The sequence below is a fragment of the Dyadobacter frigoris genome (genome assembly GCF_005280585.1).
GTDB classification, from domain to species: domain Bacteria; phylum Bacteroidota; class Bacteroidia; order Cytophagales; family Spirosomataceae; genus Dyadobacter; species Dyadobacter frigoris.
This window is the reverse complement of record NZ_SZVO01000001.1, coordinates 519,045-634,387: the sequence shown is the minus strand read 5'-3', so window position 1 is coordinate 634,387 and position 115,343 is coordinate 519,045. Positions and strand designations below refer to the sequence as shown.

At 37.3% G+C, this 115,343-nt stretch carries 114 protein-coding genes and 1 tRNA gene (2 of these 115 cut by a window edge); 79 read left to right on the top strand and 36 right to left on the bottom strand.

Annotated features, from left to right (window positions below):
- The 5 genes from FDK13_RS02885 to FDK13_RS02865 form a co-directional block, all read left to right on the top strand.
- Window positions 1-846 carry the 3' portion of a carbon-nitrogen hydrolase family protein gene (locus FDK13_RS02885; RefSeq protein WP_137338462.1) on the top strand. Its footprint begins 48 nt before the window's first position, so the window shows 846 of its 894 coding nt (coding positions 49-894); its start codon lies beyond the left edge, outside the window; its stop codon occupies window positions 844-846.
- Between the two features lie 30 nt (window positions 847-876).
- Complete coding sequence (locus tag FDK13_RS02880; protein ID WP_137338461.1) at window positions 877-1,668, top strand: adenosylcobinamide-GDP ribazoletransferase; 792 nt, start codon at window positions 877-879, stop codon at window positions 1,666-1,668.
- Window positions 1,653-2,195: an alpha-ribazole phosphatase gene (cobC, locus tag FDK13_RS02875; RefSeq protein ID WP_137338460.1), complete on the top strand. Its 543-nt coding sequence runs from the start codon at window positions 1,653-1,655 to the stop codon at window positions 2,193-2,195. Before FDK13_RS02880 ends, cobC begins: the two co-directional genes overlap by 16 nt.
- A gap of 81 nt (window positions 2,196-2,276) precedes the next feature.
- A complete protein-coding gene (locus tag FDK13_RS02870; RefSeq protein WP_137338459.1) occupies window positions 2,277-2,630 on the top strand; it encodes a hypothetical protein in 354 nt (117 codons plus the stop codon).
- A gap of 99 nt (window positions 2,631-2,729) precedes the next feature.
- Window positions 2,730-2,957: a hypothetical protein gene (locus FDK13_RS02865; RefSeq protein WP_137338458.1), complete on the top strand. Its 228-nt coding sequence runs from the start codon at window positions 2,730-2,732 to the stop codon at window positions 2,955-2,957.
- A gap of 110 nt (window positions 2,958-3,067) precedes the next feature.
- On the opposite strand, the gene FDK13_RS02860 is transcribed toward FDK13_RS02865, so the two are convergent.
- Complete coding sequence (locus FDK13_RS02860) at window positions 3,068-4,027, bottom strand: hypothetical protein (RefSeq protein ID WP_137338457.1); 960 nt, start codon at window positions 4,025-4,027, stop codon at window positions 3,068-3,070.
- Between the two features lie 461 nt (window positions 4,028-4,488).
- On the opposite strand from FDK13_RS02860, the gene FDK13_RS02855 reads away from it, so the two are divergent.
- The 6 genes from FDK13_RS02855 to FDK13_RS02830 all read left to right on the top strand — a co-directional run bounded on the left by FDK13_RS02855 (window position 4,489) and on the right by FDK13_RS02830 (window position 9,263).
- Window positions 4,489-5,727 (top strand): site-specific integrase, encoded by a 1,239-nt coding sequence (locus FDK13_RS02855; RefSeq protein WP_137338456.1) that lies wholly within the window; start codon window positions 4,489-4,491, stop codon window positions 5,725-5,727.
- Window positions 5,714-6,691: a hypothetical protein gene (locus FDK13_RS02850; RefSeq protein WP_137338455.1), complete on the top strand. Its 978-nt coding sequence runs from the start codon at window positions 5,714-5,716 to the stop codon at window positions 6,689-6,691. Before FDK13_RS02855 ends, FDK13_RS02850 begins: the two co-directional genes overlap by 14 nt.
- A 196-nt stretch (window positions 6,692-6,887) precedes the next feature.
- Window positions 6,888-7,256 carry a helix-turn-helix domain-containing protein gene (locus FDK13_RS02845; protein WP_137338454.1) on the top strand — a complete coding sequence of 123 codons (369 nt, stop codon included), beginning with the start codon at window positions 6,888-6,890 and terminating at the stop codon, window positions 7,254-7,256.
- Window positions 7,249-7,629 carry a hypothetical protein gene (locus FDK13_RS02840; protein WP_137338453.1) on the top strand — a complete coding sequence of 127 codons (381 nt, stop codon included), beginning with the start codon at window positions 7,249-7,251 and terminating at the stop codon, window positions 7,627-7,629. The genes FDK13_RS02845 and FDK13_RS02840 overlap by 8 nt, the downstream gene beginning before the upstream one ends.
- The gene (locus FDK13_RS02835; RefSeq protein WP_137338452.1) at window positions 7,626-7,892 is read left to right on the top strand and encodes a phage antirepressor KilAC domain-containing protein; all 267 of its coding nucleotides are present in this window, start codon (window positions 7,626-7,628) and stop codon (window positions 7,890-7,892) included. Before FDK13_RS02840 ends, FDK13_RS02835 begins: the two co-directional genes overlap by 4 nt.
- A gap of 222 nt (window positions 7,893-8,114) precedes the next feature.
- Entirely contained in the window at window positions 8,115-9,263 is a 1,149-nt protein-coding gene (locus FDK13_RS02830; RefSeq protein ID WP_137338451.1) for a P-loop NTPase family protein, read from the top strand.
- Window positions 9,264-10,279: 1,016 nt separating this feature from the next.
- Here the strand turns inward: FDK13_RS02830 and FDK13_RS35285 are convergent.
- Both FDK13_RS35285 and FDK13_RS02825 read right to left on the bottom strand, forming a co-directional pair.
- Window positions 10,280-10,717 carry a hypothetical protein gene (locus FDK13_RS35285; RefSeq protein ID WP_170982697.1) on the bottom strand — a complete coding sequence of 146 codons (438 nt, stop codon included), beginning with the start codon at window positions 10,715-10,717 and terminating at the stop codon, window positions 10,280-10,282.
- Window positions 10,718-10,756: 39 nt separating this feature from the next.
- Window positions 10,757-11,143, bottom strand: a complete 387-nt coding sequence (locus FDK13_RS02825; protein ID WP_137338450.1) for a hypothetical protein — start codon at window positions 11,141-11,143, stop codon at window positions 10,757-10,759.
- Window positions 11,144-11,246: 103 nt separating this feature from the next.
- On the opposite strand from FDK13_RS02825, the gene FDK13_RS02820 reads away from it, so the two are divergent.
- The 6 genes from FDK13_RS02820 to FDK13_RS02795 all read left to right on the top strand — a co-directional run bounded on the left by FDK13_RS02820 (window position 11,247) and on the right by FDK13_RS02795 (window position 15,328).
- Window positions 11,247-11,489, top strand: coding sequence for a helix-turn-helix domain-containing protein (locus FDK13_RS02820; protein ID WP_229215875.1), 243 nt, complete (start codon window positions 11,247-11,249; stop codon window positions 11,487-11,489).
- Window positions 11,490-11,711: 222 nt separating this feature from the next.
- Window positions 11,712-12,044: a hypothetical protein gene (locus FDK13_RS02815; RefSeq protein WP_137338449.1), complete on the top strand. Its 333-nt coding sequence runs from the start codon at window positions 11,712-11,714 to the stop codon at window positions 12,042-12,044.
- Between the two features lie 77 nt (window positions 12,045-12,121).
- On the top strand, window positions 12,122-12,952 hold the full coding sequence (locus FDK13_RS02810) for an AAA family ATPase (RefSeq protein WP_170982696.1): 831 nt from the start codon (window positions 12,122-12,124) through the stop codon (window positions 12,950-12,952).
- Window positions 12,933-13,892, top strand: coding sequence for a DUF3871 family protein (locus FDK13_RS02805; RefSeq protein ID WP_137338448.1), 960 nt, complete (start codon window positions 12,933-12,935; stop codon window positions 13,890-13,892). Before FDK13_RS02810 ends, FDK13_RS02805 begins: the two co-directional genes overlap by 20 nt.
- A gap of 79 nt (window positions 13,893-13,971) precedes the next feature.
- Window positions 13,972-14,208 (top strand): hypothetical protein, encoded by a 237-nt coding sequence (locus FDK13_RS02800; protein ID WP_137338447.1) that lies wholly within the window; start codon window positions 13,972-13,974, stop codon window positions 14,206-14,208.
- A gap of 544 nt (window positions 14,209-14,752) precedes the next feature.
- Window positions 14,753-15,328, top strand: coding sequence for a hypothetical protein (locus FDK13_RS02795; RefSeq protein WP_137338446.1), 576 nt, complete (start codon window positions 14,753-14,755; stop codon window positions 15,326-15,328).
- Between the two features lie 284 nt (window positions 15,329-15,612).
- On the opposite strand, the gene FDK13_RS02790 is transcribed toward FDK13_RS02795, so the two are convergent.
- The 4 genes from FDK13_RS02790 to FDK13_RS02775 form a co-directional block, all read right to left on the bottom strand.
- Window positions 15,613-16,764, bottom strand: coding sequence for an HNH endonuclease (locus FDK13_RS02790; protein ID WP_170982695.1), 1,152 nt, complete (start codon window positions 16,762-16,764; stop codon window positions 15,613-15,615).
- 64 nt (window positions 16,765-16,828) lie between these two features.
- Complete coding sequence (locus tag FDK13_RS02785; RefSeq protein ID WP_137338444.1) at window positions 16,829-17,731, bottom strand: DUF8426 domain-containing protein; 903 nt, start codon at window positions 17,729-17,731, stop codon at window positions 16,829-16,831.
- A 24-nt stretch (window positions 17,732-17,755) separates the two neighbouring features.
- On the bottom strand, window positions 17,756-18,886 hold the full coding sequence (locus FDK13_RS02780) for a hypothetical protein (protein WP_137338443.1): 1,131 nt from the start codon (window positions 18,884-18,886) through the stop codon (window positions 17,756-17,758).
- 287 nt (window positions 18,887-19,173) lie between these two features.
- Window positions 19,174-22,449 carry an RNA-binding domain-containing protein gene (locus FDK13_RS02775; RefSeq protein WP_137338442.1) on the bottom strand — a complete coding sequence of 1,092 codons (3,276 nt, stop codon included), beginning with the start codon at window positions 22,447-22,449 and terminating at the stop codon, window positions 19,174-19,176.
- A gap of 157 nt (window positions 22,450-22,606) precedes the next feature.
- Here FDK13_RS02775 and FDK13_RS02770 point away from each other — a divergent pair, with 157 nt between their 5' ends.
- Genes FDK13_RS02770 through FDK13_RS02745 form a run of 6 tightly spaced genes read left to right on the top strand, consistent with a single transcriptional unit; the run spans window position 22,607 to window position 30,647 of the window.
- On the top strand, window positions 22,607-24,196 hold the full coding sequence (locus FDK13_RS02770) for a type I restriction-modification system subunit M (protein WP_137338441.1): 1,590 nt from the start codon (window positions 22,607-22,609) through the stop codon (window positions 24,194-24,196).
- Window positions 24,193-25,470 (top strand): restriction endonuclease subunit S, encoded by a 1,278-nt coding sequence (locus tag FDK13_RS02765; RefSeq protein WP_137338440.1) that lies wholly within the window; start codon window positions 24,193-24,195, stop codon window positions 25,468-25,470. The genes FDK13_RS02770 and FDK13_RS02765 overlap by 4 nt, the downstream gene beginning before the upstream one ends.
- A 15-nt stretch (window positions 25,471-25,485) precedes the next feature.
- Window positions 25,486-28,653 carry a type I restriction endonuclease subunit R gene (locus tag FDK13_RS02760; protein WP_137338439.1) on the top strand — a complete coding sequence of 1,056 codons (3,168 nt, stop codon included), beginning with the start codon at window positions 25,486-25,488 and terminating at the stop codon, window positions 28,651-28,653.
- On the top strand, window positions 28,646-29,338 hold the full coding sequence (locus FDK13_RS02755; protein ID WP_137338438.1) for a M48 family metallopeptidase: 693 nt from the start codon (window positions 28,646-28,648) through the stop codon (window positions 29,336-29,338). Before FDK13_RS02760 ends, FDK13_RS02755 begins: the two co-directional genes overlap by 8 nt.
- Before the next feature lie 51 nt (window positions 29,339-29,389).
- Window positions 29,390-30,049, top strand: a complete 660-nt coding sequence (locus FDK13_RS02750; RefSeq protein ID WP_137338437.1) for a hypothetical protein — start codon at window positions 29,390-29,392, stop codon at window positions 30,047-30,049.
- 31 nt (window positions 30,050-30,080) lie between these two features.
- Complete coding sequence (locus FDK13_RS02745) at window positions 30,081-30,647, top strand: hypothetical protein (RefSeq protein WP_137338436.1); 567 nt, start codon at window positions 30,081-30,083, stop codon at window positions 30,645-30,647.
- A 400-nt stretch (window positions 30,648-31,047) separates the two neighbouring features.
- Here the strand turns inward: FDK13_RS02745 and FDK13_RS02740 are convergent, their stop codons facing one another.
- Window positions 31,048-31,437 (bottom strand): hypothetical protein, encoded by a 390-nt coding sequence (locus FDK13_RS02740; RefSeq protein ID WP_137338435.1) that lies wholly within the window; start codon window positions 31,435-31,437, stop codon window positions 31,048-31,050.
- A 228-nt stretch (window positions 31,438-31,665) separates the two neighbouring features.
- Window positions 31,666-32,058, bottom strand: coding sequence for a hypothetical protein (locus tag FDK13_RS02735; protein WP_137338434.1), 393 nt, complete (start codon window positions 32,056-32,058; stop codon window positions 31,666-31,668).
- 287 nt (window positions 32,059-32,345) lie between these two features.
- On the opposite strand from FDK13_RS02735, the gene FDK13_RS02730 reads away from it, so the two are divergent.
- A complete protein-coding gene (locus FDK13_RS02730) occupies window positions 32,346-32,573 on the top strand; it encodes a hypothetical protein (protein WP_137338433.1) in 228 nt (75 codons plus the stop codon).
- A 218-nt stretch (window positions 32,574-32,791) separates the two neighbouring features.
- Here the strand turns inward: FDK13_RS02730 and FDK13_RS02725 are convergent.
- The 4 genes from FDK13_RS02725 to FDK13_RS02710 form a co-directional block, all read right to left on the bottom strand.
- Window positions 32,792-32,865 (bottom strand) — tRNA-Asn (locus FDK13_RS02725).
- 85 nt (window positions 32,866-32,950) lie between these two features.
- Window positions 32,951-33,232 (bottom strand): hypothetical protein, encoded by a 282-nt coding sequence (locus FDK13_RS02720; RefSeq protein WP_137338432.1) that lies wholly within the window; start codon window positions 33,230-33,232, stop codon window positions 32,951-32,953.
- A gap of 39 nt (window positions 33,233-33,271) precedes the next feature.
- Entirely contained in the window at window positions 33,272-33,892 is a 621-nt protein-coding gene (gene rsmG, locus FDK13_RS02715) for a 16S rRNA (guanine(527)-N(7))-methyltransferase RsmG (RefSeq protein WP_137338431.1), read from the bottom strand.
- Window positions 33,883-35,013, bottom strand: a complete 1,131-nt coding sequence (locus FDK13_RS02710) for a glycosyltransferase (protein ID WP_137338430.1) — start codon at window positions 35,011-35,013, stop codon at window positions 33,883-33,885. The genes rsmG and FDK13_RS02710 overlap by 10 nt, the downstream gene beginning before the upstream one ends.
- A 116-nt stretch (window positions 35,014-35,129) precedes the next feature.
- Between FDK13_RS02710 and tgt the strand changes: the two genes are divergently transcribed.
- The 19 genes from tgt (at window position 35,130) to dnaG (ending at window position 58,962) form a co-directional block, all read left to right on the top strand.
- Window positions 35,130-36,263, top strand: coding sequence for a tRNA guanosine(34) transglycosylase Tgt (tgt, locus tag FDK13_RS02705; protein ID WP_137338429.1), 1,134 nt, complete (start codon window positions 35,130-35,132; stop codon window positions 36,261-36,263).
- A 224-nt stretch (window positions 36,264-36,487) separates the two neighbouring features.
- Window positions 36,488-37,942, top strand: a complete 1,455-nt coding sequence (locus FDK13_RS02700; protein ID WP_137338428.1) for an OmpA family protein — start codon at window positions 36,488-36,490, stop codon at window positions 37,940-37,942.
- Between the two features lie 147 nt (window positions 37,943-38,089).
- Window positions 38,090-39,196 (top strand): UDP-galactopyranose mutase, encoded by a 1,107-nt coding sequence (gene glf / locus FDK13_RS02695; protein WP_137338427.1) that lies wholly within the window; start codon window positions 38,090-38,092, stop codon window positions 39,194-39,196.
- A gap of 142 nt (window positions 39,197-39,338) precedes the next feature.
- On the top strand, window positions 39,339-39,992 hold the full coding sequence (locus tag FDK13_RS02690; RefSeq protein ID WP_170982694.1) for a polysaccharide biosynthesis/export family protein: 654 nt from the start codon (window positions 39,339-39,341) through the stop codon (window positions 39,990-39,992).
- Window positions 39,992-40,729 (top strand): tyrosine-protein phosphatase, encoded by a 738-nt coding sequence (locus FDK13_RS02685; RefSeq protein ID WP_137338425.1) that lies wholly within the window; start codon window positions 39,992-39,994, stop codon window positions 40,727-40,729. Before FDK13_RS02690 ends, FDK13_RS02685 begins: the two co-directional genes overlap by 1 nt.
- Before the next feature lie 4 nt (window positions 40,730-40,733).
- On the top strand, window positions 40,734-43,154 hold the full coding sequence (locus FDK13_RS02680) for a GumC family protein (protein WP_137338424.1): 2,421 nt from the start codon (window positions 40,734-40,736) through the stop codon (window positions 43,152-43,154).
- A gap of 23 nt (window positions 43,155-43,177) precedes the next feature.
- Window positions 43,178-44,059 carry an N-acetylneuraminate synthase family protein gene (locus FDK13_RS02675; RefSeq protein WP_137338423.1) on the top strand — a complete coding sequence of 294 codons (882 nt, stop codon included), beginning with the start codon at window positions 43,178-43,180 and terminating at the stop codon, window positions 44,057-44,059.
- Window positions 44,056-44,784, top strand: coding sequence for an acylneuraminate cytidylyltransferase family protein (locus FDK13_RS02670; protein WP_220417310.1), 729 nt, complete (start codon window positions 44,056-44,058; stop codon window positions 44,782-44,784). Before FDK13_RS02675 ends, FDK13_RS02670 begins: the two co-directional genes overlap by 4 nt.
- On the top strand, window positions 44,781-45,743 hold the full coding sequence (locus FDK13_RS02665; RefSeq protein WP_137338422.1) for a Gfo/Idh/MocA family protein: 963 nt from the start codon (window positions 44,781-44,783) through the stop codon (window positions 45,741-45,743). Before FDK13_RS02670 ends, FDK13_RS02665 begins: the two co-directional genes overlap by 4 nt.
- The gene (locus FDK13_RS02660) at window positions 45,743-46,579 is read left to right on the top strand and encodes an SDR family oxidoreductase (RefSeq protein WP_137338421.1); all 837 of its coding nucleotides are present in this window, start codon (window positions 45,743-45,745) and stop codon (window positions 46,577-46,579) included. Before FDK13_RS02665 ends, FDK13_RS02660 begins: the two co-directional genes overlap by 1 nt.
- Window positions 46,580-46,606: 27 nt before the next feature.
- On the top strand, window positions 46,607-47,461 hold the full coding sequence (locus FDK13_RS02655; protein WP_137338420.1) for an ABC transporter permease: 855 nt from the start codon (window positions 46,607-46,609) through the stop codon (window positions 47,459-47,461).
- Between the two features lie 2 nt (window positions 47,462-47,463).
- Window positions 47,464-48,711 (top strand): ABC transporter ATP-binding protein, encoded by a 1,248-nt coding sequence (locus FDK13_RS02650; RefSeq protein WP_137338419.1) that lies wholly within the window; start codon window positions 47,464-47,466, stop codon window positions 48,709-48,711.
- A gap of 315 nt (window positions 48,712-49,026) precedes the next feature.
- The gene (locus tag FDK13_RS02645; protein WP_137338418.1) at window positions 49,027-51,243 is read left to right on the top strand and encodes a glycosyltransferase family protein; all 2,217 of its coding nucleotides are present in this window, start codon (window positions 49,027-49,029) and stop codon (window positions 51,241-51,243) included.
- A gap of 10 nt (window positions 51,244-51,253) precedes the next feature.
- A complete protein-coding gene (locus FDK13_RS02640; RefSeq protein ID WP_137338417.1) occupies window positions 51,254-52,303 on the top strand; it encodes a glycosyltransferase family 4 protein in 1,050 nt (349 codons plus the stop codon).
- 10 nt (window positions 52,304-52,313) lie between these two features.
- Window positions 52,314-53,447, top strand: coding sequence for a glycosyltransferase family 4 protein (locus FDK13_RS02635; RefSeq protein ID WP_137338416.1), 1,134 nt, complete (start codon window positions 52,314-52,316; stop codon window positions 53,445-53,447).
- On the top strand, window positions 53,444-54,571 hold the full coding sequence (locus FDK13_RS02630; protein ID WP_137338415.1) for a glycosyltransferase family protein: 1,128 nt from the start codon (window positions 53,444-53,446) through the stop codon (window positions 54,569-54,571). The genes FDK13_RS02635 and FDK13_RS02630 overlap by 4 nt, the downstream gene beginning before the upstream one ends.
- Before the next feature lie 191 nt (window positions 54,572-54,762).
- Complete coding sequence (locus FDK13_RS02625) at window positions 54,763-55,815, top strand: O-antigen ligase family protein (RefSeq protein ID WP_137338414.1); 1,053 nt, start codon at window positions 54,763-54,765, stop codon at window positions 55,813-55,815.
- A 316-nt stretch (window positions 55,816-56,131) separates the two neighbouring features.
- Window positions 56,132-56,890: a TerC family protein gene (locus tag FDK13_RS02620; RefSeq protein ID WP_137338413.1), complete on the top strand. Its 759-nt coding sequence runs from the start codon at window positions 56,132-56,134 to the stop codon at window positions 56,888-56,890.
- Window positions 56,891-56,946: 56 nt separating this feature from the next.
- Window positions 56,947-58,962: a DNA primase gene (gene dnaG / locus FDK13_RS02615; RefSeq protein WP_137338412.1), complete on the top strand. Its 2,016-nt coding sequence runs from the start codon at window positions 56,947-56,949 to the stop codon at window positions 58,960-58,962.
- An 85-nt stretch (window positions 58,963-59,047) separates the two neighbouring features.
- Here the strand turns inward: dnaG and FDK13_RS02610 are convergent, their stop codons facing one another.
- Window positions 59,048-59,383: a YtxH domain-containing protein gene (locus FDK13_RS02610; protein WP_137338411.1), complete on the bottom strand. Its 336-nt coding sequence runs from the start codon at window positions 59,381-59,383 to the stop codon at window positions 59,048-59,050.
- A gap of 194 nt (window positions 59,384-59,577) precedes the next feature.
- Here FDK13_RS02610 and FDK13_RS02605 point away from each other — a divergent pair, with 194 nt between their 5' ends.
- The 3 genes from FDK13_RS02605 to FDK13_RS02595 all read left to right on the top strand — a co-directional run bounded on the left by FDK13_RS02605 (window position 59,578) and on the right by FDK13_RS02595 (window position 61,305).
- Entirely contained in the window at window positions 59,578-60,591 is a 1,014-nt protein-coding gene (locus tag FDK13_RS02605) for a WD40/YVTN/BNR-like repeat-containing protein (RefSeq protein WP_137338410.1), read from the top strand.
- Window positions 60,592-60,670: 79 nt separating this feature from the next.
- Window positions 60,671-60,904 carry a hypothetical protein gene (locus tag FDK13_RS02600; RefSeq protein ID WP_137338409.1) on the top strand — a complete coding sequence of 78 codons (234 nt, stop codon included), beginning with the start codon at window positions 60,671-60,673 and terminating at the stop codon, window positions 60,902-60,904.
- Window positions 60,904-61,305 (top strand): type II toxin-antitoxin system VapC family toxin, encoded by a 402-nt coding sequence (locus tag FDK13_RS02595; protein ID WP_137338408.1) that lies wholly within the window; start codon window positions 60,904-60,906, stop codon window positions 61,303-61,305. The genes FDK13_RS02600 and FDK13_RS02595 overlap by 1 nt, the downstream gene beginning before the upstream one ends.
- 26 nt (window positions 61,306-61,331) lie before the next feature.
- Here the strand turns inward: FDK13_RS02595 and FDK13_RS02590 are convergent, their stop codons facing one another.
- The gene (locus FDK13_RS02590; RefSeq protein WP_137338407.1) at window positions 61,332-62,339 is read right to left on the bottom strand and encodes a YpdA family putative bacillithiol disulfide reductase; all 1,008 of its coding nucleotides are present in this window, start codon (window positions 62,337-62,339) and stop codon (window positions 61,332-61,334) included.
- 208 nt (window positions 62,340-62,547) lie between these two features.
- Here FDK13_RS02590 and FDK13_RS02585 point away from each other — a divergent pair, with 208 nt between their 5' ends.
- The 13 genes from FDK13_RS02585 (at window position 62,548) to FDK13_RS02525 (ending at window position 77,406) form a co-directional block, all read left to right on the top strand.
- Window positions 62,548-63,552 (top strand): aminodeoxychorismate synthase component I, encoded by a 1,005-nt coding sequence (locus FDK13_RS02585; protein ID WP_137338406.1) that lies wholly within the window; start codon window positions 62,548-62,550, stop codon window positions 63,550-63,552.
- A complete protein-coding gene (locus FDK13_RS02580) occupies window positions 63,530-64,132 on the top strand; it encodes an aminotransferase class IV (RefSeq protein ID WP_137338405.1) in 603 nt (200 codons plus the stop codon). The genes FDK13_RS02585 and FDK13_RS02580 overlap by 23 nt, the downstream gene beginning before the upstream one ends.
- Before the next feature lie 103 nt (window positions 64,133-64,235).
- Window positions 64,236-64,454, top strand: coding sequence for a hypothetical protein (locus FDK13_RS02575; RefSeq protein ID WP_137338404.1), 219 nt, complete (start codon window positions 64,236-64,238; stop codon window positions 64,452-64,454).
- A 318-nt stretch (window positions 64,455-64,772) separates the two neighbouring features.
- Complete coding sequence (locus FDK13_RS02570; protein ID WP_137338403.1) at window positions 64,773-64,994, top strand: hypothetical protein; 222 nt, start codon at window positions 64,773-64,775, stop codon at window positions 64,992-64,994.
- Window positions 64,994-65,461, top strand: coding sequence for a type II toxin-antitoxin system VapC family toxin (locus FDK13_RS02565; RefSeq protein ID WP_137338402.1), 468 nt, complete (start codon window positions 64,994-64,996; stop codon window positions 65,459-65,461). Before FDK13_RS02570 ends, FDK13_RS02565 begins: the two co-directional genes overlap by 1 nt.
- Window positions 65,462-65,475: 14 nt before the next feature.
- Window positions 65,476-67,971 carry a replication restart helicase PriA gene (gene priA, locus FDK13_RS02560; protein ID WP_137338401.1) on the top strand — a complete coding sequence of 832 codons (2,496 nt, stop codon included), beginning with the start codon at window positions 65,476-65,478 and terminating at the stop codon, window positions 67,969-67,971.
- 29 nt (window positions 67,972-68,000) lie between these two features.
- Window positions 68,001-69,440, top strand: coding sequence for a pyruvate kinase (pyk, locus tag FDK13_RS02555; protein ID WP_137338400.1), 1,440 nt, complete (start codon window positions 68,001-68,003; stop codon window positions 69,438-69,440).
- 178 nt (window positions 69,441-69,618) lie between these two features.
- On the top strand, window positions 69,619-70,242 hold the full coding sequence (locus FDK13_RS02550) for a Uma2 family endonuclease (protein ID WP_137338399.1): 624 nt from the start codon (window positions 69,619-69,621) through the stop codon (window positions 70,240-70,242).
- Window positions 70,243-70,393: 151 nt separating this feature from the next.
- Window positions 70,394-70,768: a BlaI/MecI/CopY family transcriptional regulator gene (locus tag FDK13_RS02545; protein ID WP_137338398.1), complete on the top strand. Its 375-nt coding sequence runs from the start codon at window positions 70,394-70,396 to the stop codon at window positions 70,766-70,768.
- 21 nt (window positions 70,769-70,789) lie between these two features.
- Window positions 70,790-72,346, top strand: a complete 1,557-nt coding sequence (locus FDK13_RS02540; RefSeq protein ID WP_137338397.1) for a M56 family metallopeptidase — start codon at window positions 70,790-70,792, stop codon at window positions 72,344-72,346.
- 1 nt (window position 72,347) lies between these two features.
- Complete coding sequence (locus FDK13_RS02535) at window positions 72,348-74,402, top strand: M56 family metallopeptidase (protein WP_137338396.1); 2,055 nt, start codon at window positions 72,348-72,350, stop codon at window positions 74,400-74,402.
- A gap of 5 nt (window positions 74,403-74,407) precedes the next feature.
- Window positions 74,408-76,240, top strand: a complete 1,833-nt coding sequence (locus FDK13_RS02530; protein WP_137338395.1) for a TonB family protein — start codon at window positions 74,408-74,410, stop codon at window positions 76,238-76,240.
- A gap of 143 nt (window positions 76,241-76,383) precedes the next feature.
- Entirely contained in the window at window positions 76,384-77,406 is a 1,023-nt protein-coding gene (locus FDK13_RS02525) for a Gfo/Idh/MocA family protein (RefSeq protein WP_137338394.1), read from the top strand.
- A gap of 160 nt (window positions 77,407-77,566) precedes the next feature.
- Here the strand turns inward: FDK13_RS02525 and FDK13_RS02520 are convergent, their stop codons facing one another.
- The 3 genes from FDK13_RS02520 to FDK13_RS02510 all read right to left on the bottom strand — a co-directional run bounded on the left by FDK13_RS02520 (window position 77,567) and on the right by FDK13_RS02510 (window position 79,418).
- Window positions 77,567-77,959 (bottom strand): ExbD/TolR family protein, encoded by a 393-nt coding sequence (locus FDK13_RS02520; RefSeq protein ID WP_137338393.1) that lies wholly within the window; start codon window positions 77,957-77,959, stop codon window positions 77,567-77,569.
- Between the two features lie 52 nt (window positions 77,960-78,011).
- Complete coding sequence (locus tag FDK13_RS02515) at window positions 78,012-78,692, bottom strand: MotA/TolQ/ExbB proton channel family protein (protein WP_137338392.1); 681 nt, start codon at window positions 78,690-78,692, stop codon at window positions 78,012-78,014.
- Window positions 78,693-78,812: 120 nt separating this feature from the next.
- Window positions 78,813-79,418 carry a Uma2 family endonuclease gene (locus FDK13_RS02510; protein ID WP_137338391.1) on the bottom strand — a complete coding sequence of 202 codons (606 nt, stop codon included), beginning with the start codon at window positions 79,416-79,418 and terminating at the stop codon, window positions 78,813-78,815.
- A 134-nt stretch (window positions 79,419-79,552) separates the two neighbouring features.
- Here FDK13_RS02510 and FDK13_RS02505 point away from each other — a divergent pair, with 134 nt between their 5' ends.
- The 7 genes from FDK13_RS02505 (at window position 79,553) to FDK13_RS02475 (ending at window position 84,581) form a co-directional block, all read left to right on the top strand.
- Window positions 79,553-80,038, top strand: a complete 486-nt coding sequence (locus FDK13_RS02505; protein WP_137338390.1) for a hypothetical protein — start codon at window positions 79,553-79,555, stop codon at window positions 80,036-80,038.
- A complete protein-coding gene (locus tag FDK13_RS02500) occupies window positions 80,035-80,691 on the top strand; it encodes a hypothetical protein (protein WP_137338389.1) in 657 nt (218 codons plus the stop codon). Before FDK13_RS02505 ends, FDK13_RS02500 begins: the two co-directional genes overlap by 4 nt.
- Before the next feature lie 241 nt (window positions 80,692-80,932).
- A complete protein-coding gene (locus tag FDK13_RS02495; RefSeq protein WP_137338388.1) occupies window positions 80,933-81,745 on the top strand; it encodes a mechanosensitive ion channel family protein in 813 nt (270 codons plus the stop codon).
- A gap of 133 nt (window positions 81,746-81,878) precedes the next feature.
- Window positions 81,879-83,201 (top strand): signal recognition particle protein, encoded by a 1,323-nt coding sequence (ffh, locus tag FDK13_RS02490; RefSeq protein ID WP_137338387.1) that lies wholly within the window; start codon window positions 81,879-81,881, stop codon window positions 83,199-83,201.
- A gap of 50 nt (window positions 83,202-83,251) precedes the next feature.
- Window positions 83,252-83,740, top strand: coding sequence for a hypothetical protein (locus FDK13_RS02485; RefSeq protein ID WP_137338386.1), 489 nt, complete (start codon window positions 83,252-83,254; stop codon window positions 83,738-83,740).
- Between the two features lie 152 nt (window positions 83,741-83,892).
- Complete coding sequence (locus FDK13_RS02480; protein ID WP_137338385.1) at window positions 83,893-84,075, top strand: hypothetical protein; 183 nt, start codon at window positions 83,893-83,895, stop codon at window positions 84,073-84,075.
- Window positions 84,076-84,083: 8 nt separating this feature from the next.
- Entirely contained in the window at window positions 84,084-84,581 is a 498-nt protein-coding gene (locus FDK13_RS02475) for a hypothetical protein (protein ID WP_137338384.1), read from the top strand.
- A gap of 19 nt (window positions 84,582-84,600) precedes the next feature.
- On the opposite strand, the gene FDK13_RS02470 is transcribed toward FDK13_RS02475, so the two are convergent.
- Window positions 84,601-85,236, bottom strand: a complete 636-nt coding sequence (locus tag FDK13_RS02470) for a hypothetical protein (RefSeq protein ID WP_137338383.1) — start codon at window positions 85,234-85,236, stop codon at window positions 84,601-84,603.
- Window positions 85,237-85,394: 158 nt separating this feature from the next.
- On the opposite strand from FDK13_RS02470, the gene FDK13_RS02465 reads away from it, so the two are divergent.
- Window positions 85,395-86,852 (top strand): NADH-quinone oxidoreductase subunit N, encoded by a 1,458-nt coding sequence (locus FDK13_RS02465; protein WP_137338382.1) that lies wholly within the window; start codon window positions 85,395-85,397, stop codon window positions 86,850-86,852.
- A gap of 28 nt (window positions 86,853-86,880) precedes the next feature.
- Here FDK13_RS02465 and FDK13_RS35280 read toward each other — a convergent pair whose 3' ends face one another.
- The 4 genes from FDK13_RS35280 to FDK13_RS02450 all read right to left on the bottom strand — a co-directional run bounded on the left by FDK13_RS35280 (window position 86,881) and on the right by FDK13_RS02450 (window position 90,114).
- Complete coding sequence (locus FDK13_RS35280) at window positions 86,881-87,048, bottom strand: hypothetical protein (protein ID WP_170982693.1); 168 nt, start codon at window positions 87,046-87,048, stop codon at window positions 86,881-86,883.
- Between the two features lie 29 nt (window positions 87,049-87,077).
- Entirely contained in the window at window positions 87,078-87,521 is a 444-nt protein-coding gene (locus tag FDK13_RS02460; protein ID WP_137338381.1) for a DUF6934 family protein, read from the bottom strand.
- A 40-nt stretch (window positions 87,522-87,561) separates the two neighbouring features.
- The gene (locus FDK13_RS02455; RefSeq protein ID WP_137338380.1) at window positions 87,562-88,428 is read right to left on the bottom strand and encodes a TraB/GumN family protein; all 867 of its coding nucleotides are present in this window, start codon (window positions 88,426-88,428) and stop codon (window positions 87,562-87,564) included.
- Window positions 88,429-88,521: 93 nt separating this feature from the next.
- Window positions 88,522-90,114 (bottom strand): M28 family peptidase, encoded by a 1,593-nt coding sequence (locus tag FDK13_RS02450; protein WP_137338379.1) that lies wholly within the window; start codon window positions 90,112-90,114, stop codon window positions 88,522-88,524.
- Window positions 90,115-90,299: 185 nt separating this feature from the next.
- Between FDK13_RS02450 and FDK13_RS02445 the strand changes: the two genes are divergently transcribed.
- From FDK13_RS02445 to FDK13_RS02410, 8 genes are all read left to right on the top strand, one after another.
- Window positions 90,300-90,563 carry a DUF4160 domain-containing protein gene (locus FDK13_RS02445; protein WP_137338378.1) on the top strand — a complete coding sequence of 88 codons (264 nt, stop codon included), beginning with the start codon at window positions 90,300-90,302 and terminating at the stop codon, window positions 90,561-90,563.
- Between the two features lie 2 nt (window positions 90,564-90,565).
- On the top strand, window positions 90,566-90,835 hold the full coding sequence (locus FDK13_RS02440) for a DUF2442 domain-containing protein (RefSeq protein WP_137338377.1): 270 nt from the start codon (window positions 90,566-90,568) through the stop codon (window positions 90,833-90,835).
- A gap of 213 nt (window positions 90,836-91,048) precedes the next feature.
- Window positions 91,049-92,863: a translational GTPase TypA gene (typA, locus tag FDK13_RS02435; RefSeq protein ID WP_137338376.1), complete on the top strand. Its 1,815-nt coding sequence runs from the start codon at window positions 91,049-91,051 to the stop codon at window positions 92,861-92,863.
- A gap of 301 nt (window positions 92,864-93,164) precedes the next feature.
- Window positions 93,165-94,439: a Glu/Leu/Phe/Val family dehydrogenase gene (locus tag FDK13_RS02430; RefSeq protein WP_137338375.1), complete on the top strand. Its 1,275-nt coding sequence runs from the start codon at window positions 93,165-93,167 to the stop codon at window positions 94,437-94,439.
- Window positions 94,440-94,570: 131 nt separating this feature from the next.
- On the top strand, window positions 94,571-95,053 hold the full coding sequence (locus FDK13_RS02425) for a hypothetical protein (RefSeq protein WP_137338374.1): 483 nt from the start codon (window positions 94,571-94,573) through the stop codon (window positions 95,051-95,053).
- 150 nt (window positions 95,054-95,203) lie between these two features.
- Window positions 95,204-96,295 carry a sensor histidine kinase gene (locus tag FDK13_RS02420; RefSeq protein ID WP_137338373.1) on the top strand — a complete coding sequence of 364 codons (1,092 nt, stop codon included), beginning with the start codon at window positions 95,204-95,206 and terminating at the stop codon, window positions 96,293-96,295.
- A 29-nt stretch (window positions 96,296-96,324) separates the two neighbouring features.
- On the top strand, window positions 96,325-96,624 hold the full coding sequence (locus FDK13_RS02415; protein ID WP_137338372.1) for a Dabb family protein: 300 nt from the start codon (window positions 96,325-96,327) through the stop codon (window positions 96,622-96,624).
- A 218-nt stretch (window positions 96,625-96,842) separates the two neighbouring features.
- Window positions 96,843-97,142, top strand: coding sequence for a hypothetical protein (locus tag FDK13_RS02410; RefSeq protein WP_137338371.1), 300 nt, complete (start codon window positions 96,843-96,845; stop codon window positions 97,140-97,142).
- 75 nt (window positions 97,143-97,217) lie between these two features.
- On the opposite strand, the gene FDK13_RS02405 is transcribed toward FDK13_RS02410, so the two are convergent.
- Together FDK13_RS02405 and FDK13_RS35990 are read right to left on the bottom strand one after the other, a co-directional pair.
- A complete protein-coding gene (locus FDK13_RS02405) occupies window positions 97,218-98,375 on the bottom strand; it encodes an alpha-L-fucosidase (protein WP_229215874.1) in 1,158 nt (385 codons plus the stop codon).
- Window positions 98,376-98,423: 48 nt separating this feature from the next.
- Window positions 98,424-98,573 (bottom strand): alpha-L-fucosidase, encoded by a 150-nt coding sequence (locus FDK13_RS35990; RefSeq protein ID WP_229215873.1) that lies wholly within the window; start codon window positions 98,571-98,573, stop codon window positions 98,424-98,426.
- A gap of 195 nt (window positions 98,574-98,768) precedes the next feature.
- On the opposite strand from FDK13_RS35990, the gene FDK13_RS02400 reads away from it, so the two are divergent.
- From FDK13_RS02400 to FDK13_RS02390, 3 genes are read left to right on the top strand one after another with little or no spacing between them, the layout of a single operon-like run.
- On the top strand, window positions 98,769-100,097 hold the full coding sequence (locus tag FDK13_RS02400; RefSeq protein WP_137338370.1) for a DUF3696 domain-containing protein: 1,329 nt from the start codon (window positions 98,769-98,771) through the stop codon (window positions 100,095-100,097).
- Window positions 100,094-100,534 (top strand): hypothetical protein, encoded by a 441-nt coding sequence (locus FDK13_RS02395; RefSeq protein ID WP_137338369.1) that lies wholly within the window; start codon window positions 100,094-100,096, stop codon window positions 100,532-100,534. The genes FDK13_RS02400 and FDK13_RS02395 overlap by 4 nt, the downstream gene beginning before the upstream one ends.
- A 52-nt stretch (window positions 100,535-100,586) precedes the next feature.
- Window positions 100,587-101,984, top strand: coding sequence for a high affinity choline transporter 1 (locus FDK13_RS02390; RefSeq protein WP_137338368.1), 1,398 nt, complete (start codon window positions 100,587-100,589; stop codon window positions 101,982-101,984).
- A gap of 14 nt (window positions 101,985-101,998) precedes the next feature.
- Here FDK13_RS02390 and FDK13_RS02385 read toward each other — a convergent pair whose 3' ends face one another.
- The 11 genes from FDK13_RS02385 to FDK13_RS02335 all read right to left on the bottom strand — a co-directional run bounded on the left by FDK13_RS02385 (window position 101,999) and on the right by FDK13_RS02335 (window position 115,068).
- Complete coding sequence (locus FDK13_RS02385; protein WP_137338367.1) at window positions 101,999-102,757, bottom strand: class I SAM-dependent methyltransferase; 759 nt, start codon at window positions 102,755-102,757, stop codon at window positions 101,999-102,001.
- Complete coding sequence (locus FDK13_RS02380) at window positions 102,754-103,674, bottom strand: glycosyltransferase family 2 protein (RefSeq protein ID WP_137338366.1); 921 nt, start codon at window positions 103,672-103,674, stop codon at window positions 102,754-102,756. Before FDK13_RS02380 ends, FDK13_RS02385 begins: the two co-directional genes overlap by 4 nt.
- Before the next feature lie 5 nt (window positions 103,675-103,679).
- Window positions 103,680-104,768 carry a DegT/DnrJ/EryC1/StrS family aminotransferase gene (locus FDK13_RS02375; RefSeq protein ID WP_137338365.1) on the bottom strand — a complete coding sequence of 363 codons (1,089 nt, stop codon included), beginning with the start codon at window positions 104,766-104,768 and terminating at the stop codon, window positions 103,680-103,682.
- The gene (locus FDK13_RS02370; protein WP_137338364.1) at window positions 104,765-105,154 is read right to left on the bottom strand and encodes a sugar 3,4-ketoisomerase; all 390 of its coding nucleotides are present in this window, start codon (window positions 105,152-105,154) and stop codon (window positions 104,765-104,767) included. Before FDK13_RS02370 ends, FDK13_RS02375 begins: the two co-directional genes overlap by 4 nt.
- A gap of 153 nt (window positions 105,155-105,307) precedes the next feature.
- Window positions 105,308-106,507: a hypothetical protein gene (locus tag FDK13_RS02365; protein ID WP_137338363.1), complete on the bottom strand. Its 1,200-nt coding sequence runs from the start codon at window positions 106,505-106,507 to the stop codon at window positions 105,308-105,310.
- A gap of 60 nt (window positions 106,508-106,567) precedes the next feature.
- Window positions 106,568-109,666, bottom strand: a complete 3,099-nt coding sequence (locus tag FDK13_RS02360) for an AAA family ATPase (protein ID WP_137338362.1) — start codon at window positions 109,664-109,666, stop codon at window positions 106,568-106,570.
- Between the two features lie 68 nt (window positions 109,667-109,734).
- Window positions 109,735-111,288, bottom strand: a complete 1,554-nt coding sequence (locus FDK13_RS02355) for a GH3 auxin-responsive promoter family protein (RefSeq protein WP_137338361.1) — start codon at window positions 111,286-111,288, stop codon at window positions 109,735-109,737.
- Window positions 111,289-111,400: 112 nt separating this feature from the next.
- Window positions 111,401-111,655, bottom strand: a complete 255-nt coding sequence (locus FDK13_RS02350) for a GlsB/YeaQ/YmgE family stress response membrane protein (RefSeq protein ID WP_137338360.1) — start codon at window positions 111,653-111,655, stop codon at window positions 111,401-111,403.
- Window positions 111,656-111,826: 171 nt separating this feature from the next.
- The gene (locus FDK13_RS02345; RefSeq protein WP_137338359.1) at window positions 111,827-113,218 is read right to left on the bottom strand and encodes a S41 family peptidase; all 1,392 of its coding nucleotides are present in this window, start codon (window positions 113,216-113,218) and stop codon (window positions 111,827-111,829) included.
- A 9-nt stretch (window positions 113,219-113,227) separates the two neighbouring features.
- A complete protein-coding gene (rocD, locus tag FDK13_RS02340; protein WP_137338657.1) occupies window positions 113,228-114,481 on the bottom strand; it encodes an ornithine--oxo-acid transaminase in 1,254 nt (417 codons plus the stop codon).
- 203 nt (window positions 114,482-114,684) lie between these two features.
- Entirely contained in the window at window positions 114,685-115,068 is a 384-nt protein-coding gene (locus FDK13_RS02335) for a winged helix-turn-helix transcriptional regulator (RefSeq protein WP_137338358.1), read from the bottom strand.
- 133 nt (window positions 115,069-115,201) lie between these two features.
- Here FDK13_RS02335 and FDK13_RS02330 point away from each other — a divergent pair, with 133 nt between their 5' ends.
- Window positions 115,202-115,343, top strand: partial view of an SDR family oxidoreductase gene (locus FDK13_RS02330; RefSeq protein ID WP_137338357.1) — the 5' end (the start) only. The gene runs 740 nt beyond the window's last position; the window shows 142 of its 882 coding nt (coding positions 1-142); it begins with the start codon at window positions 115,202-115,204; its stop codon lies beyond the right edge, outside the window.

The following is a 115,343-nucleotide window of genomic DNA, read 5'->3' as shown; positions in this document are numbered from 1 at the left end:
AACAATTGGCGTGCGCATGTTGAACTTTGGGTTATTGATGCTGTAAAACAAAACGCCGGGCTTTTACTTTTCCCGGAATATGGTGCGATGGAACTGGTTAGTATTTTTTCCAGCGAGATCAGAAACGATATCCGTCGTCAGGTAATTGAGCTTGATTCTTTGAAAGAAAAATTTTGCGGTGTCTTCGCTGAATTGGCTAAAAAATATAACGTCATCATAGTTGCGCCAAGCATTCCCGTCATTGATAACGAAAGAAATGTGAACCGCGTTTATGTTTTTTCTTCCAAAGGGCTGGTCGGTTACCAGGACAAATTCTTCATGACCCGCTTTGAAAATGAAGAATGGGGAATTCAAAGCGGCGTTAAAAATCTTACTCTTTTCGAAGCTTCCTGGGGCACTTTTGGTATTCAAATCTGCTATGATGTCGAATTTTCTCTGGGTTCGCAACTGCTAAGTTCAACCGGCGCCTCACTGATTTTAGCTCCAAGTTGTACAGAAACCATTCGTGGAGCAACGCGTGTACATATTGGAGCACGGGCCAGGGCCATGGAAAATCAAGCTTATACAGTCGTTTCTCAAACGGTCGGTAATGCACTTTGGTCGCCGACTGTAGACATCAATTATGGTTTTGCCGCCTTTTATTCAACACCCGATAAGGATATGCCGGAAGAAGGCATTATTTCAATGTTAGAGCCACAAAAAGTAGGCTGGCTAATTCAGGAGCTCGATTTTGCCAAAATAAAAACCGTTCGTGATACCGGTCAGGTTTTCAATTTCATGGATCATCAGCATCTGCATATTGGATTCAAAAACGAAGGAATAAACATCATCCGAAAATCCGTATAACTTGCTCATACTGGCAAAAAAATCAAATCTATGAAGCAGGAACTACGGCTTTTCTTTACAGCACTTCAATTTTACACCCGTCTCCCAGCTCCTCCCTGGGTTGGTTACAATTCGGACGATATGAATAAGGCAACGCGATATCTTCCGCTGATTGGCTGGATTGCCGGTTTTACTTCCTGTATTTTTTTGCTTCTTGGTACTTATCTGATTGACCTCTCAACCGGCCTTATTCTTTCCATGATTTCATCCATTTTATTAACCGGCGCTTTTCACGAAGATGGCTTCGCTGACGCCTGCGACGGTTTTGGCGGTGGCTGGACCAAAGAAAAAATCCTGGAAATCATGAAAGACAGCCGCGTCGGAACCTACGCCGTTGTCGGACTTATTCTTTTGCTGGGACTGAAATTTTCGTTGCTTAAAGCATTAACTCCAACCATTCAAGATCAACCTTTTTTGGTTTTGCTGACTTTGATCAGCGCCCATGCACTAAGCAGATTTATGGCTGTGACGATGATTTTCACACATGCTTATGTCCGGTTTACCAATGACAGCAAGTCAAAACCGGTAGCAGAAATTGGAAATAAAAACACGCTTTTCATTGCGGCGATTTTTGCATTGATCCCATTACTGGTTTTATGTTTTCTTTTGAATCAACCGGTACTTTTATTGGTGGTTCCTTTTCTTTATCTGATCAAAATAATGCTTGCCCGTTACTTCACAAAATGGATTGGCGGCTACACCGGCGATTGCCTCGGTACAACGCAACAGGTTTCTGAGATCGGCTTTTATCTCTTCACGGCTGTTTTATGGAAATTTATCTAGTCCGGCATACCACCCCTTCCCTTTCGCCCGGACTGATTTATGGCCGGCTGGATGTTGCTCTGGAAGACACTTTTCAGGCTGAATTTGAAATCATAAAAACGAAACTTCCTGGCAATCCCGATGTCATTTATTCCAGTCCTTCCACACGCTGTACCTTATTGGCACAAAAAATAAATCCCGTTGTCACCACTGATTCCCGGCTACTGGAATTAAACTTTGGCGATTGGGAAGGAGCAACCTGGGATACTGTGAATGAATCAGATTTAAAAATCTGGATGGACGATTTTGTGAATATCGCCGTTCCGGGCGGTGAAAGTATGCAGCAAATGTCTGCTCGCGTTCTTTCTTTTTGGTCTCAATTGATACAATCAGGTTATGAAAAGGCGATTATCGTAACGCATGGAGGAGTAATAAGATTAATTCTCGCCCATCTTCGTACCATTGAACTGGTCAATACTTTTGATATTAAAGTTGCTTATGGAGAAGTTGTTACAATCAACATTCCAGAGATTGTAAACATTAATTAATCACTAACTTTTCAACATTTTCAGCGCTTGGGTATAACTTTTTAAGGTAGATATTAACTCGACATTTACCTTAAAACGAACATGGATACTAACATTGAGATTTTAGGCGATCAGGAAGAAACCTTGGGAACAGCTGAGGATTTGAGAGAAGAAATAGCAGTAGAAGTAGTGCAGCATGAGGTGGTTGGAAGTCATGTTAAAATTGAATTTGAAACCTCAAAAGGGCTCTGTACCGGTTATTATTTTGTGAGTGATCTGGGTCATGAAGAGTTGAACATGGAGCCTGATTCCATCATTATACTCACCAATTTATTTCCCGATTATTACGGCGCTTACATCAATTCGCTCAATAGAGATTGGGTTGATATTGATCTTTCGGTGAAATATGACGGTTGTCCTGAATATAAGATTTATAACAGGCACGTGGTTTTATAGATTGATTTATTCATTGACTCTGATCTTATCAAATAATTCCATTTCACTCTTTCCACTTTTCGTAAATAAAACTCATTTTTAATTAATTAAAGAAAGCGGATGTTTGAAACGAATTTAAAAAAAATACTCCGTTTAGTTGAAAACATCCAGCCATCTACTTATGGCAATACCCGCAATTTTCAGGACGGGGCAGTAACCCGTTTGTCGCCTTATATTTCCCGCGGAAATATCACAACAAACCACGTTTTTACAAGTTTATTAAATCGTGGTTTTAATCCATGGGAAATTGAACGCCTGATTCAGGTGGCATTAATTATACCTTTATAGAATAATAAATTCATTCTAAACTAAAAAAGCACTTAACGATTTCTCATTAAGTGCTTCAAATCAGGCTCAAACCAATAAGTTTACCCCTCTTATTATTTATCAATTATTCATTAAACAACAATAAAAGCCTCATTAAAATTAGCAAAGCTATACTTCGTAATTTTATTTGCAGGATGAGTATCTGCCAACTCTACTGGCTCTTTATTTATTACCAAATCCTCAGGTTTAAATTTAATGTTGAACAGCTTAAGCCCCGCATAGTCCGAAAAACCTTCTTTATTAGCTCCTGATAAAGTAATGTCTTTTTCCATTTGTTTAAGCCATCCCAGCTCCTGATACTTTTGCTTTGTAACGGTAGCCTCAGCTTCATCGATTACGATAGCCTTTTTTATTTCACCTATCCAATACCGTTTTTTTGTTAAACCGTTAATAGAATAAAGCCATATAGGATATGTTTTATTTGCATGGGCAGCCTGCCCTTCCCGAATCGGTTCAAGAAATCCGTATTGATAGCCATCAATTATCTTACTGCTATCAAATAACCACTCTTCCGGTCCATAACCAAATTCTCCTTCATGCGTACCTTTCAACGAACTTTTCCCGATGCTGCCAGAAGGCCGCTTCCATCCCAGTTCATTCCAGGTTAACCTCGCAACCTTTTTGTTAATAATGGAATTAGGAAATACCAGGGTTATGTTATCGGTAGTAGTTACCTTAAAAATTGTTTGGTACCAATTTTCATTCTTTGTTCCAACTGGTATCAGGCCAGAATATAGATCTTGCTCTTCATCCCAGGCAATTTCCAGCCTTCCTTTCTCTGCGTCATCGGTATTGGTTACAGTCCCAATTACTTTAACATCAACATTCTGGTATCTATTGCGCAAACTGCTAACAGAAAACCGGTCATTTACCTTAATGGCTTTTAGCGCATCTAAAGTACTTTTGTTCACTCGATCTTTCAGGTTCAAGTCAGTAGCCCAATAGTTTTGTTGAATGAAATCTTTCAACATATTTTGTGGATTACTTATGTGCCCATGATTGGAAGACCCCACCCAGTATGCAATTGCCATAAATTTTATCGGTTAAAAAACTATTAATTTTAAACATTAAGGTCATAAACCTTGATCTATTCTTTTCAGGAAACTCAAAATCTCTTATTATTTCACACTGACCCTATCCGGATAATTCGCATTTTTGATTACTTCAAATCAGTCAAATAAGGCTCTGAAAAAATGAGGCTTAGCAGCAGTGTATGAAAAGATGAGGCAAAAATCAAGATTATTGTCATAAACGAAAAAAGCACTTAACGATTTCTCGTTAAGTGCTTCTGAACCAGGGCTCCCGAAGTTGGGCTCGAACCAACGACCCTCTGATTAACAGTCGTAATTTTCTCAAATCACACCCATAATCTGCACTTAATAAAGTATTGACTAAGAATCACTTGTATTCTTTTAGTTCTTTCTGTGACTAATCGAAATACACGCAAATTTCTTAGTTGTGTATCAAATTGTGTATCAAATTTTAAGTCAAAATGGGAATCTCAAAACCAACATTTTTAGTAGTACTTGACGATCGTCGAGAAAAATCAGACGGAACATTTCCTCTTAAACTTCGGGTAACTTATGACCGAAAGAGGAAGTACATTAACATTGGAATTGATCTAAGCAAAGAAGATTTTAATAAAATAAATACCTCAAAACTAAATCATCTTAAAGATGCAAAGGTAAAGATTAAATTACTCGAAACAAAAGCAGAGAATATATACAAAGGAATGACAGATTTTAGCATCACGGCATTCGAAACATTGCTTCTTGAAAAACCAGAAGAGATTAAACCAAGTGATGTTTACAGTTTACTTTCAAAATACATTTCCCAATTAAAATCCGAAGACCGTCATTCCACTGCATCTTCTTATGAATGCGCACTGAACTCGTTAAAGAAATTTAAAACAAAACTAAATTTTGAAGAGATAACACCTGAATTCCTCAACGCATATGAACGCTTCATGGTTAGTGATGGAAAATCGTTAACCACTGTAGGAATTTACCTAAGATCGTTACGGACGGTTTACAATCAAGCGATTGAAAGTAAACTTATCAAACAGGAATTTTATCCATTTAAAAAATCGAAGTTTCAGATTCCTGCCGGACGTAATATTAAAAAAGCGTTGATATTATCTGATATAGAAAAAATCTTTTCATATCAGACTGTAGAAGGTTCTGGTATGGATAAAGCAAAAGATTTTTGGATATTTTCCTATTTATGTAATGGACTGAATCTTAAAGATATCTGTAAAATACGTTACAAGGATATTGATGGTGATAACTTAACGGTAGTGCGCTCAAAAACAAAACGATCCACCAAAGCGAATCAAAAATTAATTAGCATTCACCTAACGGATTACTCTAAAGCAATAATTAAAAAGTGGAGTCAAAAAGAAGTATCACCTTTAACCTACATTTTTCCTATTTTGCCAGAGAATGTAAGTGCTAAACGGGAAAGGGAATTAGTCCAATACCTTACTAAAACTGTTAATAAACACATGAAAGCAATTGGTAAAGTCTTGGAGATAGCAAAACCAATCACCTCTTACACTGCAAGACATTCATTTTCAACTGTCCTAAAACGCAGCGGTGCTCCGTTAGAATACATTTCCGAAAGTTTGGGACATAGTAGTTTTCAGACAACTGAGAATTATTTAGATAGTTTTGAAAATGAATCGAGGAAACAATATTCTAATCTTTTGACAAAATTCGATGGAAATAAATGACGATGAATATTTTGACCGATTGGTTGATGACGCTAATTCACCTTGGTATTCGCCTAAGTGGGCTATCTATAATATTTCATACGTTTTAGATGATATTTCAGCCTCTGATTTAAATGATTTTTTTGAAAATAAACGAGATGATCTCAAAGTAATTAATTTAAATGAAGATGAAATGGAGGTCTTAAATGCCTTCGGCTCCTTTGACTTCTCGAATTATGCAACAACCTGTGAGAACTACTTAAAGCAAATCACTTTTTTAGAATCAATAGGAATCAGAAAAGAGGAAAAATATCTTACAGTTATTTTGGCACTACTGAAGGTTGGATGCTGGGGGATTTATCAAGAAGGTGACAGTATTTTTAATTATGCCGAATATGTTGGCCGAACCGAAAAGGAATTTATTTCGGAAAAAAAACGCTTCAAATATGTAAGTGAATTGTTCCAAAGGTTAAGATATGAAAAACTAAATTTAGACCATATTGAGGAAGAAGGCGAGGCGAAATTTGACTTGAAATTTCCACTTGAATCGGTTGTTTTTAAGTTTAAATGTGCCGACGGTTCTTCTGAAGATAAAGTATTTAAGTTTATAACAGTACCAGGACAGAGAAATCCTATCGCCAATTTCCTTTCAAGTTACTATGAAATTTTAAAGGATGATAGACGTCAAATCTTTGAAAAACTTGGGTTTTTGATGTTTAATCAAAAACTCACTATTGATGATGTCTTCCCCCCGTACAAATTATTTTGTTATCGTTTCATTCAATTTTTGGATGAAAAAATCACACTTTCGACTGATGTTGAAGCTTCACGGAATAACCTTCTATTAGTTTATTATGACCTACTAATTAGAGCAAAATTTACAGTAAATATTTCTCCTTCATATGCAAAATATCCAGCTAATAGAATTAGTTATCTCAAAAAATGGTACTATGCAGGTAAAAAAATTGAAGAAAGTTCAAAATAGAGTATTGCAATTAGATATTTTTTAAAAGTATTACAAAACAAAACGAGTATCAGATTTTGATTGGGAATCAAATTAAAATCTGGTACTTCAAAATTGGAGAAACCACCCAATTAAAGTACTTAGACAATTCCTTCTGAGGTTATAAGTTAGTCAAGTTTCTATGCAAACTTTGTGACTCACATTTAATCAAAGAAACATGAATAACAAATCACCGATCAATACTTCTGAGTATATTTTCCTCCCAGAAATATATCTTGAATCTAAAATTCAACTCGCAGTAAAGACAGCAATTTTAGATTTACAAAAAACATCCCTTAAAAATTCGAAGGAGATATTAAGAGTTTCAGAAGCTGCTGCGCTTTTAGGTCTGCATCCTTCGACCATTTATAGGCACATTCGGAACAATCAAATACCCTTTGTTAAGCGTAATGGATCCGTTTGGTTGTTGCGATCACAACTACTCTCGTGGTTAAAATATAATGACAAACCCGTCGTAGATGTTGTTTTAGAGGTGTTAAAAACTAATAAAACTTGTGTTTTAGTTTTCCCTGAAAAGCATGAGTGAATCAGAAATAAAAGACGCAGCTCCCGTATTGTTGGGCAGAAATATTTTCCCATACAGTTTGCGAGACGTCTCTAAAACACTCACTCAGTCGGACGTCAATGGCAGAAATAAACTTTGTAGATTTCTTAGGCAAGAGGGTATTTTTGAGAATAGCGGACCAGTGAAACTATATCTGGATTTAGGTTATTTTAAAATCAATTACAGATATACAACAACGGGCTATTACGCTGGAGTCACTTCCGTTTCAGCCGTTGGTTTAGAATTCATAACAAACCTTGTTACCGAAAAACTTGGAGAACCTGTAACTCCTTCAAAAAAATCTCAATCGAGAAAACCAGGACAATTAACTAATATAAATTTTTTACTAAGATGAATCAGTCATTCTTATTTTCCATTGAAGATGTAGCAAAAAAGACAGGCAATCCATTGATTGCTACACGCCCCAAGATGTTTGCTTTTTTACGCCAGTACGGTATTATTAAAGATCTTCTCCCACAACCGGAATTTGTCTGCAAAGGCTACTTCACTGTTGAATTTCGGCACATAAGTAAGGCAAACAAAACAGTGCCTGTTATTCGGGTCTCTAAAAAAGGGATGACTTTTATCCAAAAGTTTGCGAAACTTATTTATGAATGAGATGACACAATAACTGTACACACGGTCGACATCACCAGGGTGCATTTTCGATGCCACCTTTCAAAAATTGGGATGTGTTAAATACTCAACACAGAAAATCTGCAAAACGGATACACACTATAAAGCAGACCCATACCAACCTTCACTAATTATAACCAGGAGTCAATTGTACCGTCAGCATATCTTTTAGTTCGATTGACTCCTAATAAATGCCATTACAAAATGGAAAAAACTAAAAATTCAGTGCCCGATCACGCAAAATTAGCTGCACGTCTTCTCAATCTGAAAGAGATCGAACAACGAGTGGCAAAGATTGCCGCTGGTTCAATTATTTTCTCTCCCGCACTCATCACGAAGGATGGAGTGCCTATTATAACACGGGGAACGATTAATATAATTCAAGGTCGTCAGGGATCACATAAAAGTAGACTGGCTGAATTATTTTGTAGCGTTCTTCTTTGTCCAGAAGAAAAAACAATAGAATCTCTTGGATTTGAAAAAGTTGAAAATCAAAGAGTAACGGTAGCGTACGTGGATACCGAAAGAAGTCAAACGGAAGAATTTCCCTCGGCAATTAAGTCAGTCATTACTAAGATCGGATTCTCCGATTCAAAGGAAGTACCAGATTTTCGATTTACATCTTTGAAAAACACTGAACGAACTAATCGAATGAACGATTTAAAAATCTTCATCAACGATATTAGAAAGGAATCAACCAATCCACTTTTTGTTCTGCTTGATGTTATTACTGATTGTTTGCTAAGTTTCAATGACCTCGGGGAGACGATGAAATTACTTGACTACATTGGCAAATTGTGTGAAACATGTGACGCGACATTCCTTTTGGTGATTCATGAAAATCCGGGATCTGATAAGGCCCGTGGGCACTTAGGATCCGAATCGGTCAACAAATCGGCGACTGTAATGCACATCGGCTTTGAGAAAGGTTCAAACGGAGAATATACGGAACTTCTCCAATTAAAATTTATTAAGCAACGACATGCAAAACGATTTGACCCAATACCTCTTATATTTTCCCAAGATACAATGTCGCTGGAAATTGCGGATCCTGCACTTGTAAAATCGATTGCCGATCAACGAAGGAGTAAAGCCAGTGTTTTAGACATTGCAACAAGGTTGACCGGGTATTTAAAACCTAAACTTGAACAGAAGGAGTTACTCGCAAGTTTAAACAGTGATTTCAACTGCTCTGCTAACACGATGAAGGGACGTTTGGAAGAGATAGAGCGGAATTGTACTCCAATTGATAACGAACATGGTGTAGCCTGCAATTTGAAGATTATTTCGACAAATGGTAAACCGACGGTCTACCAACTGTCAGAAATACAAGTTGTAGATTTGGTTGTATAAAAAACAGACCCAACCAGCACAATTACATATATACGGTGTTTGTTCTGGTTGGGTTTTCACAAAGTCGATCCTCTTTTAGGATCAATATAGATTCTTCGTCCGTTCAGATTATTTTCAAGTTCAGGAAGAAAACAGTAGCACTCTGTTAAACCTGTAAAATTTCGTCCCTTTAAATGTACGTTCAACTCAAGGTAATTTTTCGTTTTGTTTCCTGTGAACGTATAACTTACAACGTCAGAATTATGGAAGGTACAGCGTCCAGATGTGACATTTAATTTAGTATCACCCAACCTTCTAAAACTCTGAAAGCACTGTGTCAAGTACCCCATAAAAACTGGCTTCTGGTGATTCAAATAATATTCGTCATCATCTAACAACTTATTAATTCCCAAGTCATCCAGGGTAAGAAATAAATGCAAAAAATCTGTTTCGTTGATTAGCATAAAGTGCTTGATGGAAAATGCTGTTTTGTACCAAAATTTGTTTTCTGATACGATTCAAAACACTGGTAAATCTATAAGTCGTATTCGACTTTAACCATACATAAGGGTTCCTGTAATTGAATACTATACAGCATGTTGTATTTATAATCTTTCCATATCAACTCGTTAATTTTTACATACTTACTATTCAATATTGAAACCCAGTTATTAATTTCAGAAGACGGATTGATTACTATCCACATAAAACATCCTTCTGTACCATCTGACAATTTTTTAAAATAGAAAACTTGAATATTCTCATATGATCCACTCGCTTCGGAATTGAGAAGGGTCTCATATTTTATGTACTTTACACCGTCAGATCTAACGCCACTAACATACTTAGGACCGTATGATTTTATAATTTCACTTTTCTTTATATATGCCTGCGCAGCAAGTTTTTGACAAAGCAATAATGAAAGAATTAGAAATGAGAAAACTGTTTTATAATTCAAGAGCATAAGACGTAGCAAGGAACATTTTAAAATTGGAGAAGTTGTGTGATTACCGAAATCAAATAATTTTAAGAAGATTCTATTTTTGCCGGCGATTATCAAAGGTTATTTCAACAATGCAAAGGTCTTGGTCAACTTCCAGACTGTACAATAAATTGTTTTCGTAATCTTTCCATAATTTTTTGCCAAGATGCACATACTTGTTGCTGAAATTTACGATCCACTCGTTTGTCTCAGAAACTGGCCCGATTACCCTCCACCTATAACAAAATTCTGGTTGCCCGCTTAACCGTTTAAAATAAAATGCAGACACTTCATCGAAGGAACCACTGCTTTTACTATTTCTTTTAATCTCATATGTGATGTATTTGGTCCCATTTTCTGACGTTCCAGTTGTATAATCGGGACCGTTGATTTGTATTATGGCTTTTCGAGTTGCGCCCATTTGAGCAACAGACTTCTGTAAATTCCCAAATAAGATGACAAGGATTAAAATTCCTCTGATGACTGGAAACATGTTAGTAGATAAAGTGAAGAAAAAATTAATTGGATGCACTTAACCTTTCAGCCAACCATAGATTAAAATTCCAATGGAACCAATAACTACAATCGCAAGTCCGAGAGTTAGTAGGTTCACCACTGCAAACTCCACCCAGGAAAGGAGCGGTAGGAAAAAAAGAAAAGCAACGAAAAAGCATCCTAATCCTAAGAAGAACCAGTTTGAGGTTTTATCCACTCCCTTTTCATCTTTGGAGATTGAAAGTTTACAAATAATAAATCCAACAGCACAGGCAACTAATCCATAAAGACAGGATTTTCCTACAACTGATGCGTTCTCTAATCCAGTGACCTCGTAACCTCTTTCAGATGAATATCTTTGGGCGATTGTTATTATTGGTAGAAGCAGGACTAATAGAAAAATGCCTGCTGTTTTAATTAACATATTTAATAATATAAGAGGGGGATAATCCGTGCAATTTATACATTTTTACAATTACCCAATATAATGGGTGGTATTTTCTTATTTAACGGTTCAGTTTTGAACCGTGACAAAAATTCGCAATCAGAAATATCTACAAGCGTTCGGCCAGAACGTTCGACGACTCAGAGAAGAAAAAAATCTGAGTCAGGAAGAGTTATATGATCTTGCAGGACTCTCTAAAAATCAGGTTGGTAATATTGAGCGTGGTGAAGTTAATACCACCGTTAGCACCGCGTATGCAATTTCAAAAGCATTAAATATTTCTGTACCGGAATTATTTGCATTTGACTTCATTGAGAAACAGTAACGTTAAGAAATACCCCCGTCTCTTTTTTAAATAGAAAGGTACCCCCCTTCATTCAATTCCCATAATTGTATTGGTATTTAAGCACAAGTACCTTGTCCGGTTTCCTCGCCCTGCTTCATTCTGTGTTGCTCTATCCCCCCATGAACATCTGTCTTTAATATTACATAACATGGAGCAGGATAGAGAAACGAAACAAAATCTATATCTTAAAAAACTATCATCATGCTTACAATCACATCTTATTCAACACGTACATCATCTCAGGATGGAAGTCAGTATTTTACTTTGGAACTTACCAGCGATGATCCAGAGATCGTTTTATCACAGACTGGAAGATATTATGTCACAACTAAAAAATGTTCAATGAGTTCGACATTTCCGGAATCTATTTGTAAAGCAATGGTAGGAAAACAAATTCCTGGATCAATCGGGAAAGTGGAATGTGAACCATATCAATTTACAATTCCTGAATCAGGAGAAATAATTACACGTCAACATCGGTATGAATATATGCCAGTTGAAGTCAGTTCACCTGAACAAGCAGTATTCGCCTAAATGAATTAAAGTATCGAAGTTTCATTAGCAGAGTCAGATCGACTCTGCTTTTTTTATTCATTTTTTAAAAATTAATTATGCAATTACATAAGGCACGGCGTAAAAATGTCAAGGTCAAAATTGGGATTCAAGGACCAAGTGGTAGCGGAAAAACCAAGTCTGCTCTTTTACTTGCTTTTGGGTTAACAGCAGACTGGTCGAAGATTGCTGTAATTGACACAGAAAATAGAAGTTCAGAGTTGTATTGCAATCTTGGATCTTTTAGTATTCTTCCCCTGTACAGTCCGTTTACTCCTGAACGATTTAGCGAAGCAATTCAAACTTGTGCCAAAGCAGGGATGCAGGTTGTTATCATCGATTCAATTTCTCCTGAGTGGCAAAACATCTTACAAGAACATTCGAAACTAACTGGAAACAGTTATACGAACTGGTCAAAGTTCACTCCAAGACATCAAATTTTTGTCGACACCTTAATTCAATCAGACATACATATCATTTGCACTCTCCGATCTAAACAGGCCTATGTTCTTAATGAAAAGAACGGTAAGCAGGTTCCGGAAAAAGTTGGAATGAAACCCATTCAAAGAGAAGATCTTGACTACGAATTGACATTGGTCTTACAGCTTTCAATGGGGCATTATGCAACTGCTATAAAAGATCGAACTGAGATTTTTGCAGATAAACCGGCATTTACAATTACTTCTGAAACAGGTTTTTTAATAAGAAAGTGGTGTGAACCCGACGATGCGATTGAAGATCTAATTATTTCCCAGATCGAAGGGTGTGCAGATATTCCATCTTTGAAAACCATTTTTGAAAATCACCCTTTGTACCAAAACTCTTTACGTCACAAATTCAATTTACGCCAACAAGAAATTCAATCTGCCCATGGAAATACTAACAATTAACCATCCGGTTTTACAAACCACCGCTTCGAGCACATTCATTGAAGCAAACACAATCCCTATTCTGTTATCTGAAATGGATACAAACCATCTTATCCCTGTATTTACAAAAGATAATGAACCGTTGATTTCCCACACTGATTTCATCCACGTGGCAGAAGAAGTTGTTTCAGACTTTTACAAAGACGAAGTCATCTTTCCTTCAAATATCCGTGTATCCCATCCCATCAAAGGAAGAATTCCAACTGCGAAAGACAAACCTGCAAACCAATTGGAAGAGTGGGAGAAAACGATTTACTATGAAAGAATGATGTTCCTGATTGAAATTCCATCAATTCGTGACACTATTGACGGTAACGTTTTAAACCTAACCATTGGTGGAGTAAAAAGTTATGCACAGGACAATCTTTACAACAGAAAGGGTTCTGACGAGCATTTTAAAATCTTTATCGGTTTCAAAAATCAGGTATGCACCAACTTATGTGTTTGGACAGATGGCCTACAAGCAAACGTACGTGTTAAAAACAGTGTACAATTGGTTCAGGAGTTTCAAAAACTTATAAAAGATTTCCGTTTTCAAAATCAACTCAATCTTTTAAAACAGTTTCCAAATTATTCTCTGACCGAACATCAATTTGCTACGCTGGTAGGTAAATGTAAACTATACCAGTATCTCCCGGTACAAACCAAACGGGAGATACCGCTTTTATCCTTTGGAGATTCTCAAATCAGTACAATCGCAAAGGATTATTACACTGATAATTCATTCTGCAAAGAAGAGGATGGGTCTATCAATTTATGGAAAGTTTATAACCTTTTTACCGGAGCTAACAAATCAAGTTACATTGATGGTTTTCTTCCCCGTTCCGCTAGTGCTTCAAGTTTTGTTTATAATCTGGTAGAGGCATTTGATAAGGGTGAGAACAGTTGGTTTTTGAATTGATGATGTGTCACGTAAAAAGATTTCTAACCGGATTGGGTTATTACCAGCATTCTCCTTTAGTTATTAATCATTTTCAATTATGAAAGAGATTGATCTACATTATATTGATCCCTTTTCTATACTAATCGTTGACAATTTAGGAGTTTTGAAAAGACTTTTCTGTCCGTTTGTTGTTGATTCCATATTCCAATCTGAAATCGTCAGGGAGAAGTTATTAGTGGTCGAAATGGTGCGCAAAAACGTTGAAAATGACATCTTCTTTATTATTGAAGGAAAAGCGCTACCTCACTACTTTTTCAAGATAAATAGTTTATAAACCGTATTCACATACAGAAAGACTAAAAGAGGGACAATACTATCAATAAGATAGTTGCTCCGTTTTGGTAGTATATTGAAACGGTAAAGGAAAAGTTATCCCAAATTTTAATTGTTCGTTGAACTGCCCAACCAAGATAACGTCCTTTGTATGGTTAATTGTTTTGGTTGGGTATCGAACAATTGTTTCCAAGAGAATTGAACGTAGTAATTGACAGATTTTAGCAACGGAACTTCGTTGCAAGTTTTAAGAATACATCACCTTGTGTACATTGTTCTGATCTTCTTTTAGTTCTTTCTGCCGCTGATTCCATCCAGATTGTTAATTTGAGTTTCTGTCCCATAACTCATTTGCCGCTTTGCACCCCAACAGTTTAAGATATTCAGATGCTGTTAAATTTTCATGTATATCAAAAAATTATAAATGATTCTGCGTACTATTAAAATTCAAAATGCACCCATTATATTGGGTTTTGAACTAAACTTGTGACTTTAATCTCACAAACACTAAGTACCGAAATAGTAAACCTAAATAAAATCAAATTATGAAAATACGAGTTGCGAACACGCCTCTGTCGCGTTCTGAAAAGGATGGACCCGAAACATCATTAAAGCAAAATACTCCACCTAATAAAAAATCTTCCAGGAAAATAGGTATGGTCGCCGTACTCCTAATTTTGTCATTTACAGCGGTATTTGGGCAACAGAAAACATTAGGGAAATTTATAATCACCGATGCAAAAATTAACAACGTCGATTTGACGGAGTCATATCTCGCCAATGAAGGTTATATTGCCTTTTATACATCGACTGATGGTAACCTAAGCATGGTTAACACATCGAAAAAAGCAAATATTCAGAGTTATGGACGTTTACTTGCAGTTACACAACGGGTTTCCAAAGAAACGAAAACTCAATATGAAAGCAATGTATTCTCATTTAAATGGAGATATAAAAACACATATGATTCAAAATCAGGCACAGCATCGGTAAGATTTCAAAAGGTTTATAAACCACAGGGAACGACTTTTATTTGTGCCATTATTCCGGAGAATCTTGATGTAATGATCTTTAAGGGGTATATGGAAGGATCTCTTGATTTTTCAGATTATATCAAGTAAGTGTTCTCATTCCTTACCGATGCACAAAGTAATGAACCTAACCAAGACATTTATCCATATATGTCGAATGTTTTGGTTGGGTTTAACTTTGAGATTATAAGACGGTAATAGAGAATATGATATCGCAAAAATCAGGCCTATACTCATATTTTTTGATCCTAATTTCTTTTTTACCTACTATTATTGATATGTTATAACCAAAGAGCTGTGCCGCTGTTAATTCACTGGGAAGTGATTCTCTTGTCGACATTTTATCTAGTGGTGGTTAAATTTGACGATCTCCACTAATTAATTTTATTCTGACAGAGAATCTCTTTTAATACATCAATAGTTAACGGTGGGTTCGAAGTGTGCAACATCGCATGACAATTTGGACATACCGGTCTTAAATCGTTGATAGGGTTAACATTGTAAGACTTTCCTCCATTATCAGCTAATGTTGTTAGATGATGTACATGTATGAAATCTTTTCCAATCTCTCCATAAGTATCTGAAAAATTTAGGTCGCAAACTGCACAGGAGTATCCATAGAATTCAATGCAACGACCTCTCGCATCTCTATTTCTTTCATATCGTGTTGATACTACAAGTAAAGAAGATCCTTCTCTAAAGATTTCATCTTCATCAATAGGCAAATAATAAGGATTAAAAATGTTTCCGTGACTTATTAAATATTCCAACCAGACTTGTTCTAGTTGGTTAATATATTTTTGCTTTATTGAAATGCCCGAAGACTGGGGACTCCAAAGTTGTTCCTCAAATTTGTTTTCAAGCAGACTCGTCGGTAGGGCATTTGTAGTCAGTGGATTAAATAGTATTTCAAAATCTATTTGAACAAAGTAGGCTTCCTTGTTCTCCAAAGTGAAAGACTTTTCCGGTACAGACGCAATGAACCCTGATCCAAATATTCCGTTAGTTTTTGAACCAACAAGAATAATAAATACTCTGTCGCCAGGTTTTGCACTCCTATGACTAGAACAGATCCATCTTGTTTTGTATCTGCCCGAATCTTGAAGTTCCTCTGTTGCTTTTTCAATATTCCAGTTCCATTTTTTCGGATTCCAAGTAAATAGAAATGCCGAATCATTTTCCGTGTAAAGTCTTACACCAAAAACAGAGGGGGACTTTTCGAAAATTTCCCAAATACCATGAACGTTCACATCGTATTTTACCACATGACCCTTTCCAACGCTGTATAAAAGGTCTAAATCTGTATTAGAACTTGTTAGTCTTAATGTTTGTGCTTGTGGATAATGTATTCTGGAGTGGTGGTTAACTGTAAGTCCAATAATTTGCGACGTAATAGTTTTTTTGTTAACACCTTTACCCCATTTGCTATGTATGAACTTAGTAATATTAACATATGATGTAGGACTTTCAAGGTGGAAAACAGCATCTTTAACCATTTCCCAAACTGGCGGGATATTAGTACTCATATCTGATCTCATTGACTTTTTTTGATACTATATTTTCAGATAGCTGTAAGAGAACTATAGATACTTATTTAAAATATACAGATTTTTCTATCCAAAATTTAACTTTATCAGGAAGTGAGCTCTGATATTCCTTCATAAACTCTTTTAGTTCTTCTGAGTTTAAACAAGTAATGTTATCATATTCTTCACCTGTGTATTTTTGATTCGTTGCAAACAGGAAAACTTTTGCGTCAATGCCGATATAGTCATTTCGATCAATAGAAATGTTTCCGCTTTTAACCTGAGCAACTGCTTTTGTTGCTGTCGTTTTATGGATAAATTCATACTCATACCCGACAGTGTCTCTTTTACAACTGCTCGGTATCATTAAGTATCCATGTTTTATTTGAAGGAACAATCCGACAACATCTTCACAGTCATCAGGAGATAACAGGGAAAAAATATCTTGTTCAGAGGATACTGTTAATTGGTAGAAATTAGTATTTGATAATTCATTATAAAGCTGCTGTGAATACGTCATAGTATTATTCCCTTCAACTCTTTGCAGTGTACTCGAAGGCATAAACGATCTTATAACTTTACCAGGTACTTTGTCAATAAGACCGACCTTTACCCACTGACAATCTCTGACGTTAGCAATGTCGTTGTTAATTGCGTCAGATGAAAAATCATATCTCCATTCGCTAGTAACTCTACCCAGGAAGTAATTACCATCTATAGTTCTTGTCCATACAAGGTCGTTGATTTGCATTTTGTAGAAGATTGCATTCCAAGCATTGGACCAACCTCTTGAAGTATTCAGTTGATATTTAAGTTTCCCAGCAGTTTCATATATTTCCGAAGTTATGGACTCCGTTACATTATCGATTGGCCAACCAATACCTACAATCTGATTACCTAAACAGTGATTTCTTGAATCATAACCAGTTCTGTTTGCAGGTTTTAAATTTATACGCCAAAGATTCATTTGTAGAATGGTTATAGGGTAAGATTATTCTTCGTCCATTTCAATGTAATAGTCAATTAGTGCTTCCTTCCAGTCGATATCTCTGAACTTGAAAACCATCCTTTTATTTCCTTTACTACCAACCCTTTTGATGTCAAACTCCCATATTCCAGCAGTAACGAATATGGCAGCTAACTGACTTGTTGACTGAGCAAAAGTTGTATTTCCTCTGATGTTATTATACACAAATGATCCTAAACCAGGTATTTCTGAGCCATTTTTCATCTTAGAAATACTGTTCGCTAAGGGTATCCAATTCTGATCTTTCATGTAAGATTGAATTGCGTTTAGATCTTCTGATGAGAATTTAGAAATTACATCATTTGGTTTATTCTTAAACTGTCTGCGGATATGCAAATTTAAACTTTCATTAATCTTCGATAAAAATGGTTTTGCTTGACTACCCAAAGTATACTCTTGCTTCCAGTTTTCATCTTTTATAAATTCAAGGAACTTCTCCTTAGGAACTGTTTGAAATTCTGACCTGTATTTATTTTTTGCAATAACGATTCCCTGCTTCAACCATTTTCCGTAAGACCATAGAGCACGGTCTAAAATCCAATAATCAATCTCATATTTGGCAAGTTTAGCATCAAAGAATTTTTTATAAGCTACATAATCTTTCCAATTATTAGATGCTGATTGAGGTAAAGACTTGCAATCCAGTTGCTCATTCTTAAATGCTCTATAGACGTGCTGGTCGTACAATGGATATTCTTTTGGATAAATACAGTGTAGTGTAAATAACCCCCATATAAACCCAAAACTGGTTCTCTCCTGTAACTTTGTTAAAATGTCAGGTTTATTGGATGGGAATCTTTCAGGTATCTGTTGCAGGATATTATCAGCATTTTTATTGATATATAACCACGTGGTCTTTCCAACTGGTGTGTGATCGTCCCACCTATTAGTGAAGGAGTAAGATGTACCATTATCGTCTATGTACTCCTTTCCATCCTTATTTGGTTTTAAACATCCGGTTTTCCACGCACCCATAATTTCAAACTTTGAAGGATGTTTTCTACCTTCAGTTACTAATTCCTCATAAACCTGGATTGAGTATTTGTCACCATCAAAATTATCTGCCCATTCTAAAATTTCAATTAATGAATTCATTTTTATGTTGAGAGGATTGAACTTAAAATTTTCTGACCATTTATATCATAATCCTATTGAAGAAAAAGTGGATTTACTACCCACCCAAAACAATCTCCTATATACATCTACTGGTTTGGTTGGGTTTATTTAGCAAATTAATGAATCTGTAAATGAAAAGCGAAATATCTAATAATGTTAACCGAGGTTACTATACGCATAATTAAATGAATAGTAACTCTCCGTTGATTTGAGGATAGAATATGTAGTTAAATGATTATTTTAAACTACTATACTATTTAGGATAATTATAATACTTTATTGATATTACTTTCTAAACTTGAATACAATATTTTAAGATGTTTATTCCGGACATATTTTGCAAGTTCGGAGCCTACTAATTCTTTGGAGGAAGATAAATTACGAATATATAATTGCTCTTGATTTTTACCTTCATCATTTTTTAAAAGGAATACCTCGTGAATACTAGGTTGAACCTGTATAATAAGGACGTCTCCTTCCTCAAATTTTAAATATTTTCTTGTTATCAAAGAAGAAAAACTATCACCGAAATAATCCCTAAGAAGAGCATCAAATTTCTTACCATAGCCATCTCTATTCTGATCTTTCTTTGACAAGGTTTTATATTCTTTTTCGAGACCAGTAATTATATTATTATCATTTACACCTATTAAAAGCGTACCCCCATTCGAATTTGCAAATGCAGCTAACGACTTAAAGCAACTATGAATAATTGCTTTTTTTGCTAAGTCTCCATTGATTTTACTAATCTCTGTCTTAATAGAATCTGAACTTGGAAGATTACTTAACATCTGAAGTCTCGCTGACAATTTTTCATCTAATACAGGCGTAAAGAAGGTAGATTTAAATTCTAAAGTCTCACTTTCTTCTTCTTGTATTCTATTCCTCCAAGATAAAATTTCTGTTTTCAGATCCTTTTCATTTTTGTCTTCAATAGTTTCTTCCAGAGAAAGAATACCATTTGAAAGGAAATCAAATATTAATCGAAGATTTTTTAAGCAAAAAACGGCATCTTCTTGACTTTCAGAGATTAACAAATTATTCGCCAAAGTTATTTTAGCCACAGTTTTTAGATCCTTATTAGCAGATTCCGAACTATACTGTTGAACATATTTAAATAATGTTTTTTGCGCGTCTTCACTTGTTTCATTAAACAAACTTACTATATCTAGAAAAAAAATTAATTTATATGAATCTGGAAATACTTCAATAGTTTTTTTGTCGATCGAACTTGCAATTTTTTTTGCTTCGTTTTTAATATTAGTAATGTTATTTAAGGAGCGATTTGCAATTGTTGTTCTAATACTTAATAAGATTTCCAAATATGAAGTAAAAATATTAATCAAGTAACTTCTAGCATTTTTTGTATTAATATAAAGTTGCCTAGCTATAAGGAAGTTTTTAATTTTATTATCTAGGTCAAATTGTAACATTGCATATTGCTCTATACAAAAAGCCTTTTCGTTCTGAGCAATATCAAAATATGTATCTGTTTCTATTTCTTCCTTCCCATAATCATCTTTTATAATGTCATGAGTTGCTTTCTCCAAAAATTCATGATAGTATAATGGGTCTATGTCCTTTAATTTCGAAAAACTAAAACTGACTTTCTTTTCGGATGAAATATCGATTAGTACGACTTTTATTTTTTGTCCTTTTGGGAAAATCTTTTTAAGGATAGATTTGTCTCTAGCAATATCTAAAATGTCATTTTTGTCAAATAGCTCCTTAATATGAAGAAGCCCTTCTCCCGCATTCGTTAATAGAAATATACCAAAGTTTTCAACTCCTGTAATAATAGCATCATATAAATTTCCAACAATTAAAGGTTTAGTATACTTATAATTAGCTCGTGAATTTATATCACTAACTTGTTCGACTATAAACAGATTAAATGGTTTACTGAGTGAAATACATTTTGCGCTAATAGTAAAATCACAATCTTCGAACTGATATTTTTTCAATATATTGTCTTCGATATTGTGAGTGGGAAGGAATCCAATCATGCCTTTGTATTTCACTTCGTAACCACTTTTATTTCTTTGAGTTAATTGTACAGAAAACGTTGCAGCTTCAGTATAAATGTCTTCTAGTTCATCCCAATGTTCATTTTGGTAGTTTTTGGATTTAACATATTCACTTAAAATAGTATGATTAATTCTTAACATTGAATCATACTCAAAAGGAATATTTAACAGATGATCCTTATATGTTTCGAAAAACATATAAGAATTAAAAAGTAATTTTTCTTTTTGTGAAATTTCACTAGTAACCTTTGTAAACAATTTTAGAATTTGTCCACATAAAATATTAACATTTTCTCTAAGATTTATTTTGTGACACAATAACAGTTCCCCATAGGAGTACATCAAATATTTGATTTCCTTTTCAGAAAATTCAACTGTTGGATCTTTGGATGAAGTCAAACGAAAATATTCTCTTTCATTATCACTAATGAACACCTTCTTTTTGTTTTTTATAACTGATAATATTTTTTTTGCATAATATAGATCGTTTGGTTTAGTATCATCAATATTCTCAATTACCTCTTTTAATCTCTCTATAAATGCACTATAACTTATAAGCTCTATGCTTGAATAAAAAATTAGATAGTAAAATCTCTCTAAAAAATTCTTTTTACTGCTAAATAAAGTCGCGTCTTCAAATAAATTAAATGGATTATTGCATAGAACTTCTAAAACTGATTTTAGGCTATACGCATTTTCTAATTGAGTTTTAGTTTTGAGTTTGGTTGATGTTTTAAAATCCTCATCGGAGAATGATGAAATTATTCCTCGATTAAGTATCCACTCTTCAAAAATTATTATCAAATTATTTACTTCAACAGCCTGGATAAAATCTCTTCTTGAAAGGTGTTCTTGTAATTTTTTTAACAGAACTTTGTTCGTAAAAGTAAAAACCCAAAAGGATCTTTGAGAATAATACTGTTCAATTAATTGATTATCATCACCAGTACTCCAACTGTTTTTCTCAAAATATAATTTATAATATTTTTTTTCTAAGTTATTATCTTTTACAATTTCATTAAAATTTACAAAAAAGGGATCTTTAGAATCTATTTGACTAAGGCGTACATATGATGTTATAGATGTAACTTTACATTGAATAAAAGTTGATTTCAAGGCATTGTATTTTTGTCCATAAATCAAGTTTACCTCATAACTGTCCCCATCTTCTCCTTCTAACAATAAAACGTTAAAGTTCTTATTATTAGAACTTGTAACGATTTTTTCTCCTACAACTTTAAATTTGTAAGTGTTATCAATTTCATAATATGGATGTCTTGAGTCTTTATTTTTAAGCCATACCTTTCCATTAGTGGCATCTTTGTATACTTCACAATATATCGTTTCATATTTCCATAAGGCTTCAACTTGCCATTTAAAACCTCTAACCGTCAAGATATCTCCATCTTCACCCTTTACATAAATTAATGGATATTGTTCATTTATTTTGGAAAATTTCGTCTCGAATTTTTCTATTTTGAATTCAACTATTTGATTATTTTCTAGGTCTGTCATTCGGTTAAGATAGATAGGTTTGTTAAAAATCAAGACAAGATGAGACCATTAAAATTTATTTTTTTGATTTTTTCAATTTCATGATAAATAAAAACTATTAGTTTTTATTTTACAATATGTAAATTGACATAATTTTTTATACATTTTAATCACCTCAATGTCAAAACTTGACCTTCAAACCCTGGAATCCTGGTTATGGGATTCTGCTAATATATTACGTGGGAGCATTGACAGCTCCGATTTTAAGAATTACATCTTTGGTCTACTTTTCCTGAAACGTGTTAATGATGTGCATACCGAAGAAGTAGATGCTATCGTGGAACGTGATGGTATTTCACGTGAAGATGCTGAGGATGAAACTTACTTTAAAGTACCTCAGGAAGCTCGTTGGGATGAAATAAAGAAATTTACTGAAAATATTGGTATTGCTCTGGACATTGCATTTGCAACAATTGAACGAGACAATAACAAAGGTCTTAACAACCTTGAAGGTGTACTGACTTCTACCAAATTCGGGGATAAAGAAAAACTTAGTGATGAAGTGCTTCAACGATTACTAAGTCATTTTAACAAATACAGTCTTAAAAATCAGGATTTATATACTCCGGATCTATTAGGTGACGCTTACGAATACCTGATCAAACAGTTTGCAGATGATGCTGGTAAAAAAGGTGGTGAGTTCTATTCTCCGCGCGGTGTAGTGCAAACCATCGTACGTCTTATCAAACCTCAACCAAGACAAAAGGTTTACGATCCTACCTGTGGTAGTGGCGGTATGCTCATTGAATCTGCTAAATATGTAGCGGAATTACCAGATGGAAAAGTTGGTAATAACATCAACATTTCACTTTATGGACAAGAGAAGAATCTTGGTACATGGGCAATTGGTAAAATGAACATGTTGCTGCACAATTACAATGATGCAGACTTACGCAAAGGTGATACTCTGAATGATCCAAAACATAAGAATGAGGATAACGAGTTAATGCTTTTTGACAGAGTTATTGCAAATCCTCCATTTTCTCAGGATGGTTGGTGGACTAGTGCGGAAACAAGTCAAGAAGTAAAAGTGGATAAAGATGGAAATGAGAAAAAACTTACTCCAAACTATCAAAAGTCCGTCGTCGATCCGTACGGAAGATTTCAATATGGAATTCCGCCTCGTGGATATGCTGATACAGCATTCTTGCAACATATGATTGCTGTGTTGAAACAAGATGGTAAAGCAGGAGTAGTATTACCACACGGTACTTTGTTTAGAAGTGGTACAGAAGGTGCAATTCGTGAAAAACTTCTAAAATCAGATTTAATAGAATGCATTGTAGGATTGCCATCTGCTTTGTTTTACAATACTGGAATTCCTGCAAGTATCTGGATCATCAACAAAAGTAAAGCTGCGCATTTGAAAAATAAGGTGGTGATTATTGATGCAAGTAATGAGTATAAAGAAGGTAAAAACCAAAATGAATTAATAGAACTCAACATTAGTAAAATTGTTTCTACCTATGATCATTTTGTAACGACCAAATTGGAAGAAGTTCCTGATGAAAAATACGCTCGGATTGTTGACTTAGAAGAAATTGCAGGGAACGATTACAACTTAAACATCAGTAGATACATTGACACTACTGAAGTGGAAAATGAGGTTGATTTATATAAAGTTAAAAATACCATTCTTGAATTAGAAGCAAGAGAAAAGGAAATTGATGAAAAGTTATTTGCTTTTTTAATGGAGATGGGATTATGAAAGAACTAAATAAAATGACAGAACTGAAAGAGATTCCATCTGATTGGAAATTTGTAAAATTAGGTGAAGTTATTGAGAAAATTATTGGAGGAGGAACTCCCTTTAAGGAAAATGAAGAGTTTTGGGAACCTGAAATTCCTTGGGCAACTGTTAAAGATCTAAAAGGAACCATTTTATCAAATACAGAGGATTTTATAAGTCATAAGGGATTAAAAGGCAGTTCTGCCAATTTGATTCCAGAATATACTCTTATAATTGCTACCCGCATGGCATTAGGTAAAGCTGTTTTCTTTAACAGAGAAGTAGCTATAAACCAAGACTTAAAAGCAATTTTCCCAAAACCAGAACTGTCTAAATATTTTTTATCTTATTGGTTTGCTTTAAATTCAGATATGATCTTGACCATGGGGTCGGGTAGTACTGTAAAAGGAATCCGATTAGAGGTTCTAAAATCATTTAGTTTCCTACTTCCGCCACTCCCAGAACAACAAAAAATCGCAACTATCCTCAGCACAGTTGATGAAAAGATAGAAGTCATTGATGCACAAATCACCCAAACCCGTGAACTCAAAAAAGGGTTAATGCAAAAACTGCTGACACGTGGTATTGGTCATACGAAGTTTCAGGATTCTGTGTTGGGCGAAATTCCGGAGAGTTGGGAGGTTTCAAATCTCGAATCACACTCACATTTTATAACAAAAGGTTCTACGCCAACAACATACGGTTTTGAATGGCAAGAATCTGGTATCACATTTTTAAGGAGCGAATGTGTAAGTCCTAATGGATTTATTTTATCTGGGGCAATGCATATCTCAGAAGAAGCGAACAATGCAATGGAACGCTCAAAGATTAAAGGTGGAGATATCTTAATGACAATTACTGGAAATGTTGGAAGAACGTGTATCTATCCATTGGAATATAATGAGGGTAATATTAACCAGCATATTGCTCGAATTAGAATTTCAGATTCATTATTATTACCCCAGTTTGTTTTTCAGTATTTAAGCCAGGCATCAATTATTACAGAATATCTAAAAATTACTACTGGTCAAGCTTATCCCCAACTAAGTCTAAAACAAGTAAGGGAAACAAAAATACCTTTACCTTCAGTAGAAGAGCAACAAAAAATCGCATCAATATTAAGTACTGTTGATGAAAAGTTAAAAACCCAGAAGGAGAAGAAAACAGAGTACCAACAATTAAAAAAAGGATTAATGCAACAATTACTTACTGGAAAGGTAAGAGTGCTTCAATCTGAACTCGAAATTGCCTAAGTAAAACCCTCCGTTATGAGTGATGAATACCTTTACAGTGAACTTCCTGCAATTCAACTTTTTCAGCGATTGGGGTATCAATACCTTAACGGAAAGGAAAGTGATGAACGAAATGATCTTTCAGAAGTAATATTAAAAAAGAGATTGATTTCTTCAATCCGGAAACTTAATCCGTGGATTGATGAGAACAATGTTTTTAAAGCATACGACAAGATCACGACCGTTCAAGGTTCATCCTTAATGGAAATTAATGAACAGATTTGGGAGTTAATTCGGGGTGCATCATTTACATTAAAACAGGAGTTTGAAGGAGTAGAAGAATTTAGAACGGTTTCCTATATTGATTACCAAAATCCGGAGAACAATGATTTTCTGGTGGTTAATCAATTCCGATATCTAAGCAGAATTGGAAATCATTCCATTCCTGATCTGGTAGTTTATGTAAACGGAATTCCGGTTGCTATACTGGAGTGTAAATCACCAACTGCTACCACTGCATGGGATTCTGCTTACAGCGATCTTCATGCATATCAGGATTTGAATGAAAGACTGTTTTATTACAACCAGATTTGTGCGGGAATATGGAAAGTTGGTGGTCGTTATGGAGCGATAAGTGCGCCACAAGCATTTTATTCAGTTTTCCGGACACCCAAAAATGAAATCGTCGAAGGTGTAACAACGGAACAAGACAAACTGATTTATAACCTTTTCCAGAAAGACAAGTTGCTGGATATCATTCGTCATTTTGTCATCTTTGAAAAAGAAGAAGGTAGAACGATTAAGAAACTTCCGCGTTATCAACAGATTCGCGCTACTAATAATTCGATCAAGAAATTACAGGAAGGTAAAGGTGGTGTCGTGTGGCATACACAAGGTTCTGGTAAATCCATTACGATGGCGTACGTTACCAGAAAACTACAAGCACCTGAATTCGGTTTCAACAATCCTACGGTAATCATTATGACGGATCGTAAAGATCTGGACAGTCAAATCACAACCACTTTTGGTAACGTGGGTCTGAAGAATGTAAAACATGCAGGATCTGTAATTCACCTGGACAAACTTTTAAGGAATGATTACGGTGGAATTATTACCACGACAATCCAAAAGTTTCAGGAAACAAATAAAGAAGCTACAACAGAACAGGATCAAACAGAACTAGAAGAAAAGGAGAACGTCCGGATTGAAAAACATATTCAGGACAAAAACCTCATAAAAATCACAAAGGTTTTAGAAAACGGGAAGTGGATAGAACGTGAGCGTGAGGAGGTAGTACTTGAAGAACTTTCTCAAAAGGAAAATTTGTACGTACTGGTAGATGAAGCACACCGTACACATTACGGGTTTCTGGCATCTTTTATGCGTAATGCACTACCACATGCAAAGTTCATTGCTTTTACCGGGACACCGATTTCCAAAGAAGACAAATCCACGCTGGGTGAATTTTATGGTGGAGAATACATTGATGTATACACCATCAAAGAATCCGTAGCGGATGGTTCAACCGTTGAACTCTTGTATGATGAAGGTATAGCAAAACTGGACATACGCAAAACGGAACTGGACGCAGAGTTTGAAGCAAAGTTCGGACACGAACCAGAAGAAAAGAAGGATAAGTTAAAACAAGTAGCACTTAAAAACTACCAGTTTTCAAAGGAGAGAGTCAATGATATTGCCAAACACGCAATTACTCACTTTAAGGAAAAGATATTCCCTAACGGTCATAAAGCGCTCTTTGTATGTGATGGAAGACCTGCTGCTATCAGGTACAAACAAGCATTTGAAGCACTAAAAGAATCTGGATTCCATAATTTCGATACGAAAGTGATTGTCAGCATTGGTATTCCTAAATCTGATCATGTTGCAAAAGAATATTATGAAGCAGTCGAATGGAATAAAACGCATAAGAACGATCTTAAACCAATCTGGATTGTGGCGCCGGAAAAAATAAAAGATGCTACTGATCATTATAAACTTCCGTTTGGTAACGAAAATGAAATGGAAAAATCAGGAAAGAAGAAGTATGACAATACTGCAATCCTGATTGTTTCGGATATGCTTCTCACCGGATATGACGCACCAATTGCATCTTGTTTATATCTCGAAAAACCACTAAGAGAACATACACTTTTACAAGCAATCGCACGGGTTAACCGCAGCGGGAAACGGAAAGATGCAGGTTATATCATGGATTATAATGGTATAACGAATCATTTGCTTGAAGCGTTGAAAATATTTTCCGGTGATATTCGTCCGGATGACGTACTTAAAAACATCAACGAAGAATTCCCTCAGTTGGAGCTAAACCACACAAAACTTGTTGAATTCTTCAAACCCTTGAAGGTTAGCAAAGAATACAACAGGGGTAAATTCATGGAGGAAGCAGTTAATTACATTGATCAACCCGATAAGCGTGACAAATTCAAAGACCTTCTAAAACAGTTTAACAAATCCATAGGAATAGTATTACCGGATACAAGAGCAATGGTGTATTTCAATGATTTCAAACTTTACAATGAAATCAAGAAAATGGCGAGGAACATGTATCCTGATGATGACGGGTTTAAGGTAAGCAAAGATGAGAGTCTACTATTACAGGGACTCATTGATGAGCATTTAAAATCTTCGGGAGTCAGAAATCTATTACAGGAACCAATCTCTATCATTGACAGAGAAAAATTCAAAGAAGAGATACTGAATGTTTCTCCTGCTACGAAGGAACTGAAAATGCGTAACCATCTTAAACACACGATAAAAGTAAATCTTGACAAGAATCCGGATTTCTACAAACCACTTGCTGAAAGGTTGGAGCAGTTGATCAAGGAACATGAAGAAGGTCGTTTGTCTCAATTATCATTACTAACAGAGTTTGAGAAGATCCAGGATGAAATCATTCAGTCACAGAAGGAAAGTGAACAAAAGGGTTTCGTGACCGAACAGCAGCGTGCTGTGTATTCCTCAATGAAGGTGATTTATCAAGAAGATGCAGAAGATGCGACCAGAACTTTGTTTGACTTAATTAACGGTGAACTGAACATCGTAGGTTGGGAAACAAAAGGAATGGTAATTAATGACATAGAAAATAAACTAGTTCGTTATCTTAAGACCAAAATGGAAAGATCGGATGCAAAGTCAAAAGCAAAAGAACTGGTAGAGGTTTTAAGAAATAACAAAAATGCGTAAGGTAAAATACGGATCAACTTTTATAGAATACAGCTTTCATGAAAATGACAGTCTAAAATCACACTATATCACCGTAGAAAAAAACATAGGGGTAATTCTTAAAGGAAAAGCAATTCCGGTTGAAAAATCCGACAAACTCATATTAAAAAAAGCGCGGTGGATTCTGGACAAACTTGATCTGGTTTCCGTAAAAGAAGATGAAAAGATAGTAACCGGTTCAAGAATTCCTTATCTGGGCAGGTCATACTACGTAGAGGTATCCGTACAGAAAGAACTAAAAGAGTTGCAGATTGAATTCAATCATTCAAAGTTCAGTATTCTTTTACCTTCTTCTGAGGTCAGTCAGTCTGAGATAAAATCTTCCATCGAAAAATTCTATCAGGAACGAGCAGTTGAAAAAATCACACCACGGGTTAAAAAACTTGCTAAGCAAACCAAGTTAGAATTTGATGGTCTGCGGTTTCGCAAACTGGAAAAGAGCTGGGGTAACTGTTCCGGAAAAAACATAATCACCATCAACCCAGCAGCGGTTAAATTACCTTATTCACTAATCGATTATCTGATCGTACACGAACTTTGTCATACGAAGGTAAAAGATCACTCAAAACAATTTTGGGCAGAACTGTCGACGCATGTTCCTAATTGGAAGGAGTTAAATGAGCGGGTGGAAAGGGTGAAGGAGTAATAGGTCGAATGAAATAATTCAATCCTTAAAGGATAAAACTTTTCAAATTCTATGAAGACATTTTTAGCAGATATTATTCCCAAGATTCAAAAATTCAGTAAAAAACTAGATGATCTTACCATTTTAACCAACCATCATTGGGTATCAATGGGGGAAATATCAGTATCAAAAACAGTTTACATATTCCGGACTGGTGGAGTTCTTCTTCTATCGGAGAATGGAATTGTGAGTAAAGGTGCTTGGGAATATTTGGGTAATGACTCTATATTAATTGAATCTGGAAATCAAACACTTCTTTTAAAGCAAGCTTTCGTTGATGATCAAATAATGGCACTCAAATTAGACGGAGCAGAAGGTTTTCTATTTTTCATAAATGAATCTAAAGTAGGAATTGAACTGAACAGCATTCAAGATGTCTTTAAATTCCTCGAGAAAAAATATGTAGAAACACAAGTTGCTAAAAACTCCACAATTGGGCTTAATACAATTCCAATGCATACAGAATCTTCCCCTAAAGAATCTTATGACCTGATTTTTGGTAAGCATTATAAGATTAAAGTGTCGTTTGTGGATGGAACAGAAGGCGAAATATTCATAGGTTTCACTTCAAGAAAATACTTTTTTGTTCATTTTACATGGGGTAAAACTTACTGTGCAGATAAAAATGAATGTATTTCTCGACTTTATATGAGTCGTAAATTTCGTCAATAGTTTAAATACATTTAATGTAAACCAATTAACAGTGGAAGAAGAAATACTACAAGCAAAACAAGCATTCTTACAAGATTACAATATCCCAGGAACGGTAATAATGGCACTGACAAAAGCAATTAATGCGTCCGTTCAGCATAACCATACCTACCACCAAAATTGTGCAGGTGAATTAAGAGAACCAATTAGAGAATTTTGGAAAGGAAGGTTAATCGCATTATCTGGAAAATACATCGACAAACAAAAAGTAGCGACTTATGAACATGATATATTATCGCTGAAGGAAGTAATGGATGAAAATTTCGGTCCATCTTTTTGTGAGGGTGGGTTTAAGATATCTCATGCACAAAAAAGTATTTCAGTTTTCCTGAAACACTTGTGGTGTCTTGGAGCGATCGTTACCCCTCCTCAGTGTCCGGTTGATCGAATTATCTTAGCACACGTTGGGCACGGAAATGTCAGACCTTCATGGACAAAAGTAAATACAATCGAAGAGCATCGTGCACATGTTGCTTTACTAGAAGCTCATCGAGCGCTAACACCACATTTGGCATTAGCAGAGTGGGAATTACTGGCGTTTGCTAACGTTGGAAATTAATTTCGCATTCAACTATCAGGTCACCTTGGAAAATAATATCGTATTATAAGACTGGCACCATTTCCTAGTGTGGGTTGATCTAATATCTCGTCACCATTTTTCATATTGTTTTTCATCACTTTGCAGCATGTAGGCATTCTATGATTTTTACCTGGATAATCTCCGATCGTTGTGTGAAGATCTCCCGATCTTACATCGACGTAGTTTGATTGCAATTTGTTAGTTCTTGCGAAAATGCGATCAAGTTCTATTTGAAAATCTTTTGCGGTTACCGGCATCTTATAAATTATTAATAGAGAGGTTAATTCAAACCCAACCAAGACATTGAATCATATAGGACAAATGTTTTGGTTGGGTTTCCAACTAACAAAATTAAAAGTTTTACTTTCTAAATTGTAGGTTAATATTCTACGAATTTTTTCAATCGATTGATGAAAACCGCTGTTCGAAGTTGATATTTTTCACCGTTTATCCAGATGTAAATATATTCACTTCCACTTCCTGCATTGGTTTTTCGAAAACTTATGAAGCAGTGATTGGACACGGTAAAATCATGGTATACCTCCTCATTCATGCGAGGTTTCTCCTTTTTAATCTTTTCTAGGAGAAGAGCATAGTTGAATAAAATGCTTTTAGTTTGCTCAATATTAAGATGTATATATTCAACGTTCGTGAATTCGGAAACGTCACCCTTATATTTTGCTCTTGGAACGTAAGACCTGTCTGCACCGATAACTAATCCCTTTTCTGAGTTGAATTTATATCCAGTTAACTCAATGTACCGAGCCATACCGATGGTGTTTCCTTTAAAGATGGTGTAAGTACGTATGTTACTTTGCTTTCCAACTTCGTGTTTCTCAATATTTGTTTTGATATGTCTTTCAGTAATGTACCGAGATTGTTTGCAACTGCTAACAAAACAAATTAAAAAGCATACAGAGATGCACAATGAAAAATAGTTCTTCAAGGTAAAGATGATTTAATGTAAGAAAATAATTATGGATGGAGAGAAGCAGTGTTAACGTTTCGGTACATACACCTTGTTACCATTGTTGTTAATGTAATATTGACCACCTCTTTCCCCTGTTTGGATTGTTTTCCCAGAACCGTAATTATAAGCGTCAATGGAATAATCTTTTGCTTTTGTTCCGTTATCCAGAGTGTACGGATTTACATTTCCTTGAGTAGAATAGTTGTCAAGATTTGTCTGATTCTGTTGAGTCTTAATATGAGGTTGAACATAAGTACCATTTGACTTTTGATAACCGCTATTATAATTCGTGTTTGGATTAACAGACCCACTACTGATGCTGTTACTAGACCTGTGGGTAGGTTGTGGATAGAAACTTTGTGAGAAAGAAGAAGTATAAGCAATAGCAATTAGTATTGCGGAGTAAATGACTTTTTTCATAAAAACTACTGGAGGGTGATTATTTGACTAGCGAAGGTTACCCTTTATTTCGGATTGTCATCCAATAACTTAGTTAACGGTAGTTACAAAACTTCGCAATACTGTAGATTCAAAAAATAATGTAAAGTAGACTTATATGATGCTGACCCGACCAGTATGATTACATATATAATGTTAATGTTTTGTTTGGGTTAACAAATCTTTTAAATCGTGTCAAAAGAACTAAAAGATCAACATTAAAGAATTGTGCGTTCAGAAGTATTATTAACTCATATCCCAGGATTCAAATGAAAATAAATTTCTACAAAAGTCTGAGACTGTCACTATTGGTTTGTACCTTATTTGTTTCAAGTTGCAACTCCGAGAACGAAAGATTAAAAGAAGAGTTGGAACAGTGCGCTGATGAAAAGAAACAACTTGAAGATGAAAAAGAAGAGTTGCAATCTAGTTATGAAGAGGCATTAGAAAAGATTCAGCAGTTAGAAGATGACTTGGAAGAATGCCAAGACGAATAATTCATCCACGAAAAAAATTGAATTGATTTATAAAAATCCTTAAAAGTAAGAAGCTATGAAGAAAACTTAAAAAACGACAGAAGCAGATGTGTATTTGACGTAATTCAAAAGTAAGAATTAGAGGAGTTAATGGACTTGTGTCTCAAATTGTGTATCAAACTTTTTTACACAAGAAAAAAGCACCTAACGATTTCTCGTTAAGTGCTTCTGAACCAGGGCTCCCGAAGTTGGGCTCGAACCAACGACCCTCTGATTAACAGTCAGATGCTCTAACCGGCTGAGCTATTCAGGAATTTCAAATCCGATTGTTTATCTGAATTCTGGTGCAAATATAAGGATTCAATTAATATGACGCAAGTCCCGGATAAAAATATTTTTTAACTTTGAACCTTCTGAAGTATTAACTCCTTGACTTTCTTGGCATCTCCCTTCGAAAAATTATTTATAATTATTTCAGGACGCATGCGTGGGATCACGTGAATGGTCGAAAAAAACATACTATTTTCAATTTCCACTCCTGAGATATCAGAATAGAAAACAAAATTATCATTGCTCCTGAATAGTTTTTTAACTGTAAAAGTCACTCCCTTTTCTCCAAATGTTACTTCATCAGGAAAAAATGGATTCATTAGCCCACTGGCACTAAAACGCTCATTCATATTTTTATGGTTAGATAAGTTTACGCGACTCAAAAATTCTTACAAAGGTACGTATACTACCTTTTTCGTTTCAAAAAATTCTTCTTTAAAATAATTGGAAAGCTCATAAGAACGGGTTTTAATATTCAGTTCCGCAAGCTCTTCAGTTAAGTCGCCACCTTTTAGATATAAAATACCATTCCTGAGCGAATGAAATGAGTTTCGACTGATATTTTTACGTACCCAACCAACAAAAGGCGCCATACGCGTTACGGCGCGGCTCACTACAAACTCATAAGTATCTTCAAGTTTCTCCGCCCTGATCTGTTCGGCTTTTACATTTTTCAAATCAAGTGCGGTCGCGATTTCCTGTACCACTCTTATTTTTTTTCCAATACTGTCGACCAGGTGAAACTGGGTATCCGGAAACATAATCGCCAATGGGATTCCAGGAAAACCTCCGCCCGTTCCCACGTCCAGCACCGATGTTCCGGATTTGAACTGAATCACTTTCGCAATTCCCAGGGAATGCAGCACGTGGCGTTCGTATAATGTATCAATATCCTGGCGGGAAATTACGTTGACCTTTGAATTCCAGTCCTGATACAATGCTTCCAGCTGAGTGAATTTCTCACGCTGTACATCAGTAAGGTCCGGGAAGTATTTTAAGATTAATTCCATGTAGTCCGGGGTTTTCTTCTTGTCATCACAAACAATCCGAAGAAGATATAATAAATAAAAAATGCAAAATCCATCAACGGGAAACTAAACCACTCGATCGTTCTGTCGAGTTTTCTGTTGATGACAAAGAAAAGTATCCACTGAATGATCCAGCGAACACCAACGATAACGCCAAGCTCCTGGAGCAAAAGAATATCATTATTCAATATCCCAAAAGCCAGAGCAACAAAACCCAATATCCAGATTACCATATGGGAAAACGAAAGAATTCCAAGCATTACTTTATTCCGCTTGCGATAAAACTCGCTTACAGCCAAATGACGTCTTTTCTGTCTTAACCATGTAGACCAGCTCGTTTTCGGTTTCGAATAGACGAAAGATTCCGGCTCAATAGAAATCTTGGTATTACTGCTGGTAGCAACCTCATTCAGGAAAATATCATCATCTCCGCCCATAATATGGCGATGCCTGTAAAAACCTTTATTTGCAAAGAACAATTCAGTCTTATACAGAATATTGCGGCCAACGCCCATGTAGGTCAATCCTGCCAAAGAGAAAGAAAGATACTGTACGGCAGTATAAAAAGTTTCGCAGCGGATAAACCAGTTCAACAAACCCGGATGTTTTTCATAAGGTGAAAATCCGATAATAATATCTTTTTCGTCACTGATCTGGGAGGTCATTGAGGTTATCCAGTGCAACGAATCAGGGCGACAGTCGGCATCTGTCATTAATGCCAGCGGATATTTTGCCTGTTTCATCCCAACCGTCAGTGCATACTTTTTTGGCGTGACATGAGAAAATTCGTCATTGATACGGATGTAGCGAATGTGCTTCCAGCTATGAATATTTTCACGCATAAACTCTTCACTTCCATCATCAGAGCGGTCATCAAGCAGTATCACTTCAAATTCAGGATATTCCTGGGCATCCAGAAGTGGCAGCAGTTCCATCAGGTTTTCTTTCTCATTCAAGGCACAAACCAGGACGGTAACGCCCGGCGCATGACTTTCATAATTCGCGCTCTTACCATAAAAGGCAAGTCGCGTGAAAATAAAAAGATAATAAAACAGCTGAATCAGAACAAATGCGCAGAGCACATAGAGTAGAGAATCCGTCACGATACAGGGGGTGTGTAAATTTTTTCCATAAGTAATTTCACAAATATACGGTCATTGTCAGGAATGTTAGATGCCTTCCACCTATTTTTGCAGACTCATCTTGTATATTACCATTAATGAAGTTTACCTTACAAACCCAGGACCAGCACTCAAAAGCACGTGCAGGACTAGTGGAAACAGACCACGGAACAATTCAAACGCCGATTTTCATGCCGGTTGGAACGGCCGGAACTGTGAAAGCGGTACATCAGCGGGAGTTGAAGGACGATATAAAAGCGCAGATCATATTAGGAAATACCTACCATTTATATCTTCGTCCCGGGTTGGACATTATTCATAAAGCTGGCGGGCTGCATGGATTCAATGGATGGGACAAACCGATACTTACCGATAGCGGCGGCTATCAGGTTTACTCACTTGCGGGCACGGGGAGAAAAATCAACGAGCAGGGTGTGGTATTTAAGTCACACATTGACGGTGGGATACACACTTTCACACCAGAAGGTGTGATGGACATACAACGTACAATCGGAGCAGATATTATAATGGCATTTGATGAATGTACACCGTACCCCTGCGACTTTACCTATGCGCGTAATTCCATGGAAATGACGCACCGGTGGCTTGGCCGCTGCTGCACGCGTTTTGATGAAACCCAACCTTTGTACAATCATAGTCAGACTCTTTTTCCAATTGTGCAAGGAAGTGTATATAAAGACCTTAGAAAACAATCGGCTGAAGTCATTGCATCATATGAACGTGAGGGAAATGCAATTGGCGGACTTTCTGTTGGAGAGCCTGCGGAAATTATGTACGAACTTACCGAGGTTGTTTGCGACATTTTGCCAAAAGACAAACCCAGATACCTCATGGGTGTAGGTACACCGGCGAATATTCTTGAATGTATTGCTTTGGGTGTTGATATGTTCGATTGCGTAATGCCGACAAGGAATGCCCGCAATGGCATGATTTTTACTACCGAAGGTATAATCAATATCAAGAACGAAAAGTGGAAAGATGACTTGTCACCTCTTGACAAAAATCTGGGAGGTTATGTGAGTACATTCTATTCTAAAGCGTACCTTCGTCACTTGGTAAAATCAGAGGAAATGTTGGGAGCCCAGATTGCCAGTGTTCAGAATCTGACCTTTTATTTATGGTTGGTAAATACGGCAAGAGAAAAAATAATAGATGGGACATTTAGCTCCTGGAAGGCTGGAATTGAAAAAAAATTAATGCAACGCCTTTGAAAGATTGGAAAAAGAACATTTCTTTCGGAAAGAATTTGCTTTAATTACAGTTAAATTCCGCTATTTCATAAATAGGGGTTGATAAAATGACATTGTTAACCTAATTTTGTGCCCACTAGGCATTTTGATTAGTTATCTGGCCACGGAAATAATATATTGTTTTTATTATAATTGATTATTAAAGATCAATCCTAGTTAATCTTAATAACGCTAACTTGAATAGTATGAAAAAAGTATCCCAGTTGATTTGTTCGCTTGCCTTGGGGTCATTGATGGCTTTGCCTTCACTAGCTCAGCCCTTGGAGCAGCCGAATTCTCCGGATTACAATCCAAAAGCTACGTATGACGGTCCCTACAAACTTAACACATGGTCGATTGCTATCCATGGAGGTCCTTCTATGTTTTTCGGTGATTTGAGAGAATACGATTTCTGGCCTGTTAACAAAACCACCACCGACAGCCACAAAGAATCAGGAACTTTTCAAGGAGGCTTAACGATTAACAAACAACTTTCGTATTTGTTTGGGGCTCGTCTTGACGGATCCATCGGTAATTTGCGCGGTATGAAACGTCGTAACTACAACCGTTATTTTGAAGGAAAATATCAGGACGTCTCTTTATCAGGAACTGTTAACCTTAAAGGGTTATTGATGGGACCAAATAAAATGAAACGTTGGAAAGTTGACGCTTACGTTGGGTTTGGTCAAATCTTCTACGATTCCAAAGCTTATGATCTTACCGGCGGTGTTAAACTTCGCGAAACAGGTAAGAAAAATGACTGGATCATTCCAACAGGTCTTGCAATCAATTATGAATTGACTTCACGTCTTGATCTTGGTCTCGATTTCCGTCTGAACTATACAAATTCTGATTATCTTGATGCAACATGGGGTGGTGACTATGACAGAACACCTAACCTGAATTCTATCAAAGATGCTAAGACTTCACACAAAGGAAACTCTGAACTGGATAGCTACGGTTACGGTTCAGTTGTATTGACTTACAAACTTGGCAAGAAACCTCTTAAAGTTAAGAAAGAGGATGGAAAATGGGCTTACAAGCCAGACGAAGGAGGATATTACCACCTGCGTTACACAGATCCAAAAGTATTGTTGAGACCTGTTAAGATTCTTACACTTGAAGAAATGGACTCTGTTGCAAAAGCAAACCGTCCAAAAGATATCGATCCAAGATTGCTTCTTGATACTGATGGTGATGGTGTTTCTGACTTCTTCGATAAAGAACCAAATTCTCCAGCCGGAAGTATTGTTGACGGTAGCGGTCGTGTTCTTGACTTTGACACTTACGTAAAAAATGCACTTGCAACTGGTGCAGCATGTAGCGAAATATTTGCTAACGTTCAGTTCGATACAGACAAAAACGTGCTTAAACCTGAATCTCAGGATATGTTGAAAAATGTAGCTGCGTTGATGAACAAAAACGGATGTCGTCTGCAATTGGCTGGTCACGCAGACCGTCGTGCAACGGATCGTTACAACATGGCACTTTCCCGCCGTCGTGTAGATGCAGTGAAAAACTTCCTGATCAACGAAGCTGGTTTGAAAGATGCTAGTAAAGTAATCGTTGACTACTTCGGTTCATTCAAACCAATCGCTGAAAGCTCAACTCGTGATGGTTTATTGAAAAACCGTCGTGTAGAATTGAAACTTCTTCCATAAGGAATAAAAGAATTCAATAAATAAGAAAGGCTCCCAATGGGAGCCTTTCTTATTTCAAATCACTAGATTTGCGTTGATATTTAAATTTTATACCAAATCAAAAAAATACACAATCACTTCAATAAAAACCACTCACATTAATTACGCATGGCACAATATGATTATCTGATAGTTGGTGCAGGGCTCTGGGGCTCTGTTTTTGCACATGAAGCTACCAAAAGAGGAAAAAAATGTCTGGTAATAGACCGACGTCCCCACACAGGAGGAAATACTTATTGCGAAAATGTTGAAGGTATTAATGTACACAAATACGGAGCGCATATTTTCCATACCAACGATAAGAATATCTGGGATTATGTGAATTCCTTTGTAGAATTTAACCGCTATACCAATTCACCGGTAGCAAATTATAAGGGCGAACTTTATAATCTCCCTTTTAATATGAACACCTTTTACCAGTTGTGGAAGGTGCGTACGCCGGAAGAAGCAAAAGCCAAAATTCAGGAACAGGTTAAAGAAGCAGGAATCACAGATCCAAAAAATCTGGAAGAGCAGGCCATTTCATTGGTTGGTGTTGATATTTATGAAAAACTGATCAAAGGATATACCGAGAAACAATGGGGAAGAAAGGCGACTGAACTTCCCGATTTTATTATCAAAAGGTTACCGGTTCGCTTCACTTATGACAATAATTATTTCAACGACAAATACCAGGGAATTCCAATCGGCGGCTATAATAAGTTAACCGAAGGATTATTGGAAGGCATTGAGGTAAGACTGGATACTGACTTTTTCAAAAATCGTGAAGAACTGAGTGCACTTGCAGAAACCGTTGTTTATACGGGCCAAATCGACGAATATTTTGGTTTCAGCCACGGCTCGCTTGAATACCGCAGCCTGCGTTTTGATAACCAATTGCTGGATCAGGAAAATTATCAGGGAAATGCCGTGATCAACTATACGGATGCTGAAACGCCATTTACAAGAATTATCGAACATAAACATTTCGAATTCGGTACGCAGCCGAAAACGGTAATTACGCATGAATATCCATCAGAATGGACAACTGGTGCAGAACCTTATTACCCTGTGAATGACGATAAAAACACAGAAGTTTTTAGCAAATACAAGGAATTAGCACAGAATGAGGATAATGTAATTTTCGGCGGCAGGTTGGCAGAATATCGCTATTACGATATGCACCAGGTTGTAGGATCGGCTTTGAAAAAAGTGAAGGTTCATTTCGGCGAGTAAAACAAAAAAACACATACTATAAAGCCCTCGGGCAATTTTACATATGTTTTCACGGATCAACTTCTGTGTCGCTGTATTGCTATTTGTAATCAGCTGCACGACACAAAAAAAATCTCCTTCAATAATTTCCGAAAAGCTTATAATGGCACCTGTACAAAAAAGTACAGGTGCTTATTTGATTCAGCCCGGCAACAGATTGTTGATTCATAATCTTAACTGGACTTCCCGATTATTTCCCGAACCTGATAAAATACAAAACGGTCAATCAATTTCCCAAGGTGGCTATCTGGTTCAGGTAAATGAGGAAGGGAATATCAGTATGCCCGAAATCGGAAGATTTCGTGTTTCAGGTTTAACACGACTACAGCTTTCCGATTCACTTACTTCCCGATATAAGAACATCATAAGAGATCCGATATTTGAAGTTGAAATCACTAATTTACAGGTAAAAGTATTAGGCGCCTGCACCATTCAGGGTCTTGTAACGTTGGATAAAGAGACGCAAACATTAGGTGAAGTTTTGGCAAAAGCTGGTGGAATAAAATATAACGAGGCTGGAAATACCATTCAGATTATTCGTGGAGATGGAAAAGAGCAGAAGATAATTGAATACGATTTTCAACAGCTGGGAGATCCTGGCATTATAAATCTTCTGATTTACGACAATGATGTCGTTTATATTCCGCCTTCCAGAGAAGGAATTCGCTCCGTCAGACTTTCACGGAAACTCGTCATTCTTCAACCAATATTGATTGCGCTAAACCTCGCTTTACTCATTGTAAATATTACCAGGTAATGATATCCACTATAATTGAAACCGCGAATTCAGGAATTTTAAGCTCACTAGGTCTTGATCTCCACATGCACGTATTGCCAGGGATTGATGATGGAGCCCAAAATATGCAAGATAGTCTGTCACTTATTGATTCACATTACCGGGCAGGAATCAGGACGATTATTGCCACGCCGCACATCCGGATTGACTTCTTTAAAAACAGCCGGGAGTCAATTCACAATGCGTGGATGGAACTAACAAATGTCACAAAGGAGCAATATCCTGATCTGGAAATTAAATATGCCGCTGAGTATTTTGCGGATGACTATTTTTTGACCTTGCTTCAAAAAAGAGAAATCTTACCTATTTCAGGAAATTATGTTTTGGTTGAAACATCGCTAAGACATGATCAGCCATATTTCAAGGATATTTTGAAAGAAATGATATTGCAGGGTTATCAGCCGGTTGTGGCTCATCCTGAAAGATATCAGGCCTGGCATAATAAGCCTGAGCATTATGCGGAGATCTATGAATTAGGTGTAATTTTTCAAATAAACTTACTTTCCATAGGCGGTGCATATGGGCCAACAGAGCAAATTACAGCAGAAAGACTCATTCAACAAGGCTGGATTGGAGCACTTGGAAGTGACCTTCACCGCGTAAGTCAGTATAAGTATATAAAAGAGGCGGTTGAGAATCCCTATTTCAAAAGTTTAAAGGATGCCAAACTGCTGAATCATACTTTACAATCTGACTAACCGAATGAAGAAAGGGAATGACAGTGCTTTTTTTGAAGAATTTCTTAATCACTCTGACTCCCTGGATTTCCAAAAGGTTTTCAAAGTGATTCTTAGCCGCTGGTATTGGGTGGCCGGATCACTTTTCTTTTTTGGTATCAGCTGTTTTCTTTTTTTGAAACTTGTTAAACCAAAATATGTTGCGTCCATTAATCTCAAATACCTTGATAAACAAACCGAGCTCGATGAAATTACAAGTACAAAACCTACTTACCTGATCAACGATGGAAGCAATGAATATTTAACTGAAAAATATAATATTCAATCTCAGGAAGTAGTCGAAAATGCCTTGACAAAACTTCGGTATCCCTTTACCTTCTACCGGTTAAAAGACTTCCGGCACATTGATATTTACCCATACAAACCACTTACTATCAAGATACTCTCATTTGATGAATTGAAATTTAAAACAGGGAAATTCTCAATCGATCCTGCGCTAAAATTTTCTTATCAATCTGAGAATTACATTAAAACTTTCAAGCTCGCCAAGGGCACAATTTGCTCCGTACCCGGTTTATCTTTCCAAGTTGAACAAATAAATATCACAGAAAAATTCGACATCGAATTTGTTTATAATAACCCGTCAATCATAGCCCGGGACTTTATCAAACGGATTGAAATTATTGAAATTGAGGACAAAATGCCAGTTCTTACCGTTTCCTTTAAACATCATAATAAACCCTTTGCCAAAGATTTCCTCGAAAAATTACTCGAATCCTATCAAGTATATGACCTTCGCCAAAAACAGCAATCCTCAGATCTTACACTTCATTTTATTGACGATCAGCTAAAAGTTTACTCCGATGCTTTGAGAGAAGCAGCCCATAAATTGGAGATTTTTAAACAGAAAAATGCTGTCTTCGATGTCAGTGCTTCTGCCATCGGGATTTCTGAAAAAACACGTGATATTGAACAGCGAAAAAATGAGTCGGAGATTCAAAAAGCCTATATACAAACACTTGAAAAGAATCTTGGAAATACATTTGAGCCGGTTAATTATTTATCCGTTGGGCTGGACGGAACAACAGACGCCGTGCTTGTAGAATTACTTGATCAATTTAATTCCCTGATTTCCAGACGAAAAGAGTTATTGATGAAATATAGCATTAATTCATCTGTCGTTAAAAACCTGGATGAAGAACTTGGTAAATTCCGACGACAAATACTGGATAATATTTTACTCCAAAAACAAAAAAATGCGGGTACAATCAGAATTTTAGATCAGAATCTGGAATCTTTACAAAAGCAGTTCAAACAGATTCCGGCCCTTGAAAAAAACTTCCTGTACCTTCAAAGCAATTTTGAAGTCAATAAAAATATTTATTCCTTATTGCTGAATAAGGAAATTGAATCTTCTATTGTGAGAGCCGGAATGTTACCTTCATTCCGAATTATTACATTGATGGAAGTTGAAAAAATATTCCCGAAGCCAGTTCAAATTATTACGCTGTCATTATTTCTTGGCTTTTTAACAGGTATATCTTCCATCTTTCTTACCCGCTATTTCAATAAGAAATTTGTTGATACTGATTTAAGAAATGCTTCCGGACATGTGCACTTATTAGGTCTTATTCATCATTTTAAACACAAGCCCGGCAAAGAAAGTAAGTTCGATCTGAACACTTTTTTATCCGATCAATCCATCTTTACTGAATCCGTTAGCACCCTTAGAACCCGGTTAAGTTTTTCAAAATCAAATGAGAAATTGCACCAGGAAAAGGGAAAACAGATTTTGGTCACCTCTCAGCAATCTGGTGAAGGCAAAACGTTTGTTTCGGTTAATCTTGCATTATCGCTTACAAAAATCGGTAAAAAGGTAATCATTATCGGCTGCGATTTACGAAGGTCCAAGCTACATTATTTTTTTGAAGATCCAAACGAAAAGGGTTTAAGTAATTACTTGCAGAAAAAAACAGATTTACAGGATTTGATAAAATCTTCATCTATAGCAAACCTGGATTATATTCCTGCTGGCCCTACCCCTTTCGATCCGGCTGAACTTTTACAAAAGGATTTATTTCAGGATTTGCTGGTTCATTGCAGAAAAGAGTATGATTACGTTTTTCTGGATTCTGCTCCTGTCGGGTTGGTTTCTGATAATGTCCCACTGCTACGTGAAAGTCACATTGTGCTATTTATTTTAAGATGGTTATACTCTGATAAAGACGCCTCTCAACTTCCTGAAAAGTTGGCATTGGATTATGAGATTGACAAAATTGAAGTGATCGTAAATGACTTTTATCCTGACAATTTATATAATTCAGTAACATCTTCTCAATCTTATACACATCAATATGGCTATGATTATCAGGGAAAAACTTATTTCAATCAACAAGGAAAAAGTAAGATCACCAACTTAAAGAAGAGGCTTGGATTACATGATTGACTTAAACATGACACACACACCATATGAATTATTTGAATTATCAACAACCAAAAATCATCGCAGAGATTGGCTGCAATCACCTGGGCAATCTGGATGTTGCCAAAGAATTAATTCGTTTGGCAAAAGAATGCAAAGCAGATTATGCCAAATTTCAAAAACGCAATCCAAAGGAATTATTAACAAAAGAACAATATGGCGCGCCACATCCAGTCCCTTATCAATCTTATGGTGCCACTTATGGTGAGCATCGTGAAGTATTGGAATTCAACATTGATCAACATATAGAACTAAAAAAGTACGCTGAATATCTCGGTATCGGTTATGCCTGTTCGGTTTGGGATACTACTTCTGCGGAGGAAATCATATCGCTAAAACCTGATTTTATAAAAGTCCCCGCCGCAAGTAACTGCAATTTTGAAATGCTGGTTTTGCTCCGTGATCATTATTCCGCAGACATTCATCTTTCCGTCGGTATGACTACCTGGGAAGAAATTGAAACAATAATACAGCTTTTTGAAGAAACAAATCAGGCGAAAAGCCGACTAATTCTTTACAGCTGCACTTCCGGATATCCAATTGATTTCAGGGATGTTTGTCTATTGGAATTGAGAAAATTGTATTTCCATTTTAAAAGCAGAATAAAAGAATTCGGCTTTTCGGGACATCATTTAGGCATTGCAATAGATGTTGCAGCCTACACGCTTGGAGCAAAATGGATTGAGCGACACTTTACCAAAGACCGAACCTGGAAAGGCACTGATCATGCCGCTTCTCTGGAAGTGACTGGTTTGCAAAAACTTGCAAGAGATCTTCATCATACGTACGAGGCCTTAAATTTCAAGTCGGCAGATATTCTTACTATTGAAAAAATCCAGCGTGACAAATTAAAATCACACACACATTGAAAAAAATTCTGGCTATCATTCCCGCAAGAGGTGGCAGCAAAGGGCTTCCCGGAAAAAATATAAAACCCATTGCCGGACATCCCTTGATTGCTTACAGCATAAAAGCGGCATTAGACTCCCCGTCTGTAACGCGAGTGATTGTTTCAACCGATTCCGAAGAAATCGCGCAGGTTGCCAGATCCTACGGAGCCGAAATTCCCTTTATTCGGCCATCAGAATTTGCAAATGATTTAAGCACGGATCTGGAAGTTTTCACGCACGCACTGGATTGGCTTGAAATGAATGAAAATTACAAACCGGACCTGGTCGTACAATTTCGCCCAACTTCTCCGGTTCGTTTTCTTCATGATATTGAAATTTGTATTCATAAAATGCAAAGTTCCGAAGCTGATAGTTTAAGAATTGTTACCCCGGCTTTTCACACGCCGTTCAAAATGTGGGTGCTGGATGAAGCAAGCGCACAAATGCAGCCCTTACTTCAACAAGATATTATCAGAGAATCCTACAATCAACCGCGCCAGAATTTGCCTGAAATTTATTGGCAGATCGGAACACTGGATGTCATTCGTACCGACGTGATTACTGAGCGAAAATCAATGTCTGGAAAAAATATCCTTCCCTATATCATTGAACAGCAGTTTGCAGTGGATATTGATGACCTGGGAAGTTTTAAACGTGCAGAAGAAATGATCCTGAAATATGATTGCGTAAAGTTTGTGTCATGATTAAAAAAGATGATCCGATTCTGATTTTTGGTGCTGGTTCTATCGGGGAAAGACATATTCATATTCTTCAGAAATGTGGTTATTCCAACATCTGGATTTATCGCCAACGGAATCTCGCTCTTCGGAATGTTGACGCAAAAACAATCAATATTTTCACTGATTTAAACCGAATAGATGAAATAAAACCGAAAGCAGCGATCATCTGTACGCCAACTTTTCAACATTTGAAGCAGACTTTATTTTGTGTGGAACGAGGAATTCATGTTCTGGTTGAAAAACCATTATCACACAACCTGACAGATTATGATAAATTATTGCAAGCAGCAATCCAAAATACCACTTACGTTCAGCTGGCATATATGCTTCGTTATCACGACTTTTTCCAAAATATTAAATCGCTTGTTGAAAACAGGAAAATGGGAAATTTGATTGGAATGCAAACATACTGGGGAGAATACTTGCCTGATTGGCATCCCTGGGAGGATTATCAAAGTTCTTATGCGGCAAGAAAAGAGTTGGGTGGAGGAGCCGCACTTACGCTGAGTCACGATATAGATTTGGTAAACTGGCTTTCCGGAAGTCCCGTAAACAAATGGCAAACTTTAAAAAATTACAGGTCCTCTCTCCAAATAAATGTGGAATCAGGAGCTGATATTTCGATTGGCTATCAAAATGGCATTACCGCACATTGCCATGTCAATTTCCATGAGCAAAAAACAAAACGCTGGTATCGCTTTGTATTTGATGAAGGATCAATCGAATATGATTATTACAAGTCAGTAAATACAACTTATCATCAGAAAGAAACCATAATCAATACGATTCCTGATTTCGACAGAAATCAGCTTTATGAATTGCAAACATTACATTTTTTTAGGCAAATTAACGAAGGAAATTTTCGGGAAGCGTCCTTGCGGTCAATTGAAGAATCAAAAGTAATTATCAGTATTTGTCAATAATGAAAACTTATAACACACACGCTTCTTTATCTATTTCCGGAAAAGTTATTCTCGTCACCGGTGCTTATGGTTTGATTGGACAAACTATTGCTTCTGCATTTCTTGAACAGGGTGCATTCGTTATCCTGGCGGACATTGATAAAAGCAAACAGAATATGCTTGAAAGTGAAATTTCCAAAAAATTTCCGGCTAGCCACTTCCTTTTTCAAACGCTGGATATTGCCGACAAAGAAAGCTGTCAGCAAACAATGATCGCAATCATTCAAAAATTTGGCAGGTTGGATGTACTGATTAATAACGCGGGTCTTGATGCTAAGTTCGATCAAGAATCTTCCGGAAAAGTCAATCACAGCCGCTTTGAAAATTATCCAATTGATTTACTTCGAAAAGCAGTTGAAATTAATCTGACCGGAACAATACTGATAACTCAATATGCTTGTAAACAAATGATTAAGCAACAGTCAGGAAATATTATCAATGTTGCGTCAACCTATTCTATCGTTTCGCCTAATCAAAATCTATACGATTTCAGAGACGGAAATCAGAATTTCAAACCGGTAGATTACGTCGCCTCCAAATCCTTTGTTCCCAATTTCACGCGATACCTGGCAACTTTTTATGCCCGTGAAGGAATCCGCTGCAACGCTATTGTTCCGCATGGAATTTACAATAATCATGAGGAACCGTTTCTGCAAAACTTTGCCCGATTGTCTCCTCTTGGAAGAATGTGCGATCGCGAAGAACTGATCGGACCATTTACTTTCCTGGCCTCGGATGCTTCCGGTTATATGACCGGATCGCTGCTAACTGTGGACGGTGGCTGGACGGCCTGGTAAAATCAATTATTAATATCAGATTATCAAATGAGTAATTCGGAAGAAAAATGGGACTTGGAAATAATCCCTTATACGGGACTATTTGATATAAACTGGCGGGAGCTCTGGCAATATCGTGACCTGATATTTTTGTTTGTCAGGCGGGATGTCGTGGCCACTTACAAACAGACGATTTTGGGCCCCCTCTGGTTTTTTATCCAACCTATGCTGACTACACTTATGTACGTCACAATTTTTGGCAATATGGCGAAAATCTCAACCGGAGGTTCTCCAAAAATCCTGTTTTATCTGGGCGGAATTACGGTCTGGAATTATTTCCAGGAATGCCTTCTCAAAACTTCTGAGACCTTTATTGCCAATCAGAATTTATTCGGTAAAGTATATTTTCCAAGAATGGTAACACCCATTTCAATCGTCATTTCCAGTCTTCTTAAATTTTTCATTCAGTTTAGCCTTTTTTTGATTACCTGGCTTTATTTCTTATTTCAAAAAACACCCGGCACAAGTCCCAACATCACTATTTTGCTCTTTCCTCTTTACATTATTTTGATGTCAGGATTGGGTTTCAGTTTTGGGATACTGATTTCCTCCCTGACGACCCGATATCGGGACTTACGATTTTTAGTGCAATTTGGAATACAATTGCTAATGTATGCAACACCAATTGTTTATCCTCTTGAAATTGCCTCAGAAAAATACAGATGGCTTTTGCTATTAAATCCGATTACGAGCATTGTCGAAGCCTTTCGCTATGCCTTCACCAGCAACGGGAATTTTTCATCCTACAACCTGATTTACAGCACGTTATTTATGACAATAAGCTTATTTTTCAGTATTATCATTTTCAACAGAGTTGAAAAAACTTTTATGGATAAAATATAAATATGGCAAAAACTGTCATTCATTTCGAAAATGTTTCGAAGCTATATAAGCTCGGTGAAATCTCAACCGGAACTATTTCCCGTGATCTTTCCAGATGGTGGGCGCTTTCGAGAGGAAAGTCTGATCCTGTCAGTAAAATTGGAGAAGTTTTGAAAAAACATTCTGATAAAACAGTTTGGGCTTTATCGGATATTTCATTTGAAATAAAACAAGGAGAGGTGCTAGGAATTATTGGAGGCAACGGCGCAGGAAAATCGACACTTTTAAAAATTTTGTCCCGTGTCACAAAACCAACAAGTGGGAGAATTCGCATCAGAGGACGAATAGCATCACTGCTCGAAGTTGGAACCGGCTTTCATCCGGACCTCACCGGCCGTGAAAACATCTTTTTGAATGGCGCAATTCTTGGTATGCGAAAAAGTGAAATCCTTAATAAACTGGATGAAATTGTCGCCTTTGCCGGTGTTGAACGCTATCTCGACACTCCTGTAAAACGTTATTCATCAGGCATGTATGTCCGGCTTGCTTTTGCGGTGGCGGCACATTTGGAGCCGGAAATATTAGTTATTGATGAAGTTTTAGCCGTTGGTGATGCGGAATTTCAACGAAAATGTCTTGGAAAAATGAAAGATGTGAGTCAAAATGAAGGCAGAACCGTACTTTTTGTAAGTCATAACCTGGCATCTGTTAAATCACTTTGTTCTAAATGCATTTTTCTAAAAAACGGAAAACTGGAATATCAGGGAAAAACTGATCTTGCCATAAATCAATACCTTAATATCCTTACCCACAATCAAAATGAGTTTTATTTTGATGCGAAAGAAAACCATGAAGCATGTTTTACATCTTTAAAAATCACGGATAGCAAAAATCAGTTAAACAATACCTTTTCGATCATGGATTTCTGGCAGTTAAAAATTGGTTTTCGGACACATTATTCCGTCTCCGATCTGGTTGTGGCAGTTGGTCTTCTGACATCAGATAATATTCTGCTAAGAAGTATTTTTTCGAAACCTTTTCATGCTGAAAACGGAAATTATGAAGCCGTTTTTTCTGAAAATGATATCGTTTATGGTGTCGGTACTTATCAGATAATTATTTCACTGTCTATTAACAATCACATTATTCAACATATTGAAGAACCAATTTTTATAACTTTTGAAGAAACGCAGTTTCAACATTCTTTTCTTAATACAAAAAATAAAGGTTTGATTTTGAATCAAATGAACGTCAGAATTTTACCTGTGTAACACGTTTTTCACTTTTAAAATATTCAAATTTCAATTAGTCTTAAATCGAATAAAATACCTTTCCAGCTATAAATCATCGAATTGAACTTTCAAAAATTGATTTTAAGCTTTTTAAATTCCTGAATTGCCAATTTAAAACGACAAAATATGTGACCAAAAATTCGTTTTGAAATCTAATATATACGAACTCTAATACAAACTTCACTACTCAACCAGCCAGAAAGCCCACTATTTCTGCAAATGAAAATCTTCTGACTATCAGCCGTTAATAAATTTCTTTTAACAAAGTCGGGTTGTACATTTTTCAAAATCGCAATGAAAATAGGAGTTTTGGCACACTATCTTGACACGCGTATGGACTTACGTGATTTGCTTGACCTATTAGGTCATGAACATGATATTGTGGCTTATATCCAGGAATCAGAAGCGCAGAAAATAGGTAGATTATTACCTGATATAACCGTCGTTCCTATTCCGGTATTCTCAGGAATTTCAAGATTTTTTCAATTAATATGGCAATACACTTACCTCTTATTTGGTCGGCTTCCAGCCAGCAGCAACAATTATTATCTGACTGAGCATATCAAGTTATTAAATTCTTCTTACAGAAAATGGTCTAAACTTATACAGGCGTCTTTGTTGTCATTGAGTAAAGTGAGTCCAAAAATTATAAGTTATGATCAATATCTTGATGGGCTTTCATGGCTAAAAATGCAGTTTGAATTCGAAACTGACATTGATGTCTTTGTATGTTTTACAGAAATTTCAAATGACTGGATCTTTGCCAAATTAATTCAGGAAAATAAACCTGTCTGGACTTATGTATACAGCTGGGATCATCCGTGCAAAATGAAAACTTTTTCAAAACGAACAAATTATCTTGTTTGGAATGAAGGAATTAAAGAGGATCTGATCACATTACAGCAAATAGAATCAGAGAAAATTCAAGTCTTGGGGGCTACTCAATTCGCTTCCATTGAACAATTTCTCAACGCTGGAAAAACCGGCATTGAAAATAGTCCTTATAATTTTCCATATATATACCTCGGATTTGCGACAGGTTATGATGCATTAGCTCGCCAGGAAGTAAAATATTGTCATCAAGTTACGGACATTTTGAAGGCGACATTACCAGACTGGAAACTGGTTATCCGCCCCTATCCATTTCAAAAAAACATAACTATTTACAAGTTGTTAACGACTTTACCAAATGTAATTTTTGATGATAGTATTTCTTCAAACGACAAATTCTTAACAATTAAAAATGCCAGCGCTTTCCTCCATTTTGGTACTACAATGGGCTATGAAGCCATGTATTTCGATACTCCTTCCTTTTTGCTTGCTATTGCGGATCAAAAAAAAGATGCCTTGTTACACGGATTTGTTCACCAATATCAGAATGACAAATATCTCAATACAACTGACTCTCTTGTAATTAAAAGCTACAACGAGCTCATTGCTGTTTTTGAAAATCTTGCTCGCGGACAGCTGGAAGTATATTCAAATCAAAAAAATCAGTTAGCCACGCCACTGCATTCTTTGCCGGTTTTAGCAGAAAGGCTTATTTCGATAATAAAACATCAACAATACCAACTTATTAGCCCTATGAAACTCATTGCATCTCCGTTACTGCCCATGATTTCTGCTCCGACCATTTCCGGCCGGATATCACTGCGTATCCTCAACGAGGTTCGTAACGTGTTTAGAAGGCAATTGCGACAAGAAATGATTAGCCGTTTACCTATTTACGAAGTTGACGAAGATCAATCGGAAATACACATGCTCATTTGCAAACGTGATTTTGAAATGGCAATCATTACAGCAGCGCAGCTAAATCATCTCGGGCAAACGGGCCATTCCTTTACATTTCACGACGACGGCACTTTGGATGATAAAATGGAAGAAACGATTTATCATCATTTTCCAGGGACATTGGTCGTACGCCGAAATGTGGCTGATTTTATAGCAAGTCAAAAATTATTCGCCTATCCCAATATCCTCGAATTCCGTAAAAAACATGTGATGGCTTTGAAACTGATTGATACGGCAATTTGGGCACAAAATGATCGGATCGGATACCTGGATTCAGATGTTCTCTTTTTTCGATATCCGGAAAAATATATTCAGTCTTTGGAAACAGGGACCAACACAAATTATTTCAACCAGGATATGGCAGATGCTTATATTTCAAGTTCTTCAGCCATCAAAAGAGAAATTGGTTTTTCTCCTGCACCCCGAATTAATGCAGGTTTGTGGACTATGAACAAAAAGGATATTGATCTCTATCAAATCGAACTATGGTTAAAGCATCCGTTTTTTCATAAACATCAGGCTGATTACAGGCTCGAACAGACATTTATGGCTTTGCTGGCACAAATTTCCAAAACGCATACGGCCTACTTTCCGAAAGAATATGACGTGTCCTTTGAAAAAATACCAAAGGAGAGTGTTTGCAAACATTATGTTGGCAGAATCCGGTATGGGTATGAGCTTGAAGGAATTAAATATTTAATTAATGATGAAAGTCTTTAAATAATAGTCATTGAGATACAAACACTTTCAAAAAATATTGATTTTGCCTGATGCCGGGCCTCAAAATCCCTTTCAATATGAGATGATTAAATTTCTGAGAAGTCATGGATTTGAGGTATTCATTGGCAGCAAGAGGAAACTGGGAAGTATTTATAAAGCTGTAAATCAATTCAATCCGGAAATAATTTATTTCGACTGGGTTCATAGTTATCTGATCGGCAAAACATTTCTGTGGAGTTTTATAAAATCGCTTTTTTTCGTTTTTGAAATTTCCTATCTGTGTTTTTTTAGAAAAATTCCTTTCATTCATACGTTACATAATACTCAAAATCATGGCGGATTCTGGTTGGCCTGGGAGCAGATTTTTTACGGTTTTTTTCTAAGACGGTGTTCAAAAATCAGAGTTTATTCGGAAACTGTAAAACAGGAGGTTGTAAAGAAATTCAGGATCTTATCCAGCGATATCTACATAATTCAAGACATTCCTTATCACCATTATTATCTCAATAACATATCCGAAAAAGAAAGCAGGGCTTATTTTAATATCACAGAAAAAGACTTTGTATATCTATTTTTTGGTAAAATAAAAAAATACAAAGGCCTCGAAAACCTGATCCTGGCTTTTAAAGCAGTGGAGAAATCCGGCGATTATCTTCTCATTGCAGGAGAATGTTCGGATAGAAAATATCTTTCACAACTTGTAAAATTGGCATACGGCTCCCAAAAAATAATTTTGTATGACGGGTTTATTGCGGAAGATGAAGTTCAATATTTTTTCAACGTAGCCAATGTTGTTGTATTGCCTTTTACAAGAATTGATCATTCCGGAAGTATTGACCTGGCGATGTCTTTTGCGAAACCAATAATTACTTTAAAGACAGGTACGACGTCCGATTTATTAGCTTATCAGGAATATCTGCTATTTGAAAATCCACAGGAATTGGAATCCTGTATGGCTCTGGCTCACAAAATTAATGTGGAAGAAATTGGCATAGAAAATTTCAAAATAGTGGATTCTCCAAGCTATCGCGATTTGTTGGTATTGTTTAAAAAAGTATAAATCCACGATCATGAAAATACTTTTCTGTACCAATACATTTGAAAATGTAGTTAACGGACCTTCCAAATTTGCCAATTACTTACTGGAAATAAACACACGCTACAAAAATTTCGAAATCCGGATTTTAACAGAGGATATTGCAATCGATTCCCTCGCCCAATACGAAAACAAAGTTTTCCGGTTAGATTTAAAATTGAGCTTCTTTACCAAAACCTGGGGATTTATATACAGAATGTTTCCCTACTACAAAGCCTGCCGTGACCTCAGGGCTGAATATGAGTTTGACATTGTAGTTTTCAACAACGCTATTACCGGAATCTGGTCCGCTATAAAATCAGACAAACCGGTTATCGGCATGATTAATGACGATACCAGTGCTTCAATTTCCTGGCGGAATTTTGATGGAAGTCACAGATGGTTTCGCCATTTTATTTTCAAATATCTTGAAAAAGCTGCCTTCGTTTTTGAAGCTGGAATTGTTGTTAATTCCCACTTTTTACAAGGTTTTCTTTTGTCAATTTATGGTCCGGATCCTTCTAAAATTCATCTTTTACATAAAGGGATCAGAATTGACAAAAAACGTCCTGTGCGGCTCTCATCGATAAATTCACCCATCAAAATCCTGTTTGTTAAATCAGATTTTATACGCGGAGGATTATTTGATTTAATCGCTGCGCTTGCTTTGTTGAAAGATATTTCACTGGAACTGCAAATTATCGGGCCCAAAATGATCTGCAAACAAGAGATTTTGGACAGAAATAAATCGTCAAATGTTGCCATAAATTTCATAGGGCCCGCGCCTGAAGAAACTGTCAAAAAGCTGATGGAAGAAAATGACTTTTTAGTCATTCCCGCAAATCAGGAAGCTTTGGGAATTGCTAATATGGAGGCTTTGGCTCGTGGATTAACGGTTATATCGAGTAATGCAGGAGGAATACCAGAAGTAATGGATTTTGGCAAAAATGGCTGGATGGTAAGTCCGAATAATCCATTTGATTTGGCAAATACAATTCAATATGTAATCGAGAACCCGGATGAGCGATTGATTAAACAACAAAATGGATATGACTTTGTTTGTCAAAATTTCTCACATGACCAAGTTATAGATCGTTTTCTGAAAATTCTTGAAAAATATAAACCATGAAAATGATTTTCATCTCCAACAATTGGGCTGATGCACATCAGCAAACACGGTTGAATGCCTTGTTAAAATTAAATTTATCCATTGTGGCAATAACGGTTTTACGGAATTACTATCACGCAACTTCTCCGCTTATGCCAATTGTAATCGGAAATGTAGATCATGTTTCGTATACAAAACGTGGAAAGGTTTACTACCGGCTTTATAGTCATCTTTCAAAACATGCGAAAACGAACGATTTCCTATATGTTTTTGGGTTTGATTTAATGCTGATAGCCTTAATTTCCAGTGCTTTTTCAGCTAAGAAAATTAAAATTATTTATGAAGTGCCGGACATCAGGGAATTGTTTTTCTCCAAATCGATCTTTGGTAAATTAATAAGATGGATTGAAAAAATAACTATTCCAAAAATCGATCTTCTCGTCGTTACTTCGCCTGATTTCATTACAAAATATTATGTGGATCTCAGAAAGATATCCGTTCCTGATTATTTAGTTATTGAAAATAAAATTCATCCACAGGAAATTGAAAAGTCGTCTCTTCCATGCGTTCCGGCAATTGCTGATCCGAACAGAAAAATCAGGATCGGATATTTTGGTGTTTTAAGATGCCCCGTTTCTCTTGACTGCTTGATTAAACTTTCAGAAAATCATGGTTTTGAAATTATTTTACGGGGAATATTTATGCCTCTGACCAAGCATTATGAAAAAATTGTTCAGGAGACAACCCGTATCCATTATCTCGGCCCATATCAGGTACCGCAAGATTTGAGCTCTATTTACTCCACCGTTGATGTCATCTGGGCGGTATATCCTTTTTCAGAAAAAATGATTGGCAATCATCGCTTTGCAAGAACTAACCGGTTTTATGAAAGTTTATATTTCAAAAAACCTTTCATTGTACAAAAAGGCACTGCAGATTCCAGCATGGCAACATTATTAGGAAATATTGCTATTGAGATTAATCTTGAAAATACAAATCAGGTCATTGAATTCCTTTCGGAAAATCTCACTTTTGAGAGGTTAGAAATAATAAAAAATCAGCTGCAAAAGATCCCGGAAAACAATTGTCAAATCACCAATGAATATAAAGATCTGGAAGTGTGCTTACAGCAAAACAAATTATAGCCGAAAGAATTAATAGAAATATTATTCTCCCTGTCGTTTTATTTTTCATACTGAATATTGGAAATTATTCCTTTTTCAGGTATTCCTTACAGGGGCATGAAAACCCATCTAATTTCCTGAATCTAATCTCCGGTTTCAGATTCTTGCTTCCGGTCTGGATTGTATTTTATTCCCTTAGGTTCAATTTAAATTTGACCTCAAAAATTTTAATACAAAATATTGATATAGTTGGTTTAAGTATTAGCTGGCTGCTTTCCAGCATTTTAAGTATGGACACTTCCAGCTATCTATTATATGGTGTCTGGACATTACTTTCACTTTGGGCAATTTTATTATTTATCTCTTACTCGGCCGTCGTTTATCAAAGTCTTCCAAGATTTTCCTTCGCTATCCTGCAAACACTCTGGCGTGGAAACTTCGTTATTCTGGTTCTGGATCTGGTCAGTTTGATATTATTGAAACCAAAAGGCGGGATGATGAATATATTTTTTGCCTCAAATACTTTCTGGGCTTATCCTACTATGACTATGGGCATTATGGCACTAATTAAAATACGGTTTACCCCGGTAGGCTTTAAAAAAAAGCTTTATTATGTCCTTATTTTTATTATTTCGCTTGTTTCTGTCTATTTTTCAGCACGCAGAAGCCCTCTGTTTTGCCTTATACTTATTTTACCACTGCTATATTTACCTTTGAAATTACCTCAGATTCTTCTTATAATCTTCCTTTTTATAACATCATATTCATTGTTAGACTCCACCAACGGTAAAGATTTTCTCGACTCCCTTCCTGATTCTTACATGAAATACCGGATTGAAAGGATGTTTGGCCTGGTGCAGGGCAGGGAGGAAACATCTTATTCCGAAAGACAAAAACTATGGGATACTTATCTTGATGCATTTTACCAAAAACCTGTTATGGGAGAAGGTCTTGCGGCTGTGAACAGAATCACAGAAAATACAAAAAACAATGCAGACAGACTTTCTGCACACAATACTTTTGTTGGATTATTAGCCGAAACAGGCTTATCTGGGACTTTACTGTTGTTTGTTGTGATACTAAGAAGTGTCCTATTGGCGGAAAGAATAAAAAATATAGTATGGACAAAAATTTATTTGACTCTTTTTATTCCAACCCTGCTGATAAACTGGGTGGAATATAATCTTATCCCTGGCCAGATATTTTTTCTTTACACAATGATCGTTTGGCTTTTGCCAAGAGGTTTACAATATCTCAAAATATAATTTTTCAATTCCCCAAAAAAAACAAAGACATGAAAAAATTTTCATGCCCTGTTTCACACTATACACACACTATATTTTTAATACTTTTATATCTCGTTTGGATTGATCGAATAACTTTTCCGAAACACAAAATAACACATTAATGTTATCAGAAAAAAACTTTCGATTATGATTTTATTTATATTACCCTTAAAACAATGCTTTTTTTAAATAAAAGCAAAATCTGGCACGAAAATACTTTATTACTCATAAAAAATATATTCTTAATCATAACACCTGCTTACTTTCGTACAACATAAAACTCACCATCTTAACCATGGAATCACTTTTAACAACAGACGCATTAATTAGTTTATTAACACTTACCCTGCTCGAAGTAGTACTTGGTATAGACAACATCATTTTTATTACAATAGTTGCAGGAAAACTTCCGGTGTCACAGCGGAAAAGGGCTCAAAACTATGGTTTATTGATTGCATTAGTACTAAGAATTGCATTGCTTTTTGCCATTTCGTGGGTTATTGGATTGAAAGAAGATTTGGTTACTATCTTCGGTCATGGTTTTAGCGGCCGTGATGTAATTTTATTAGGAGGCGGATTATTCCTTCTTTACAGTACCACCAAAGAAATACATAACAAGCTGGAAGGAGAAACGGAACATATACCTTCTTCTGATGCTCCGGCTTCTGGAAAACCAGGTTTGTCTTTTGGAAACGCATTAGTTCAGATAGCACTTTTGAACATCATTTTCTCCTTTGATTCCGTTTTAACAGCAGTTGGTTTGGTGAAAGAAATTCCTATTATGATACTCGCCGTAATTGCATCAACATTTATTATGATCGCTTTTGCCGCTAAAATCGGCGATTTTGTAAATAATCATCCATCCATTAAAATTTTAGCGCTTTCTTTTTTGTTAATGATTGGAACGCTGCTGGTAGCCGAAGCTTTTCATTACGAAATTCCAAAAGGCTATGCTTATTTCGCCATGGCATTTTCGTTTATTGTCGAGCTGCTTAATATGAAGCTTGATAAAAAAGCAAAAAGTCCTGTAAAATTGCATGAACGTGTCGATTAAATAGCTGTTGGGCAAGACGATAAAGTCAAAAAAAATTAAAATTGATAAAATAAAAAATGCGCATTAATCCCGAAACGGTTGACAGGATCAAACAATCCGCTGACATTGTGGAAGTGGTAGGGGATTTTGTGGCTTTGAAGAAAAAAGGAGCAAACTATTCGGCTTGTTGTCCTTTTCATAATGAAAAGTCCCCGTCGTTTAACGTTAATCCCGTCCGGCAGATCTTCAAATGTTTTGGATGCGGAGCTGCGGGCGATGCAATTAAGTTTGTGATGGATATTGATGGCGTTGGTTATGGTGAAGCATTACGTTACCTGGCCAACAAATATCAGATTGAAATTCAGGAAGAGGAAGTTACCGATGAAGAAGCACTCCGCCAGAATGCGCGTGAAAGTCTTTATATTATCTTAAATTTTGCAAAAAACTTCTATCTCCAACAGCTTCACGATACTGACGAAGGGCAATCAATCGGCCTCAGTTATTTCCGCGAACGTGGATTTACGAATGATATTCAAAAGAAATTTGAGCTTGGATATAGCCCCGACACTTGGGATGCTTTTACCAAAGAAGCTTTAAATAAAGGATATACTGCTGATATCCTGGAAAAAGCAGGGCTACTGATTCACAAAGAAGGCAGCCGCGCGGCGGGCCGCCAGACGGCCGGATATGACCGTTTTAGGGGACGTGTTATTTTTCCGATTCACAACGTAGCCGGAAAAGTGATTGCATTCGGGGCACGTATTTTAAAAACAGATAAATCCGGTAAAGGTGCTTCCCAACCTAAATATCTGAATTCTCCGGAAACAGAAGTTTATCATAAAAGTGATATTCTGTATGGAATTTTTCAGGCAAAAAATGCGATCAGGCAGCTGGAAGCCTGTTATTTGGTAGAAGGTTATACGGATGTAGTATCGCTGCATCAGGCTGGTATTGAGAACGTTGTAGCATCTTCTGGCACCTCGCTTACTATTGAGCAGATTCGCTTGATCGGCCGTTTTACACCAAATATTACCATTTTATATGACGGTGATGTTGCCGGCATAAAAGCTGCCTTGCGTGGTCTTGATCTGGTTTTGGAAGAAGGCCTAAATGTTAGTATCGTACTTTTCCCTGACGGAGAAGATCCGGATAGCTATGTGCGCCGGGTTGGAGCAGAAGCGTTTAAGGAATATTTGAAAAAAGCTTCCAAAGATTTTATAACCTTCAAAACTGAAACCTTATTGCAGGATGCCGGCAATGATCCTTTCAGGCTTGCAGCTGTGATTGGTGACGTTGTAAACAGCATTATAAAAATCCCGGATGCAATCAAGCGCCAGGTATTTTTTCATCGCACATCAGAAATGATGAAAGTCGATGAGCAAATGCTTATTTCAGAAGGAAATAAATTACTCAGGAAGCTTCATACGCAGCCAAAACCTCAGGAACGCGGTAACCGTCCTACAATACCCCAAGGACCGCAGGATATTCCATTTTCTAACGATGGACCTCCTGCTGATTTCTTCGAGTCGGAATCAACGGGCCCGGCTTCTACCGAAATAGAAGAATCAAGCCAGCGGACAAAACTTTATTATCAGGAAGAGGCATTTATCAGGCTTTTGATTTTATATGGCGCACATGAGCTTGAACCAACAATTTCTGTTTGCGCTTATGTTTTGGGCGAAATTCAGGGTATCGATTTCAAGGATCCTGTCTTTCATCACCTGTTGACTTTGTTCCGTGAAAACCATGGTCGGGAAGTTGTTTTACAGACAGATTATTTTCAGAATCATCATGAAAAGGAGATTCGAAATCTGACCATCAGCTGGCTCACAAATAAATATGAATTAAGTACGCTCTGGACAGAAAAATTTGAGATATATGTACCATCCGAATTAGATATGCTGGACAAAAGCAGTTTCATCAATATTCTTCGTCTGAAAAAGGCTTTTATTGAAGAAAAGATGAAAATTTGTATGGAAGAATTGAAGAAAGCTACGACCGAGGATCAGGAAAATGCACTCATGAATGAATACATTTTCTATAAAGGAATCAGTATGGCAGCAGCGAAAGAACTAGGAAGTGTAATTGGATAATATTTGTTTCAAACAAACATTTTTTAAACACAAAAAAGGCCGATTCGCATGAATCGGCCAATATATGTTACTAACAATAAGTTAATTACACGTTGTGATTTACAACACTTCTAACTTTTTCGTTTACGTTATCTGCTACTGAGCTGGCTTTATCTTTCGCCACATTTACATTTTTAAAGAACCCTTCTTTCAATTTGTCAGCTAAGACTGAAAGTTCTTCAAGGCTCTTTTCATATGTATCCTTCGCTGTTCCGCCGAGGTCACCCGCTTTGCTTTTTACAGTATCGCCAAAATCATATGCTTTACTTTTAATCAGCTTACGCGTATCTTTCCCTTTCTTTGGAGCAACTAACAAACCAATTGCAACACCTGTAACCAAAGCGCTTAGTGTCCCTATTAGAAATTTTTGATTCTTGTTCATATCAAAGTCTTATTTTGTGTGATGTAAAATACATAGTCAACCAAATTTACAAAAATACCGTGCCAAAAAAACAATCTAACCTCCTATTTGCCCATCATTTCGCAATTTTTCTGATAATTCTGTCAGCAACATTTCTGAGTTCTACAAACGCATATTCCCAATGGGACATATTGACAATAAAAACGGTGGTCAATATGCGCGGGGTTCATGCTGTAACACCAACCACCTGTTGGATCGGAGGATCATCCGGAACCGTTTTACGTACTGTTAATGGCGGAAAAAGCTGGTCGGTGATGAAAGTCCCTGGCGCCGACTCACTGGATTTTCGCGATATCCACGCATTCGGTCGCGAAACGGCCGTTGCCATGAGTGCCGGACTGGCAGAAACCGGAAGAGCGAAAATATACCGAACGGAAGATGGCGGAGAAACCTGGAATCTTGTGTACCAATCTACACAAACCGGGGTATTTTTGGATGGTATCGATTTTTGGAATAAAAACCAGGGAATATGCCTTGGAGATCCTTTAAATGGCAGATTGTTTATGCTGACCACAGAAGACGGAGGAAAAACCTGGCAGGAATTACCTTTGGAAAACCGTCCGGAAGGACAGCCCGGAGAAGCATCTTTTGCAGCAAGCGGAACCTCCATTCTGGCCGTTGGAAAAGATAAAGTTTTTATCGGGACCGGCGGAGGTAAAATGGCCCGTGTTTTCCGGTCGGAAGACTTTGGACGCCACTGGCAGGTTTCAGAAACACCGATGCCAGCCGGACCTACGAGTGGTATTTTTGGTTTGCATTTTTGGTCAAAAAAGGATGGAATTGCAGTAGGTGGTGATTATAAAAATATTTCCGACACAACCAGAAATGTTTTGTTAACGAACGACGGCGGTGTAACCTGGAAATTTGGCCCGAGTACTAAACCGCTTGGATTAAAAGAAGCCGTTTCAATTTATCATAAACATTACTCAACCTGGAACGGCGACACTCAGATTCGCTCAGATGATGTTGCGCTGGTTGCCGTTGGCCCATCAGGAAGCAGTTCTTCTGTTAATCAGGGAGAAACTTGGACGGCGGTTGGTACCGAACCTTTTCATGCAGTTAGCTTCGCAGGAAATGTTGGCTATGCCGTTGGCGGGAAAGGTCTGATTGGGAAAATTGAGAAGATTTCAAGGAATAAAAAACGGAGGAGATTGGTGTTTGCGGAGTGAGAACTTGCAGAAAATATTGTTAATTATTCTTTTGAAATCCAAAAATTTTGTAATTTGATAAACACATTCAGTAAAGGCTATGTACACATCAATAAGCGGAGTTTTTGAAAATGGAGTGCTAACACTTAGTGAAACTCCCCCAACTAAAAATAAATCTAAGGTTGTTGTTCTCTTCCTCGAAGAAATTGAAACGCCTGAAAAACAAAAACGCCAACCGGGTGGACTTAATCGCTTAAAACATCTGGCAGGGAAACACATGTCCATTCCCAATGATTTTGACGAACAATTGGATGAAATGAAAGATTACATGTAATGAAATATCTCATTGACACACAAATCCTCATTTGGTTTCAACTTGACGATAAAAGATTGAGTAATGAAATTTTAAGCTTACTAATGGACGTAGATAATTTTATTTATGTTAGTATGATAAGTCTCTACGAAATTGCTATTAAGCAAAAAACGGGTAAGTTATCAGAATTTCCAGCATCGATTGAAGACATAATTTCAGTAAGTAATCAGGATGGTTTTGAAATACTACCAATTACGGAAAAACATATTTCTAATTACAGTCGAATACCATTATCAGAAACGCATAAAGATCCTTTTGACAGACTTATTCTTTCTACTGCATTAACCGAAAATCTGATTATCATTTCAGCTGATGATAAGTTCAAATTATATACAACACAAATTGAACTTATCATTGCTTAGATAGTAAATCGTATTTTCCTTTTCTATCAAATCCTGTCAATCAACTCCTTCACCTTCCTTACTTCCCGTCCCATCAAATGATCGGCAATTGCTGCCGCATGATCACGCCCGTTTTCTATAAAGATTTTTTCTGTAAAAACGCCGGCCATCACCGTTCCGCATAAGTACAAGCCCGGAATATTAGTTTCAAAAGTTTCAGGATCAAATGTTGGGACCTTGGTTTGCGGATCAAGTACAATACCGCAACGGAATAATAAATGTTCATCCGGCAAATAACCTACTAACAAAAAAACAAAATCTGCTGGCAGCCATTCCAGTTCGCCGGTTTCAATATTTTCAATCTGAATTCTTCCTGGCTCAATTACCTTGGTAATATTATTAAAACGTGTATGAATTTTACCTTCTTTAACACGGTTCTTCACATCCGGAACTAACCAGTATTTTACTTTTGTACGAAAGTCTGCCTCTTTGTGCACAATCGTCACATGTGCATCATGACGATACAATTCCAAAGCTGCCTCGACAGAAGAATTGGAACCGCCTACCAAAACTACGTTGGTATATGAGTATTTGAACGGTTCATCATAATAATGAGAAACATGCGGCAAATTCTCTCCCGGAACATTTAATTTACGAGGTACATCGAAATAACCTGTGGCCAGAACCACCGTTTTTGACTGAAAAATCTGCCCGTCATTTGCGTAAACAAGAAATGTTCCATCAGTCTGTTTTTCCGTGCGCTCCACATCGACGAAAAGCTTGAAATTCAGATTGAAATAACCAGCAACCTTCCGATAATACTGCAACGCTTCATTTCTGTTCGCTTTTACTTCTGAAATGGCAAAAGGGATACCTCCTATTTCAATATTTTCAGCCGTTGAAAAAAAACGCATCCGCCGCGGATAATTGCGGATTGATTCTGTGATATTTCCCTTTTCAAGAATTAAATGATCAAGACCATTTTTAGTAGCTTCAATCGCCATGGCCAGGCCGCAAGGTCCGCCCCCGATAATGATAACGTCGTGAATATGCATGAGTCTGGTTTTCTAAATCTTATTTGGCTTTGCTGTCAGCAATCGGATTTCAGTAGTAAATTTAAAATAGATTACGGCCAAAACGATTAATATGACCACTTTCTTAAATCCTCGTTATAGTGCTAACTCTTTATTTAAACGATTGGTTTCTGAACTTTGTAAATTTGCAGACTGTTAAAAGTACCTGTCGCAATTATTATTTTTTCCATTGACAAACACGATACAAAATTTTTCAGAATGCCTCAATGACTGGGGGAAACGGAAAATTCCGTTTGTCTTTCTTATTGACTTTTTATTACAAAAACCGGTTGCCCGGCGTTTGGATGAGGTTGACGCATCCGAAATTTTATTTGATTTTGATGGATTTACGAATTATTCATTGAAAAATAAAGATGAATCCTTACCTGATTTTCATTTCAGGAAAAATCCAATTTCGTTTGATGACTATCAAATGAAATTTAATCACGTTGTCAAAAATCTCAAAGCGGGAAATTCCTTTCTTGTTAACCTTTCGGTTCCAACACCAATAGAAACGAATCTCGGTTTAAAAGATATTTTTGAACACAGTAAAGCACCTTACCGTTTTTGGTTAAAAGACCAGTTTGTCTGCTTTTCCCCGGAAATTTTTATCAAAATAAAAGGAAAACGGATTTCATCATTTCCAATGAAAGGGACAATTGACGCATCTTTTCCTAATGCCGAAAAAGTAATTTTATCTGATCCGAAAGAAGCTGCTGAGCACGCCACCATTGTTGACCTTATCAGAAATGATATCAGTATCGTAGCTGATAAAGTTTGGGTGGAACGTTATCGTTATATTGAACAAATTGAAACACATCAGAAAACACTTTTACAGGTAAGCTCGGAAATTGCAGGGATTTTACCTGATAATTTTGACAGAAAATTTGGTGATTTATTACTAAAACTACTTCCCGCCGGAAGCATTAGCGGAGCACCAAAACCCAGCACTTTGCAAATCATCAAAGATGCAGAAGGCTATGAACGAGGTTATTACACCGGCATAATGGGTTATTTTGATGGTGAAAATTTTGAAAGTGCGGTCATGATCCGATATATAGAAAATCAGAACGGAAAACTGGTTTTCAAAAGCGGTGGCGGAATAACGGCTAAAAGTGATGCCAAAAGTGAATACCAGGAATTAATTGATAAAGTCTACTTACCATTCGCCCATGTCCCTTCCATTGTGCTTTGAAACGATTTGTGTTCAAAATCGTCAGCTAATCAATTTATCTTATCACGAAACACGTCTGAACAAAACCAGAACTGAGTTATTTGGTTTTACGGATTCATGGAATTTATCAGAGTTAATAACAATTCCTGACTATGTTACGGATGCAGCCCATAAATGCAGATTAGCCTATTACGAAGATATTGACAACATAAAATGGGAGCCATATAATTTTCGGACGATCACAAAAATCCAGCGTGTGTATGATGATACAATTGATTATTCATATAAATACAATGATCGTATTGCTTTAAATAATCTTTATGAAAAGCGAGGCGAGGCAGAAGAAATACTGATTATCAAAAATGGGATAGTCACGGATTCGTTATATTGTAATGTTGCTTTTCTGAAAGATAGCCAATGGTTCACACCTGATACACCGTTGTTACCAGGAACCCAAAGAGCATTTCTTTTAGATTCCGGCATTATCCAGGAAGTCAGAATCTCGGAAAACGATATTTCTAATTACAGTCATATTAAATTATTTAATGCGATGGTTGATTGGGAAAATTCTATTGTTTTGGGAATCAAGGCTATCCAATAAAACTTTAAAAGAAATAGTTCTGTTAAATTCAAAGATGTAAATTTGATTACCAGTGAAACCGGTGCAATATTTAATTGTCTGATTCATTATAACATTTAGTCATATGAGTATTTTAGTAAATACGCGGAATGAGCAGGAAGAAAAGGTCATACTGGCTTTTTTGGATAGCCTGGCTATTGAGTATAAGACTGAGTTTGAGGAAGACTGGGACGACTTACCAGACAAAGTCGTTTTTGATGTGAAAGAATCTATAAAACAAATTGAGAATGGTGAGGGAATAAACCATAACTCAGCCAGAGAAACTTATAAAAAATGGCTTTAAAAGTTATCTCGTCACCAAAAGCATTAAATAACTTTCATGACATAATATCCTATTTACAAGAAGATTGAAATGAAACTGTTGTTAAAGACTTTGTTTATAAAGCAGATACTTTAATCAGTCAAATTAGCGAATATCCAAATTCATTCAGACGAATTTCTGATAAAAGCACTATTAGAGAAGCCGTGATTACCAAGCATAATTTACTTCTTTATCGGATACAAAAAGGTCAGATTTTGTTACTGGCTTTCTTTGATTATTATATCATTTCACCCCTCCAACTTATTTTTTGTATATTTGATCTACAAGAACTAAATCAACATGAGAGCTAAGTTGTTTTCTTCTAAAACCAGTCTGTTTAAAACACATACTTCACATTCTCCTGAAGAAATTCTGGCTTCGGGAGGTGCTACAGCTTTTGGTAGAAAGACTGGAAAAAGTAACGAAACATTAATTAGTGCGCTTAAAAATGCTGAACCTGCCGAACCCTTTACATCAGAAGAATGGGAAAAATTAATGGCCCAGCTTGATGCCACCAAGTAATGAATCTTCTATTTGATACAAATATAATTCTTGCCGTTATAAGAGCTTCTGACGGATATGGCATAATCAAGTTTCTTAACCCCGAGAACTTACCTTTATATGTTTCCGTTGTTTCAGAAGCGGAAATTAAATCCATAGCGTTGCAGAACAATTGGGGAAGTAAAAGAAGGGATTTACTTGATATCTTTTTAGACCAGGTCAATATCGTTGATGTCAGTAATTTTAACGTCGATATTTACACTGAAATTGATGCTTATTCGCAAATAGCAAATCCTGCATTTAAAACATATCCTTTTGTCACACCAAGAAATATGGGGAAAAATGATCTTTGGATTGCTTCCCTTGCTGCGCTCTTAGGGCTTCAGTTGATTACTACTGATTCTGATTTTGACCATTTGAACAATGTCTTTTTTGATGTTAGAAAAATTGATCAGAAGCATCTTTTACCCTTTTTTAAAAGAAAATAAACCAGATTTTGCCAATGACCTCCCTTTTTGAGGACGAAATTACCTTATTCGCCGATTTGATTCTTCCGGTTCCTGTTCCGAGGCTCTTCACATACAGAGTTCCGCGGACGATGGCTGAGATGATTAAAGTAGGTGCCCGGGTGATTGTACAATTTGGGAAAAACCGTGTTATCACGGCCGTTGTTGCCCATATACATTCCAATCCCCCGGCACTTTATCAGGCAAAATATATCCTTGAATTGCTTGATGATGAACCAATTATCACCACTAAGCAGCTCGAACTTTTCAACTGGATTTCAGAATACTATCTGTGTAATATCGGCGAAGTATTAAATGTTGCCCTTCCTGCCGGATTGAAAATTACAAGTCAGTCAAGAATTCAGCACAATCCTGAATTTGATTATGAAGAGTTACTAACCGATCAGGAACGGTTTATTCTGGATGAAATAAAAAAACATGCTACGCTATCTTATGAAGAAGTGGCCAGGATGGTCAACCAGACAAATATTACGGCCGTAATAAAATCTCTGGTTGGAAAACGCGCTATTATTCTTTTTGAAGAAGTAAAAGAAAAATATAAGCCAAAAGTTGTCAAAAAAATACGTTTGACCAGCGCCTTTGTTTCAGAGAAATCTTTGGTAGAATTAACTTCATCACTTGATAAAATTCCGAAGCAGCAGGATATTTTGATGCGTTATTTAAGCCACGTTCCGGTTTATAATCACGCCGATTTAAATCAAAAAGGTCTTGATAAATCAATCTTTTCCCAAGACGACAGCTTATCAGATTCTGCTTTACAAACTTTAATTAAAAAAGGAGTTTTTGAACAATTTGATATTGTCGTTTCCCGCTTCGCCGATATTCCGCTGGGTCCTCCAGCGGTTGTAAATTTGACAGAATCCCAAACAACTGCCTTCAAGGAAATCCATGAGGCATTTTCTGAAAAAGAAGTGGTGCTTTTACTTGGCATTACCGGAAGTGGAAAAACCGAAGTTTATATTGAACTGATCAAACAGGCGATGGAAAGCGGGTCACAGGTTTTATTTCTATTACCAGAAATTGCTTTGACAACGCAAATCGTGGTTCGTTTACGAAAAGTATTCGGTGATGCAATGGGAATTTATCATTCCAAATTTTCCGACAATGAGCGCGTGGAAGTCTGGAAAGGAATTCTGGATGGGAAATTTCAGTTTGTGGTCGGCGTTCGTTCTGCCATATTTTTGCCTTTTGATAATCTTGGCCTGATCATTGTGGATGAAGAGCACGAAACTTCCTACAAACAACATGATCCCGCTCCTCGTTACCATGCCCGTGACGTAGCCGTGATTATGGCTTATATGCACAAAGCTAAAACCCTTTTGGGTTCTGCAACGCCTTCGCTGGAAAGTTATTATCACGCAAGAAGTGGCCGTTATGGACTGGTAGAAATAACACAACGATTTGGTAATGCAGCTTTACCTACTTTTGTTTTAATTGACACGAAAAAAGAAAAAAAGCAGAAAACGATGAAAAATGAATTTTCATCCGTTTTGCTCGAACATCTTGAATCAAATTTAAATAATAAAGAACAAACGATTTTATTCCAAAATCGTCGCGGCTATTCTCCTTACATGCAGTGTGAAGAATGCAGCTGGATTTCCGAATGTGCAAACTGTGATGTCAGCCTTACTTATCATATGAAAGTGGCTGAACTTCGCTGCCATTATTGCGGACATAAGGAAGAAGTACCAAGGACTTGTCCGGCTTGTGGCTCTCCGAAAGTAAAAACGATGGGTTACGGGACGGAGAAAATTGAAGAAGAATTACATTTGTTGCTGCCAGCCGCACGTGTACAACGAATGGATTTTGATACGACACGGGCAAAAAACGCTTATCAGCAAATTATACAGGAATTTGAAGAAGGCGGTACTGATATTTTAGTTGGTACACAGATGGTCAGCAAAGGTTTAGATTTTGATAATGTAAGTATGGTTGGTATTTTTGACGCTGACAGAATTATCCATTTCCCGGAATTTCGGGCGTCGGAACGAGCTTTTCAAATGCTTACCCAGGTAAGCGGAAGAGCCGGACGAAGGGCCGACAAACCCGGAAAAGTATTGATCCAAACTGCAAATCCGGCGCAGAAAATACTGGAAAGAATTATTCAGAATGATTACACCGGCATGTACGATGCGGAAATTTTAGAGCGTGAACAATATCACTATCCGCCATTTACCAGGCTAATCAAAATAACAGTAAAGCATGTTGACGAGGCAACTTCAAAACGCGCCGCAGTCGTTTTGGCAGAAAAATTAACAGCCAATTTAGGGCAAAGCCGGGTGCTCGGACCGGAGCCTCCGTTGGTTGAAAGAGTAAGAAATCAGTTTTTGTTCGACATTCTCATTAAACTTGAACGAGAAAAGATTAATTTTAAGGCGGCAAAGTCGTTTATACAAGAAAAAGTCATTGATATTCTAACCGATAAAACCATAAAAGGCGTCCACGTCGTGATTGATGTGGATTGTGTTTAGTAAATTCATATAATACTGCAATTAACTCTATGTCTTCCAAGAAAACCAAAATTGTTGCTACCGTAGGCCCAACATCAGAAACAAAAGAAATGCTTCATGCTTTGGCAGTTGCCGGCGTAAATGTTTTTCGTCTAAACTTTTCTCATGGTACGCATGCAGACCACCTGGCCAGGCTTAATACTATTCGCGAAATAAACGAAGAATTCGGATTGAACCTTGCCATTTTACAGGATTTGCAGGGACCAAAAATCCGCATCGGACTTGTAGCTGAAAAAGATGGTGTATTGATCGAGGCTGGAAATAAACTTATTCTTTCCAACACAGAGGTTTTAGGTACTGCTGAAAAAGTAAGTACTCCTTACGACGGCATGTACAATGACGTGAAAATAGGTGACCGTATTTTAATGGATGACGGTAAACTTGAAGTGCTGGTAACGGGAATTGAAGGAAGCGATGTTGTAACTCAGGTTGTTTATGGTGGATTGTTGAAATCTAAAAAAGGTGTAAACCTTCCAAATACACGCGTTTCAATGCCTTCGGTAACTACAAAAGATTACGAAGATCTTGATTTCGGACTTGAACATAATGTGGAATGGGTAGCACTTTCGTTTGTACGTACTGCTTCTGAGATTATTAAAGTAAAAGAATACATTGCCAACAAAGGCAAATTTGCGCGCTTGATCGCAAAAATTGAAAAACCTGAAGCAGTAGCGAATATTGACGAAATCATCGAAGCTGCGGATGCAATCATGGTTGCCCGTGGAGATTTGGGTGTTGAATTACCGGCAGAAGAAGTTCCGATGATCCAGAAAATGATCGTTGATAAATGTAACAAAGCAGGCAAGCCGGTTATCGTTGCTACGCAAATGCTTGAAAGCATGATCGAAAGTCCTCGCGGAACACGTGCAGAGATTAGCGATGTTGCTAACTCGGTACTTGATGGTGCTGATGCAGTAATGCTTAGCGCAGAAACAGCTTCCGGAAAATATCCGTTGCTTGCTGTTGAAACAATGAGCCGTACGATTGAAAAAGTAGAAGAAAACTCACTTAATGTTTATTTCAAACACCACGCATTCGTAAACGAAAAACCAAGCGAAAACAAGCTGAATGACAACGTAGTAATGAGTGCATGTCGTTTGGCGCGTGATACCAATGCTGCTGCGATCATCGGTGTTACACGCTCTGGATATACTTCTTTCCGTCTTTCGCATCACCGCCCAAAAGCGAGTTTATTGATCTTTACTTCGGATAAAGCTCTGATGAACACATTGGCGCTGTATTGGGGAACAAAAGTATATTTCTACGATAAAGATCAGGACGTGTCAACGGATGATTTGATTGAAGACATCAAACTTTTCCTTATCGAAAAAGGTGAGTTGAAAAAAGGTGACGTTTTCATCAATACATTAAGCATGCCGGTTTCTAAATCGCGCAAAACAAATGCTGTAAAATTGAGCGTTGTAGAATAAGTTTCAATTGACATTTATATTATAGAGCAGTGGAATTTGATTCCACTGCTTTTTTGTTTTTAAGCTGAAAATAAAACGACTTCAATATAAGTTTATAATCATAATTCGCTTATTACTAAGCATATTGAGGATTTGTCAAACCATATTTTTATCTTTGAATATAGCAAATCGAAAGACTATGATAGCTTCACCAGGTCCAGGCAGAGTTTCGACAGAGATTTCTACCAATGAAATACCCAGCGTTTTGATCCATGAAATAATTGACGGTAAACCTTTGTACAGAAAAGGTTACCGTGAGGTTTTGGCCAAAACGAAAAAGATTGAAGATATTATGGGTTCGAGTTCATTGCAGTTCTTTATTATAGAATACTTATTAAGAATTCTTTTTCAAGCGATCGATTCCAGAAAATATATTATAGCAACGAACGAAGCTGGTCTTCATATCGACAGACGAAATAACCTGTCAGGAGATATTGCCATTTTCGATAAACATGTTTTAACAATTGATAAGATCAATAAACATTATTCTAACGTTCATCCAAAAATTTCTATTGAAATTGATCTGGACATTGAACTGGAAGAATTTACAGAAACGGGTTATATCACTATAAAGACAAAAAAGCTGCTGGAATTCGGTGCAGAAAAAGTTATCTGGTTTTTGACAGAATCGAAAAAGGTAATGATTGCAACAACTGAGAGCGAATGGCAGACATTTGACTGGAATTATGATGTTGAAATTCTGGACGGGATTCGTTGTAATGTTGGTGCATATTTGGAAGAAAAAGGTTCTGAATTTGCCTGAAACGACCATTTCATAAAACCTTAAACGACCGGAAAATTCATGTCGTTTTTTTATTTTTAATAATAACTAATAAAATAGTTGTGAAACTAATTAGATAGTCTTACATTTGAATACCCACTATTAAATAATAATATCTTAACAATTGAAAAACATGGAAGTAAGAACATTAACACGGGCAGAAGAAGAAATCATGCGAATACTCTGGCATCTAAAAAAGGCCTTTGTAAAAGATATACTTGCAGAAATGCCAGAGCCAAAACCTGCTTATAACACGGTTTCAACAATAATTCGTATTCTGGAAAAGAAGGAAGTTGTCGGTTATACTGCCTACGGAAAAACGCATGAATATTTTCCGCTGATCACCGAGGAAGAATATAAGCGCCATGAGATGCAGCAACTTATGGTCAATTATTTTGACAATTCTTTACCTAATCTGGTCTCCTTTTTTGTGAAAGACAATGATCTGAAAACGAACGACCTTGATGAAATCATGAAACTGATCAACGATCACAAAAGCGAATCTTAAACAATCAATCATCCGTTAGCCATGGAAATTTTGATTTATGTTGCCAAAGTAAGCTTATACTGGACTCTCTTCTATGCTTGTTACCGGTTGTTGCTTAGCAAACAAACCTTTTTTGTTTGGAATCGCATTTACCTGATCAGTTCTCTGCTGGTATCTTTTGCGCTTCCTTTCATCATTTATCCGGAATCTGCGCCGGTTATTTCGTTAACTTATTCAGTTACAAATCCAAATTTTACGGTTAGCTCAACGCCAACCGAACAAATTCCAATCATTACCTGGACACAATTTATTTGGTCGGTTTATATTCTGGGTGCGTTATTTATGGCGTTCAAATTATTTTCCAATATCCGTCAGCTCAACCATTTTCTCAAAGATGGAGAACTTATCGAAATGGAAGATTGCAAGATCATTTTAATTGATTCAAATCGAATTGGTTCCTTCTCATTTTTAAAATGGATCGTTGTAAACCGGAATGACTATGAAAATCATTTCGATCCGATTTTACGACATGAAATGGTTCATATGCAGCAGTGGCATAGTGTGGATATTTTGCTTGTCGAGCTGTTGAAAATTATTTTCTGGTTCAACCCTCTACTTCTACTTTACAAAAAATCATTACAGGAAGTGCACGAATTCCTGGCGGATTATGAAGCACCTAACAGGGAAAACTATGCGACTTTTCTGGTTTCCTATGCCTTAAATGCGCCAATCGCTTCGCTTACCAATCATTTCTATAAACCATCTCAAATTAAAACCCGAATTCAGATGATCTACAAAAATCGCAGTTCGAAATGGTTGCTAAGTACTTATATTCTTGCAGCAACCGTGATTACTTCCGTAGCAGTATTTGTGGCAGGTTGTGAGCGTAAAGAAAGTCATGAGCCCGTAGGTAGCGAAAAAAATGACGGTAGAAAAACTGAACTTTTAAAAAACCAGTTGGATCCCAGTTTGATCGGCAAAAAAATATATTCGGTGGTTGAAAATCAACCTGAGTTTCCTGGTGGAACAACTGCCATGTTTGAATTTTTGGGAGACCATATTAAATATCCGGCCTCGGCTATAAAAGCAAATATTGAAGGTCGGGTTTTTCTCACTTTTGTCGTTTCAGAAACGGGAGAAATATCCGATATAAAAGTATTAAAAGGAATTGGATTTGGTTGTGATGAAGAAGCAGTACGCGTATTATCACAATTCCCGAAATGGAAACCAGCCCTTCAGGACGGAGTTCCGGTCAATGTAAAATATAATTTGCCAATTAATTTCCAGCTGGACGATACAAAGAAAACTTCTTCTATTGACAAACAATTCAAAAATCCGGACGGATCCATATCAACACTCACAACAGACGGAAAAGTGATTGAAGAATCTCCTAAAAATACCAAGGTAAATATCCAGATTACCGGACCCAAACCACTTTTAGTCGTTGATGGAAAAATCGCTGAAGACCAGGATATGCTGAAGAATTTTGATGCTAAAAATATCCTGTCTGTCGACGTCCTTAAAGATCAAAAAGCGATCGAAGCTTATGGAGAAAAAGGCAGTCACGGAGTCATTTCAGTAACGACTAAAAAGATCTGAAATGGACTTATTGATCTACTTTGGAAAAGTTAATGTTTACTGGATTTTGTTTTATGCCTGCTATTGGCTCCTATTCCGTAAACACACTTTTTTTGTCTGGAACCGGTTTTATTTACTCGGATCTTTAATTATTTCTTTTGCATTGCCATTCATTCATTTCCCTGACAATGCAAGGGTAATTCCAACAGCCGTTTATGCAGTGTCGGCAATTCCGGTTTATGTTTCCAGGCCGGAATCTACAAAAGTGATTACCCATTGGACGCAGTTCGTATGGGCGATACAAATCATTGGATGCGGGTTAATGTTTTTCAAATTACTGGAAGCATTCAAAGATCTTTTCAAATTGATAAAACAGGGAGAAACCATTCCTCTGGAAGATCATACGCTGGTTTTGTTACCACATAATGAAATTGGCTCCTTTTCATTTTTGAAATGGCTGGTTGTAAACTTTGCTGATTACGAACTGAATTTTGACCCGATTCTACGCCACGAATCCGTTCATATCCGGCAACTGCATAGCCTGGATATTCTTTTGATTGAAATACTAAAAGTTGGATTTTGGTTTAATCCTGTACTCTGGTTTTACAAAAGATCGTTACAGGAAGTGCACGAATACCTGGCAGATGAAGAAGTACCAAACCGTGATCAATATGCAAGATTTCTGGTTGCCTATGCCTTAAATGCTCCAATTGCTTCTTTAACAAATCATTTTTTCAATTCTTCTTTGTTGAAAAGTCGCATTCAGATGATCTACAAAAACCGGAATTCTCAGTGGGCTTTGGGAAAATATCTGATGATTTTTCCAATAATCGGTATGGTTGTAATGCTTACGGCCGCACGTGAAAGATTATTGACTGCAATAGAACGTAATAATTTTAAAATACTATCTACCAAAGAAATTAGCGTAACAGGTCTCGTTAGTGATGAAAATGGTGATGCAATCGAATCCGCCAGTGTCATTGTAAAAGGTAAAACTGTTGGTACGTTAACAGATATGTATGGAAAGTTTGAAATTTCGGGCGTTTATTTAAAGGATAGCTTAGTAATTTCTCACATTAATTATGAATCTATTGTAGTTGATGTAAAAAGTACGCAACAGGATTTCATTACCCTGCGAAAGAAAGAAAATACGCTTGGCAAGATTGTCGTAACACCCGATCTTACAAGCCAACCGGGAAGTAATTCCTCTTCGATACCTAGGTCCGCACAAGCTGAAATGTCTGTAATCGAACAAATGCCGCAGTTTCCCGGCGGAGAAGCCCAACTTAGTGAATTCCTTTCAAAAAATGTTGTGTATCCTGCCGAAGCTGCGAGTGAAGGCGTGCAAGGCGATGTCAAAGTTTCCTTTACTATCAATGACAAAGGATATATCAGAAATCCGAAAATTATTGAAAGAATGGGATATGGCTTGGATGAAGAAGCTTTGCGTGTTGTATTGAAAATGCCTCGCTGGGAACCCGGCAGACAAGGCAGGCGAGCCATTGCGGTTCAGTATAACTTGAGTATTTCTTTTGCTTTAGAAGCGGATAAGGAAAAACGTCAGGGCAGCTCGATAAATACGAATAAGACTTCCGGGTACGCCAAGAATTTGAAGTCCATTCAAATATCAGAACAAAACAAAGATCTAGCGCAAAGCACTAACAATCCCTCTGACCAGAAATTGCAGAAAACGGAAACTGTAAGTTTAGCTAAAAGATTTACAGAAAATAATCCACCGGCACAAACAATATCAGGCCAGAATATGGATTTGGGACTAAACCAAAAAAATTATCACGGCGAAAAAATCACTAGGCAGGCCACCAATATGGCAACGGTGTATGGTGTCAAAATGACTTTGGACAAAGGAATGTCAAAATACAAATCTGCCGAAAGTATTTTCCCAAAGGAGTATGCTATTGCGAAGGATGAAAAAGATAACAAAGAACCTGACTGGCTAAAAAAAATGAAGCCGAAGGATGCTGAATCTATACCTGCATTGAAAGATGAAACGACATTTTCTGTAAATGGTCCGAAGGGTAAAATACTGGTATATATCATTAAACCAAAGAAAAAATAAGCGCCATGGAAACGTTGCTTTATTTCGGGAAAGTTAATATTTACTGGATTCTTTTTTATGCCTGCTATTGGCTGCTTTTCCGAAAGCACACGTTTTTTGTCTGGAATCGCGCTTATCTCGTTGGCTCACTACTCATCTCTTTTTTATTACCAGTCATCAGTATTCCCGAAACGGAGCAAGCCGCACCGACCCCGTTTTATTCGGTCAGCACAGTAGCCGCAGCGGTTCCTTTTTCAGCAGCAGCCGAATATCCAATTCCTGAAACTTTCGACTGGATAGAATGGATATGGTTTTGTGCTGCTATCGGTTCCTTTTTTATGTTGAAAAAACTCGTTAAAAGCTTTTGGGATCTCAGTCAGATTATATCGCAGGGTGATTTAATCAAGCAGCCCGATTACAACCTGATCTTACTTTCTGACAACAAAACAGGTTCATTCTCATTTCTAAAATGGCTCGTTTTAAATCGTTACGATTATGAAAATAATCCTGACCCGATTTTGAGACACGAAATGGTACATATCCAACAACGGCATAGTCTGGATATTTTATTGATTGAAATCATCAAAGTAGCTTTCTGGTTTAATCCGGTGATCTGGTTTTATAAAATCTCTTTACAGGAAGTTCACGAATTTTTAGCCGATGAAGCTGCGCCGAACCGAGATCATTATGCCCGATTTCTTGTCTCGTATGCTCTTGCCGTTCCAGTAACATTACTTACCAATCATTTTTTCAATTCCTCAACCCTAAAAAGCAGAATCAAAATGATCTATAAAAATCGTAATTCACGCTGGTTATTAGGAAAATACCTGATGATTGTTCCCGTTCTGCTTTTTGCTTTGCTCATGACAGCGGCGCGAGAAAAGCTAACTACTTCCGAAGAAGTGCAAAATACACCAGTTCCCAAGTTAAATAAGGATACTGAAATTACTGACAACTCCGCTGTTCCTGAATCAATCCCTGCAATCGTAAAATCCGATACAGGAAAGATTAAAATGAATATCGAAGGTGATATTGTCCGGGAATCCGGTTTGGGAATTGCCGAGGTTAACATTTTTGATCCTGAAAGAGATATTTCTGTTACCACGGATGCGCTGGGGCATTTCAAAATGACAAATGTAGATGTGGGTCGGGTTCTTGTTGTAAGTCATGTCAGTTATATTCCACAAATTTTGGTTGTTGAAAAAGGGAAAACGGAGTACACTTTGACATTTAAAAATGGAAAAAACGAACTGAAGGGACCAGAATTTACAGTCTACCAGGATGTTACAAAAATCACCGAAGACAGAAAAAAGAAGAAAGAAATTGCTGAGTCATTCTCTTCCGTTAAAGAGCAGAAACCACAGTTTCCCGGCGGAGAAGAGGCATTAGCAAAATATATTCAAAGCAACATCCGATATCCGGAGGAGGCTTTAGGCGTAAGTGCCGGTGGGATTGCCCTGGTATCCTTTACAATCAATAGCAACGGCGATGTTCGCAAGCCGAAAATTGTTAAAGAAATCGGTTGGGGCATTGATGACGAAGCAGTTCGTTTGGTATTGAATATGCCAAGGTGGGAACCTGCAAGGCAAAACGGACGCCCGGTTTCGATGGAATATACGCTTTCTATCCGCTTCAATTTAAAACGGGAAGTTGCAGCGAAAGAGAGATATCAGGGCAGCTATCCCGCTGACAATCAAAATAACAAAAAACGTTACTTTAATTACAAAATGCCAGAAATGCCTGCATTGGCTAATCAAGACAAAGTTTTTACAAAAGCATTTAATTTCTCAGACGATAAAAAGCCTGAAGTAAAAATTCAAGGTATGCAATTAAGAATCGCCAAGCCCGCTGAAAAATAAAATTCAGAGGATATTACATAAGTACCGAGTTTGATGGAATGTTATAATGCTTCGTGAAAATAATCACGGGGCATTTTTGCGTTGAAAAGCCTTAAATCATTTTCAATTCAATATTTTTGCAGACACTCTTAAATCAGCTTTGCATGTCACTTCTTAAAGCCGCTATCATTGGCGGTGGCCATATTGCGGATCAAAATCACATTCCCGCGTTAAAAAAGTTATCCGATCAGGTTGAAATTGTTGCAGTTTGCGGTCGTGATATCAACAAAACCCGTTTGATGGCTGATCAACATGGTATTCCGGGTGCCTTTGATAATCTTGAAACCATGTTTAGCAGCCGTGAGCTGGATCTTGTGATCAATTGTACACCTAACAATCTCCATTACGATTACACGATGGAGGCGCTCAAAAACGATTGTCATGTATTATGTGAAAAGCCACCGGCAATGACTGCCGCAGAAGCCCGCGAAATGGCTGATCTGGCTAAGGAAAAAGGAAAGATACTCGCTTACAATTTCCAGCGCCGGCAAACTTCTGAATATCTGCTTTTAAAAAAATGCCAGGATGAAGGACATTTAGGGGAAGTTTATCATATCAAAGCCAATTATCTGCGTCGCAGAGGAATTCCTGGTTGGGGGAATTTTACCAATAAAACAATTCAGGGAGGTGGGGCTATGATCGATTTGGGCGTTCATATACTGGATTTGGCCCTGGGAATGATGGAATATCAAAAACCCGAAAAAGTGGTAGGAAACATTTATGATTTTATTGGCAAAACAGGCGGCAAAGGCTTAAAAGGGCAATGGGATCCGGCTAAGTTTGATGTCGATGATGCTTGTTTTGCATACCTGACTTTTGCCAACAATAAAAGTATTGCTTTGTCCTGTTCTTTTGCCTTAAATCAAAAGCAAGAAGAAATCATTAATCTGGAAGTTTTTGGGAGTAAGGCCGGAGCTGTTTTAAATCCATTTTCACTGCACACGGAAGTTGCCGGAGAATTGGCGGATATTCAATTTCCCTTTATGGAAGAAACAGATACACAACTCAAAAACACAACTGCCTTTATTGATGCTGTTTCAGGAAAACAAACAAATATTTGTCTGGGTGAAGAAGGCGCCGTTTTACAGGATATTGTTGAAAAAATATATTTGAGCGCAGAATTATAATTTAAATTTTTTAATACAAAAAGGAAAAGTCTGAAGTCGGTCATGATTTCAGACTTTTCCTTTTGAACTGATTATTTCGGTGCGCTGCACCTATAAATCATTATATCAATTGCGGTTTCTACAATTATTTTGCCGCTCTGCGGCTATATCGATAACCTGATTACTTCGCAGTAGCCATTACCATTTTTATATCTTGTTTCGCTCCTACTTCAAGCACATCAACCAGATCCTGAACGGCAAGATTTTTATCTACACGAAGCACAATTGTACGATCTTCAACACCCGCAAACAGGGTTTGCAGCTGGGTTTCCAGCTGATCGAACGGAATTGGTTCTTTATCAATGTAATAAACTTTCTTGTCGTCAATTGACAAAGTAATCTGCTTTTTGTACATCTGCTGCGTTGCTGATGCTTTGGGAAGCATCAGTTTGATGACGTTCGGATTTGACATCGTTGAAATGATCAAAAAGAACAACATCAGGAAAAACATAATATCGCTGAGTGAGCTTGTAAAGACCTCAGGGGCAAACCTGCTCTTTCGACGTATCTTCATATTTTAAGTATCAATGGGTAGATGAGATTAATAAGCGGCTCATTCCGGGTGTTTATTTCGAAGAAACCGGTTTTTGAAGCACATCAAGAAAATCTGACGCAGCCACCTGAAGTCTTAATGCAAAACGGTCAATCTTCATATTTAACAAGTGATAACCTGCGTAAGCAAGCAAACCAATAATCAAACCTGAACCGGACGTAATCATTTTCTCATACATACCACTCGCAATTGTACTGATATTGAAATCATTACTCACCGAAATATCATAGAAAATACGAATGATCCCGGAAATTGTACCCACAAACCCAAGCATGGGTGCGATACCTGCAATTACCCCAAGATAGCCCAGATTACCTTCCATACGCTGAATTTCGATCTGGCTTGATGTTTCGATAGAAGTTTCAATATCCTTGATCGGATAACCGATACGGCCAATAGCGCGTTCGAAAATTCTACCCGCAGCATTTCGTTGATTACGGCAAGATGATTCGGCGGACTTCAAATTCCCTTGCTGAATAAAATCTTTCACATTATCTACAAACTGAGAATCAATATTTCCATTGGAACCAATTCCCAGGTAACGCTCGATGATGATAAATAAAGTGGCAACAAAAAGCAGCCCCAGCGGGATCATTACTACGCCCCCTTTTCCTAGAAGGTCAATAACAGATAGTCCCTGCGCGGCGGCAGGTGCAGCCAAAGTAGAGTCAGCAAGTGCTTGTAGAAGCATCATATTAATTGTGAAAAGTGAATAGTTATGCTAATGTAAATGAGATCAAGTCAGTATAAAAACAACCTTGACAATAAACGGAGCAAGCTGCCCCTTATTGTTTAAAGGGCAAATATAGAAAAATTACTCTTTGGGACTACCCCATCCTTCTTTTACATTATCAGTTCCTTCGTATAAATCTGATAATTGTAAAGTAGCTTCTATGGATTGGATTGTTATAGAATCAGATAATTGATAAGCGTACTCTGCAAGTAACCAATGATTATCTTCGGTTCTTCTAAATATTTCTACTCCTACATTAATCGAATTGACTAAGACGTACTCTCTCAAACTATCAATGTCTCTGTAAAAACGAAATTTATCACCACGATCGTAGGAACCTGTACCTTCTGATAATACCTCAATAAGAACTGTTGGATTGATAATAGAATTTTTATCCTTTTCAGCGTATTGATTTGGTCCACAAACAATTAGTAAATCTGGGTAACCATAAAAGGTATTTTCGAAAATATGTATTCGCTGATTACCAGAATAACTTTGGAAATATTTCCTGTCTTTTAAAATTGCGCCAATTATACCGGATAAGTTTTGTTTGACACAATTATGATTTACATCATTAACAATCATTCTGAATTTTTCTCCTTGAAAAAATTCACTTCTGTAATCCGCCCTATTTTCATAAAAGAGATAATCCTCAGCAGTTGATAATTTTATTGGAGAAGCTGTCATTTTTAATTATTGTTTAATAAATCTTAAAAAATTCAGGTAAAAATCTGTTAAAGCTACATTTTTAAAAATCCCCAAAAACAACCATATTGATATTTCTTGTGTCTCCTGAATAACAACTACTTAACTCCTCAACGATGAAAATAATTATGCACATCTTTTTCTTCACTCTCCTGTTAAGCGGCTGTATTGACTGCGGTCCACAAAAAGAACTCACGATCCGGCTTTCAATCGATGCTGATACTTTTCTACTTAAAAAGGTAACCGCACCCGGAGCTATTGATTTAAGTATTTTTGACGAGCAGGTGAAAAATTACACTTCACATTCTTACTCTCAATTAAAAGATTTTACTTTCCCAATTTCCCTGAACGCAGATAGCACTACCTATATTTTCGAATTTGAAAACCGCACAGATACGCTGACCCTTTTTTATGCAAGAGATTTTTCTTATAAAAATGGCTGCGGATTCGTCGTAGACGCCAAATATCCGAATTCTTCGTTTGAGACTAAATCAACATTTAAATACGTCCATGTCGATTATCAATCCTATATACTTGACGAGAAAATACGTCCGTTTGGCACTAGTGAAGGTCCGGGAATATCAATTGAAGCATCATTATGAAAAAGAGCGTACTACTAATTATCATGAGCCTGGTGTCGCTCTGCGGTAATGCCCAGGAAGCTATCGAAGACTCCAAACTTGTATATATTGGTCTGGATTTGGTAAAAAGTTTACCTTCCTATGTTTTTCCCGACAAATATTTAATACGCAATACGGTCATCATCGAGCCTTATGTTATTTTTCCTGGAAAAGACCCTCGGAAACACTGGGTGCTCAGTGGCGGCTTTGCACAAGGCACTTCAAAAATTGACACGACTCAGATCTCCCAGTCTCAAAAATTTCAGGGTGTGTACATTAAAATGGCTTTTGAAAACCAGTATAAAAGGATACCACTAAGGTTCGGTTATGGGCCCATTATATCCTTTTCAGGCTTTCGTGGAAAATATACTTTTAAAGGGCCCACTTTTGGAGATTATACCGGGAGTTTCACAGATGATCAAAATTTCGCTTTCGGTGCAGAGGCCTATCTCGCTTATGATCTAAAACTGAACAAAAAGTTAATGCTTCGTTTCCAGATCAGAACCACGATGGCCGTTCGCATGTCTGGAAATATAAGTCCGGATTATTTTCCTGGTGTGGGTATTACCAAAGGTTTAAATTCATTTCTGATCTCGCCTGGTTTTTCTACCCAACTATTTTACAAGGTTCATTAAAAAATATCAGAATAGTAGTGTCATATTTGTTAACATTCCACAACTTCTATTGTTTTCTAAAATAAAATAATACCTTTATTAATCTTTATAACATACCTGTTATTCAGCCTAATACAATTCAAATTGAGAGTAAAATTCAAGAATTTTCAATTTTTTTTTCAAAGGTGTGACTTCGAAAGAATGTCATAGTCTAAACTTCCAAAAACAAACATTATTCATCCCCCCTTTCTCTCTCAAAATTATGAATTACGACCTTATCAAGGCTCAGATCATTGCCACTGCATCAGAGTACGGCGGCAAAATTTTATTAGCAATTCTTGTCCTGATTATCGGACGGATCGTGATTGGAAAAATCACTTCCATGGTAAGTTCATTGATGGACAAAAGACATGTCGATCGTGACGTTCAGCCATTTTTGAATTCTTTGATTAGCGTGATGCTGAATATAATGCTTCTTTTAAGTATTGCAGGAATTCTTGGCATTCAAACCACTTCTTTTGTCGCAGTACTCGGAGCAGCCAGTTTGGCCGTTGGTTTTGCCTTGCAGGGTAGTCTTGCCAATTTTGCAGGAGGTGTTCTAATTCTGATTTTCAAACCTTACCGGGTTGGTGAATTAATAAATGCACAGGGATTTACAGGTGTGGTAGAAGCAATCCAGATTTTCAATACCATCTTAGTTACGGTTGATAACAAAACGATTATTCTTCCAAATGGCGCACTATCAACCTCGCCGATTACTAATATTTCAACCAAGGGAAAAATACGCGTGGATATGGTTTTTGCAGCCGGCAGCCAAAATGGCGTGGATGCTATCAGAGCATCAATCAGAAAAGTGACCAATGCTTGTCCAACTGCACTGAAAGATGTTGAACATGATATTTTAGTTACCAAACTAACAGAAAATGCAATTTTCTTTGACGTACGTGTCTGGACACTGAGTGAAAATTACTGGGATACCTATTACTATGTAAATGAGGGGATCAGCAAACAATATGCAGCCGACGGAATCGGGGCTCCTAAGCCAGCCGAGCTTAGTGTGGCGCTAAAACAATAAAATTTCATCAATTATATAAGTAAAAATCGAATAAAATGACGGAGTACGGGAATGAACTTTCCTGTACTCCTCTTTTTATTTATACCTTTGTGCATTATTTCAATTCAAGTTCCGATCTCATCCATACCAATTTATGTTTGAAAACTTACAGGATAAGCTAAACAATGCCTTTCGTACTTTAAAAGGGAAGGATCGCATTTCTGATATAAACGTTGCCGCTACTACAAAAGAGGTTCGTAAAGCGTTGGTAGATGCCGACGTAAATTTTAAGATTGCAAAAGATATTACCGACCGGATCAGAGAAAAAGCCCTTGACCGGAAAATATTGATATCCGTGGAACCGGGTCAAATGTTCGTCAAAATTGTTCAGGAAGAATTAACTGAATTGATGGGCGGACAGGCAGAAGGAATTAACATCAAGGGAGATCCTGCTGTTATTCTGATCGCTGGTTTACAAGGTTCTGGTAAAACTACTTTCTCAGGAAAGTTATCTTACTTACTAAAAAAACAAGGCAGACAAGTACTTCTGGTAGCCTGCGACGTGTATCGTCCCGCTGCGATTGACCAGTTGAAAGTTCTTGGAGAACAAGTAGGTGTTGAGGTTTATTCTGAACCAGATAACAAAAGCGCAGTTCAAATTGCTACCAATGCTGTAGCACACGCAAGAAAAATTGGCAAAAAAATCGTTATCGTCGATACAGCTGGTCGTTTGGCCATTGATGAAGTGATGATGCAGGAAGTGGAAGATATCAAGTCTGCCGTAAAACCTTCCGAAATTCTTTTCGTTGTGGATTCCATGACGGGTCAGGATGCTGTAAATACTGCTAAAACTTTCAACGAACGTTTGAATTTTGATGGTGTTGTATTGACCAAACTGGATGGCGATGCCCGTGGCGGAGCTGCACTTTCCATTCGTCAGATTGTTGACAAGCCAATTAAATACATCAGCACAGGGGAAAAAATGGAAGCCCTTGATTCCTTCTACCCTGATCGTATGGCGAGCAGGATTCTTGGGATGGGTGACGTTATTTCTTTGGTTGAACGCGCCCAACAGGCGTTTGATGAAGATGAGGCAAAACGCATCAACGCTAAAATGCGTCAGAACAAATTTGATTTTGACGACTTTTTGGGCCAGCTTCAGCAGATCAAGAAAATGGGTAATGTGAAAGATCTGATCGGTATGATCCCTGGAATGGGAACCGCTATGAAAGATGTGAACATTGACAACGAATCTTTCAAACCAATTGAAGCAATTATCCAATCGATGACGAAGAAAGAGCGCGAAAATCCGGATTTGATCGATGGAAGTCGTAAAAAACGTATTGCAACGGGTAGCGGGACTTCAATTTTGCAGGTCAATAATCTTTTAAAGCAATTCGATGAAATGCGTAAGATGATGAAGAAAATGAATACAATGCAGGCCGCAGGAAAAATGAGCAAAGCATTACGCCGTTAATCTCATTTGAATTCTGTAAAGCATTTTAATTTTCAACATCAAATTTATCCATGAAGCGACTTCTGATCCTGATTGTGTTTTTTCTAGTTTGCGGCCGTGAGGGGTTATTGGCGCAGGGTTCAGTGGGATATTATCCATGGAGCAATTTGTTAACGATAAGTACCAATCCGAGAAAGATATTTTGGGTTGATGGCCGTTTTCAGACAAACTCATTATTCAGCAGCCTTAGTGTTGATATTCTTCCAATGATTAATTTCAAAAGAGGGGAAATCACACAATGGTATGTTGGTGGCGGAGTAAGACTGAATCCATTATATCGTATCGCTGACTCAAAAGCAGATTTGGTAACGGTTGATGGATATTCCCTCAATGTGGGTGTTCGTATAAAACCATTACCACAAAACAGAAATATTCAATTAGCACTGGAACTGAATCCTTATGTAAAAGATAAATTTGATAGCGGTGTTTTAAAAAGTCATTTTGGTGTTGTGTATGTTTTCACCAAAAAGAAAAAGAAGATCGAAGACGCAGCGCAATAGATAATAGCGAATTTGACGGTTGGTGCCCAGTAGCTGCGCCTAAACTGTTACTTTAAAACAGCTGAATATCATAACGATAGATGAAATATTTAGATTTCATGTAATACATTTGTATATTACTGTGTTTCCATAAAACAGAAAGCGATCATTCTATGAAAAAGTTAGAAAAATTCAGCAGCTTCGACGAAATGAAAGACAATTCAAAAACCGGCACCGTTAGTGTGGTTGTGGTAATGGAACGCTATAAAAAATTTGAAAGCTTTATCCATTTTCTGAGAAGCGTTGACCAAAAAGGAGAATCTCATTCAAAAGCAAAAACACTTTCTTTCAGATAGGAATTTGTATGAATGTAAACGACTCTTTGGTCAAAATACTGTTCACATTAAACGAATTCGAGGTTAAACATATGGTGGTCGGCGGGACCGCAGTCGGCTATTACGGTTATATTAGGTTGTCAACGGCTAAGAATGGTGAGCACATTGATGAACCTGATCTGGATATCTGGTACAATCCAACTTATGATAATTACTTCCGATTGTTAAACGCTTTAGAGGTCCTTAAAATTGACGTAACCAAACTTAAGGCGGAACAATCACCCGACCCCCAAAATACGTTTTTAAGATATACCTTGGACGATTGTACACTGGATCTTCTGCCAAATATAAAAGCCCCAATAAAATTCAAGGAGGCTTATTTAAGACGGCATTCTGTAGGCTATGACGGCTTTGAGCTTTCGTTTATAGGTATCGAGGATCTGATTGCTGACAAGGAAGCTACGGGAAGACCCAAAGACTTAACTGATATTGATCATTTAAAACGGAACTATTTTTCTGGGTCTTAAAAAGGAGTAAAAAACTTTTCTAGTTTCCTCCCCTGCCTGCTTTATAAGCGTCATATTCAGCCAGCAATTTTGCTACATCATCTGCGCCATCGAAATCCAGATTTTCTTCCTTTATAACATACTGCATTTTATTTTTTTCATCCGAAAGCACTTTCAGAAAACTGTTTCTGTCTTTCAATTGGATCGGAGTCAATTTGTCTCCTTTCAAAATATACAGACTTTCATCTGTCGCACCAGTTCCTGATTTTTTGTAATGTTTTAAAAGTTTTGTATTTCCATCATACAAAACCTGGTAAAAATTTTTATCCGTTAATCCGACAGCTCCCGGAAATCCACGTTTGAAAGTATAAAGAGCCGTTCCGGTTGGAATATTGAATTCCGTAATTTCCGGGCCGAGCACGTATGAGCTGGAGCCGTTTTTATAGACAATCTGGTCTTTTACGAGATCATAATTAATCAAAACACCATCATAGGGTTTCCCGGATTTATCTCTAACCAAACCTCTATACCATTCCTGAGTGAGGTATGGCGAATTGTCACTTGTATACTGAACTTCTTTTATCGGAGTACCCGTAAGTCCGGTTGAATCCTGGGCCTGTGCATTTATTGTAAAAAATAAAGCGGCAATGAATAAAATCCGGTGAACATTTTTCATAATATGATTTAGTTTATACTGTAAATTTGACTTTTTCTTATGGTACCTGAGCTAAAGAATTCGATAGAAATCAACAAACAAATTGGTTTATTCCTCTCGATCGTTTAGATTCCCTACCATCTTTATGTACTTTTGCCAAAAAAATTGTACCCGCGCTTTTGAACTTAAACGAACAACTCATCCATATACGCCAAAGCCTGGGAGGAATTGCTCCTGAGATTTTCCTGGCCGTGTTTTTCTGTTTTTTTCTTTTTTCTGAATTAGTTTTATTTAAACAATTCGAAAAAAAGAAGGCTTCTTTCTGGCTCCAGAATCTGGCACTTGCAGGAAGTTTAGTAGCACTAATCCTGGTTTTGGGACAATGGAATGATAAACCTTCATTCCGGTTTCATCCATTATTATTCCTGGATCACCAGTCGGTGTTTTTTAAAGTGATGATTATTCTGGCCTGGATTTTCTCGCTTATCCATGTCCGTATTTTAAAATACGATTTTCCGCCTGAATTTAATGCGTTACTCATAGCCGCTGTCGCAGGTTTGAATCTGCTCACAATGTCTACACATTTGCTGACGATCTATTTATCACTTGAACTTATTTCGATTAGCAGTTATCTTTTAGTGGCCATTTCTCCGTATAAAAAAGCGGCCGAAGGCGGATTAAAATATTTGCTTTTTGGCGCTGCCAGTTCAGCGGTAATGCTTTATGGAATTTCATTGATTTACGGACTTACCGGAACAATGGATATCACCAGCGAAGCAATGACCGCTGGTTTGATGAACAATTCAAATCTGGTCATCACAGTTTCTATTGTGATGACGCTGGCTGGTTTACTTTTCAAATTATCCCTTGTTCCCTTTCACGTCTGGACACCGGATGTCTATGAAGCAGCTCCTACTCCACTGGTTTCATTTCTTTCTGTTGCTCCAAAAGCAGCCGTTATTTTGGTCTTAATGCGTTTGGCTTCCGTATTGCCCGCACAATATTTCCCTATACTTGGCGGGATTGCTTTGATTAGTATCACAATCGGAAATGTGGCTGCTTTATGGCAGACTAACGCCAGACGATTGTTAGCCTATTCATCGATTGCACAAGCCGGATATTTATTGGTTGGCGTTGCGTCTTACAGCCGTTTTGGATTTGAAACGGCCGTTTTTTATACAGCATCGTATCTGATTGTAAATATGGCAGCATTTTTCTTAATCGATTTATTACAACCAAAAGCTACCACCGAATTATCAGCGTTCGAAGGTTTGGGCAAACAAAATATATGGATTTCTGGTATCCTGACGGTTATTATGATCGCTCTTGCAGGATTACCGCCTACCGTAGGTTTCACAGCAAAGTGGCTGATATTTTCTGCGCTTTGGGACAGCTATCATGACCAGGGATTTCCGTGGATGCTTTGGCTGATGATCGGAGGAACTTTAAATGCTGCCGTTGCGCTGGCTTATTATCTAAGATTACCGTATCTCTTGTTCTTCAAAAATTCAAACGAGGGAAATTCCGCCTCTAACGAAAGTGCATTGGGGAAAGTCATTGCTGGTATTTTCCTGGCAGCAGTGATATTGTTATTCTTTAATCCGGAATGGATAATGAGTTGGATTTCGGCTTTTTGAAAAGAATTATACGCAAATTGACTACTTCTTATTTCTGTTTTTGAAGCATATTTCCCGGGATAGGATGTTGTTTCAAAAACTCTATCGCATTTTGTTTTTTCTGTAAAAAAAATGGATCGTTAGAAATATCAGGGATTCCTTTATCAACCTTAATTTCAGGTATGACGATTTTATTTCTGCTCGTTATAGTCTTCATAGTTAATGTGTTTTATTTCACTAAATTAATCATTTCTTGGATAACAAAAAAGACTCATAATTTACACCAGTTTCGAATAACTCCCATTGATCATCGACATACCCCAATATTCTATAATAATTTGATATTTCTTCTAAAAACAGAGAAATGCCAATTTGGTAAACACGAGTTCGAACATGAGTACTCCCTTTGGCAAAAATGTTTGCATTTGGATAATTCTCAATAAAATCCTTTACCGCAAATGCAACCGTAGTTAAGACTTTTTGTTTATCATGATTATTTGAAACGACTAAATCATCCATTTGTTTTGTCAATTCATTCCAGTCGCCAAAAGCTAGGTTATATAAATTATTTTCAAGATCAATAAGTTGAAATTGAATAATCTTTTTTATATCCCCTCTCGGTCCATTACTAATAAACTGATAAATAAACGGATCATAATCCTTTGTTAAAACGTAACGTGTTGCATCCATTTCGTGTGTGTGATTAACTTTTATTAAGTAATATAATTCCTTACCTCCCAACAGCCCTAATCTTAAACCCATCCTTCCTCAACAAAGCAATAACTCCTTTTTCCCCACCCAAATGCGCGGCTCCAACGGCAATAAAGGTTGGTTTTTCGTGGACGATTTTATCAATACGTTTAATCCAGTTTTGGTTACGTTGAAAAAGCATTACTTCATCCTGCCCATCCATGCCAAATTCACTTTTAAGCGTCAGATTATATAAACTTTGCAGATCCTGCTTTTTATATAATTCGACCAGATCATGAAATTCTGATTTGGTTTCCGGAAGTTTTTCAATCATCGTAAGAAGCATTTCCGCCTGGCGGTTATAGGGAATGGTGTCAAAAATGGCCATTTGCTCTTCAATTGTTTCAAGACCAATAACTTCTGACTTTTGTTTTACTGCCAAACCCATTAATGAAATTTCGTAGGACTGCGGCTCACAGCCCAGTATTTTATTAAACATCGGCCCCATCATCATAAAAGGTTTAGCTCTTCCAAATGAGATAATGTCCATTCCCAATGAATCCTTATAAAACTGGCTCAGCTGTGTATATTGTTTTTCAGTAAGTATTCCCTGCAACGTTTTACCATCAGCCATAAACATGGTCTTTGTCATGGCACCCATTAAGCCAGGATCATCCATATCAATTTCCAAAGCCAGTTGCCGGGTCTTTGAAACTGCATTTTTGAGTGAGTCACTTAATAAAAAGTCGGCTGGACAAATAAGATGTATAGTTCCGAAAAGGTAGGAAGGTCTGGTAAGCCCTTTTCCTGAAATTTCCCAAAGCAGCGAATTTTCCTTTGGTGCATTTTGAGCTGAGACAATGCTGGCTATTAACAGTAAGCTAACGACGAAAGATCCGATTTTCATTTGAAAACGATTAAATAATTGGTGTGGAGTAAAAAACAAAGAGACGCAAAGTTTTGGTTATTCCTTGCGTCTCTTCTCTTTAATTTTACAAACTTATTCTTTATGGCTGTCCACCTTAATCCGCTCTTCACGATTAGCCAGTTCCCAAGCCGTATAAAATACCAGCTTAACAATCGGCGCCTGCTTGTCAAACATGATTTTTTCAACATCATCACCCGGACGGTGATAATCCTCATGAACACCTGTGAAATAGAAAATCACAGGAATATTTTTCTTGGCAAAATTGTAATGATCAGAACGGTAGTAGAAACGGTTCGGATCTTTTGGATCATTGAAAGTATAATCCAGTTTGTAATTAATGTATTTTTTGTTTGCCTCTTCACTGATCGCATGAAGCTCGGACGATAATTTATCCGCACCGATCACGTACACATATTTCGGATCATTTTTGTGTACTTCATCTACCCGGCCAATCATGTCAATATTTAAATCAGCAATCGTATTTTCTAGCGGCAGTAATGGATTTTCAGAGTAATATTCCGAACCAAAAAGTCCTTTTTCTTCGCCTGTAACATTTAAAAACAGAATACTTCTTCTCGGGCCTTTCCCATCTGCTTTTGCTTTGCTAAACGCTTCTGCAATCTCAACGATAGAAACGGTTCCTGAACCATCGTCATCTGCACCGTTATTAATTTCACCATTTGCTGAAATTCCGATGTGATCCAAATGAGCAGAAATCACCAAAACCTCATCCTTTTTATCGGTGCCTTCCATAAAGCCGGCAACGTTTTCGGTATTGACAATCTCAGTAATTCGCTCCGCTTTGAAAGAAGCCTTACCGGTTAAAGGTTTTGCAGTCGATTTACTTCCTTTGTCAAGATCAGATTTTATTTTGCTTAATTTTTGAGACGATGTTTTCAATAAAGAAGCAGCCATTTCCGGCATAATCACAAAAGACGCCATCCCATTCGGAGATTCCTGAACTGGTTTCAAAGTCGGAGAACTGAATCTTCTGGCCATTACAGCGCGCTGGCGTATTTCCTTATCCAGATCTTCTCCACTTTTGTCCGTAATAATAAAGATGAATTTAGCACCTTTTGACAATGCCAGTTTCACTTTTTGCTGCCAGGAAAGCGGCCCGCTCCACTTTGTTTTTTCAGTAGTATTATTTAAAAGATATTTTCCATCCTCTGATTTAGGTTCGCCTTCAAAAAGAATGACTGATTTCCCAGTTACGTCCAACGTTGCGTAATCATTATAACTGCCTTCTTCAATTCCATAACCAGCCAGAACAATAGGCGTTTCAGTTTCCTCAGGAATACTTAGCAAACCGTTAAGATAAAAATCCTTGTTAAAGGCGTATTTCTTGCCGTCAATTTTCACATAAACATCACCATAGCTTCGTTTGTAAAGCTTGTATTTTTGGAGATACGATTTCACTCCGTCGCCATTATCAGCAATCGGCTGTAAACCGTAGGATTTGAAATATTTAGAAACATATTCCGCCGCCTTTTTCTGTCCCGGTGAACCTGTATCACGGCCTTCCAGACTATCAGAAGCGATGATAACCAGATGTTTTTTGAGATCCTGAGCTGTTATACTTTCGGCATATTTTGTCGCATCATCCTGCGAATAGCTCAAGGTAGAGAGCATCAGGAACATTCCTGCGAGTATGTTTTTTGTCATGGTGGGAATTATAAAAGAAATAGAATTCGTACAAAGAAAACAAAGACAACGGCGAAAGCCAAATTCTTGTTATGCTTATGAATTTTTAATTACCAACCTGTGTTAAGTTCAAAGGAAAACTAGTTGATTTGTGACTTTGAAGCTGCTAACTTTAACTTTATAAGACACACACTAAAAAGTTAACAATGCCCGAAATAAGTCGTTTTCTGGGGATGATCATTAAAATGTTTTTTGATGATCACAATCCACCTCATTTCCATGTAGAATTCCAGGAGTACAGAGCCATTATTAATATCAAAACGGCTGATATAATTGAAGGATATTTACCTCCGAAACAACTGAAATCAATTCAGCTTTGGACATCTATTCACGAAGAGGAGCTTTTAGAAAATTTTATTAATCTCGGTAAGGATTTTAAATCCTGGAATAAAATTGAACCGTTGGCCTGACTATGTTGTACTATATAAAAAAGATTGTGTCAATCCATGATTATGCTATTTCCTGTCTTTTTAATACAGGCGAGGTAAGGATTATCGATTTAAAGGATACAGTCGAAAGGTATAAAATTATTAATGACGGACTGATTAGCGAATTGGCAGACAAAGAATATTTCAAGTCAGTTCAACTGGATTCATACGGAACACTTCATTGGAATAATGGTGTCGATTTTGATCCCGATAATCTATACAAAACATCTAAATCCTATATAGCACCCATCTAATATTTTCAGTAACTTTTTGCACTTCTCTTAGCTTAAATGGCGTTTTTGGATTGTTAACAATAAAAAAATTGTAAATAACTGTTATTCAGCCAAAAAACTACGTATCTTTGCACCTTATTTCAGAAAGTTCAGCAAGAACACAGCATAGCGGCGAGCCAGGGGGCACCTATTACTGTGCCTGCTGTTAACCGTAAACAATTGACTTATAAAACAATGCAATCCATTCGTAACATCGCAATTATTGCGCACGTTGACCACGGCAAAACAACATTGGTCGACAAAATCATTCATGCTTCGAAGCTTTTTCGTGAAAACCAGGAATTCGGTGATCTGATTCTTGACAACAATGATTTAGAGCGCGAACGTGGTATCACTATCGTTTCGAAAAATGTTTCGGTACGTTACAAAGACTACAAAATCAATGTTATTGACACACCAGGTCACGCCGATTTTGGTGGAGAAGTGGAACGTGTACTTAAAATGGCTGACGGTGTTTTGCTACTCGTGGATGCATTTGAAGGTCCTATGCCTCAAACGCGTTTCGTTTTAACAAAAGCGATTCAGCTTGGTTTGAAACCAATCGTTGTTGTAAACAAAGTTGATAAAGAAAACTGTCGCCCTGAAGAAGTTCAGGAAAGCGTTTTTGACTTGATGTTCAACTTGGGTGCAACAGAAGATCAGTTAGACTTTACAACCGTTTACGGTTCTTCTAAACAAGGTTGGATGGGTCCTGACTGGAAAACTCCTACGGACAACATTACTTTCTTGTTGGATACTATTATTGATCAGATCCCTGCTGCCATTATCCATCCGGGTACCCCACAGATGCAAATTACGTCTCTTGACTACAATGCATTCGTTGGTCGTATCGCTATCGGACGTGTATTGCGCGGAACTTTGAAAGAAGGCGCTGTTATGTCTCTTTGTAAAGCAGACGGTGTTATCAAAAAAGTAAAAATTAAAGAACTTCAGGTTTTTGAAGGTCTTGGAAGAGTAAAAGTAAGTGAAGTTGAAGCAGGTGATATTTGTGCTGTAACAGGTATTGAAGATTTCGAAATCGGAGACACTTTGGCAGATGCTGAAAACCCGGAAGCACTTCCACGTATTTCTGTTGACGAACCAACATTGAACATGTTGTTTACGATCAATAACTCGCCATTCTATGGTAAAGAAGGTAAATTCGTTACATCTCGTCACTTACGTGATCGTTTGATGAAAGAAACGGAGAAAAACCTTGCACTTCGTGTAGAAGCAACAGATACTGAAGATAAGTTCCTGGTCTTTGGACGTGGTATCCTTCACTTGTCAGTTTTGATCGAAACGATGCGTCGTGAAGGTTATGAATTGCAGGTTGGACAGCCTCAGGTTCTTTTCAAAACAGACGATAATGGACAACGCCTTGAACCAATTGAAACATTGGTCGTTGACGTTCCTGAATCTTCTTCAGGTAAAGTAATTGAATTAGCCAGCCAACGTAAAGGTGAACTTTTGATTATGGAACCAAAAGGTGATTTGCAGCATTTGGAATTTGAAATTCCTTCTCGCGGATTAATCGGTCTTCGTTCTAACTTGCTTACTGCAACACAAGGAGAAGCTACAATGACGCACCGTTTCAAAAGTTTTGAGCCATTCCGTGGACCAATTCCAGGACGTAACAGTGGATCAATTATCTCGAAAAACACAGGAGCTGCAACGGGTTATACAATTGACAAATTGCAGGATCGTGGACGTTTCTTCGTTGAACCAGGTGAAGAAATTTACGCAGGTCAGGTAATTGGAGAACATACTCGTCCAAATGATATTGTTGTAAACTTGCAGGAAGCGAAGAAATTGACCAACATGCGTGCTTCTGGTACGGATGACGGACTTCGTATCGTTCCAAAAATTAATTTCTCTTTGGAGGAATCAATGGAATATATCCAGAAAGACGAATATCTTGAAGTAACTCCGCAAAGCATGCGTATGCGGAAAATATATCTTGAAGAAAATGATCGTAAACGTTTCGGTGCTAAAATCGAAATGGTTTAATTCAAGCGAATCAAATTCATTATTAAAAAAGGAAGCACAAATTGTGCTTCCTTTTTTTGTTTTTTTTTCATTCTCAATTTCTCCGCAAACCATAGAAAATATTTGGAAAGCACCGAATATGCAGTGTCATCGTTTCATCTTTCCTGATAACTATAAAACAATATTTTTTACTCAATATTTTATACAATTTCAAGATTGAACAGGTTATATCTTTAATATGTCGAAAACATGTATGTTTGTATTATCAAACAATGAAATTCCATTAACATACTTATTATCAGATTATTAATTTAATATTGAAATGGCATATATAGAACCGGCTCCCATTAAGGATAAAGAGAATCCGTTGGAGTCTATGATGCAAAGATTTGACAAGGCAGTAGAACTTTTGGGTATATCTGACGAGATGTACCACATTTTGAAAGTTCCGCGCAAGCAGGTTACAGTAGGAATTCCTGTTACCATGGATTCCGGCAAAATAAAAGTTTTTGAAGGATATCGGGTAATTCACTCAACGATCCTTGGCCCAAGTAAAGGCGGCATCCGTTTTGATCCGGATGTTAATATTGATGAAGTGCGCGCGCTGGCAGCATGGATGACCTGGAAATGCGCCGTAGTGGATATTCCATACGGTGGTGCAAAAGGTGGTGTTGCGTGTAATCCGCGCGAAATGTCTGCCGGAGAAATGGAACGGCTGATGCGTGGCTATACCATTGCGCTACTAGACGTTTTCGGTCCTGACCAGGATATTCCGGCACCTGACATGGGAACCGGCCCAAGAGAAATGGCCTGGCTGATGGATGAATATTCCAAAGCAAAAGGAATGACGATTCAGGCGGTTGTTACAGGTAAGCCGCTCGTTTTAGGCGGATCTTTGGGACGCACCGAAGCCACCGGACGTGGGGTAATGGTTTCTGCTTTGGCAGGTATGGAAAAATTGCGCATCAATCCTTACAGAGCTACTGCGGTAGTCCAGGGTTTCGGAAACGTTGGGTCTCATGCCGCTTCTTTATTGCGTGAACGTGGCGTAAGTATTCACGCGATCAGTGATATTTCAGGAGCTTATTACAATGATAAAGGAATTGATATCGCGGCAGCCATAGCGTATCGCGATGCAAATAAAGGTTCATTGGAAGGATTTACAGGAGCGGAATCAATTTCAGGAGATGAAATATTTTCTCTGCCGGTTGATTTGCTTGTCCCTGCTGCAAAAGAAGACGTGATTACACGTAGAAATGTTGAAAGTATTCAGGCAAAAATGATTGTAGAAGGTGCAAATGGTCCAACTTCTTTCAAAGCCGACGATATTATCAATGACAAAGGAATTATGGTTGTGCCGGATATTTTGGCGAATGCAGGCGGTGTCACTGTTTCTTATTTTGAATGGGTTCAAAACCGTATTGGCTACAAATGGACACTGGAGCGCGTTAATCGCAGAACCGACCGGATCATGAAAGATGCATTCGACCACGTTTATGAAGTTTCATTAAAATATAAAGTATCACTTCGGATCGCGGCTTATATCGTTGCAATTGACAAAGTATCAAGTACTTACAAATTCCGCGGAGGATTTTAAGCAAAACGTCTTTATTGGAAAAAGGAGAACAGCGAAACGCTATTCTCCTTTTTTAGTTTAGTAATGTACAAATTTGATTATCAGCAAATTATCGATATATTTCAATCACATATACTTAGACTCCCGAAATTATGGAAAATGAATTAGCCGAAATCAAAACTTCTATTCAGGAACGCGGTAAAGGAATATTTATAATTCCTGCGATTGCCAGTACTTGTGCGGTGATTATCTTTTTTATTAATTCCTATTTGCTAATTGCGGGACTTTTCGTCATTATAATATTCTGCTTATTTCTTTACGCCAATTATTTTCAACTTTCCAAAATCGCGAAAAATATCCATTTTAATTCTCCCGAAGGTAAAGATGAAATTGACACGGTTTTTAAACTAATACAAAAAGAGAAAACTATAACGGTCAATGTAATTCCATATATTATTTTGTACACAGGACTTGTTTTGTGCCGGGCTGGAATTGAAAATACACCTTTTAAATTAATTGAATTCGCTGTAATACAATTCGTGGTTTTTGCGCTTATCTATATTGATCAGCTTAATAAAAAAGGCAGGAAATACGCCAGCCTTCTCGAAAAGCTGGAAATGTTAAGTTGTAAATAATTCATTTCTGAAATTATATATTACCCAAATATTAATAAACCACGTTCTTGCCGGTAAATTGAGATTCATTCCTTTCAGAATGTTAACTTTATCTTTTTATTTGAAACAAAATTACTGCATTGATTTGCAGGCTGAACGTTAATCCCACTTATGTCGCTGAGTCCACGCTTCATTGCCCTTATATTGGCTTTTGTCATTTCACTGATCACGACATCCTTTTTAGCATTTGTTGACGGTGTCAACAAAAGTATGCTTTTCGTTGTCGCGACAGCTTGTTTCATCACATCTTTTTTCCTGATTCTTTACACGATTGATATTATTGTTTTCAGAGAAGTGAACAAAATGTATCGCACCATTCACAAGCTCAAAATGAAGGATTTCAATATGGTTCCGCGTAAAAAGCTTATTCAGGAATTGAATCCTCTTAAAACCCTGAATGACGAAATTTTCGTTTATGTTTCTAAAAAACAAAAAGAAATCGACGAACTGAAAAAGCTGGAATTATTCCGCAGGGAATTCCTGGCCGACGTTTCCCACGAATTCAAAACACCGATTTTCGCCGCTCAGGGATTTATCCACACACTTTTAGACGGTGCGATGGATGATGAAAATGTTCGTGAACGTTTTTTGAAAAAAGCTGCAAAAAATCTGGACAGCCTGGATGTGTTGGTTAAAGATCTGCTGGTACTTTCACAAATGGAAACGGGTGATATCAAGATGAATATAACGGCCGTAGATATGCACCAGCTTAGTCTGAATATTTTCGGAAGATTAGAAAATATTGCAGAGGATAGAAATATTACACTTAAAGTAAAACCAGATGACCTGGCAGAAGTCTGGGTAAAAGCAGATCTCGACAGGATTGAACAAGTGATGCTAAACCTGATTGAGAATGCAATAAAATATGGAAATGAAGGTGGAAAAGTAATTGTACATTTTAACAGTGGTAAAAAATTTATAGAAATTTCTGTCCGTGATAATGGTCCGGGTATACCACCGGAACACTTAACCCGTATATTTGAGAGATTTTATCGTGTGGATAAAAGCAGGTCTAAAGAACGCGGCGGAACCGGTTTGGGATTAGCGATCGTGAAACATATTATTAATGCCCACGACACCAAAATTGCCGTGATGTCAAAACCGGATAAAGGAACCACCTTTACTTTTAAACTTGAAAAAGTTTTCCAGGGCTCAACACACGCTGATCACGAAGAATCATTTATTACACAGACGAATTCTTAATTTATTTACCAACTCATAAATTTTTTCCCATGTTTGTTCATAACGTATTTTTTTGGCTTAAAGATAAAGAGAACGAAGAATCACGAAAAGCGCTTCACGCCGGCCTGGAAACCCTGAAAGGCATCGAATCTATTGTATCGGTTTACATTGGTACACCAGCATCCACCCGCAGACCGGTAATCGATGCAAGCTACGATTTCGCTGAGATTATGATCTTTGATGATGAAGCTGGTCATGATGTTTACCAGATTCATCCATTGCATACAAAGTTTGTTGAAGACTGCGCGCACCTTTGGGAAAAAGTTGTGATCTACGACGTAGAAGCTTAACAAATATTCACAAAAAGATATCCACAAGTTATCCACACAAACACTGTGGATAACTTGTGGATATCGTCTTTAAAAAGCCAAAATAAGCAAGCAGATACACTTTTCAGGTTGTCAACAACTGTGGATAACTAAATTCGGCTGTTCAAGTCATTGTAACTATTCCATATTATTTATTGTTATCTGGTCGTTACAGTTGAACAACATCAAACAAACGAATCATGAAAAAGATCAGAATTGCTAGTTTATATATTGGAATACTTATCGCAGCCATGAGTGTTTCATCCTGCGTTTATCATTCCCGGGCTCCATATTACGATAATGGATACGGATATGGCGGTGGATATGGATACAGAGCACCAGGTCCCGTAGTAGTAGTAAGACCAACTCCTCCGCCAAGAGTAATGTATAGAAATAATTACCGGTCGAGAAGAAATTACGACAGACATAGCTACCGGAGTTACAACAGACAAAGAAATAACCGCTATGGCCACAATGATCGTGGACATGGACCACGTTAATTGGATGATATAAAACGGAAAGAGCCGGGAGATCAAATCTTCCGGCTCTTTCCGTTTTATAAGCTTAAAAAATAGTTACTTGGCTCCGTCAATTCCGGATTTTGATGTTTTTGCTTCGACAGGTGCTTTGAATTTGGCATTTTCGATCTTCATCACCACTGCGTTTGGCCATCTACGATTCGTATAAAAACGTTGTCCGTTTACGGCACTTATTCCCAATCCAATCGGTGTTGGTGCCACTTTGACGGATGCATCAAAATTATTAACATATTCAACCAGCTCACTTTTGTAACCCAGAATGCTCACTTTCGTTTTGGCATTTCCCTCGATCATAGGTAAAAGAAAATCCCTGCGTTCGCCGTATTTCCACTCGTCCGGAGAATTTCTTGTGACAAAGGCATAAATATATTTCTCATCATTGGATTGCGTAAACCAGATATTTTTATCCCGGATTACAGGCAAAGGTTTTACTGCATAAATAGATTCACGGTTCGCAAAATTCCACAATGCAATTTCCCTTAACAAACTTTCCTGCTCGATCTGAATTTCGCCGTTAGGTTTTGGACCGACATTTAATAGAAAATTTCCGCCTTTTGCTCTGATTTCTATCAACATATTGATAATTTCCGTACCCGATTTTTGCGGATCATTTGTCGGTTTATACTGCCAGTCCGTCCCCATCGTGTAGCAGGCCTCCCACGGGCGAGGCGAGGCTTTATCGGGAATATTCTGTTCCGGTGTGTTCATAGCATCTCTGGTAATCACAAGATCAGGATTGATACTCCATGCATATTCACGAAGTCCGTCGCCGGGGCCGTCAAAAAACATGATATCAATTTTCCCATAATTTGTCAAAAGCTCCTTCACTTGTTGTTTATCATAATCCATCAGCTTTGGGTTATTCATCGGGAATTGCTTTTCGTTTTGTAATCTGCCTAATGGAATATTGTTTTGATGAAAAAACAGAAAATCTTCCGGAGAAAAATAGATTCCGATAGCTATGCCCTGCTTACGAAATGCATCAATAATTTCCTTCGTTATGTCACGTTTGAAAGGCGTATTCATAACATTAAAGGGTGTGGATTTTGTATCAAACATGCAAAACCCGGAATGATGTTTAGTTGTAAAAACTACATATTTCATTCCTGCCAAACGGGCCAAAGTCGCCCATTCGTCCGGATCAAATTTCTTTGGATTGAAAAATGTCGGTAATTCTTTCAAATAACGTTCCACATATTCATCCGATGCGCCCGCCAGAGAATGACTGATAACAGCACCCAGCTAAACGTCCACATTCCAGTGAATAAACATTCCAAAACCCAGGTCCTGAAACCATTTGACACGCTCAGGATTGTTGACAACTTGTTGTTGAGATTGGGCTAAAAGTGAAAAACTGCAAAATAGTGTTAAGAAAAATATTCGTCTGATCATAAGTTTAAGAATACAAGATATATGTTAAGGATGCGAAAAACAGCACAAAATACTCTAATATGATAGTTTTACATGTAATTATTTCTCATTAGAATATTTACAAAATAGAAAAAATGGTTATTTGCGAAGGGAATCATTTAATAAAATTCATTTAGCAACATTTTTTATAGATTTGTATAAAAAACAGCGATTTCAATGCTTTTCAAATCCTTGTCATTAAAAAATTTCAAATGCTTCGAGGAAGTAGATGTTAAATTTGCCCCGATCACATTATTAACAGGAGCAAATAGCAGTGGTAAAAGTTCGCTAATTAATAGTCTGCTTGCTATGTTTCAGACAGAGCAATTCCCCTTTAATCTTTCCCCAAATGGAGATTATGTTAATATGGGAAGCTTTGAAAAAATGGTTTATCAAAATGATCTTACTAAAGATATTTCGCTGGATCTGGAAATTGAAAATCAATCTGTTTCAGGAATTGACCCGCATCCGGTATTAAAAACAAAGTGGAAGTACAATAGCATAAATGACTTACCCAAACTAAATTCAATCGACTGCCGATTTGAAGAATTATATTTCGTTAATACATTCTGGGATCTCAAACTAAATACCATTTCAGATTCTTCTCTAAAATTTAATTTAGATCTGAGAATGGATGACATAAGAAATGACGAAATAAGAAGTTGGCTTGAAGATATAGAAGGATTCAAAGGCTCGTTCGAAAAACGGAGAAATGGGCATGACAATCATATCAGAATAACAAAATCATTTTCTTCAATTAATGGTCTTTTGTCAGCCGTTAGGGATAGAAAATTTATTTTTAATGAATCATTTAATCGCCAATTTGACGGGAGTCTCTTCAACTACATTGGATCATTTAGAAGACCACCCGAGAGATCAAACGTACGCAAATCGAAAGCTTTAAACAGGATTGAGACAGATGGAGAAGGTTATCTGGATCAAATTATTGAATGGAAAGAGACTAACACTGAAAAATTTGATGAACTAAACAAAATAATTACTGAGCTTGAACTTCTCGAATCAGTTGGATCCTTTACAAAAGATGGAACTTTTGAGATTTCTGTAAAAGTAAAAAAAAATAGTAATGAAGCGAATCTTGCAGATGTTGGTTTTGGTGTGAGCCAGTTTTTACCAATTATTGTAGCGGATTTGCAATTGCCAGATAATTCGTGTCTGGCAATATCCCAACCAGAAATTCATCTTCATCCAAAAATCCAAGCCTCTCTTGGTGATCACCTACAAAATCAGATTCGAAGTAAAAATAAGCAGTATATCATCGAAACCCATAGTGAATATCTATTAAACCGAATAAGATTATTATTGGTTAAAGGTGATTTGAAACCGCAAGATGTTAAAGTATATTATTTCGAAAATGACGGTATAAAAAGTACCGTCCACGATATTGAATTTGCTACTGACGGACAGATCAAAAATGCTCCTGATGGCTTTTTTGATACTTACGGAATTGACGTCATGAACATTGCTCTCAACTTATTTAAAGAATGAGAAAGGATATATTTATTGACACCAACATTATCAAGAATTTCACAAATCCACTAGATCCGGAATATAAAAAACTAATAAGTTGGATTAGAGCTGAGGGAGTTTTAGTAATTAACCAAAAGTTATTAATTGAATATGGTAGAACAAACCAGAATATTTTTGTTCTTATTAATGAGCTCACTAGAAATGGCAGATTGATAAAATTTGAAAAATCTGATTTAGATGAAGTTAAATTTTCGAAGGTTTTTGAGAAAAAATTAAAATCCAACAGTGAAGATTGGCCTCACTTGAAAACTATCTGGCTTTCTGAACGTAAAATTGGGATTATAATCGATTTAGGATTACGTCAGGATGTTAATAATTCTCCTAAACGAGATGGGATTAATCCAAAAGCATTTTCAAGACCCGAACACATTGATTACATAAATTATATCCCGTAGATTATTTTACCAGAATCTTTATATAAGTGATTTAAAATTCACTTAGCTAGACATGCTCGCTTTCGCTATAATTGCTTACTTATTGTTAAACCTTGGAATTGGTTTGTGGGCATCCCGCAGAGTTAACACCACGGCAGACTTTGTACTGGCAGGCAGGCGTTTACCACTTTTTTTAGCGGCATCGGTAACTTTTGCAACCTGGTTTGGTTCTGAAACAATCATGGGAGCTCCGGCAGAATTTATTGACAATGGCGTTCTCGGCGTAATTGAGGATCCTTTTGGAGCAGCGCTTTGCTTATTTCTGGTCGGACTGTTTTTTGCCAGAAGATTTTACAAAATGAATATCATTACCTTTTGTGATTTCTTTAAAATACGATACGGTCGCCCGGCAGAATTACTTTCTGCTTTAATGATCATCCCCTCCTATTTCAGCTGGATTGCCGCGCAGTTGCTCGCCATGGGTATTGTTTTGAAAGTAGTTCTGGGCTGGTCATTAACCGAGTGTATTTTATTAAGCTCTTGCGTAGTCATTCTATATACCATCTGGGGTGGCATGTGGTCAATATCGGTTACCGACTTTTTGCAGACGATCATGATTATTCTCGGATTGCTGATCGTTGCCGTCGTTTTATATCTGAAAGTTGGCGGTTTTGCACCACTTTTGAAAGCAGCTCCCAAAGGTTTTTTCAGGGTTTATCCACAATTTACTTTCAAAGATTCTCTGGAATATTTTGCTGCGTGGATTACCATCGGTCTGGGATCAATTCCTCAGCAGGATGTTTTTCAAAGAGTAATGTCTGCCAAATCAGCTAATGTTTCTGTTAAAGCTACATTGCTCTCTTCCTTTATGTATCTGACCGTTGCTTTGCTTCCCTTATTTATCGGACTTTGCGGGCACCATCTGTATCCGGAATTAGACAACGACCGTCAGATGATTATTCCAAATATGGTTTTACTTCATACCGGTTTGCCGTTACAAATACTTTTCTTCGGAGCGTTGGTTTCAGCCATTTTAAGTACAACAAGCAGTGCAATTATGGCGCCTGCTGCGGTTTTGGGAGAAAACGTTATCAAATTTTTTCGTCCCGATCTGACCGACAAGCAGTTGCTATTAATTATTCGGATAGGAATAATTATCATTACCGGCATCTGCATTTTTATGGCCGCCACACGCGAAAGTATTTTTGAACTCGTAGCTGAATCATCCGCTTTCAGCCTGGTTTCACTTTTTATTCCATTGGCCGCTGGCATATACTGGAAACGGGCTAATCAGCTGGGCTGTATTTTATCAATGATTGCAGGATTGGTAATCTGGATGTTAACTGTGTGGATGGAGACTGAATATCCTCCGATTATTTATGGCTTGCTTGCCAGCGGTTTGGCAATGATTTTTGGGATTTATTTAGAAAAAACCTTTCATAAAAATGAACTGATGAGTTCTGCGGATTGATTTATATGAATTTATTATTTCAAAACCAAAAACAGAGAACTTCCAAAAGGGGCTGTGGGCAGAAAAACATTTTCTATATCCGTAATCGTTTTCAAAATCCCGTTGATAAAATTGCCTGGGTAACTTACGTCAGAATGTAAATCATCATTTTTTATTTTTCCGGAACGCATTTGATACCGCTGCCATTTTCTGACCAGCCATATGGGAAGTGAAAGAAAAAATGGCCAATAGGTGTGATTGTCAATTTTCAAACCGGCAGCTTTGGCATATCCTGCAAAATCTCTTAACACAAATCTTCTTGAACTCCCTACTGCAACATCGTGTGTTCCGGAAAAAGCTTCGTGTGCGTGAATATTGATCAGAATAAAGCCATCAGTATTAAGTCGCTTTTTAAACGACTTTAATGCGTTGATAATTTCCTCATCATCAAGAAAGTAAAGAGCATCGTTACAGCAAATTACGTCAAACGTCTGACCTTCACGAAAAGCATTCACATTTTTCAAATCTCCGAAACTTACATTCAGGTTTCTCTCTTTTGAAAATTCAATCGCATGTTGTGAATAGTCAAATCCGATAGACTGTCTGTAACCATTTGTTTGAAAAAAAGAAAGAAGTCCGCCTGTACCACATGCTGCATCCAGGATAGTAATTTCTTTATTCTTCTTAAAATGTCTTTTAATTTGATACAAAACCTTTTCATGAAGGATTTGATACCACCACAGTTTTTGCTCAACTTCAAACATCCGCTGATATTCTGCCCGGTTATTAATCATAGAATATTTTCGCTATTGTATTTAATAACATACTGGGGCTGGCCGCTTTGTGCCATAAAACTTTTCCCAATATATTCTCCCAAAACACTTAGCAATGTACATTGAATACCACCGATAAATAATACTGCTGCGGTAACAACCTGCCAGCCTTTTGGGTCCGGGCCAATAATCCATTGACCCGATAAAAATAAAAGGAAGAAAAAACCAAGCCCGAATAAGCCTAAACCAATCGGCATAAAAAGACGAATGGGGAGCGAAGAATAACAAAACAAAATATTGAGAAAAAGAGAGATCAGCTTGCGCCAGGTATAATTCGAAGTTCCCTCTTCCCGTTTCTGATGCATTACCTGAACCGTTCCTATATTTCTGGTGATCCTGAAAATCAATCCATCAATGTAAGGATAAGGACCTTGATATTTGATGATTTCGTCTACTACTTCCTTACGAATTAATTTAAAGCTGGACAGATATAATCCTCTGGGCTTGCCAAGCAAATAACTGGTCACCCAATTTACCAGCCTGCTTCCAAGATTGCGATAAACGGCATGCTCCTTTTTGGAATAATAAGTGTAAACCACATCGTAATTTCCCTTTTCGGCCGTGTGTACAAGCTTGATTATCTCTTCAGGAGGATTTTGAAAATCATCATCAATCATCACACTGAATTCTCCTTTCGTCCAGTTCAGACCGCACATTACTGCGTTAAATTCTCCATAATTCCGACGTAGGGAAATAAACCGTAAGTTTACAAATTCCCCGGCCAATTGCCTGCAAATGAGATCAGAACCATCGGGACTACCATCATTAACTAAAATAATTTCAAAAGAAATTTCTTTTAATTCCTGCTGCAATTTATTGACCAATAATGAAATAGAAATCTCACTATTGTAAACCGGTATGATTACGGATAATTTCATTGATACTATTCAAACTTATTTACAACGTTGATGATATAAGAAACTTCTGAATCTGTCAGTACAGGATTTAACGGCAAACTTAAAACCTGATCATGAATTTTTTCAGTAATGGGCAATTCCAAATAATTGAGATTTCCATAAGCTTTTTGTTTGTGAACTGGCAATGGATAGTGCACATTGGTTTGTACACCAGCTTTGTCAAGATGCTGAATCAGGGAAACTCTTTCTGTGTGCCTCACCACAAATAAATGCCATGCATCTTCATCAATATGGTCTGCCGGAGGTAAAACAAGATTCCTTAATTTAATTTCAGTAAGGTAACGCCTGGCGATTTCACGCCGTTTCTTATTATCTCTATCCAAAAATGGTAATTTAACATTCAGAATGGCAGCTTGTATTTCATCCAAACGACTATTAACTCCCTTGTAATCATTTTTATACTTTTCCTTCGATCCGTAGTTTCTCAGATATTCTATTTTCTCAGCCAGTTCAGCATCCGAAGTTGTTACTGCTCCGGCGTCTCCCAGGGCACCCAGATTTTTTGTCGGATAAAAACTGAAAGCTGTGGCGTGCGCTATACTTCCCGTTTTTTTGTTTTTGTAAAATGATCCATGAGCCTGAGCTGCATCCGTAATTACTTTTAGATGATAACGAACCGCAATATCCATGATAACATCCATTTCACAGCTCCGCCCGTAAAGATCAACACAGATTATTGCCCGTGTTAATGGTGTGATACACTCCTCAATTTTGTACGGATCAATCAGCATTGTAGCCGGATCAGGCTCTACCAAAACCGGCACTAAATTTAAGTAGCTTACCGGTAACACTGATGCTATATACGTATTCGCCGGAACGATAATTTCACATCCTTCGGGAAAGTCGTAAGCACGTAAAATCAGACCTATTGCGTCAAGTCCGTTTGCAACTCCAACACAGTTCTTTGCTTCACAATATTCAGCAAATGACTTTTCAAATGCCAGTAATTCCTCTCCCAAAATATACCAGCCAGAGCGCAGAACGCGCAGAGAGGCCTCTTCAATAGCCCCAAGATAGGGATTATTGATTTCATTTAAATCCAGAAAAGGAATCATAATGACAGCTCCCGCGAACGTATCAGGTAAGGTTCATCAATATAATCTGCGCGGTCATAATATTCATTTGACAGCACCAAAAGAATTGCATCTTCTGAAAATGAATCCATTACATGCCAGTCTTTTGGTTCTAAAATAAGGCAGATCGTAGGGCTGTTTAAAGTGAAATCTTCTTCTTGTTTCCCATCATAACTATAAATATGACAGCTCCCATGAAGACAAATCAAAGCATTCCAGGCAGTGTGGTGCCTGTGTCCTCCGCGGCTCATTTCAGAAGCTCCATAAATATAAAAAACTCTCTTGATTGTACCCGGAATAACTTTTTCAAAAACAGTAAGGTTACCGGAATCAGAATTAAAAGTGTCCAATTGTAATAATGTCGGCATAGATGGGTTAATTATATTGTGAAAATATAAATCGGGAGTCCTGGTGCTTTTAAGAATGGGTTAATATCAAAGTTCTAAAATAAATCTCAATAAATTTTTTAAGTCAATATTATTTTATTTAACAGACTTACGAAACATGCAGGTAAAAAGATTTCAGCTAAAAAAATTCCAGCCCATCCAATAATCCAGTAACATAAAAGCCCTGACAGGAAAGGGTTCCATCCACAAAATTCTATTGTAACCCATATAATAAACCATGGGGTGAATCACACAAACGGCCGCTGTAAAAAAGAGTATCAGTCTTATTGATCTTAATGAAACCGTTTGAAAAAGGACATAAATGGCCATCAATAAAAATGGAAATCCGTAAGATAATGCCCGGTCAATATCGTGTACATAAATACCTGTGGCTATTAAGACTATAAAACCTACACTTACTACCAACAACAAGTTGTATCTTTTGGTAAGCCATAAAGCAAGAATTGCTCCGCCCATGAGCAGCCACATGCCTTCAAATGCTGTCCACAAACTGCTTCCCAAACCATAGCGATGTGCATCTGCAAATAAAACAGGCGTGCCTAGTGTGGAATAACTATGATTTGGAAAATATTTTTCCCTTACATAAAATCGAACAGTAAAATAAAATATCCACGCCAACCAAACCCAGGCATTATTACCTGAAAACACGTTTTTGAAGAGTGTAACAAGGCGAAAATCTTTAAGCTCATAAACCTTTATCAACATATGAAAAAGCAACAAATAACCGCCGGCAATAACGGCACGTTCGTCCGTAAAAAAGGCGATCTGTAAGGCTATAAAAATAATAACCGGATTACGGTTCAATAAAGCGACTAAAAGAAAAAAGTACGCAAAACCGTCTCCATAACCATAAATGTCAGCAAATGTCCAGGTGCAGACGAAAATATTAGCAATGGAAATGACAAACAAACTGGTTGTTATTTTGTCATTTGAAACAGCATAAACCCACTGACCAACATTATAAATAAAGAATACCCCGAGAACGGATTGCAGTAAAATAATGATGATAATATTGTGGCCTGTAAGAAAAGACAGAAGTGGCAGTACCCAACGGAAAATCATGTTTTCACGGCGCACATCGAAATCCATACCTTGGGGATGGAAAAGATCCTGGCTCTGGTTTTGGACAAAAACCCAGGCATCCAGTTTCATGCCATGTTCACTCAGATGGCCTAAGAGTAATGTATAAGGAGGAAAAGCAAGAAAAAGCGAGACAAGAACAGAAAAGGCAACAAGTTTCCAAAGCCAATATTTGGACGCAAGCCGAGATTCAATTCTTCGGCCCAAAGAATGGTAAAAATCCTCAAATAACATTTTGTTAGGGGGTGGTATTGATAACGTTGCATAAAGATACCTGTTAACAACTGATAATTCCTAACCCCAGCTCGTCATAATTTTACTTCCTTCTTCACTTTCAACAATTCGAAGATAGGCCTGGATTTCCTGCTGCAAATCTTCAACATGACTGATAATTCCAACGATCCGGTTTTCTTTTCTTAGCGATTTCAGTGTTTCAAAAACGGTCTGCAATGCATTTTTGTCAAGAGAACCAAAACCTTCATCCAAAAAGAAAAAGTTATGTTTTGACTCATTCCTGACATGAATATGATCCGCCAGGGCAAGTGCCAAAGACAGTGCAGCCTGGAATTTCTGCCCGCCGGAAAGCGTTTTTAGCAGACGCATATGGCCGCCGTTCAACAAATCTCTTACCCAAAAACTATTCCCTTCCCCAAGTTCCAAATGAAGCTGCTGATGTGTCATCTGGTGGAAACGATCATTCGCAGCATGAATTAAATTTTGCAAATAAATACTTGACGCATAATCCACAAAACCGCTGGAACGGAACAATCTTGCTAAATCATCCAGATGTTCTTTCCTCAATTCAAGCCTGGTTTTATTTTTTTGGAGAGACTCTTTTTTTGCTAAGTCCTCAGCCATTTTTAAAAGCAAACCATCCAGCCCTCCTTCTTCTTTTCTTTTATTGTTTAAGCTCAATGTCAAGGTTTCCTTGTTGGCCAGCGCACTCGCATGTTTTTCAGCATCATAGTTTTGATCAGCGTTTTCAATTTTCAAAACTTCCAGATCTCTTTTGGCATTGCTTAATGTATTTTTATACTGATCAATGATTTTACGTTCATGATCAATAATTACAGGTTTTTGGAGAATGTTACTAACCCACTCCTCCGATTCAAACTGATGTATTTTTAATTGATTTCCAATTTCAATTTGCGCCGAAGCTAACTCACCACGGTTTCTTTCAAGCGTTTCCTGCAAAATATTCTGACTACCGGAAATCATATCTTTTTCCTTTTCCAGAATATCAAGCTGCTTTTCCGTTTGCTCGTATAAGCGGTTCAGTTCTTTATACTGATTTTTCAACACTCCGATTTTCTCAGAAATAGCTGTTTTATCCAGCGCCTCAAAATGATTTAAACTAACCTTTTCAAGCTGTCCGGATAATGTAGAAACCGTGTTTTCAATTTTCAGAATTTCGTTTCTGAGATTTTGCAGCGGCTGTTCAATTTTTTCAACTTTCTCTTTTGTTTCGGCTTCTATAAGTTGCGATGCGGCTTTTATCGCAACTTCATTTTCCTTTATCTCTGCCTGGGTTTTTACTGCCGCGTTAAAATGCTGCTCAAAAGCTTCACGGTTATTTTTATCAAATTTGAGCCAGATGAATGTTTTATCATGTGCATCTATTTTAGTCCTTACTTCGGTCCAGCGTTGTTTAATTGTACTTTTCTGTTTTTCCAGACTTTCAATCTGGTTAAAAATCCTCTCAACTGGTGATTGAAACAGTCGGATTGCCTGTTCCAGTTTCTGTAAATTAATTCGCTGAACTTCTATACTTTTTATCTCTTCAAAAACAGAATCATCCTCAGGTAAAACGGAAGGGTGATGCTCCGCGCCACATAACGGACAAGGTTTCCCATCTTCCAAACTATTGGCAAATCTCTGTAAAGCTAATCTGGTATTGGCCAGCACCAGCTTTTGATTCAAGTTCTCACTCTCCTTTTCATTAACCAGCAAATAATCCGAAACTGAATTTTGAATCATTTCCAGATTTGCTTCCGGAATAATTTGTAAAGAAAAAACCTTATTTGCTTCCTGCGTTTTCGTTTGTAAAAATCCTTGTTGTTTTACAATTTCCGCTTGTAAATCGTCTGCTTCTTTTTTAACAGAAATGCGATTTTCCGTTAAACTATCCGACGTTGTGTACCAAACCTTAATCTCGCTAAGTTCCTGAATATCCGACAGTCCGGCTTTTCTTTTTTCATTCAGCTCTTCTTTTTCCAACTTCCTGATTTTCAGAAACTCTATTGCCTTTTCCTTTTCCAAAAGTTTCACTTCTCCACGGACAAGCGCACCTTTGCTTTTTTCCAAAGCGGTTTTATTTTCAAGAATCTGAATTACCTTTTCCAATTCCCCGGCAGTATCCAGCAATTCTTCACGTTTTTCGTATTGAGGCTGAATTTTCGCCAACACTTCACGTTGCTGGGTCAATACAGAATCAAGTTCTGTATTCCTGCGAAAGTTCCTTTCAAATGACTGACTATCTCTCTCAATAGCAATCATGTATGATTTTTTTCTGTCAAAAAGTGATTTAAAATGCAGCGAGCAAATTTCAAAAACCCGGAGTGTTTCTTCACGCAATTCCATATCCGGCTTTTGCGATTCCAAAGCGAGAATCCGGCTATTAAGCAATTGTAGTTTTTCGGCAATCAGTTTTAATTTTTGAAACTGATTTTCAAGCTCCGTTTGCGCTGTAAGTTCCTTATTGATTGATTTGATCAGCTGCCTTACTTCTTCTCTTTTTATTTCTTCGGCAGCAATCATTTCAGGTGTCACTTCACCCAACGTCAGTAACTGACCATCCAGATTAGACAATTCCAAATCATTCTGTTTGCCCAGCGTACCCACTTTCCGGCTCAGATCATACTTTTCCAGCTGGAAAAGTTCTTTCATCATCCTTGTTCTTTCGGCATCTTTCAGTTCAATAAATTCCTGAAAACGGCCCTGCGGAATAATAATCGTACGACGAAAATTGTCATAACTTAATCCAATGATCCGCTCCGCATTTTCTTCATCCGGAAGCGGTATCCAGGCACCTTCAACCGATTTATATGCTTTTCTTTCAAAAGTTTTTACCTCCTTGAAATTCTTGCTGTTCCTTTTTCCTTTAACCGTAAACCGGTACAATTCCGCAGGTTTTCCTGCAATACATTCAAAATCAATCAATAATTCATCCGACCGCAGGTTCATCATATTATAAGTACGATCGTCACCCGAACGATTCAACCGCTCTGTGTCTCCATAAAGCGCAAAAGTAATTGCTTCCAGAATCGAAGATTTCCCACTACCCACCGCTCCGAAAATACCAAATAGCGACGCATCCGTTAACGCATCAAACTGGATTTCCTGTTCGGATTGGTAAGAATATAAACCTTTTATTTTGAGATACTTCGGAATCATAGCAGGGCTTTCGGCCGTCAGCGGTCGGCTATCGGCTTAATAAAGGATGATAGATTTTGACAATTGTGTTAATGACTTAGGTCAGAAGCTGATTGCTGACTGCCGAAAGCCGACTGCCCCAACAAATCTTCCAGATAAACCCTGTCATTGCTAAGTCTGGGAACCTTGTTTTGTCCGCCGAGTTTATTGCGTTTTGACATCCAGTTATAGAAAGTATTCGCAGGCGCAAAATGAACGATTGGCGACAATAAGGCCATATCCTTATACCGTTTTGCATCATAGTCCGAATTGACTTCGCGCAAAGTCTCATCCAGAATTCTGGTGAATTCCTCATGATTTTGCGGCTCTTTTGTAAACTCGACAATCCATTCATGACGTCCACGGGAACCATCACCCATATAAACGGGGCCCGCTGTATAATTGGCTACTAATGAATCCGTATTTTGTGCAGCAATTTTGATGGCGTGATCTGCATTTTCAACAATTACTTCTTCTCCAAAAGCATTGATAAAATGTTTTGTCCGTCCGCTGACTTTCAGTCGAAAAGGATATTTGGAAGTAAATTTTACCGTATCGCCTATCAGGTAACGCCACAAACCTGCGTTGGTAGAAATGACCATAGCATAATTTTTCCCTATTTCTACTTCATCCAGCAACAATGCTTTTGGATGTTGTTTCCCAACTTCATCTATTGGAATAAATTCATAAAAAATGCCGTAATCAAGCATTAAAAGCATTTCTCCAACCTTGGAAAGATCGTCCTGAATGGCGAAAAAGCCTTCGGACGCGCTATAAGTTTCGAGATAAGTTACATGTTCGGAAGGAAAATACTTTTGCGTGAATAAGTCGCGGTAAGGCTCAAAAGAGACGGCTCCATGAATGAAAACTTCAAAATCCGGCCATACTTCAAGCATATTGTTTTTGCCGGTCAGGGCGAGAATTTTATCAAGCAAAAGGATGGTCCAGGTTGGGACACCCAAAATACTGGTAACATTTTCCTCTGAGCAAATTTCAGCCATCTTTTCAAGCTTGCTTTCCCAGTGATCCATCAGCGCAACTTCCAACGGAGGCGTTCGCATGAATTCACCCCAGGCAGGAAGATTTTGCATAATTACGGCAGAAACATCGCCTACCTGCGTGTAGTCATCAAAAGGATTGGCATGTAAAGTCCCGCCAATTGATAAACCTTTTCCATCGAAAACCATCGTTTCAGGCCTGTTGTGGATCAAAAGCGTCATCATATCTTTGCCGCCTTCATAGTGGCATTCTTCTAATGCTTCGGGAGAAACAGGAAGAAATTTGCTTCGGGCATTTGTAGTCCCGGATGACTTTGAAAACCACTCGATCTGCGACGGCCAAAGTACATTAGGCTCGCCTTTTAAAACGCGTTCGATATAGGGATATAATTCTTCATAAGAAGAAACGGGAACCTGCTCCTGAAATTCCTCAATGGATTTTATCTGGCCAAAATTATATTTTGTTCCCCATTCGGTATATCTGGCTGTTTCGATAAGTTCAGAAAATATACGTTGCTGGGTTTCAACAGGGTTTTTCATAAACTGCTCGATTCTTTCGAAGCGCCGCTTCAAAAACCAGACAGTCATATTATTCACCAGCTTCATAGTAATCGGATTGTTGATGTAAATCCTTTTCAGGAATTTCTCAAAAATAACAAAATAAATGGAGAGGGAATAAGATTGCAACCTTATTCCCTCTCCATCGTCTTAAAAACAGCTATGCTTTTGTACTAAATTTTCTATAAAGAAAAAGGAGTAAAACAGCACCTAAGATGGCAACAAAAAGACTTCCGATATTAAATCCGTCTACTGCACCGAATCCTAAAAGAGATGATATCCAGCCTCCGACAACGGCTCCGGCGATTCCTATTAATATAGTTACAAAAAAACCTCCCGGATCTTGTCCCGGATGTAAAGCCTTAGCGATAGCTCCGGCAACCAATCCTACGATAATCCAAGTCAAAATGCCCATAGTGTATTCTGTTTATAGTGTTAGAAATTTGAAAGCTTTCCTAATATTATAAAAAGTATACCGAACCTGAAAATTTTACTAAAATTTACTAATAAAAACACAATCCTATTTAATCAAATAAAGAATATCGGAAGTTAAATAACTGGATTTCTGAGATTAAACAAATAGAATTTATTTATCAAAAAACATATTGCTACCGCCCGCTTTCTTTTCAATTGTCGACATAATTTCCACATAAGAGGCGGAAGTTCTTAACTGCTCCGGTGTTTTCCGGGTAACGGGCGCACCGACGATTTGAGCTAAGGCCGCACCTAACAACGGATCTTTGGCATTTCCGTAAGGATAAAGTCTGAGCCCTTCTTTTGCCGCTATATCTGGCGTAAAACCAGCAGAATATCCAGATTGTTTCAAACTATTATAGGATCTTGTTACAATAGGCTGCAATCCCCATTTTACTTTTCCGGACTTATCACTCAGCGTAATAGACCCAACATTTTTACCGACCGTTTTATCGCCCACCAGCGTCACGGTCATATAAGGTTTTAAACCGTTGATTAGCAATTCGCTGGCAGACGCAGTGCGTGAAGAAACAAGAATTATCAGATTATTGAGATTTGATCCTATATTCTGGCTTTTTGAAGCAAATTTATCATTGAAATAATCGTCACCATATTCTTTTTGCAGCACCGGCGTAATCGTCGAATTGTACCCTTTGTAATAAAATACTTTGCTTGCAGAGATATTTTTCCCAATCAAACTGGCAAGATTTGTAGCCGAACTTACATATCCTCCGGGATTGTACCGAAGATCGAGAATAAGCGAGTTTACATTTTTGGATTTAAATGCGGCAATTTTATTATCCAGTTCCGTATCATACTCCTTTTTATCACTTCCATTTTTACTGGTAATGAATTGATGATACACAAGGTAACCAATGGTGTTGCTGCCGTATTGAAAAGTCGTATCAAAGAAAACAGGATCTTCCTGGAAGCTTACCGGTGTTACATCTTTTTTGATTGTTGTTTCAATGATAGAATCTTTGTCGTTGAAACTTCCCATCGTAAAATTTTTCGCTGCATCAGAATAAACCAGATCGTAATAATTCGATGCGGTGAGTTTCTGGTCGTTAATGCGGGTGAAAACGTCTCCTCGTTTGAAACCAGCCAAAGCAGCAGGCGAACCGGGTAAAGTATAAGCTACAATACCAACTATATTGGAACCACCGGTTGGATAATAAAATAATTTCAATTCCATCCCGGTTGTTTTTGTTGATCCGCTTAATTCCGCTTTTAAAGCATCAGCGTCACTTTCAATCCATGAAAAACGGTCTCCGTCCGGACGAAGGGTTGCATCAAATTTGTATAATAAAGAATTGAAAAAAGCTTCCGGCTCCAAAGTAAGGTCAGGACTTGCTGTAATTTTGTCATTCCAGTAATACCAGGTTTTCATCTGATCCAGAATCCACTGATTGGTTTCCGTATTGGTAGCAGGATCAACATTTTTTTCGTGACAAGCTGCCAGAAAACCGGTTACAAAAAGTAGCAGAACAAAGACTTTTTTCATTAAGTTGATTTAGTTTGTTGACATAAAAACTTCTTCAATGATATCACAAGCGGCATTCATTTGTTCTTCAGTAATGACCAAAGGCGGAGCAAAACGAATTTTATTACCGTGTGTTGGTTTACATAATAATCCTTTGTCCATCATTTTATAACACAAATTCATCGCCGTCGCACTGTCTTCCGTGTCGTTTATTACAATTGCATTCAGTAATCCTTTACCTCGAACAAGCTCAATCAGGTTACATTTTTGTTTCAAATCTTCAATTCTCTGACGGAAAAGCTGCCCCATAATCTCGGCATTTTCAGCCAGGTTTTCGTCATCAACAACCTGTAAAGCTGCCATGGTTACTGCGCAGGCCAAAGGATTTCCACCATAAGTTGAACCATGTTCTCCCGGAGCAATTGTTAACATAATCTCATCGCTGGCAAAAGCTGCCGAAACAGGCATTGTTCCGCCGGAAAGTGCTTTTCCAAGAACAAGAATATCCGGTTTCACATTTTCCCAATCACAAGCCAGCCGCTTTCCGGTACGTCCTATTCCGGTTTGAACTTCGTCCGCAATAAAAAGAACGTTGTATTTCGTACATAAATCACGTACCCCTTTCAAATATCCTTCCTTTGGAACAACTACACCGGCTTCTCCCTGAATGGGTTCAACCATGAAACCGGCAATGTCCGGATCATTTTTAAACGTGTTTTCCAAAGCTTCAAGATCGTCATAAGGAATGATCAGAAAACCTGGTAAAAATGGTCCGTAATCATCTGTACTTGACGGATCTGTTGACGAGGAAATTGCAGCCAGCGTACGTCCCCAGAAATTTCCGGAAGCATAAACCGTTTTTGCTTTATTTGGCGCTATGCCTTTCACTTTATAGGCCCATTTCCGGGTAAGTTTCAACGCAGTTTCACCACCTTCCACACCGGAATTCATCATCAGAACTTTATCATAACCGAAATATTCACATAGAAATTTTTCGCATTCTCCTAGTTTATCGCTGTAAAATGCACGGGAAGTCAAAGTCAATTTTTGTGCCTGCTCAATCATCGCAGCGATAATTTTCGGATGACAATGCCCCTGACTAACAGCACTGTAAGCTGATAAAAAATCCAGATAACGTTTTCCTTCGACATCCCAAACATACACGCCTTCGCCTTTGGAAAGTACTACGGGCATCGGTTTGTAATTGTGAGCTCCGTATTTCCCCTCCAATTCCATTGCAAGCTGTGTTTCTTCCAGCATCGTTGTGTCTGTATAAGTTGCCATCATATTTACGTTAAAGCGGATTCATTCGATTTAGATTGTGTAAAAATACGCAAATCGCGGGTGTTTTAAGCTTACTCAAAAGATTAAAGAAGATTGCATTTCAAAAAAATATCACAAAATTCTATTTATTATTTGGCAAATTCTTAAACATAAGAAGACTCCCCTTTCCTCCTACGCCTCTGAAAGTCAATTAAAAACATTCCTTATACCAATTCCTTCCTACCCGAATATTGCTCTCGCGACGCCTTGATGGCGGACATATTTTGCATAGCCCAATCCACAAGCAGCGACATAGCCGGCAGTAAACTTTCTCCAAGCGGTGTTAAAGTATATTCAACCCGCGGAGGAACCTGAGGATAAATTTTTCTGGAAACAAGTCCGTCGGCTTCCAGAGTTTTCAGGGTTACGGTCAACATTTTTTGGGAAATAGTACCAATGACTGCATTCAGCTCATTGAAGCGCAATGTGCCGCCCTCTCCTAAAATTGAAATGACCAGAATAGACCACTTATCACCAACACGATCCAGGACATTTCTTACCGGACAATCGTCCAGTAGAACATATTTTTTCAAATTATCTTTTATCATAATTGACTGATATTCAGTATTAGTTACTTCAAAGTAAGTAATTGATTTTTTCGTGCCTTCTTGTGTTATGTTAAGTTACTATTTACCTTTAACTATACAAAAGTAACTATTGAATTAAAATATAAAAAAACATATGAGCAAGATTTTGGTAACCGGTGCAACCGGACATTTAGGCGCAGCCGTAACAGAATTCCTTTTAGGAAAAACAGACGCTTCCAACATTAATATCCTCGTGCGCGATGCAGCAAAAGCAGAAGGATTTAAAGCAAAAGGCG

What these genes read in the sequence shown, in the direction of transcription:
- FDK13_RS02505 (WP_137338390.1), top strand. Translation starts at nt 79,553, where the DNA reads ATGAAAATAATTATGCACATCTTTTTCTTCACTCTCCTGTTAAGCGGC.
- FDK13_RS02655 (WP_137338420.1), top strand. Translation starts at nt 46,607, where the DNA reads ATGAGTAATTCGGAAGAAAAATGGGACTTGGAAATAATCCCTTATACG.
- cobC (WP_137338460.1), top strand. Translation starts at nt 1,653, where the DNA reads ATGGAAATTTATCTAGTCCGGCATACCACCCCTTCCCTTTCGCCCGGA.
- FDK13_RS02365 (WP_137338363.1), bottom strand. Translation starts at nt 106,507, where the DNA reads ATGTTATTTGAGGATTTTTACCATTCTTTGGGCCGAAGAATTGAATCT.
- FDK13_RS02335 (WP_137338358.1), bottom strand. Translation starts at nt 115,068, where the DNA reads ATGATAAAAGATAATTTGAAAAAATATGTTCTACTGGACGATTGTCCG.
- FDK13_RS02650 (WP_137338419.1), top strand. Translation starts at nt 47,464, where the DNA reads ATGGCAAAAACTGTCATTCATTTCGAAAATGTTTCGAAGCTATATAAG.
- FDK13_RS02595 (WP_137338408.1), top strand. Translation starts at nt 60,904, where the DNA reads ATGAAATATCTCATTGACACACAAATCCTCATTTGGTTTCAACTTGAC.
- FDK13_RS35990 (WP_229215873.1), bottom strand. Translation starts at nt 98,573, where the DNA reads ATGATCAGACGAATATTTTTCTTAACACTATTTTGCAGTTTTTCACTT.
- FDK13_RS02780 (WP_137338443.1), bottom strand. Translation starts at nt 18,886, where the DNA reads ATGAATTCATTAATTGAAATTTTAGAATGGGCAGATAATTTTGATGGT.
- priA (WP_137338401.1), top strand. Translation starts at nt 65,476, where the DNA reads ATGACCTCCCTTTTTGAGGACGAAATTACCTTATTCGCCGATTTGATT.
- FDK13_RS02520 (WP_137338393.1), bottom strand. Translation starts at nt 77,959, where the DNA reads ATGAAGATACGTCGAAAGAGCAGGTTTGCCCCTGAGGTCTTTACAAGC.
- FDK13_RS02450 (WP_137338379.1), bottom strand. Translation starts at nt 90,114, where the DNA reads ATGACAAAAAACATACTCGCAGGAATGTTCCTGATGCTCTCTACCTTG.
- rsmG (WP_137338431.1), bottom strand. Translation starts at nt 33,892, where the DNA reads ATGGAATTAATCTTAAAATACTTCCCGGACCTTACTGATGTACAGCGT.
- FDK13_RS02870 (WP_137338459.1), top strand. Translation starts at nt 2,277, where the DNA reads ATGGATACTAACATTGAGATTTTAGGCGATCAGGAAGAAACCTTGGGA.
- FDK13_RS02785 (WP_137338444.1), bottom strand. Translation starts at nt 17,731, where the DNA reads ATGAATCTTTGGCGTATAAATTTAAAACCTGCAAACAGAACTGGTTAT.
- FDK13_RS02470 (WP_137338383.1), bottom strand. Translation starts at nt 85,236, where the DNA reads ATGAAAAATGTTCACCGGATTTTATTCATTGCCGCTTTATTTTTTACA.
- FDK13_RS02735 (WP_137338434.1), bottom strand. Translation starts at nt 32,058, where the DNA reads ATGAAAAAAGTCATTTACTCCGCAATACTAATTGCTATTGCTTATACT.
- FDK13_RS02845 (WP_137338454.1), top strand. Translation starts at nt 6,888, where the DNA reads ATGAATAACAAATCACCGATCAATACTTCTGAGTATATTTTCCTCCCA.
- FDK13_RS02385 (WP_137338367.1), bottom strand. Translation starts at nt 102,757, where the DNA reads ATGATTAATAACCGGGCAGAATATCAGCGGATGTTTGAAGTTGAGCAA.
- FDK13_RS02530 (WP_137338395.1), top strand. Translation starts at nt 74,408, where the DNA reads ATGGAAACGTTGCTTTATTTCGGGAAAGTTAATATTTACTGGATTCTT.
- FDK13_RS02855 (WP_137338456.1), top strand. Translation starts at nt 4,489, where the DNA reads ATGGGAATCTCAAAACCAACATTTTTAGTAGTACTTGACGATCGTCGA.
- FDK13_RS02410 (WP_137338371.1), top strand. Translation starts at nt 96,843, where the DNA reads ATGAAAAAGATCAGAATTGCTAGTTTATATATTGGAATACTTATCGCA.
- FDK13_RS02830 (WP_137338451.1), top strand. Translation starts at nt 8,115, where the DNA reads ATGGAAAAAACTAAAAATTCAGTGCCCGATCACGCAAAATTAGCTGCA.
- FDK13_RS02865 (WP_137338458.1), top strand. Translation starts at nt 2,730, where the DNA reads ATGTTTGAAACGAATTTAAAAAAAATACTCCGTTTAGTTGAAAACATC.
- FDK13_RS02790 (WP_170982695.1), bottom strand. Translation starts at nt 16,764, where the DNA reads ATGAGTACTAATATCCCGCCAGTTTGGGAAATGGTTAAAGATGCTGTT.
- FDK13_RS02375 (WP_137338365.1), bottom strand. Translation starts at nt 104,768, where the DNA reads ATGATTCCTTTTCTGGATTTAAATGAAATCAATAATCCCTATCTTGGG.
- FDK13_RS02380 (WP_137338366.1), bottom strand. Translation starts at nt 103,674, where the DNA reads ATGAAATTATCCGTAATCATACCGGTTTACAATAGTGAGATTTCTATT.
- FDK13_RS02460 (WP_137338381.1), bottom strand. Translation starts at nt 87,521, where the DNA reads ATGGATGCAACACGTTACGTTTTAACAAAGGATTATGATCCGTTTATT.
- FDK13_RS02580 (WP_137338405.1), top strand. Translation starts at nt 63,530, where the DNA reads ATGTCCCTTCCATTGTGCTTTGAAACGATTTGTGTTCAAAATCGTCAG.
- FDK13_RS35285 (WP_170982697.1), bottom strand. Translation starts at nt 10,717, where the DNA reads ATGTTTCCAGTCATCAGAGGAATTTTAATCCTTGTCATCTTATTTGGG.
- FDK13_RS02700 (WP_137338428.1), top strand. Translation starts at nt 36,488, where the DNA reads ATGAAAAAAGTATCCCAGTTGATTTGTTCGCTTGCCTTGGGGTCATTG.
- FDK13_RS02400 (WP_137338370.1), top strand. Translation starts at nt 98,769, where the DNA reads ATGCTTTTCAAATCCTTGTCATTAAAAAATTTCAAATGCTTCGAGGAA.
- typA (WP_137338376.1), top strand. Translation starts at nt 91,049, where the DNA reads ATGCAATCCATTCGTAACATCGCAATTATTGCGCACGTTGACCACGGC.
- FDK13_RS02750 (WP_137338437.1), top strand. Translation starts at nt 29,390, where the DNA reads ATGAAGACATTTTTAGCAGATATTATTCCCAAGATTCAAAAATTCAGT.
- FDK13_RS35280 (WP_170982693.1), bottom strand. Translation starts at nt 87,048, where the DNA reads ATGAAGACTATAACGAGCAGAAATAAAATCGTCATACCTGAAATTAAG.
- FDK13_RS02525 (WP_137338394.1), top strand. Translation starts at nt 76,384, where the DNA reads ATGTCACTTCTTAAAGCCGCTATCATTGGCGGTGGCCATATTGCGGAT.
- FDK13_RS02880 (WP_137338461.1), top strand. Translation starts at nt 877, where the DNA reads ATGAAGCAGGAACTACGGCTTTTCTTTACAGCACTTCAATTTTACACC.
- FDK13_RS02495 (WP_137338388.1), top strand. Translation starts at nt 80,933, where the DNA reads ATGAATTACGACCTTATCAAGGCTCAGATCATTGCCACTGCATCAGAG.
- FDK13_RS02755 (WP_137338438.1), top strand. Translation starts at nt 28,646, where the DNA reads ATGCGTAAGGTAAAATACGGATCAACTTTTATAGAATACAGCTTTCAT.
- FDK13_RS02445 (WP_137338378.1), top strand. Translation starts at nt 90,300, where the DNA reads ATGCCCGAAATAAGTCGTTTTCTGGGGATGATCATTAAAATGTTTTTT.
- FDK13_RS02635 (WP_137338416.1), top strand. Translation starts at nt 52,314, where the DNA reads ATGAAAATACTTTTCTGTACCAATACATTTGAAAATGTAGTTAACGGA.
- FDK13_RS02630 (WP_137338415.1), top strand. Translation starts at nt 53,444, where the DNA reads ATGAAAATGATTTTCATCTCCAACAATTGGGCTGATGCACATCAGCAA.
- FDK13_RS02540 (WP_137338397.1), top strand. Translation starts at nt 70,790, where the DNA reads ATGGAAATTTTGATTTATGTTGCCAAAGTAAGCTTATACTGGACTCTC.
- FDK13_RS02680 (WP_137338424.1), top strand. Translation starts at nt 40,734, where the DNA reads ATGAAGAAAGGGAATGACAGTGCTTTTTTTGAAGAATTTCTTAATCAC.
- FDK13_RS02740 (WP_137338435.1), bottom strand. Translation starts at nt 31,437, where the DNA reads ATGGCTCGGTACATTGAGTTAACTGGATATAAATTCAACTCAGAAAAG.
- FDK13_RS02350 (WP_137338360.1), bottom strand. Translation starts at nt 111,655, where the DNA reads ATGGGCATTTTGACTTGGATTATCGTAGGATTGGTTGCCGGAGCTATC.
- FDK13_RS02610 (WP_137338411.1), bottom strand. Translation starts at nt 59,383, where the DNA reads ATGAACAAGAATCAAAAATTTCTAATAGGGACACTAAGCGCTTTGGTT.
- FDK13_RS02835 (WP_137338452.1), top strand. Translation starts at nt 7,626, where the DNA reads ATGAATCAGTCATTCTTATTTTCCATTGAAGATGTAGCAAAAAAGACA.
- FDK13_RS02690 (WP_170982694.1), top strand. Translation starts at nt 39,339, where the DNA reads ATGGCACCTGTACAAAAAAGTACAGGTGCTTATTTGATTCAGCCCGGC.
- FDK13_RS02395 (WP_137338369.1), top strand. Translation starts at nt 100,094, where the DNA reads ATGAGAAAGGATATATTTATTGACACCAACATTATCAAGAATTTCACA.
- FDK13_RS02800 (WP_137338447.1), top strand. Translation starts at nt 13,972, where the DNA reads ATGAAAGAGATTGATCTACATTATATTGATCCCTTTTCTATACTAATC.
- glf (WP_137338427.1), top strand. Translation starts at nt 38,090, where the DNA reads ATGGCACAATATGATTATCTGATAGTTGGTGCAGGGCTCTGGGGCTCT.
- FDK13_RS02550 (WP_137338399.1), top strand. Translation starts at nt 69,619, where the DNA reads ATGATAGCTTCACCAGGTCCAGGCAGAGTTTCGACAGAGATTTCTACC.
- FDK13_RS02535 (WP_137338396.1), top strand. Translation starts at nt 72,348, where the DNA reads ATGGACTTATTGATCTACTTTGGAAAAGTTAATGTTTACTGGATTTTG.
- FDK13_RS02510 (WP_137338391.1), bottom strand. Translation starts at nt 79,418, where the DNA reads ATGACAGCTTCTCCAATAAAATTATCAACTGCTGAGGATTATCTCTTT.
- FDK13_RS02600 (WP_137338409.1), top strand. Translation starts at nt 60,671, where the DNA reads ATGTACACATCAATAAGCGGAGTTTTTGAAAATGGAGTGCTAACACTT.
- FDK13_RS02730 (WP_137338433.1), top strand. Translation starts at nt 32,346, where the DNA reads ATGAAAATAAATTTCTACAAAAGTCTGAGACTGTCACTATTGGTTTGT.
- pyk (WP_137338400.1), top strand. Translation starts at nt 68,001, where the DNA reads ATGTCTTCCAAGAAAACCAAAATTGTTGCTACCGTAGGCCCAACATCA.
- FDK13_RS02720 (WP_137338432.1), bottom strand. Translation starts at nt 33,232, where the DNA reads ATGAATGAGCGTTTTAGTGCCAGTGGGCTAATGAATCCATTTTTTCCT.
- FDK13_RS02355 (WP_137338361.1), bottom strand. Translation starts at nt 111,288, where the DNA reads ATGAAGCTGGTGAATAATATGACTGTCTGGTTTTTGAAGCGGCGCTTC.
- FDK13_RS02575 (WP_137338404.1), top strand. Translation starts at nt 64,236, where the DNA reads ATGAGTATTTTAGTAAATACGCGGAATGAGCAGGAAGAAAAGGTCATA.
- FDK13_RS02590 (WP_137338407.1), bottom strand. Translation starts at nt 62,339, where the DNA reads ATGCATATTCACGACGTTATCATTATCGGGGGCGGACCTTGCGGCCTG.
- FDK13_RS02440 (WP_137338377.1), top strand. Translation starts at nt 90,566, where the DNA reads ATGTTGTACTATATAAAAAAGATTGTGTCAATCCATGATTATGCTATT.
- FDK13_RS02515 (WP_137338392.1), bottom strand. Translation starts at nt 78,692, where the DNA reads ATGATGCTTCTACAAGCACTTGCTGACTCTACTTTGGCTGCACCTGCC.
- tgt (WP_137338429.1), top strand. Translation starts at nt 35,130, where the DNA reads ATGAAGTTTACCTTACAAACCCAGGACCAGCACTCAAAAGCACGTGCA.
- FDK13_RS02775 (WP_137338442.1), bottom strand. Translation starts at nt 22,449, where the DNA reads ATGACAGACCTAGAAAATAATCAAATAGTTGAATTCAAAATAGAAAAA.
- FDK13_RS02570 (WP_137338403.1), top strand. Translation starts at nt 64,773, where the DNA reads ATGAGAGCTAAGTTGTTTTCTTCTAAAACCAGTCTGTTTAAAACACAT.
- FDK13_RS02660 (WP_137338421.1), top strand. Translation starts at nt 45,743, where the DNA reads ATGAAAACTTATAACACACACGCTTCTTTATCTATTTCCGGAAAAGTT.
- FDK13_RS02415 (WP_137338372.1), top strand. Translation starts at nt 96,325, where the DNA reads ATGTTTGTTCATAACGTATTTTTTTGGCTTAAAGATAAAGAGAACGAA.
- FDK13_RS02810 (WP_170982696.1), top strand. Translation starts at nt 12,122, where the DNA reads ATGCAATTACATAAGGCACGGCGTAAAAATGTCAAGGTCAAAATTGGG.
- FDK13_RS02620 (WP_137338413.1), top strand. Translation starts at nt 56,132, where the DNA reads ATGGAATCACTTTTAACAACAGACGCATTAATTAGTTTATTAACACTT.
- FDK13_RS02420 (WP_137338373.1), top strand. Translation starts at nt 95,204, where the DNA reads ATGTCGCTGAGTCCACGCTTCATTGCCCTTATATTGGCTTTTGTCATT.
- rocD (WP_137338657.1), bottom strand. Translation starts at nt 114,481, where the DNA reads ATGGCAACTTATACAGACACAACGATGCTGGAAGAAACACAGCTTGCA.
- FDK13_RS02645 (WP_137338418.1), top strand. Translation starts at nt 49,027, where the DNA reads ATGAAAATAGGAGTTTTGGCACACTATCTTGACACGCGTATGGACTTA.
- FDK13_RS02485 (WP_137338386.1), top strand. Translation starts at nt 83,252, where the DNA reads ATGAAGCGACTTCTGATCCTGATTGTGTTTTTTCTAGTTTGCGGCCGT.
- dnaG (WP_137338412.1), top strand. Translation starts at nt 56,947, where the DNA reads ATGCGCATTAATCCCGAAACGGTTGACAGGATCAAACAATCCGCTGAC.
- FDK13_RS02770 (WP_137338441.1), top strand. Translation starts at nt 22,607, where the DNA reads ATGTCAAAACTTGACCTTCAAACCCTGGAATCCTGGTTATGGGATTCT.
- FDK13_RS02475 (WP_137338384.1), top strand. Translation starts at nt 84,084, where the DNA reads ATGAATGTAAACGACTCTTTGGTCAAAATACTGTTCACATTAAACGAA.
- FDK13_RS02665 (WP_137338422.1), top strand. Translation starts at nt 44,781, where the DNA reads ATGATTAAAAAAGATGATCCGATTCTGATTTTTGGTGCTGGTTCTATC.
- FDK13_RS02500 (WP_137338389.1), top strand. Translation starts at nt 80,035, where the DNA reads ATGAAAAAGAGCGTACTACTAATTATCATGAGCCTGGTGTCGCTCTGC.
- FDK13_RS02360 (WP_137338362.1), bottom strand. Translation starts at nt 109,666, where the DNA reads ATGATTCCGAAGTATCTCAAAATAAAAGGTTTATATTCTTACCAATCC.
- FDK13_RS02860 (WP_137338457.1), bottom strand. Translation starts at nt 4,027, where the DNA reads ATGGCAATTGCATACTGGGTGGGGTCTTCCAATCATGGGCACATAAGT.
- FDK13_RS02850 (WP_137338455.1), top strand. Translation starts at nt 5,714, where the DNA reads ATGGAAATAAATGACGATGAATATTTTGACCGATTGGTTGATGACGCT.
- FDK13_RS02390 (WP_137338368.1), top strand. Translation starts at nt 100,587, where the DNA reads ATGCTCGCTTTCGCTATAATTGCTTACTTATTGTTAAACCTTGGAATT.
- FDK13_RS02425 (WP_137338374.1), top strand. Translation starts at nt 94,571, where the DNA reads ATGGAAAATGAATTAGCCGAAATCAAAACTTCTATTCAGGAACGCGGT.
- FDK13_RS02805 (WP_137338448.1), top strand. Translation starts at nt 12,933, where the DNA reads ATGGAAATACTAACAATTAACCATCCGGTTTTACAAACCACCGCTTCG.
- FDK13_RS02685 (WP_137338425.1), top strand. Translation starts at nt 39,992, where the DNA reads ATGATATCCACTATAATTGAAACCGCGAATTCAGGAATTTTAAGCTCA.
- FDK13_RS02545 (WP_137338398.1), top strand. Translation starts at nt 70,394, where the DNA reads ATGGAAGTAAGAACATTAACACGGGCAGAAGAAGAAATCATGCGAATA.
- FDK13_RS02825 (WP_137338450.1), bottom strand. Translation starts at nt 11,143, where the DNA reads ATGTTAATTAAAACAGCAGGCATTTTTCTATTAGTCCTGCTTCTACCA.
- ffh (WP_137338387.1), top strand. Translation starts at nt 81,879, where the DNA reads ATGTTTGAAAACTTACAGGATAAGCTAAACAATGCCTTTCGTACTTTA.
- FDK13_RS02480 (WP_137338385.1), top strand. Translation starts at nt 83,893, where the DNA reads ATGAAAAAGTTAGAAAAATTCAGCAGCTTCGACGAAATGAAAGACAAT.
- FDK13_RS02565 (WP_137338402.1), top strand. Translation starts at nt 64,994, where the DNA reads ATGAATCTTCTATTTGATACAAATATAATTCTTGCCGTTATAAGAGCT.
- FDK13_RS02675 (WP_137338423.1), top strand. Translation starts at nt 43,178, where the DNA reads ATGAATTATTTGAATTATCAACAACCAAAAATCATCGCAGAGATTGGC.
- FDK13_RS02815 (WP_137338449.1), top strand. Translation starts at nt 11,712, where the DNA reads ATGCTTACAATCACATCTTATTCAACACGTACATCATCTCAGGATGGA.
- FDK13_RS02370 (WP_137338364.1), bottom strand. Translation starts at nt 105,154, where the DNA reads ATGCCGACATTATTACAATTGGACACTTTTAATTCTGATTCCGGTAAC.
- FDK13_RS02605 (WP_137338410.1), top strand. Translation starts at nt 59,578, where the DNA reads ATGCGCGGGGTTCATGCTGTAACACCAACCACCTGTTGGATCGGAGGA.
- FDK13_RS02430 (WP_137338375.1), top strand. Translation starts at nt 93,165, where the DNA reads ATGGCATATATAGAACCGGCTCCCATTAAGGATAAAGAGAATCCGTTG.
- FDK13_RS02795 (WP_137338446.1), top strand. Translation starts at nt 14,753, where the DNA reads ATGAAAATACGAGTTGCGAACACGCCTCTGTCGCGTTCTGAAAAGGAT.
- FDK13_RS02455 (WP_137338380.1), bottom strand. Translation starts at nt 88,428, where the DNA reads ATGAAAATCGGATCTTTCGTCGTTAGCTTACTGTTAATAGCCAGCATT.
- FDK13_RS02840 (WP_137338453.1), top strand. Translation starts at nt 7,249, where the DNA reads ATGAGTGAATCAGAAATAAAAGACGCAGCTCCCGTATTGTTGGGCAGA.
- FDK13_RS02345 (WP_137338359.1), bottom strand. Translation starts at nt 113,218, where the DNA reads ATGAAAAAAGTCTTTGTTCTGCTACTTTTTGTAACCGGTTTTCTGGCA.
- FDK13_RS02760 (WP_137338439.1), top strand. Translation starts at nt 25,486, where the DNA reads ATGAGTGATGAATACCTTTACAGTGAACTTCCTGCAATTCAACTTTTT.
- FDK13_RS02765 (WP_137338440.1), top strand. Translation starts at nt 24,193, where the DNA reads ATGAAAGAACTAAATAAAATGACAGAACTGAAAGAGATTCCATCTGAT.